Annotated in this window: 100 protein-coding genes and 1 pseudogene (1 of these 101 running past the window's edge); 72 read left to right on the top strand and 29 right to left on the bottom strand. The window is 70.8% G+C overall.

All coding sequences use genetic code 11. The annotated features are described in order from the left end of the window. Positions 1 to 14: 14 nt before the first annotated feature. Positions 15 to 1,928, top strand: coding sequence for a M3 family metallopeptidase (locus tag IM778_RS14140; protein WP_194409471.1), 1,914 nt, complete (start codon positions 15 to 17; stop codon positions 1,926 to 1,928). 280 nt (positions 1,929 to 2,208) lie between these two features. After that, positions 2,209 to 3,966, top strand: coding sequence for a coiled-coil domain-containing protein (locus tag IM778_RS14135; RefSeq protein WP_194409470.1), 1,758 nt, complete (start codon positions 2,209 to 2,211; stop codon positions 3,964 to 3,966). Positions 3,967 to 4,135: 169 nt separating this feature from the next. Here the strand turns inward: IM778_RS14135 and IM778_RS14130 are convergent, their stop codons facing one another. The 3 genes from IM778_RS14130 to IM778_RS14120 form a co-directional block, all read right to left on the bottom strand. Then, a complete protein-coding gene (locus tag IM778_RS14130) occupies positions 4,136 to 5,206 on the bottom strand; it encodes a threonine aldolase family protein (protein WP_194409469.1) in 1,071 nt (356 codons plus the stop codon). A 108-nt stretch (positions 5,207 to 5,314) separates the two neighbouring features. Then, positions 5,315 to 5,995 (bottom strand): SDR family NAD(P)-dependent oxidoreductase, encoded by a 681-nt coding sequence (locus IM778_RS14125; protein WP_228484849.1) that lies wholly within the window; start codon positions 5,993 to 5,995, stop codon positions 5,315 to 5,317. A 109-nt stretch (positions 5,996 to 6,104) separates the two neighbouring features. Beyond that, positions 6,105 to 7,547, bottom strand: coding sequence for a DUF6421 family protein (locus tag IM778_RS14120; protein WP_194409467.1), 1,443 nt, complete (start codon positions 7,545 to 7,547; stop codon positions 6,105 to 6,107). A gap of 82 nt (positions 7,548 to 7,629) precedes the next feature. Here IM778_RS14120 and IM778_RS14115 point away from each other — a divergent pair, with 82 nt between their 5' ends. Both IM778_RS14115 and IM778_RS14110 read left to right on the top strand, forming a co-directional pair. Continuing rightward, a complete protein-coding gene (locus IM778_RS14115) occupies positions 7,630 to 8,076 on the top strand; it encodes an Lrp/AsnC family transcriptional regulator (RefSeq protein ID WP_273541849.1) in 447 nt (148 codons plus the stop codon). Between the two features lie 130 nt (positions 8,077 to 8,206). Then, positions 8,207 to 9,181 carry a diacylglycerol/lipid kinase family protein gene (locus tag IM778_RS14110; protein ID WP_228484564.1) on the top strand — a complete coding sequence of 325 codons (975 nt, stop codon included), beginning with the start codon at positions 8,207 to 8,209 and terminating at the stop codon, positions 9,179 to 9,181. A 155-nt stretch (positions 9,182 to 9,336) separates the two neighbouring features. On the opposite strand, the gene IM778_RS14105 is transcribed toward IM778_RS14110, so the two are convergent. Then, positions 9,337 to 10,869 (bottom strand): CoA-acylating methylmalonate-semialdehyde dehydrogenase, encoded by a 1,533-nt coding sequence (locus tag IM778_RS14105; protein WP_228484848.1) that lies wholly within the window; start codon positions 10,867 to 10,869, stop codon positions 9,337 to 9,339. A 109-nt stretch (positions 10,870 to 10,978) separates the two neighbouring features. Then, complete coding sequence (locus tag IM778_RS14100) at positions 10,979 to 11,488, bottom strand: hypothetical protein (RefSeq protein ID WP_194409466.1); 510 nt, start codon at positions 11,486 to 11,488, stop codon at positions 10,979 to 10,981. Between the two features lie 158 nt (positions 11,489 to 11,646). On the opposite strand from IM778_RS14100, the gene IM778_RS14095 reads away from it, so the two are divergent. Both IM778_RS14095 and IM778_RS14090 read left to right on the top strand, forming a co-directional pair. After that, entirely contained in the window at positions 11,647 to 12,888 is a 1,242-nt protein-coding gene (locus IM778_RS14095; protein WP_194409465.1) for a sensor histidine kinase, read from the top strand. Then, positions 12,885 to 13,514 (top strand): response regulator transcription factor, encoded by a 630-nt coding sequence (locus IM778_RS14090; RefSeq protein ID WP_194409464.1) that lies wholly within the window; start codon positions 12,885 to 12,887, stop codon positions 13,512 to 13,514. The genes IM778_RS14095 and IM778_RS14090 overlap by 4 nt, the downstream gene beginning before the upstream one ends. Positions 13,515 to 13,550: 36 nt before the next feature. Here the strand turns inward: IM778_RS14090 and IM778_RS14085 are convergent, their stop codons facing one another. The 8 genes from IM778_RS14085 to IM778_RS14050 all read right to left on the bottom strand — a co-directional run bounded on the left by IM778_RS14085 (position 13,551) and on the right by IM778_RS14050 (position 22,402). Then, positions 13,551 to 14,879 (bottom strand): aspartate aminotransferase family protein, encoded by a 1,329-nt coding sequence (locus IM778_RS14085; protein WP_194409463.1) that lies wholly within the window; start codon positions 14,877 to 14,879, stop codon positions 13,551 to 13,553. Between the two features lie 123 nt (positions 14,880 to 15,002). Continuing rightward, entirely contained in the window at positions 15,003 to 16,175 is a 1,173-nt protein-coding gene (locus IM778_RS14080) for an ABC transporter substrate-binding protein (protein ID WP_194409462.1), read from the bottom strand. Positions 16,176 to 16,248: 73 nt separating this feature from the next. Beyond that, the gene (locus IM778_RS14075) at positions 16,249 to 17,076 is read right to left on the bottom strand and encodes an ABC transporter permease (protein ID WP_194409461.1); all 828 of its coding nucleotides are present in this window, start codon (positions 17,074 to 17,076) and stop codon (positions 16,249 to 16,251) included. After that, positions 17,073 to 17,909: an ABC transporter ATP-binding protein gene (locus IM778_RS14070; RefSeq protein WP_194409460.1), complete on the bottom strand. Its 837-nt coding sequence runs from the start codon at positions 17,907 to 17,909 to the stop codon at positions 17,073 to 17,075. The genes IM778_RS14075 and IM778_RS14070 overlap by 4 nt, the downstream gene beginning before the upstream one ends. Then, positions 17,906 to 18,835: an ABC transporter permease gene (locus IM778_RS14065; protein ID WP_194409459.1), complete on the bottom strand. Its 930-nt coding sequence runs from the start codon at positions 18,833 to 18,835 to the stop codon at positions 17,906 to 17,908. Before IM778_RS14065 ends, IM778_RS14070 begins: the two co-directional genes overlap by 4 nt. Positions 18,836 to 18,845: 10 nt before the next feature. Continuing rightward, a complete protein-coding gene (locus IM778_RS14060; RefSeq protein ID WP_194409458.1) occupies positions 18,846 to 19,862 on the bottom strand; it encodes a TIGR03842 family LLM class F420-dependent oxidoreductase in 1,017 nt (338 codons plus the stop codon). A 130-nt stretch (positions 19,863 to 19,992) separates the two neighbouring features. Next, complete coding sequence (hydA, locus tag IM778_RS14055) at positions 19,993 to 21,426, bottom strand: dihydropyrimidinase (RefSeq protein ID WP_194409457.1); 1,434 nt, start codon at positions 21,424 to 21,426, stop codon at positions 19,993 to 19,995. A 127-nt stretch (positions 21,427 to 21,553) separates the two neighbouring features. Continuing rightward, positions 21,554 to 22,402 carry a nitrilase-related carbon-nitrogen hydrolase gene (locus tag IM778_RS14050; RefSeq protein ID WP_194409456.1) on the bottom strand — a complete coding sequence of 283 codons (849 nt, stop codon included), beginning with the start codon at positions 22,400 to 22,402 and terminating at the stop codon, positions 21,554 to 21,556. A 240-nt stretch (positions 22,403 to 22,642) separates the two neighbouring features. On the opposite strand from IM778_RS14050, the gene IM778_RS14045 reads away from it, so the two are divergent. The 5 genes from IM778_RS14045 to IM778_RS14025 all read left to right on the top strand — a co-directional run bounded on the left by IM778_RS14045 (position 22,643) and on the right by IM778_RS14025 (position 27,873). After that, entirely contained in the window at positions 22,643 to 23,842 is a 1,200-nt protein-coding gene (locus IM778_RS14045) for a sensor histidine kinase (RefSeq protein WP_194409455.1), read from the top strand. Continuing rightward, a complete protein-coding gene (locus IM778_RS14040; RefSeq protein ID WP_194409454.1) occupies positions 23,839 to 24,477 on the top strand; it encodes a response regulator in 639 nt (212 codons plus the stop codon). The genes IM778_RS14045 and IM778_RS14040 overlap by 4 nt, the downstream gene beginning before the upstream one ends. A gap of 143 nt (positions 24,478 to 24,620) precedes the next feature. Next, positions 24,621 to 25,415, top strand: coding sequence for an ABC transporter ATP-binding protein (locus IM778_RS14035; RefSeq protein ID WP_194409453.1), 795 nt, complete (start codon positions 24,621 to 24,623; stop codon positions 25,413 to 25,415). 158 nt (positions 25,416 to 25,573) lie between these two features. Continuing rightward, entirely contained in the window at positions 25,574 to 26,956 is a 1,383-nt protein-coding gene (locus IM778_RS14030) for an ABC transporter permease (RefSeq protein ID WP_194409452.1), read from the top strand. A gap of 323 nt (positions 26,957 to 27,279) precedes the next feature. Continuing rightward, positions 27,280 to 27,873 carry an NADPH-dependent FMN reductase gene (locus tag IM778_RS14025; RefSeq protein ID WP_194409451.1) on the top strand — a complete coding sequence of 198 codons (594 nt, stop codon included), beginning with the start codon at positions 27,280 to 27,282 and terminating at the stop codon, positions 27,871 to 27,873. A gap of 6 nt (positions 27,874 to 27,879) precedes the next feature. Here IM778_RS14025 and IM778_RS14020 read toward each other — a convergent pair whose 3' ends face one another. Next, the gene (locus IM778_RS14020) at positions 27,880 to 28,425 is read right to left on the bottom strand and encodes a hypothetical protein (protein ID WP_194409450.1); all 546 of its coding nucleotides are present in this window, start codon (positions 28,423 to 28,425) and stop codon (positions 27,880 to 27,882) included. Positions 28,426 to 28,516: 91 nt separating this feature from the next. Between IM778_RS14020 and IM778_RS14015 the strand changes: the two genes are divergently transcribed. Continuing rightward, positions 28,517 to 29,176: a 2-phosphosulfolactate phosphatase gene (locus tag IM778_RS14015; RefSeq protein WP_194409449.1), complete on the top strand. Its 660-nt coding sequence runs from the start codon at positions 28,517 to 28,519 to the stop codon at positions 29,174 to 29,176. A 37-nt stretch (positions 29,177 to 29,213) separates the two neighbouring features. On the opposite strand, the gene IM778_RS14010 is transcribed toward IM778_RS14015, so the two are convergent. The 3 genes from IM778_RS14010 to IM778_RS14000 all read right to left on the bottom strand — a co-directional run bounded on the left by IM778_RS14010 (position 29,214) and on the right by IM778_RS14000 (position 31,316). Then, the gene (locus IM778_RS14010; RefSeq protein WP_194409448.1) at positions 29,214 to 29,702 is read right to left on the bottom strand and encodes a SprT-like domain-containing protein; all 489 of its coding nucleotides are present in this window, start codon (positions 29,700 to 29,702) and stop codon (positions 29,214 to 29,216) included. A gap of 44 nt (positions 29,703 to 29,746) precedes the next feature. Continuing rightward, positions 29,747 to 30,274: a tetratricopeptide repeat protein gene (locus IM778_RS14005; protein ID WP_194409447.1), complete on the bottom strand. Its 528-nt coding sequence runs from the start codon at positions 30,272 to 30,274 to the stop codon at positions 29,747 to 29,749. Between the two features lie 121 nt (positions 30,275 to 30,395). After that, positions 30,396 to 31,316 (bottom strand): spermidine synthase, encoded by a 921-nt coding sequence (locus IM778_RS14000; RefSeq protein ID WP_194409446.1) that lies wholly within the window; start codon positions 31,314 to 31,316, stop codon positions 30,396 to 30,398. Between the two features lie 256 nt (positions 31,317 to 31,572). Between IM778_RS14000 and IM778_RS13995 the strand changes: the two genes are divergently transcribed. From IM778_RS13995 to IM778_RS13985, 3 genes are all read left to right on the top strand, one after another. Next, positions 31,573 to 33,234, top strand: a complete 1,662-nt coding sequence (locus IM778_RS13995) for an ABC transporter substrate-binding protein (RefSeq protein ID WP_194409445.1) — start codon at positions 31,573 to 31,575, stop codon at positions 33,232 to 33,234. A gap of 171 nt (positions 33,235 to 33,405) precedes the next feature. Next, positions 33,406 to 34,410, top strand: coding sequence for an ABC transporter permease (locus tag IM778_RS13990; RefSeq protein ID WP_194409444.1), 1,005 nt, complete (start codon positions 33,406 to 33,408; stop codon positions 34,408 to 34,410). Positions 34,411 to 34,444: 34 nt separating this feature from the next. Beyond that, positions 34,445 to 35,407, top strand: coding sequence for an ABC transporter permease (locus IM778_RS13985; RefSeq protein WP_194409443.1), 963 nt, complete (start codon positions 34,445 to 34,447; stop codon positions 35,405 to 35,407). Positions 35,408 to 36,134: 727 nt separating this feature from the next. Here IM778_RS13985 and IM778_RS13980 read toward each other — a convergent pair. Then, complete coding sequence (locus IM778_RS13980; protein ID WP_194409442.1) at positions 36,135 to 37,898, bottom strand: ABC transporter ATP-binding protein; 1,764 nt, start codon at positions 37,896 to 37,898, stop codon at positions 36,135 to 36,137. A gap of 134 nt (positions 37,899 to 38,032) precedes the next feature. Here IM778_RS13980 and IM778_RS13975 point away from each other — a divergent pair, with 134 nt between their 5' ends. The 3 genes from IM778_RS13975 (at position 38,033) to IM778_RS13965 (ending at position 40,961) form a co-directional block, all read left to right on the top strand. After that, positions 38,033 to 38,788: a 5-oxoprolinase subunit PxpA gene (locus tag IM778_RS13975; protein WP_194409441.1), complete on the top strand. Its 756-nt coding sequence runs from the start codon at positions 38,033 to 38,035 to the stop codon at positions 38,786 to 38,788. A gap of 17 nt (positions 38,789 to 38,805) precedes the next feature. Next, on the top strand, positions 38,806 to 40,530 hold the full coding sequence (locus tag IM778_RS13970; RefSeq protein ID WP_194411895.1) for a 5-oxoprolinase subunit B/C family protein: 1,725 nt from the start codon (positions 38,806 to 38,808) through the stop codon (positions 40,528 to 40,530). Between the two features lie 68 nt (positions 40,531 to 40,598). Continuing rightward, on the top strand, positions 40,599 to 40,961 hold the full coding sequence (locus tag IM778_RS13965; RefSeq protein ID WP_194409440.1) for a group I truncated hemoglobin: 363 nt from the start codon (positions 40,599 to 40,601) through the stop codon (positions 40,959 to 40,961). A 28-nt stretch (positions 40,962 to 40,989) separates the two neighbouring features. Here the strand turns inward: IM778_RS13965 and IM778_RS13960 are convergent, their stop codons facing one another. Beyond that, on the bottom strand, positions 40,990 to 41,751 hold the full coding sequence (locus IM778_RS13960; protein WP_228484562.1) for a helix-turn-helix domain-containing protein: 762 nt from the start codon (positions 41,749 to 41,751) through the stop codon (positions 40,990 to 40,992). An 8-nt stretch (positions 41,752 to 41,759) separates the two neighbouring features. Next, complete coding sequence (locus IM778_RS13955) at positions 41,760 to 43,610, bottom strand: AAA family ATPase (RefSeq protein ID WP_194409439.1); 1,851 nt, start codon at positions 43,608 to 43,610, stop codon at positions 41,760 to 41,762. A gap of 240 nt (positions 43,611 to 43,850) precedes the next feature. Between IM778_RS13955 and IM778_RS13950 the strand changes: the two genes are divergently transcribed. Continuing rightward, positions 43,851 to 45,047, top strand: coding sequence for an Ig-like domain-containing protein (locus IM778_RS13950; RefSeq protein WP_194409438.1), 1,197 nt, complete (start codon positions 43,851 to 43,853; stop codon positions 45,045 to 45,047). Positions 45,048 to 45,143: 96 nt separating this feature from the next. Here IM778_RS13950 and IM778_RS13945 read toward each other — a convergent pair whose 3' ends face one another. The 3 genes from IM778_RS13945 to IM778_RS13935 form a co-directional block, all read right to left on the bottom strand. Continuing rightward, positions 45,144 to 47,330, bottom strand: coding sequence for a caspase family protein (locus IM778_RS13945; RefSeq protein WP_194409437.1), 2,187 nt, complete (start codon positions 47,328 to 47,330; stop codon positions 45,144 to 45,146). A gap of 36 nt (positions 47,331 to 47,366) precedes the next feature. After that, complete coding sequence (locus IM778_RS13940; RefSeq protein ID WP_194409436.1) at positions 47,367 to 49,412, bottom strand: DUF7363 domain-containing protein; 2,046 nt, start codon at positions 49,410 to 49,412, stop codon at positions 47,367 to 47,369. 140 nt (positions 49,413 to 49,552) lie between these two features. After that, on the bottom strand, positions 49,553 to 52,177 hold the full coding sequence (locus IM778_RS13935; RefSeq protein ID WP_194409435.1) for a DUF4062 domain-containing protein: 2,625 nt from the start codon (positions 52,175 to 52,177) through the stop codon (positions 49,553 to 49,555). A 181-nt stretch (positions 52,178 to 52,358) separates the two neighbouring features. Here IM778_RS13935 and IM778_RS13930 point away from each other — a divergent pair, with 181 nt between their 5' ends. The 3 genes from IM778_RS13930 to rpoC all read left to right on the top strand — a co-directional run bounded on the left by IM778_RS13930 (position 52,359) and on the right by rpoC (position 60,411). Beyond that, positions 52,359 to 52,688 carry a hypothetical protein gene (locus IM778_RS13930; RefSeq protein ID WP_194409434.1) on the top strand — a complete coding sequence of 110 codons (330 nt, stop codon included), beginning with the start codon at positions 52,359 to 52,361 and terminating at the stop codon, positions 52,686 to 52,688. Between the two features lie 308 nt (positions 52,689 to 52,996). Then, positions 52,997 to 56,497, top strand: a complete 3,501-nt coding sequence (gene rpoB, locus IM778_RS13925) for a DNA-directed RNA polymerase subunit beta (protein WP_194409433.1) — start codon at positions 52,997 to 52,999, stop codon at positions 56,495 to 56,497. 41 nt (positions 56,498 to 56,538) lie between these two features. Then, the gene (rpoC, locus tag IM778_RS13920) at positions 56,539 to 60,411 is read left to right on the top strand and encodes a DNA-directed RNA polymerase subunit beta' (protein WP_194409432.1); all 3,873 of its coding nucleotides are present in this window, start codon (positions 56,539 to 56,541) and stop codon (positions 60,409 to 60,411) included. A 70-nt stretch (positions 60,412 to 60,481) separates the two neighbouring features. Here rpoC and IM778_RS13915 read toward each other — a convergent pair whose 3' ends face one another. Genes IM778_RS13915 through IM778_RS13905 form a run of 3 tightly spaced genes read right to left on the bottom strand, consistent with a single transcriptional unit; the run spans position 60,482 to position 62,270 of the window. Next, positions 60,482 to 61,069 carry a DUF3618 domain-containing protein gene (locus tag IM778_RS13915; RefSeq protein WP_194409431.1) on the bottom strand — a complete coding sequence of 196 codons (588 nt, stop codon included), beginning with the start codon at positions 61,067 to 61,069 and terminating at the stop codon, positions 60,482 to 60,484. Next, positions 61,066 to 61,485: a phage holin family protein gene (locus IM778_RS13910; RefSeq protein ID WP_194409430.1), complete on the bottom strand. Its 420-nt coding sequence runs from the start codon at positions 61,483 to 61,485 to the stop codon at positions 61,066 to 61,068. The genes IM778_RS13915 and IM778_RS13910 overlap by 4 nt, the downstream gene beginning before the upstream one ends. After that, on the bottom strand, positions 61,482 to 62,270 hold the full coding sequence (locus IM778_RS13905; RefSeq protein ID WP_194409429.1) for a hypothetical protein: 789 nt from the start codon (positions 62,268 to 62,270) through the stop codon (positions 61,482 to 61,484). Before IM778_RS13905 ends, IM778_RS13910 begins: the two co-directional genes overlap by 4 nt. Before the next feature lie 276 nt (positions 62,271 to 62,546). Between IM778_RS13905 and IM778_RS13900 the strand changes: the two genes are divergently transcribed. After that, positions 62,547 to 63,161, top strand: coding sequence for a hypothetical protein (locus IM778_RS13900; RefSeq protein WP_194409428.1), 615 nt, complete (start codon positions 62,547 to 62,549; stop codon positions 63,159 to 63,161). 28 nt (positions 63,162 to 63,189) lie between these two features. Here the strand turns inward: IM778_RS13900 and IM778_RS13895 are convergent, their stop codons facing one another. Beyond that, a complete protein-coding gene (locus IM778_RS13895) occupies positions 63,190 to 63,792 on the bottom strand; it encodes a hypothetical protein (protein WP_194409427.1) in 603 nt (200 codons plus the stop codon). Positions 63,793 to 63,939: 147 nt separating this feature from the next. Between IM778_RS13895 and IM778_RS13890 the strand changes: the two genes are divergently transcribed. The 43 genes and pseudogenes from IM778_RS13890 (at position 63,940) to IM778_RS13685 (ending at position 109,195) form a co-directional block, all read left to right on the top strand. Beyond that, the gene (locus IM778_RS13890; protein WP_194409426.1) at positions 63,940 to 64,938 is read left to right on the top strand and encodes an ABC transporter; all 999 of its coding nucleotides are present in this window, start codon (positions 63,940 to 63,942) and stop codon (positions 64,936 to 64,938) included. Further along, positions 64,935 to 65,510 carry a hypothetical protein gene (locus IM778_RS13885; RefSeq protein WP_194409425.1) on the top strand — a complete coding sequence of 192 codons (576 nt, stop codon included), beginning with the start codon at positions 64,935 to 64,937 and terminating at the stop codon, positions 65,508 to 65,510. Before IM778_RS13890 ends, IM778_RS13885 begins: the two co-directional genes overlap by 4 nt. Before the next feature lie 47 nt (positions 65,511 to 65,557). Next, positions 65,558 to 66,214 (top strand): spermidine/putrescine ABC transporter substrate-binding protein, encoded by a 657-nt coding sequence (locus tag IM778_RS13880; RefSeq protein ID WP_194409424.1) that lies wholly within the window; start codon positions 65,558 to 65,560, stop codon positions 66,212 to 66,214. Positions 66,215 to 66,496: 282 nt separating this feature from the next. Next, positions 66,497 to 67,384 carry a type IV toxin-antitoxin system AbiEi family antitoxin domain-containing protein gene (locus IM778_RS13875; protein WP_194409423.1) on the top strand — a complete coding sequence of 296 codons (888 nt, stop codon included), beginning with the start codon at positions 66,497 to 66,499 and terminating at the stop codon, positions 67,382 to 67,384. 246 nt (positions 67,385 to 67,630) lie between these two features. Further along, positions 67,631 to 68,773, top strand: a complete 1,143-nt coding sequence (locus IM778_RS13870; protein ID WP_194409422.1) for a serine/threonine-protein kinase — start codon at positions 67,631 to 67,633, stop codon at positions 68,771 to 68,773. Between the two features lie 19 nt (positions 68,774 to 68,792). Further along, a complete protein-coding gene (locus tag IM778_RS13865; RefSeq protein ID WP_194409421.1) occupies positions 68,793 to 74,735 on the top strand; it encodes an Ig-like domain-containing protein in 5,943 nt (1,980 codons plus the stop codon). A 47-nt stretch (positions 74,736 to 74,782) separates the two neighbouring features. Continuing rightward, positions 74,783 to 75,748, top strand: coding sequence for an AAA family ATPase (locus IM778_RS13860; protein WP_194409420.1), 966 nt, complete (start codon positions 74,783 to 74,785; stop codon positions 75,746 to 75,748). Further along, entirely contained in the window at positions 75,745 to 77,148 is a 1,404-nt protein-coding gene (locus IM778_RS13855; RefSeq protein ID WP_194409419.1) for a DUF58 domain-containing protein, read from the top strand. The genes IM778_RS13860 and IM778_RS13855 overlap by 4 nt, the downstream gene beginning before the upstream one ends. Next, positions 77,145 to 79,679, top strand: coding sequence for a transglutaminase TgpA family protein (locus tag IM778_RS13850; protein ID WP_194409418.1), 2,535 nt, complete (start codon positions 77,145 to 77,147; stop codon positions 79,677 to 79,679). Before IM778_RS13855 ends, IM778_RS13850 begins: the two co-directional genes overlap by 4 nt. Continuing rightward, positions 79,676 to 79,999: pseudogene (locus IM778_RS18005) on the top strand (DUF5684 domain-containing protein); the annotation flags it as partial. The gene IM778_RS13850 and the pseudogene IM778_RS18005, both read left to right, overlap by 4 nt. 35 nt (positions 80,000 to 80,034) lie before the next feature. Then, positions 80,035 to 81,318, top strand: a complete 1,284-nt coding sequence (locus IM778_RS13845; protein ID WP_194409417.1) for an FHA domain-containing protein — start codon at positions 80,035 to 80,037, stop codon at positions 81,316 to 81,318. Further along, positions 81,315 to 82,067, top strand: coding sequence for a hypothetical protein (locus IM778_RS13840; protein ID WP_194409416.1), 753 nt, complete (start codon positions 81,315 to 81,317; stop codon positions 82,065 to 82,067). Before IM778_RS13845 ends, IM778_RS13840 begins: the two co-directional genes overlap by 4 nt. Positions 82,068 to 82,370: 303 nt before the next feature. Next, positions 82,371 to 82,739, top strand: a complete 369-nt coding sequence (gene rpsL, locus IM778_RS13835) for a 30S ribosomal protein S12 (protein ID WP_127818191.1) — start codon at positions 82,371 to 82,373, stop codon at positions 82,737 to 82,739. 5 nt (positions 82,740 to 82,744) lie between these two features. Continuing rightward, positions 82,745 to 83,215, top strand: a complete 471-nt coding sequence (rpsG, locus tag IM778_RS13830) for a 30S ribosomal protein S7 (protein ID WP_106816549.1) — start codon at positions 82,745 to 82,747, stop codon at positions 83,213 to 83,215. Positions 83,216 to 83,328: 113 nt separating this feature from the next. Further along, positions 83,329 to 85,443, top strand: a complete 2,115-nt coding sequence (fusA, locus tag IM778_RS13825; protein ID WP_194409415.1) for an elongation factor G — start codon at positions 83,329 to 83,331, stop codon at positions 85,441 to 85,443. 153 nt (positions 85,444 to 85,596) lie between these two features. Beyond that, positions 85,597 to 86,790, top strand: a complete 1,194-nt coding sequence (gene tuf / locus IM778_RS13820) for an elongation factor Tu (RefSeq protein WP_127818193.1) — start codon at positions 85,597 to 85,599, stop codon at positions 86,788 to 86,790. 156 nt (positions 86,791 to 86,946) lie between these two features. After that, on the top strand, positions 86,947 to 87,162 hold the full coding sequence (locus tag IM778_RS13815) for an Rv0909 family putative TA system antitoxin (protein WP_194409414.1): 216 nt from the start codon (positions 86,947 to 86,949) through the stop codon (positions 87,160 to 87,162). Positions 87,163 to 87,431: 269 nt separating this feature from the next. Beyond that, on the top strand, positions 87,432 to 93,422 hold the full coding sequence (locus tag IM778_RS13810; RefSeq protein ID WP_194409413.1) for a SpaA isopeptide-forming pilin-related protein: 5,991 nt from the start codon (positions 87,432 to 87,434) through the stop codon (positions 93,420 to 93,422). A gap of 645 nt (positions 93,423 to 94,067) precedes the next feature. Next, positions 94,068 to 95,420 carry a hypothetical protein gene (locus IM778_RS13805; RefSeq protein WP_194409412.1) on the top strand — a complete coding sequence of 451 codons (1,353 nt, stop codon included), beginning with the start codon at positions 94,068 to 94,070 and terminating at the stop codon, positions 95,418 to 95,420. A gap of 479 nt (positions 95,421 to 95,899) precedes the next feature. Further along, on the top strand, positions 95,900 to 96,208 hold the full coding sequence (rpsJ, locus tag IM778_RS13800; protein WP_106816553.1) for a 30S ribosomal protein S10: 309 nt from the start codon (positions 95,900 to 95,902) through the stop codon (positions 96,206 to 96,208). Positions 96,209 to 96,216: 8 nt separating this feature from the next. Further along, positions 96,217 to 96,876 carry a 50S ribosomal protein L3 gene (gene rplC, locus IM778_RS13795; protein ID WP_194409411.1) on the top strand — a complete coding sequence of 220 codons (660 nt, stop codon included), beginning with the start codon at positions 96,217 to 96,219 and terminating at the stop codon, positions 96,874 to 96,876. Positions 96,877 to 96,880: 4 nt separating this feature from the next. Beyond that, the gene (gene rplD, locus IM778_RS13790) at positions 96,881 to 97,543 is read left to right on the top strand and encodes a 50S ribosomal protein L4 (RefSeq protein ID WP_194409410.1); all 663 of its coding nucleotides are present in this window, start codon (positions 96,881 to 96,883) and stop codon (positions 97,541 to 97,543) included. Continuing rightward, the gene (gene rplW / locus IM778_RS13785) at positions 97,540 to 97,845 is read left to right on the top strand and encodes a 50S ribosomal protein L23 (RefSeq protein ID WP_019181726.1); all 306 of its coding nucleotides are present in this window, start codon (positions 97,540 to 97,542) and stop codon (positions 97,843 to 97,845) included. The genes rplD and rplW overlap by 4 nt, the downstream gene beginning before the upstream one ends. A gap of 26 nt (positions 97,846 to 97,871) precedes the next feature. Then, positions 97,872 to 98,711 carry a 50S ribosomal protein L2 gene (gene rplB, locus IM778_RS13780; RefSeq protein WP_194409409.1) on the top strand — a complete coding sequence of 280 codons (840 nt, stop codon included), beginning with the start codon at positions 97,872 to 97,874 and terminating at the stop codon, positions 98,709 to 98,711. 12 nt (positions 98,712 to 98,723) lie between these two features. Then, positions 98,724 to 99,005, top strand: a complete 282-nt coding sequence (rpsS, locus tag IM778_RS13775) for a 30S ribosomal protein S19 (protein WP_127818509.1) — start codon at positions 98,724 to 98,726, stop codon at positions 99,003 to 99,005. A gap of 26 nt (positions 99,006 to 99,031) precedes the next feature. After that, a complete protein-coding gene (gene rplV / locus IM778_RS13770; protein WP_194409408.1) occupies positions 99,032 to 99,430 on the top strand; it encodes a 50S ribosomal protein L22 in 399 nt (132 codons plus the stop codon). Beyond that, on the top strand, positions 99,430 to 100,185 hold the full coding sequence (gene rpsC / locus IM778_RS13765; RefSeq protein WP_168912869.1) for a 30S ribosomal protein S3: 756 nt from the start codon (positions 99,430 to 99,432) through the stop codon (positions 100,183 to 100,185). Before rplV ends, rpsC begins: the two co-directional genes overlap by 1 nt. Beyond that, positions 100,185 to 100,604, top strand: a complete 420-nt coding sequence (gene rplP, locus IM778_RS13760; RefSeq protein ID WP_067354305.1) for a 50S ribosomal protein L16 — start codon at positions 100,185 to 100,187, stop codon at positions 100,602 to 100,604. Before rpsC ends, rplP begins: the two co-directional genes overlap by 1 nt. Next, on the top strand, positions 100,604 to 100,918 hold the full coding sequence (rpmC, locus tag IM778_RS13755; protein ID WP_194409407.1) for a 50S ribosomal protein L29: 315 nt from the start codon (positions 100,604 to 100,606) through the stop codon (positions 100,916 to 100,918). The genes rplP and rpmC overlap by 1 nt, the downstream gene beginning before the upstream one ends. Next, positions 100,918 to 101,232: a 30S ribosomal protein S17 gene (gene rpsQ, locus IM778_RS13750; protein WP_194409406.1), complete on the top strand. Its 315-nt coding sequence runs from the start codon at positions 100,918 to 100,920 to the stop codon at positions 101,230 to 101,232. The genes rpmC and rpsQ overlap by 1 nt, the downstream gene beginning before the upstream one ends. Then, positions 101,229 to 101,597 carry a 50S ribosomal protein L14 gene (gene rplN, locus IM778_RS13745; RefSeq protein WP_127818513.1) on the top strand — a complete coding sequence of 123 codons (369 nt, stop codon included), beginning with the start codon at positions 101,229 to 101,231 and terminating at the stop codon, positions 101,595 to 101,597. The genes rpsQ and rplN overlap by 4 nt, the downstream gene beginning before the upstream one ends. Positions 101,598 to 101,599: 2 nt before the next feature. Beyond that, the gene (gene rplX, locus IM778_RS13740; RefSeq protein ID WP_194409405.1) at positions 101,600 to 101,959 is read left to right on the top strand and encodes a 50S ribosomal protein L24; all 360 of its coding nucleotides are present in this window, start codon (positions 101,600 to 101,602) and stop codon (positions 101,957 to 101,959) included. A 2-nt stretch (positions 101,960 to 101,961) separates the two neighbouring features. Further along, on the top strand, positions 101,962 to 102,552 hold the full coding sequence (gene rplE, locus IM778_RS13735; protein WP_194409404.1) for a 50S ribosomal protein L5: 591 nt from the start codon (positions 101,962 to 101,964) through the stop codon (positions 102,550 to 102,552). Positions 102,553 to 102,705: 153 nt separating this feature from the next. Continuing rightward, entirely contained in the window at positions 102,706 to 103,104 is a 399-nt protein-coding gene (rpsH, locus tag IM778_RS13730; RefSeq protein WP_194409403.1) for a 30S ribosomal protein S8, read from the top strand. Positions 103,105 to 103,110: 6 nt separating this feature from the next. Beyond that, positions 103,111 to 103,647 (top strand): 50S ribosomal protein L6, encoded by a 537-nt coding sequence (gene rplF, locus IM778_RS13725; RefSeq protein ID WP_194409402.1) that lies wholly within the window; start codon positions 103,111 to 103,113, stop codon positions 103,645 to 103,647. Positions 103,648 to 103,649: 2 nt separating this feature from the next. Beyond that, a complete protein-coding gene (gene rplR, locus IM778_RS13720; protein ID WP_127818518.1) occupies positions 103,650 to 104,009 on the top strand; it encodes a 50S ribosomal protein L18 in 360 nt (119 codons plus the stop codon). Next, complete coding sequence (gene rpsE, locus IM778_RS13715) at positions 104,006 to 104,692, top strand: 30S ribosomal protein S5 (RefSeq protein WP_194409401.1); 687 nt, start codon at positions 104,006 to 104,008, stop codon at positions 104,690 to 104,692. The genes rplR and rpsE overlap by 4 nt, the downstream gene beginning before the upstream one ends. Further along, positions 104,692 to 104,877: a 50S ribosomal protein L30 gene (gene rpmD, locus IM778_RS13710; protein ID WP_018171461.1), complete on the top strand. Its 186-nt coding sequence runs from the start codon at positions 104,692 to 104,694 to the stop codon at positions 104,875 to 104,877. Before rpsE ends, rpmD begins: the two co-directional genes overlap by 1 nt. Then, positions 104,877 to 105,581 carry a 50S ribosomal protein L15 gene (gene rplO, locus IM778_RS13705; protein ID WP_194409400.1) on the top strand — a complete coding sequence of 235 codons (705 nt, stop codon included), beginning with the start codon at positions 104,877 to 104,879 and terminating at the stop codon, positions 105,579 to 105,581. Before rpmD ends, rplO begins: the two co-directional genes overlap by 1 nt. A 101-nt stretch (positions 105,582 to 105,682) precedes the next feature. Continuing rightward, complete coding sequence (gene secY / locus IM778_RS13700; protein ID WP_194409399.1) at positions 105,683 to 107,008, top strand: preprotein translocase subunit SecY; 1,326 nt, start codon at positions 105,683 to 105,685, stop codon at positions 107,006 to 107,008. Further along, positions 107,005 to 107,625: an adenylate kinase gene (locus IM778_RS13695; protein ID WP_194409398.1), complete on the top strand. Its 621-nt coding sequence runs from the start codon at positions 107,005 to 107,007 to the stop codon at positions 107,623 to 107,625. Before secY ends, IM778_RS13695 begins: the two co-directional genes overlap by 4 nt. 2 nt (positions 107,626 to 107,627) lie before the next feature. Next, positions 107,628 to 108,485: a type I methionyl aminopeptidase gene (gene map / locus IM778_RS13690; protein ID WP_194411893.1), complete on the top strand. Its 858-nt coding sequence runs from the start codon at positions 107,628 to 107,630 to the stop codon at positions 108,483 to 108,485. An 11-nt stretch (positions 108,486 to 108,496) separates the two neighbouring features. Then, positions 108,497 to 109,195, top strand: coding sequence for a DsbA family protein (locus tag IM778_RS13685; RefSeq protein ID WP_194409397.1), 699 nt, complete (start codon positions 108,497 to 108,499; stop codon positions 109,193 to 109,195). A 449-nt stretch (positions 109,196 to 109,644) separates the two neighbouring features. Here the strand turns inward: IM778_RS13685 and IM778_RS13680 are convergent, their stop codons facing one another. Next, positions 109,645 to 110,685 (bottom strand): hypothetical protein, encoded by a 1,041-nt coding sequence (locus IM778_RS13680; protein ID WP_194409396.1) that lies wholly within the window; start codon positions 110,683 to 110,685, stop codon positions 109,645 to 109,647. A 532-nt stretch (positions 110,686 to 111,217) separates the two neighbouring features. Between IM778_RS13680 and infA the strand changes: the two genes are divergently transcribed. The 6 genes from infA to rplQ all read left to right on the top strand — a co-directional run bounded on the left by infA (position 111,218) and on the right by rplQ (position 114,512). Next, the gene (infA, locus tag IM778_RS13675; RefSeq protein ID WP_005050493.1) at positions 111,218 to 111,439 is read left to right on the top strand and encodes a translation initiation factor IF-1; all 222 of its coding nucleotides are present in this window, start codon (positions 111,218 to 111,220) and stop codon (positions 111,437 to 111,439) included. 102 nt (positions 111,440 to 111,541) lie between these two features. Continuing rightward, positions 111,542 to 111,658: a 50S ribosomal protein L36 gene (rpmJ, locus tag IM778_RS13670; RefSeq protein ID WP_005050492.1), complete on the top strand. Its 117-nt coding sequence runs from the start codon at positions 111,542 to 111,544 to the stop codon at positions 111,656 to 111,658. A gap of 280 nt (positions 111,659 to 111,938) precedes the next feature. Continuing rightward, positions 111,939 to 112,313: a 30S ribosomal protein S13 gene (gene rpsM / locus IM778_RS13665; protein ID WP_194409395.1), complete on the top strand. Its 375-nt coding sequence runs from the start codon at positions 111,939 to 111,941 to the stop codon at positions 112,311 to 112,313. A gap of 31 nt (positions 112,314 to 112,344) precedes the next feature. After that, positions 112,345 to 112,743 carry a 30S ribosomal protein S11 gene (gene rpsK / locus IM778_RS13660; protein WP_056117708.1) on the top strand — a complete coding sequence of 133 codons (399 nt, stop codon included), beginning with the start codon at positions 112,345 to 112,347 and terminating at the stop codon, positions 112,741 to 112,743. 144 nt (positions 112,744 to 112,887) lie between these two features. Then, positions 112,888 to 113,877, top strand: a complete 990-nt coding sequence (locus tag IM778_RS13655) for a DNA-directed RNA polymerase subunit alpha (protein WP_194409394.1) — start codon at positions 112,888 to 112,890, stop codon at positions 113,875 to 113,877. 68 nt (positions 113,878 to 113,945) lie between these two features. After that, positions 113,946 to 114,512 (top strand): 50S ribosomal protein L17, encoded by a 567-nt coding sequence (gene rplQ / locus IM778_RS13650; protein ID WP_194409393.1) that lies wholly within the window; start codon positions 113,946 to 113,948, stop codon positions 114,510 to 114,512. 307 nt (positions 114,513 to 114,819) lie between these two features. Here rplQ and IM778_RS13645 read toward each other — a convergent pair whose 3' ends face one another. After that, positions 114,820 to 114,962, bottom strand: partial view of an acyltransferase family protein gene (locus IM778_RS13645; RefSeq protein ID WP_194409392.1) — the 3' portion only. The gene runs 1,912 nt beyond the window's last position; only the last 143 of its 2,055 coding nucleotides appear in the window; its start codon lies beyond the right edge, outside the window; it ends in the stop codon at positions 114,820 to 114,822.

Genomic DNA, 114,962 nt, shown 5'->3' with positions numbered 1-114,962 from the left:
AATAGGCTCGGACGGTGACCATCGAGCCGCTGCCGTTCCCGACCGATGCCGCAGGCTGGGCCGCCTTCGCCGCCGACCGCCCTGCCGAGCGGCTGGCCCGCGTCGCCGAGGTCGATGCCCGGCTGAGGACCGAGCCGGGACTGACGACAGTCGAGCGTCTCGAGCTGTGGAACGACGCCGACATCGCACTGCACGAGGCTCTCAGCCAGGCGTACGTGGTGAGCGAGGCGCATCCCGACGCGTCGGTGCGGGCCATCGCCGAGGAGCAGGTGCAGGCGGTCGAGTCGGTGGCGGCGTCGCGGCTGCTCGACCGCGAACTCTGGCGCGCGTTCGCCGACACCCCCGCGGACGGCCTCGACGCCGACGAGGCACGACTGCTGGAGCATCTGCTCCGCGACTTCCGGCGCGGGGGAGTGGAGCTGACGGATGCCGAGCGCGAGCGCGTCCGGCAGCTCGCCGACCGCGACACCGAGCTGTCGCTCGCCTTCTCGCGGAACATCCGAGAAGGACGCCGCGAGGTGACGGTGCCGCTCGCCGGGCTCGCCGGGCTGCCGCAGGACTTCGTCGACGCGCACCCGGCCGACGAGCGGGGCCTCGTGACGTTGACGACCGACTACCCCGACCTCATGCCGGTGCGCGAGTACGCGACCGACCGCGCGACCCGTGTCGCCCTCGTGAGCGCCTACAACGACATGGCGTGGCCAGAGAACGAGCCGGTGCTCGCGGAGCTGGTCGAGGTGCGGGCCGAACGCGCCCGTCTGCTGGGCTACCCGGACTGGGCGGACTACGAGACCGAGACGCGCATGATCGGGGGCGGCGCGCAGATCCCGGTCTTCCTGGCTCGCCTCGACGAGGCCTCCCGCGAGGCGGCCGAGGCCGAGTACCCGCTGCTGCTGGAGCGGCTGCGGCGCGACGTGCCCGATGCCGACACCGTCACGATCGCGGACTTCTGGCACCTGCTGAGCGTGCTGAAGGCGGAGCGCCACGGCGTCGACCCCCAGCTCGTGCGCTCGTACTTCCCGTTCGAGCGCGTGGTGGAGGGCGTGCTCGAGGTCACCGGGCGACTGCTCGACGTCGAGTACGTGCCCGTCGACATGCCGACATGGCACGAGGACGTGCGCTCCTACGACGTGGTGCGCGACGGGCTGCGCATCGGTCGCATCCATCTCGATCTGCATCCGCGCGACGGCAAGTTCAGTCACGCGGCGTGCTTCCCGCTGGCGCCAGGCGTGCGCGGCCGCGTCCTTCCCGAGGCCGCGCTCCTGTGCAACTTCTCGCGCGGTCTGCTCGAGCACGACGAGGTCGTGACGTTCTTCCACGAGTTCGGGCACCTCGTGCACGAGATCCTGGGCGGTCGGCAGCGGTTCGCCCGCTTCTCGGGCGTGCAGTCCGAGTGGGACTTCGTCGAGGCGCCGAGCCAGCTCCTCGAGGAGTGGGCGTGGGACGCGGACGTGCTGGCGTCCTTCACGGCCGACGCGGGCGGGGCGCCCATCCCGGCCGACCTCGTCGCGCGCATGCGCACGGCCGACGCGTTCGGCCGTGCGCTGGAGGTCCGCCGTCAGCTGGGTCACGCCAACGTCTCGTACCACCTGCACGTCGACCGGCCGGCCGACCTGCAGGGCGAGACCGAGCGGCTCTACTCCTCGACGAGCCCGGTCCAGCCGCTGCCCGGTCTGCACCCCTATGCGGGGTTCGGTCATCTCACCGGCTACGGCGCGTGCTACTACACGTACCAGTGGAGCCTCGTCATCGCGCGCGATCTGCTGAGCGGGTTCCGGAACGGGCTCATGGACCCGCAGGCCGCGCGTCGCTACCGCACCGAGGTGCTCGAGCGTGGAGGATCGCGCGACGCGAAAGACATGGTGGAGGCCTTCCTGGGTCGGCCGTCGTCCTTCGACGCCTACCGCCGGTGGCTCGCCGGCGGGTGACGGCTCCTCCCGGGTCTCGCAGCACCGCTCGGAGCGACGCCGCACTCCTGCAGAAGAAGCGCGAAGGGCCGGATCCCGGAGTGTTTCCGAGACATAGACGGGGGAGGTATCCTTCGACCTACCCCCGAAGCGCAGACATCCTGCGACACGATCCCCCCCCGGTGTCGTCCTGGAGCGTGCCTTTGCGCGGTGAGCGTCGTCGGCTCCGCCCTCGGCAGCACAGCGCGGAGGACGCCCTCGCGCTTGTGGTCCCACAACTCTGAGAGAACCGGAGACGCACATGTCCGACAACGCCGCACCGGCCGAAGGCACCCCCGAGGCCCCCCATCCGTTCGACAGCCTGATCGGCGACACCGCGACGACGTCGTTCGGTGCGGCCTTCGCGACGGCGTTCCGCGGCTACGACAAGGACGAGGTCGACGCGGCGATCGCCGGGCTGAACGCGCGCATCCGCGCCGCCGGGGACGAGGTCGCCCAGCTCAAGCAGCACCAGCGCCGCGCGGGCGCTGCCGTGGCGCAGAGCCGCGCCAAGGCGGAGCGGCTCGAGGCCGAGCTCGATGCCGCCAGGACGCAGGGCGGCGGCGAGGCCGACCAGCTGCGCGCGCAGCTCGCCGAGATCGAGGCCCGGCACCGTGACGAGATCGAGCGGCTGAAGGAGCAGTTCGCGGTCTCGCGCTCCCAGGAGGGCGAGGAGGTCGAGCGCCTGCGCGCGGAACTGGCCGCCGCGGCCGCCCAGACGGCTCATGCCGAGCAGCAGGTCCAGGCGCTCAGCGAAGAGCTGATCGGCGCCTCGACCGAATCGGCGGGCCGCCCTCAGTTCGAAGAGATCCTGCGCGTCGCCGAAGACCAGGCGAGCGTCCTCATCCGCAACGCGACCGTGCAGGGCGACCGTCTGCTCGAAGCCGCGCGCGAGGAGGTCGACAACCGCCGCCGCTCGGCGCAGGCCGAGGCGGACGGCATCGTCTCGCAGGCCCAGCACGAGGCTCAGCAGGTGCGCCTGCGGATCGACACCGAGCTGACGGCGCACCAGGCGCGCATCGAGCGGGAGGCCGCGCACGCCGCCGAGAAGGTGGCGCAGGCGGAGCGCGAGGCGGCCGCGATCCGTTCCGAGGCCGAGAAGGGCGCGGCGGCGCTGCGGTCGATGGTGGCGCGCGAGACCGCGCGCGACCGTTCGGAGGCCGAGGAGGCGGTGCGCGAGCTGCGCGTGCGCGCGCTGGAGTTCGAGGCATCCCTCAGCCGCCGTCAGGACGACGCGCACCAGGAGTTCCTCGTGCTGCACAATCAGGCCGTCGCCCACGCCGAGCGCATCACGCAGGACGCCAACGAGCAGGTCGCCGCGTCGCTCGAGCACGCGCAGCGCGTGTCGGCGAAGGCCGACGACTTCGAGCGGCTCGTCCGGGCGCAGGCGCAGCAGATCGAGGCCGACGCCGCGATGCGCGCCCGCGATCACCTCGACCAGGCGCGTGCGAAGGCGCAGCGCATCATGGAGCTCGTCACGACGCACTCGCAGGCGGTGCTTCGCGATGCCGAGGACCGCACCCGCCAGCTGCGCTGGCAGCAGCATCAGCTCACGAGCTTCATGGCCGAGGTGAAGGAGCTCATCCGTCCCGAGGCGCCCCTCGCGCCTGCCGAGGACGACGGGACGGATGCCGCGCCCGCCGCGGACACCGCCGCCGAGGCATCCGTCCTCGCCGACGAGCCGCGCGAGGCGTCTGAGGTCGCGATCGACGCCGACTCGGCGACGGACGAGGCCGACGCCGAGGGTGACGTCGACGTCGAGGAGCACGTCGAGACGACGACGGATGCCGCCCCCGACGCCTCCGGTGAGGCTGGGGCCGACGAGTCCGAGATCGAGGCCGAGTCCGACGTCGAGTCCGATGTCGAGGCCGTGCCCCAGGAGTCGTCGCCCGACGACGTGTCGGCGGACGATGTCGACGCCGAACTCGCCGAACTGGTCGAGCAGAGCGAGTCGGCGGATGCCGAGATCGACGCAGCCACCGGCGCCCCGGCCGAGGCGTCCGAGCCGGCGGACTCGTAAGTCCTATCGGGCGTTGAGCGAGCGAAGCGAGTCGAACGCTCCGAACCCGGCGCAGACCGGCGGCTCACGGCGTTTCGTCTCGCTCGCTGACGCTCGCTCAACGACCGGTGGTGGGGCGTTCTGTCTCGGGCGCTGGAGCGTCCTTCGAGGGGCGACCGGAGGCTCGCGGTCAGGCGGCCGACGTCTCGCGGGCGATCGCGGCGATGAAGGCGTCGATGTCGTTCTCGGACGTGTCGAAGCTGCACATCCAGCGCACCTCGTTCTTCGCGGCATCCCAGTCGTAGAAGCGGAACGACGCGCGCAGGCGGTCGGCGACGCCGTCGGGCAGGGTCGCGAACACGCCGTTGGCCTGCGTCGGCTGCGTGAAGGCGACGCCGCGGATCGAGCCGTCGGCGAGCCCCGCTTCGACGCCCGCGCGCAGACGCTGCGCCATCGCGTTGGAATGCGAGGCGTTGCGCAGCCACAGGTCGCCCTCGAGCAGCGCGAGCAGCTGCGCCGACACGAAGCGCATCTTCGAGGCGAGCTGCATGTCGAGCTTGCGCAGGAACTTCAGACCCCGCGACGCCTCGGGGTTCAGCACGACGACGGCCTCGCCGAGCATCGCGCCGTTCTTGGTTCCGCCGAAGCTCAGCACGTCGACGCCGACGTCGCGCGTGAACGCGCGGAAGGGCACGCCGAGGGATGCCGCGGCGTTCGCGATGCGCGACCCGTCCAGGTGCACGTTCATGCCGAGGCTGTGGGCGTGGTCGGCGATCGCGGCGATCTCGTCGACGCTGTACAGAGTGCCGAGCTCGGTGGACTGCGTGATCGACACGACGAGCGGCTGCGCGCGGTGCTCATCGCCCCAGCCCCACGCCTCGCGGTCGATGAGCTCGGGCGTGAGCTTGCCGTCGTCGGTCGGGATGGTGAGGAGCTTGATGCCCGCGACCCGCTCGGGCGCACCGCCCTCGTCGACGTTGATGTGCGCCGTGCCCGCCGCGATCACCGCGCCCCACCGCGGGAGCATGGACTGCAGGCCCACGACGTTCGCACCGGTGCCGTTGAAGACCGGGTACGCCTCGACGCCCTCGCCGAAGTGCCGGGCGAACACCTCCTGCAGTCGCTCGGTGTAGACGTCCTCTCCGTAGGCGACCTGGTGGCCGTCGTTGGCGGCGGCGATGGCCGCGAGCACCTCGGGGTGGATGCCGGAGTAGTTGTCGGAGGCGAAGCCGCGCAGGTTCGGGTCGTGGATCGTGGTCACGGGTGTCCAATCTAGTTCCTGGGATGCCGGTCGTCGCGCGGCACCGCGACTCGCTTCGCTCGCTCAGCGCGGGTCTCCGCGAGACGAAACGCCTCGCGCCTCACTCGTTCAGAGCGTGGGGTCGGTGAGCTCGACGATCGTGTCGTTCACGGTGGCGGCGTCCACCGACCAGAGGTCGGCGAAACGCTGCGCGAGAGCCTCCTCGAGGCCATCGAGGGACTTCACGCGATAGATGACGGATGCCGCAGCCAGCGGCGCGCCCGCATCGCGCGCGGCCTTCGCGAACCCGTGAGCGACGGCGCGCGCCCAGGCCTCGGTCGCCGCCTTCACGGCCGCGTAGTTGGCGCCTCCCGCGAGCGGCCGCGCGACCGCCGTCGAGGAGACGACCGCGAGGCGTCCGGCGTCGGATGCGCGCAGATCGGCGTCGAACGCCCGGCTCACGTGCCGGAGCGCGGTGAGGGAGCCCTCGAGGAAGCGGAAGTCCTCGTCGGTCTGCCCCTCCAGTCCGCCGCCTCCGCGCCAGCCGCCGACGAGGTGCAGCACGCCGTCGACCGCGTCGCCGCGGGCGTGGATGTCCTCGGCGAGCGCGCCCACGGCGTCGTCGTCGGTGAGGTCGCACACCTCGAGCCGGGCCGCGCTCCGGCCCTGCTCGACCAGTCGTTCGTTGAGCGAGCGGAGCGAGTCGAAACGCGCGGCGTTGCGCCCGATGGCGACGACGCGCGCCCCGGCCGCGAGCAGGGTGCGCGTCGCCGCGAGGCCGGAGGCGCTCGTCGCGCCCGCGATCAGCACCAGGCGCCCGGAGACTCCTGACGTTTCGTCTCGCTCGTTCCTCGCTCGCTCGACGACCGGTGGCTCGGGCCGTGAGCCGAGCCCGGTCGCCGAGCCTGTCGAAGCGTCGTCAGGCATCGCGTCCGGTGATTCCCGTGGTCGACTCGATGACGGGCTTCATCTTCTTGTCGAGCGCCTCGAAGAACATCGACAGCGGGAACTCGTCGTCCATGACCGCGTCGGTGTAGCCCTTCGGCGCGCCGGCGAGGATCTCGTCGGGCAGGCCACGTGCCCACGCCGACGCCGGATTCGGCGTGACGGTGCCCCGCACGAGGTCGTAGGCGGCGAGCCAATGCGCCGTCTTGGGCCGGTCGATCGAACGCCAGTAGAGCTCGTCGATCGCGGCGCCGAGCGCGATCACGGTGGCGGGCACCTCGTCCCAGTCGAACGCGAGGGATGTGTCGGTCCAGTGCAGCACGCCGCGCTGGTGCAGCCACGCGAAGAGCAGCTGGCCGCCCAGACCGTCGTAGTTGCGCACGCGGGAGCCCGTGATCGCGAAGCGGAAGATGCGGTCGAAGATCACCGCGTACTGCACCAGCTTCGCGTGCTCGAGCATCTCGGCCTCGGCGGCGTCCAGTTCCTCGCCGGACTCGGCACGAGCCGCCAGGCGCCCCTCGATCGCGACGCACTCGCGGAAGGCGGTGAGGTCGCACCGCAGCTCCTCCAGCGAATACAGGAAGTACGGCATCCGCTGCTTGATCATGAACGGGTCGAACGGCAGGTCGCCGCGCATATGCGTGCGGTCGTGGATGATGTCCCACATCACGAACGTCTTCTCGGTCAGCGCCTGATCGTCGAGCATGCGAGCGGCGTCCTCGGGCAGTTCGAGCTTCGTGATGTCGGCGGCGGCCCGCACGACGCGGCGGTAGCGGGCGGCCTCGCGGTCCTGGAAGATCGCGCCCCACGTGAACGTCGGGATCTCGCGCATCGCGACGGTCTCGGGAAAGAGCACGGCGCTGTTGGTGTCGTACCCGGGCGTGAAGTCGAGGAACCGCAGCGACACGAACAGCTTGTTGCCGTAATCGCCCGCTTCGAGCTGCGCGATGAACTCGGGCCAGATCACCTCGACGAGCACCGCCTCGACGTGCCGGTCGCGCGACCCGTTCTGCGTGTACATGGGGAAGACGACGAGATGACGGATGCCGTCGACCCGGTGCTGCTGCGGCTGGAACGCGACGAGCGAGTCGTAGAAGTCGGGTACCCCGAAACCGCTGTCGGCCCAGCGCTCGAAATCGCGGACGGATGCCTGGAGGTAGGCGTCGTCGTGCGGGAACTGCGGACGCAGCTCGTCGATGGCCGCCGTGATCGCGGTGACGTGTGCGCGCGCCGCGGCGTGGGCCGCCGCATCCGGAACCGACCCGTCCTGCACCTGCAGGGTCTGCAGCGCCGTCGCCGCCTGCTTGAGCGACAGCCAGGCCGCGCTGGACTCCACGTCCTGCGCGAGGGTGCGGGCGTCTTCGACGACCTCGGGCTCTCCGACAATGGACTTCGCGTTGTGCGCGGTCATGGACATGGGAACCTCCGATCTTCGAAGAGAGTGGTGCGAACAGGAAGATTTACGGCCGATGCCGCAGATCACCGATATTCTTCCATGCATGGAGGATGTTGTCGATCAGCGCATCGTGCAGGAGGTCTCGCTCAATGCGCGCGCGACGCTGGCCGAGCTGTCGGCTGCGGTCGGGTTGTCGGTGTCGGCGGTGCAGACCCGCCTGCGGCGCCTCGAGGCGCGCGGCGTCATCACCGGCTACCGCGCGACCATCGACGCCGAGGCCGTCGGCAAGCCGCTCTCGGCGTTCATCGAGATCACGCCGCTGGATCCCGGTCAGCCAGACAACGCGCCCGACCTGCTCGAGCACCTGGCCGAGATCGAGGCGTGCCACTCGATCGCGGGCGATGCGAGCTACATCCTGTTCGTGCGGGTCGCGAGCCCGCGGCATCTCGAGTCGCTGATCCGCGACATCCGCTCCGCCGCGTCGGTCAACACCCGCACGACGGTCGTGCTGCAGACCTTCTACGAGAACCGCCCCGTCCTCCCCGCGTAGCGTGAGACACGCGTTGAGGTTGAGAAACCACACGTAGGTTGAAAACCCACGGTTGCGGCGGTTTCTCAACCTATACGTGGTTTCTCAACCTCAGGGGGCGCGCGGGTGCGGCCAGGCGTACGCTCGGGCCATGCCTTCGGAGCGGTCCGGGTCGACCGCGGGGGCCGGTCGCGGCGTGTTCATCGTGCGGAACGCGCAGTCCGGCACCGCGGTGATCCGCGCGGATCCCGCGGCGGTCCTCGCAGACCGGCTGCCCGACGCGGTCGTGCACGAACTCGACGACGGTGACGAGCTCGCGGGCGTGGTGACGGCGGCCATGGAGACGGATGCCGCGCCCGCCGTGCTCGGCGTCTACGGCGGCGACGGCTCGGTGTCGCGCATGGCGGACCTCGCGCGGCGTCATGGCCGGCCGCTGCTGGTGATGCCCGGAGGAACGTTCAACCACTTCGCACGATCCGCCGGGCTGACGGACGTCGACACCGCGATCGACGCGCTGGAGGCCGGGACCACCGTCGACGTGAGTGCCGTTGAGGTCAGCGCCGACGGCGAGAGCCCGTTCCTCGCGCTCAACGCGGTCTCTGTCGGGGCCTATCCCGAGCTGATCGACGAGCGCGAGCGGCGGCGTCCGAGGCTCGGCAAGTGGCTCGGCGGGGTCGTCGCCGCGTGGCACGCGCTCCGGGATGCAGAGCCCCTCGTGATCGTGCGCGACGGCCGCCGCGCTCGCGTGTGGTCGGTGTTCGTCGGCGTCGGCCGCAACGACCCGCTGCGCGTCGCGACGATGCAGCGCGAACACCTCGAGGAGGCGGTGCTCGACGTGCGCATCCACCACGCCCGAGGATCGAGGGCCCGTGCCGTGGCCTCCCTCGCGTTCGGTCGGCGCACGGCCGCGGTGCTGCGCGCGCTGCGGCTCATGCCGCCGCGGTCGGACGTCGAGCGCCTCGTGGTGGGCGAGTTCCAGATCACGGTGCGGCCGGAGCCGGGGCATCCGTCGGTGTTCGTCCACGACGGCGAGCTCGAGGAGCGGCCGGGTGCGCAGTTCGCGCTGCGCTGCGCCGCGATCCCGCGCGCGGTGACGGTGTTCGCGCCACCGCGCGCGGATCGTTGAGCGCGTTTCGTCTCGGTCGCTGGCGCTCCCTCGCTCAACGACCGACTGCTCCGGGGCGTTGAGCGCGTTTCGTCTCGGTCGCCGGCGCTCCCTCGCTCAACGACCGAGGCGGTCGTTGAGCGAGCGAAGCGAGACGAAACGCCTGTGCGGGCGGATCAGGTGTGCTGCGGGAAGCCCAGGTTCAGGCCGCCGTGCGAGGGGTCGAGCCAGCGCGAGGTGATCGCCTTCTCGGCCGTGAAGAACTCGAACGCGTGCGGACCGTACGCCTTGGTGTCGCCGAAGTGCGACGCCTTCCAGCCGCCGAACGAGTGGTAGGCGACCGGCACCGGGATCGGGACGTTGATGCCGATCATGCCGACCGTCGCCTCGCGCTGGAAGCGCCGCGCCGCGCCGCCGTCGTTCGTGAAGATCGCGGTGCCGTTGCCGTAGGGGCTCGAGTTGATGATCTCGAGGCCGTCCTCGTATCCCTCGACGCGCACCACCGACAGCACGGGTCCGAAGATCTCGTCGCCGTACACCGTGGACGACGTCGGCACCTTGTCGATCAGGGTGGGGCCGAGCCAGAAGCCGTTCGGATCGCCGTCGGGCTCCACTCCACGGCCGTCGACGACCACGGTGGCGCCGTCGGCCCCGGCGACGTCGATGTACGACGAGACCTTGTCGCGGTGCTGTCCGGTGATGAGCGGCCCCATGTCGCACCCGCGCATGCCGTCACCGGTGCGCAGCGTCCTCATGCGCTCGGCGACCTTCGCCACGAGCTCGTCGGCGACGGTGTCGACGGCCAGCACGACCGAGATCGCCATGCATCGCTCGCCCGCCGAGCCGAAGCCGGCGTTCACCGCTGCATCGGCGGCGAGGTCGAGGTCGGCGTCGGGGAGCACCAGCATGTGGTTCTTGGCGCCGCCGAACGCCTGCACGCGCTTGCCGTGCGAGGTCGCCGTCTCGTAGACGTACTTCGCGATCGGGGTCGATCCGACGAACGAGATCGCGCGCACGTCGGGGTGCTCGAGGAGCGCGTCGACGGCCTCCTTGTCGCCGTGGACGACGTTGAACACGCCGTCGGGGAGCCCCGCCTCGGTGAGCAGCGCGGCCATCCAGTTCGCCGCGCTCGGGTCTTTCTCGGACGGCTTCAGGATCACCGCGTTGCCCGCCGCCAGCGCGACGGAGAAGAACCACAGCGGCACCATCGCCGGGAAGTTGAAGGGACTGATGATGCCCACCACGCCCAGCGGCTGCTTCATCGTGTAGACGTCGATGCCGCTCGAGGCGTTCTCGGTGTAGGCGCCCTTGGTGAGGTGGCCGACGCCGCACGCGAACTCGACGACCTCCATGCCGCGAGCGATCTCGCCCAGCGCGTCCGAGAGCACCTTGCCGTGCTCGGTCGTGAGGATCTCGGCGAGCTCGTCCTTGCGCGCGTTGAGCAGCTCGCGGAACGAGAACAGCACGGCCTGGCGCTTCGCGATCGAGGTGTCGCGCCACTGGGTCCACGCCGCCGACGCCACGTCGACCGCAGCACCGACATCCGTCGTCGACGCGAACCGCACGTGCTTGTGCACGGTCCCGAGCGCCGGGTTGTAGACCGGTCCGGTGCGGTCGGAGGCGCCTGCCCAGGCGGCGCCGCCCACCCAGTGGTCGAGCGTGGTCGTGGCAGCCTCGTCGGTGCGCTCCAGTGTCGTGGTGTCGGTCATCATCGTCCTCTCCATCGGGTGACCCTTCGTGGGGGCCAGCTACCAGTCTGCGCCGTAGGAGCCGTCGCGCAACCCTCAGATCGCTCGACGGCGCCCCCGCACGCGGCGATCAGCGGGTGAGCTGGATGCCGAGCGTCGCGAGCACCCCGAACAGCACACCCCAGAGGGTGATCGAGATGATCTGCCAGAAGATCACGAGGTTGCGGTGCGCGCCGAACGACACCATCGCCGCCGACGTGATCTGGCTGGGAAGGATCGTCTGGCCGAGGAGGCTCACGCCCGCCACGCCATACCGGTCGAACGCACGGCGCAGCTTCTGCCGGCGCGGCGACTCCGCAGGCTCCCGCTCCGCGACGGTGGCCCCGCCTTCGCTGCGCGCAGCGCGCCCGGCGACCACCTTGGTGCGCACGCCGTGCGCCGAGAGCACGAACACGATCATCGAGATCACGTTGCCGATCACGGCGGCTCCGATCGCGACGACCGGCGGCAGTCCGATCACCACGCCGATCATCGAGCCGAAGTACGACTCCACGAACGGGATGGCCGAGACGAGCATGACGCCCAGCCACTGGATGTACTCGGGGAAGGAGGAGGCGAAGTCCTGGAGAGCGTCGATCATGCTGCGTCCTTTCGGGGGATTTCCGGATGCCTCGATTCGAAGCATGACTCCATCCTTCGAGCGGCGTCCGTGTCGCGGCAGTGCCGCGGCATCACGTCTTCGCGGGAGCAATCGCACAGCGCGTCGGTGACATTTGTCACTGGTCTACTGTCGAAGCCATGCCACGTGAGGAGACCGGCGGTGCGGCGGCCCGCAGCGAGCCGAACAGCTCGCCGTCGAGCACGCACTCGCGAAGCGTGCGCCACACCTGGCTGTACACGCTCGGGTCGATCGTGTTCTTCGTCGGGTTCTTCGCCGTCTTCGTGGCGCTGCTCATGCTGGAGACGTTCGCCGCCGAATCGGGCGCACTCACCGCGGCGATCATCGTGCTGCAGCTGGTGGCCGGGGCCGTGCAGATCCGGTACTGCTGGTTCCTGCGCGTCGGGCGCGGCGGCGGGCTGCCGTCGGGCTGGTGGACGGCGGCGCTCCTCGCGCCCGCGGCGGCGGTATGGGTACTCGGACTGCTCCCCGACGGCTTCGGCTTCACCGCGGGGGCGTCGCTGTGGGCAGCGACGTGCCTCATCGCCTGCCTGGTCCCGCGGCGAGGGCGGTGGCTGCTCCTCGCGCTCGGCGCGGTCATGCTCCTCGGGCATGCGCTGCTCGCGGCCGCGCTGACCGGCGCGCCGTTCGCCTTCGCCGCCTCGGGCGGTGCCTGGGCGACGAGTGTCTATGCGCTCCTGCTTCCGTTCATGGTGATCACGAGCCTGTGGTGGTGGGAGATCGTGGTCGAGCTGGATCGCAACCGTCGCGCGGCCGCGCAACTGGCCGTCGCGCAGGAGCGGCTGCGCTTCGCGTCGGACCTGCACGACATCCAGGGGCACCACCTGCAGGTGATCTCGCTGAAAGCCGAGCTGGCCGAGCGCCTGCTGTCGCGGGATCCGGATGCCGCGCGCGAGAACATCCGCGAGGTGCGCCTCATCGCGAAGCAGGCGCTCGAAGAGACGCGGTCGCTCGTCGCCGGGTACCGGCAGGTCGCTCTCGACGAGGAGCTGGAGAACGCCCGCGAGGTGCTCACCGCCACTGGCGCACGGTGCACGCTGCAGATCGCCGTGCTGCCGTCCGATGCGGCGTCGCGCAGTGCGCTGGCCTCGGTGGTGCGCGAGGCGACGACGAACATCCTTCGGCACAGCGAGGCGACCGAGGTGTCGATCGTGCTCTCGACAGACGGCGAGGACGGAGTCCTGGAGATCGTCAACGACGGCGTCATGGACGACGCCGGCCCACGTGCCTCGGGTGGCTCGGGCATCGCCGGGCTGCGCGAGCGTCTCGCGTCCGTCGGCGGCGCCCTGGACAGCGGCATCTCGGATGGCCGTTTCGCACTGCGGGCCCGGGTGCCCCTCACGGCGGCGGTGACGGCGTGACCGGCGGGCGGACCGAGGGGCGCGGCATCCGTCTGCTCGTCGCGGACGACGAGCACCTCATTCGGGGCGCGCTCGTCGCGCTGCTGACGCTCGAACCCGACATCGACGTGGTCGCGACCGCCGAGAACGGCGCGGAGGCGGTGGAACAGGCGGTGCGGCACCGCCCCGACGTGTGCCTGCTCGATCTCGAGATGCCGGAGGCCGACGGCGTGGAGGCCGCCGCCCGCATCCTGGCGACCGTGCCCGCCCGGGTCATCATCGTGACCCGGCACGCGCGCCCGGGTGTGCTGCGCCGGGCGCTCGCGGCCAAGGTCTCGGGGTTCGTCCCGAAGTCCACCCCCGCCGACGAGCTGGCGGATGTGATCCGCGACGTGGCGGCGGGCAAGCGCTACATCGACCCCGAGATCGCCGCGACGGCGCTGACAGCGGAGCGCAGTCCGCTCACCGACAGAGAGCTCGACGTGCTGCGGCACAGCCGGTCGACGCTGTCGGTCCAGCGCATCGCCGCGCACCTGCACCTCGCGCCCGGCACGGTGCGCAACTACCTGTCGTCGGCGATGACCAAGCTCGACGCGTCCTCGCGCCACGAGGCGGCCGAGAAGGCGTGGGAGAACGGCTGGATCTGAGCCCGCCGGCCGACGAGCCCACGGCCGAGGCGCCTGTCACTCTCGCGCGACCGCAGTGAGCGCCTCGTCGTAGATCGCCAGGGCCTCGGCCACCTGGGCGTCCGTCACGACGCACGGCGGAACGACGTGGATGCGGTTGTCGACCGTGAGCGGCAGCAGGCCGCGACTGGTGAGCTCCTTCTTGAGCCGGGCCATGACCTCGGCGCCCACCGGCTCGCGCGTCCCGCGGTCGCCGACGAGCTCGATCGCCCAGAACACGCCCTCGCCCCGCACCTCGCCGATGAGCGGGTGCCGCTCGGCGAGCTCCCGCAGGCCCGGACCGATCGCCTCCTGGCCCACGCGCCGGGCGTGGTCGACGATCCCCTCGGACTCCATCGCGTCGAGGGCGGCGACGATGGATGCCGCAGCCAGCGGGTGACCGGAGTACGTGAGCCCGCCCGGGAAGACGCGGTCGTCGAAGGTCGCGGCGATCGCCTCCGAGACGATGACCCCGCCCACCGGCACGTACCCCGAGTTCACGCCCTTCGCGAATGCGATGAGGTCGGGCACGACGTCGTAGCCCTGGAACGCGAACCACCGCCCGGTGCGTCCGAAGCCGGCCATCACCTCGTCGAGGATCAGCACGATGCCGTACCGGTCGCACAGCGCGCGGACGCCGGCGAGGTAGCCGGGCGGCGGCACGAGGATGCCCGCCGTGCCCGGCACGGACTCGAGCAGGATCGCCGCGATCGTCGAGGGTCCCTCCGACTGGATGACCCGTTCGAGGTGGCGCAGCGCCCGCTCGGACTCCTCCTCGGGCGTCGTCGCCCAGAACTCGCTGCGGTACAGGTAGGGCCCGAAGAAGTGCACGTGTCCGCGTGCGTAGCGGTTCGGCATCCGTCGCCAGTCGCCCGTCGCCACGATCGCGGCGCCCGTGTTGCCGTGGTACGAGCGATAGGTCGACAGCACCGTGTCGCGACCGGCGTCCCCGCGCGCAGCGCCGTGCAGGCGTGCCATGCGGATCGCGTTCTCGACGGCGTCGGCGCCGCCGTTGGTGAAGAACACCTTGGCGAACCCGTCCGGGGCCTTGCCTAGGATCCGCTGCGCCGCCCGCCCGCGCTGCAGGTTGGCCGTCGCGGGTCCGATGGTCGCGAGCTCGGCGGCCTGCGCGCGGATGGCGGCGACGACCGCGGGATGCTGATGCCCGATGTTGACGTTGACCAGCTGACTGGCGAAGTCGAGCATGCGATGGCCGGCGTGATCCCACACCACGGCGCCCTCGCCGCCCGCGATGACGGGCAGATCGAGTCCCGCCTGAGCGGACCACGAATGGAACACGTGGTCGCGGTCGAGTTGCTTCGCGAGGGCATCGAGGTCTTCGGTCATCCGCTGGCTCCGAATCCGGATCGGGGGCGTGTCAGGTAACGTTCGTCGCTCGACGACCGGGGGTCAAGAGGCGATCCCGGTCGTCGAGCGACGATTGCGGACGAAGTGTCCGGCGCCGTGCGGCTATTGACCGCCCTCGGTGAGGGTCACCTCGATCGGCGTGTACTCGCCGTCGACGACGACGCCTTCCTCCTCGAGCTCGGCGAGAGCCTGCTCGATGTACTCGTTCGACCATGCCGTGTCGGAGGGCTCTGTCGTGATGAGCTCCAGCCCGTCCTGGTTGACCGCCGAGAGCGCGCCGGCGACGGTCTTGTCCCACGCGGCCTCGTCGATCAGCCCGAAGGGCGCGCCCGTCCAGATGAGCTTGTTGACCTCGTTCATCTGCCATTCCTGGTGCACCGGGCCCACGGGGAACGCCGCCTCGGCGTTGGATGCGATGTCGTAGACGATCGACGCGGCCTCCTGGGGATTGTCGCGCGCGAACACCCAGCCCTTCGTGACGGCCTTGAGGAAGCGCACGGCGGCGTCGGCATAGGCCGGGTCGTCGGCGAGACGCTGCGTGTCGGCCCAGATGGCGTCCTGCAGCATCGCCCCCTCGGTGTCTTCGTACGAGACGACGTCGAAGTCGTCGGGCTGGTACAGCTCGCCCGTGTCGGGGTTGACGACCTCGAGGATCTGCGCCCACTCGTTGTAGGTCATCGCCTGGGCGGCGTCGACATCGCGGTCGAGCAGGGCGTTCATGCTGAAGTCCTGCGTGGTGATCGACACGGTGGTCGCGTCGAGGTCCTCGGCGGCCATCGCCGCGAAGATCTCCCATTCGTTGCCGAAGCCCCACGAGCCGATGCGCTTGCCCTCGAAATCGGCGACCGAGGTCAGGCCGTCGCCCTTCCACGACACCTGGAGGGTGCCCGACTTCTGGAACACCTGCGCGATGTCGGTGAGCTCGACCCCGGTGGCCTCGAGGGTGCCGAGCACCTTCGGGACCCACGCGATGGCGAAGTCGGCGTCGCCGGCGACGAGGGCGTCCTGCGGCACGATGTCGCCGCCCGACGGGATGATCTCGACGTCGTTGAAGCCCTCCTCCTCGAAGTAGCCCTGTTCCAGGGCCACGTAGTAGCCCGCGAACTGGGCCTGGGGCAGCCACTGCAGCTGCAGCCGGATGGACGTGAGCGGCTCGAAGTCCTCGCCGCCGGACGGGTCGGGGGTCGACGAGCCGGAGCACGCGGCGAGCGCGAGAGCCGTGACGGAAGCGACGGATGCCGCGGCCAGGCCGCGCCGGATGGTGCTGTGTCTCATGGCGTTCCTTTCTTGGTGCTGCTGATCTGGTGGTGCTGGATCCGATGGGCGGGAGGCCCGCCGGACGCGCCGGTCAGGCCGGCGACCGCCTCGCGGCCAGCCGCTCGAGGAGCGATGTCGCGAGGAAGAACACGAGGCCGATGAGCATGCCGCCCACCACGTACGCCCATGCGAGCGCGGCACGGCCCGACTTGGCGTACGTCGCGATCGCCGTGCCGATGCCGTCGGCCGGACCTCCGAAGTACTCGGCGACGAGCGCCGCGATGACGGCCAGCGAGCTCGCGATCCGCAGGCCCGTCATCAGGTAGGGGAGCGCGTTGGGCAGCGTGAGGACGCGAAAGGTCTGCAGCCCCGACGCCGCCGATGCGCGCAGCACGTCGCGGTGGACGGGCCGGGTCTGGCGCAGGCCCCGCAGCACGTTGACGAAGACGGGGATGAAGGCGGCGATCGTCGCGACCGCCTGCCGCCCGAACTGGCTCGACGCGCCGAACATCGTGTTGAGGATCGGCGTGATCGCCACGATCGGGATCACCGCGAGGGCCGACACGAGCGGTGCGATCATCCCGTCGATCGGCCGCGCCGCCGCGGCGAGCCCTGCGAACAGCAGCGCGAGGAGCGAGCCCACCGCGAGCCCGACCAGCGCGTTGGTGGCGGTGATCATCATGTCCTGCGCGATGATCGGCCACCGCAGGACGAACTCCTGTGCGATCGCGACCGGGCTCGGCAGCATCCGCGGCGCGGTGCCGAGCACGTCGACCCAGATCGTCCAGGCGGTGAGGATCACGACGCCCACCGCGACCGGCGCGACCCAGCGCAGGAAGCCCGGGAGCGCGCCGTCGGCGGGCGGACGGTCGCGGCGCCCGGGCCGCGCCGGGAGCATCGTGGGCGTGGGGACCGTCATCGGTCGTTCGCCCTCTCCACCGGCACGCCGTGCAGCGCCTCGCGCACCGCGGTGACGCGCTCGAAGTACTCCGGCGACTCGCGCAGCGCCTCGCCCCGATCGTCTCCGAGCCCGATCTCGATGACGTCGGTGATGCGGCCGGGTCGCGGGCTCATCACCACGACGCGGTCCGAGAGGTACACCGCCTCGGGGATCGAGTGCGTCACGAAGACGACGGCGGCCCCGGTCTCACCGGCGATGCGCACCAGCTCCGACTGCAGTCGCTCGCGGGTCATCTCGTCGAGGGCGCCGAACGGCTCGTCCATCAGGAGCAGCTTCGGCCGCGCGGCGAGGGCTCGCGCGATCGCGACGCGCTGCTGCATCCCCCCGGAGAGCTGGTCGGGGTACCGATCGATGAACTCGGTCAGTCCGACGAGTTCCGCCAGCTCCGCCACCCTCGCCGCCCGTTCCGGCTTGCCGGTTCCGTGCAGCTCGAGCGGCAGCCCGATGTTGGCGGCCACCGTTCGCCACGGCAGCAGTCCCGCCTGCTGGAAGGCGATGCCGTAGTCCTGGTCGAGACGCGCCTGCTTCGCCGGCTTGCCGAAGATCTCGAGCGTCCCGCTCGTGGCCTGGTCGAGGTCTGCGATCAGTCGGAGCAGCGTCGACTTGCCGCAGCCCGACGGTCCGATGAGGGAGACGAACTCGCCGGCGCCGACCGCGAGCTCGACATCCGTCAACGCCATGACCTCGCCGGTCCTGGTCGGGAAGACCTTCCCGACGCCGGAGGCGCGCACGGCCCATGGCTCATTCGGACCCTGGGCCTGTCGGACGGCAGCAACCGGTCTCGTCGTCATGCGGCGGCCTCTCCTCTGCGGTAGTCGGCGAGTCCGAGGCCGATGAGGGCGACGGATCCCGCGGCGATGAGCCCGAGTGCGATCGAGCCGAAGGTGGGGCCCCACGGCGCGGCGGGGTCGCTCGACGCCTGGCCGGCGAGCTGGATGAGCATGCGGCCGATGCCGCCGCGCATGCCGATCGAGACCTCGGCCACGACTGCGCCGAGGACGGCGTTGGCGGCGGCGAGGCGCAGAGCGGGCAGCAGATGCGGCACGGCGGCCGGCAGCCTCAGGCGCAGCAGCGTCGGCCAGTAGCCGGCCGCGTAGCTGTTCATCAGGTCGAGGTGGATGCGGTCGGGCGACGCGAGCCCGCGGAGCATGCCCACCGCCACCGGGAAGAACGCGAGGTACGACGCGATGACCGCGACCGACAGCCACTGCGGCCACATGCCGCCGCCGCGGTCGATCTGGTTGCCGATGGCGTTGACGACGGGGGCGAACGCGATGAGCGGCACGATCTGGCTCACCACGATCCAGGGGAGCAGGCCCCACTCGAGCAGGCGCCACCGCTGCATCACGAGGCCCAGCACCGCCCCGACGGCGACGCCGATCAGCCACCCGACGGCGGCGATGCCGAGGGTCAGGAGGGCAGCGCCCGCGACCGACACCCACAGCGGCGGGGTGTCGCCGCCGCTCGTGGGAGCGAAGAGCCTGGCGACCATGTCCCACACGTGGGGCATCGCGCGGTCGTGCGTGCGCGGCAGGATCATGACGCCCGAGCCCGACCGGCCTTCGACGGCCCCGAGCACCACGCCTTCCGCCGGCCCGAGGAGCTTGTACAGCTCCCACAGCAGCACCACCGCCACGATGCCGAGCGCTCCCCAGCCGGCGGCGATCCACCCGCGCACCTCGCCCTGTCGTCTCGCCGACCAGCCGACCGGCTTCATCGCGCCGCCGTCATCTCTTGGCGTCCACGTGGGTCTGCAGGGCCGGGATCACCGTCTCGCCGTAGACCCGCAGCGTCTCTTCCTTGTTGTCGTGCTGCAGGTAGCCGGCGAACTGGGTGACGCCGAGCGCGCGAAGCTGCTCGAGCTTCGCGATGTGCTGCTCGGCGGTGCCGAGGATGCAGAAGCGCTCCACGATCTCATCGGGCACGAAGTCGACGTGGTCGTTCTCGGCCCTGCCGTGCGTGTTGTAGTCGTAGCCGCGGCGGCCTTCGATGTAGTCCGCGAGGGCGTCGGGGATCGCGCCGTGGTGGCCGTATTTCGCCACGATGTCGGCGACGTGGTTGCCCACCATGCCGCCGAACCAGCGGCATTGGTCACGCATGTGCGCCCAGTCCTCGCCGATGTACATCGGTGCCGCCACGCAGAACGACAGCGACTCGGGGTCGCGACCGGCGGCGGACGCGGCATCCTTCACCGTCTTGATCATCCAGGCGGCGATGTCGACGTCGGCGAGCTGCAGGATGAAGCCGTCGCCGACCTCGCCCGTGAGCTGGAGCGCCATCGGGCCGTACGCCGCGACCCACACGTCGAGCTGCGACCCGCGGCTCCACGGGAACTGCAGCGTCGAGCCCTTGTACTCGACGGGACGCGAGTTGCCGAGCTCGCGGATGACGTGGATCGACTCGCGCAGCTCGGCCATCGTGACCGGTTTGCCGTTGGTCACCCGCACCGCCGAGTCGCCGCGGCCGATGCCGCAGATCGTGCGGTTGCCGTACATCTCGTTGAGGGTGGCGAAGACGGATGCCGTGACCGTCCAATCGCGCGTCGCAGGGTTCGTGACGAACGGGCCGACCATCACGCGCTTGGTCTCGGCGAGGATCGCCGAGTGGATGACGTAGGGCTCCTGCCAGAGCAGGTGCGAGTCGAAGGTCCACACGTGGCTGAACCCGTGCGCCTCCGCGAGCCTGGCCAGCTGCACGGTGCGCGCCGCGGGCGGATTGGTCTGCAGAACGACGCCGAAGTCCATGTGTGCTCCTAGTTCGGGGGCGTTTCGTCTCGTCGCTGCGCTCCTCGCTCAACGACCGAGGGGTCCCGGTCGTCGACCGAGGGGTCCCGGTCGTTGAGCGGGCGAAGCGAGACGAAACGCGGCGAGGTTGTCATGTCAGGTACTGGCTGAGGCCGCGCTTGAGGAACCGGCCGTCGCCCTTGGCGCCGAGGTATGTGCCGCCGTCGACGATCACCTTGCCGCGCGAGAGCACGGTGTCGACGTGGCCGTCGATCTCGAAGCCCTCCCACGCGGAGTGGTCCATGTTCATGTGGTGGGATGCCGCGGAGATCGTGGTGTGGCCGTGCGGGTCGTAGACGACGACGTCGCCGTCCGCGCCGGGCTGGATCACGCCCTTGCGGCCGTACAGGCCGAACATGCGCGCCGGCGTGGTGCTCGTGAGCTCGACCCACCGCTCGAGGGTGAGCTTGCCGGTCACCACGCCCTGGTACATGAGGTCCATGCGGTGCTCGACCCCGCCGATCCCGTTCGGGATCGCGCGGAAGTCGTCGAGCCCCAGCTCCTTCTGGCCCTTCATGCAGAACGGGCAGTGGTCGGTCGAGACCATCTGGATGTCGTTGGTGCGCAGCGCCTGCCACATGTGGTGCTGATGTCCCTCGGTGCGGCTGCGCAGCGGCGTCGAGCACACCCACTTGGCGCCCTCGAACTGCCCCCACTCCTCGCTGAATGCGCCGAGCTGCTCCTCGAGCGAGAGGTAGAGGTACTGCGGGCAGGTCTCGCCGAACACGTTCCAGCCCTGGTCGCGCGCCCATGCGATCTGCTCGACCGCCTGCTTCGCACTGACGTGCACGGTGTACAGCGGCGCCCCGGTGAGGTTCGCGAGCATGATCGCCCGGTGGGTCGCCTCCTCCTCGAGCTGCCAGGCGCGGGCGATGCCGTGATAGTACGGCGCCTTCTTGCCCACCTCGGCCAACTGCGCGGCGAGGACGTCGATGGCCGGGCCGTTCTCGGCGTGCATCATCGTGAGCAGGCCGGTCTCGGCCGAGACCTGCATCGCCTTCAGCACCTGGGCGTCGTCGGAGTAGAACACGCCCGGGTACGCCATGAAGAGCTTGAAGCTCGAGATGCCCTCGTCGAGGAGCCCGCGCATCGCCGCGAGCGAGTCGTCGTCGATGCCGCCGACGATCTGGTGGAAGCCGTAGTCGATCGCGCAGTTGCCCGCGGCCTTGTCGTGCCACGCGGCCAGTCCGTCCTGCACGCGCTCGCCATAGCGCTGCACCGCGAAGTCGATGATGGTCGTCGTGCCGCCCCACGCCGCCGCGCGGGTTCCGGTCTCGAACGTGTCGGACGCGTTGGTGCCGCCGAAGGGCAGCTCCATATGGGTGTGCGCGTCGATCCCGCCGGGGATGACGTACTTGCCGGTCGCGTCGACGACGGTGTCGACGGATGCTGCGACATCCGTCCCCAGCAGCTGCGAGCCGGGTGCGAGCACCGCGGCGATGGTCTCGCCGTCGATGAGCACGTCGGCCTCGCCCCGCCCTGTCGCCGAGACGACGGTCCCGCCCTTGATGAGTGTGGTGGTCATTGCGTGGTTCTCCTCTCCACCCGGTCGTTGAGCGAGGAGCGAAGCGACGAGACGAAACGCGCCGAGCTCACCTCGCAGGTCTCGGGCGTTTCGTCTCGCTTCGCTCGCTCAACGACCGATGGCTCCATCACGGCTTCGCGATCTTCGTGTAGGAGTCGGGGCGCCGGTCGCGGTAGAACTGCCAGTCGTCGCGCATCTCGCGCACCATCTCCAGGTCGAGGTCGCGCACCAGCAGCTCCTCGTGCTCGCCCGAGCCGCGTTCGCCGACGAAGTTGCCGCGCGGGTCGATCACCTGGCTCGTGCCGTAGAAGTCGACGGCGAGGTCTCCGTACTCGTTGTCCTCGCGTCCGACGCGGTTCGGCTGCAGCACGAAGTAGCCGTTCGCGACCGCGGCGGCCGGGCCTTCGACCTCCCACAGCCGGTTCGACAGGCCGGGCTTGGTGGCGTTGGGGTTGAAGACCATGTGGGCATCGGCGAGGCCGAGCTCGCGCCATCCTTCGGGGAAGTGCCGGTCGTAGCAGATGTACATGCCGACGCGCCCCACGGCCGTCTCGAACACCGGGTAGCCGAGGTTGCCGGGGCGGAAGTAGAACTTCTCCCAGAACCGGTCGAGGTGCGGCAGGTGGTGCTTCCGGTACTTGCCGAGGATGCTCCCGTCGGCGTCGACGAGCACCGAGGTGTTGTAGTAGACCCCGGTCTCGGCCTCTTCGTAGATCGGCAGCACCATCACGATGCCGAGCTCCTTCGCCACCGCGGCGAAGCGCTGCACGATGGGTCCGTCGGCGGGCTCTGCGAACCGGTAGTACTTCTTGTCCTGCGTGATCCCGAAGTACGGGCCGTAGAACAGCTCCTGGAAGCACACGACCTGCGCGTCCTGGGCTGCGGCATCCCGCGCGAACCCTTCGTGCTTGTCGAGCATCGACTCCTTGTCGCCGGTCCAGGTGGTCTGCGAAATGGCCGCGCGTACCGTGGTCATGGTTCTCCGTCCGTCCTTGGCTGGGTCCCTCCGGGCGGGACCGACGGGGTGGGATCGATGGAGCAGCCCCGTTCCCTGATCCTGTCGACCCGACATTTCCCGTCGGTTTCGCCCTGTGACGCGACAGTAAAGCCTCCCGGCCCGGGAGGCAATGGTCGGCCCGGCAGACCTTAAGCAGGTGACGCCCGGATACATCTCGCGATGGATGCCGGGGCACGCGGTCTCGCGTACCGTGAAACGGTGTTCCGCCGCATGAAGCCCTACCAGCTCGTCGTCGACGTCGGGCTCGCGGTGGTCTTCTTCCTCGTCGCGACGCCGGTCGAAGCGGTGATGGGCGGGGGCTACCTGGGCACGGGCTCCCCGTCGGCCGACGCGTGGAGGATGCTGTCCGCGTTCGTCACCGCCCTCCTGTTCAGCGGCGCGCTCGCCATGCGACGGCTGTCGCCGGCGCTCGCGCTGGGCCTGGCGTGGGCCGGCGCCCTGGTGCAGATCGCGCTGGGCCGCTCGCCCAGCTTCTCGGACCTCGCCATCTTCGCGGTCCTGTACACGACGGCGGCCTACGGCTCGCGCGGGGTGTCGCGCGCCGGCCTCGCCTCGACCGTCGTGGGCGCGCTCGTGATCACGGTCTACCTCATGGCCGGCCCCGGCTTCGCGAACGGGATGCCGTCGTGGGATGCCATCCCCTCCGCCCTGCTCATGCTGGTCGCGGCGGGCTTCGCGCTCGGCCTGTCGTGGACCATCGGCGCGCTCGTGCGCAGCGCCGTGCGAGCGCGCGAGACCCGCGAGGCGCAGCAGCGCGCCGAGTCCGAGGCGATCGCCGAGCAGGAGCGTGTGCGCATCGCCCGGGACATGCACGACGTCGTGGCGCATTCGCTCACCGTCGTGATCGCGCAGGCGAACGGCGCGCGCTACGCGGCGGCCGCCGATCCGGCGGCTGCGGCGGCGGCGCTCGAGACGATCTCGAGCACTGCCGGCGCCGCCCTCGCCGACGTGCGCCTGCTGCTGACGCAGCTGCGTCACAGCCAGAGCGACGGCCCGCAGCCGACCCTCGCCGATCTCGAGGCGCTGTACGCGCAGGTGCGCGCAGCGGGCGTGCCGCTGCGGGTCGACGTCGACCCCGTGCCGCCCGGAGCGCCGCCGGCCGCGGCACAACTCGCGGTGTACCGCATCCTGCAGGAGGCGCTCACGAACGCCCTGCGCCACGGCGCTCCCGGGAAACCGGTGGACGTGCGCCTGTCGTGGTACCCGGACCGCGTCGAGGTCGCCGTCCGCAACGGGCTCGCCGAGCGCGCGCCGACCGGCGCCGACCCGGCCCGCGGACACGGCATCATCGGCATGCGCGAGCGGGCTCAGCTGGCCGGCGGCCGGCTGGAGGCGGGTGCCCACCCCGGTGGGTCGTTCCTCGTCTCGGCCGTGATCCCGATCGGAGCCTCCGCATGATCCGCGTCGCGCTCGTCGACGACCAGGCGCTGTTCCGCGCCGGGATCCGCATGCTCGTCGACTCGCAGCCCGACCTCGAGGTCGTGGCCGAGGCATCCGATGGACGTCAAGCGCTCGACGTGGTGCGCGCGGCGCGGCCGGACGTCGTCCTCATGGACATCCGCATGCCGGTCATGGACGGGCTCGCCGCGACCGCGGAGCTGCTGACGGATGCCGAGCCGCCGCGCATCGTCATGCTCACGACGTTCGACCTCGACGAGGCCGCCGCGCGCGCGATCCGGCAGGGGGCGAGCGGCTTCCTGCTGAAGGACGCCGACCCCGAGTTCCTGCTCGCGGCGATCCGCACGGTGCATTCCGGCTCGGCCGTGATCGCGGCATCCGCCACCCGTGACCTGTTCGCCCACTTCGCAGGCGCCGCGCCGGCGCCGGTGCCACCCGCGTACGCGGGGCTGACCGAGCGCGAGCGCGAGATCTTCGCGCTCGCCGCCCGCGGGCTCTCGAACGCCGAGATCGCCGCGCGCGAGTACCTCTCGGAGGCCACGGTGAAGACGCACATCAGCCGCATCCTCACGAAGCTGTCGCTGCGCGACCGCGTGCAGCTCGTGGTCTTCGCCTTCGAGCACGGCCTGACGTAGCCGGCCGACGCCCCTCGTCGCCGCACGCGGTGTGCGCGATGAAGGGCTGACGCGAGAGGGAGGCGCGAGTCATCCTTCCGATGTAGACGGATGCCTCTGACGGGCGACGCGCGCGACACCGGGTCGTCCATACCGTCGAAGGCATGGAACTCTCATCGACAGACCTGGGCCTGGCGGCCCGGGTGCAGCAGCTCACGAAGACCTACGGAACCGGCGAGAGCACGGTGCGCGCCCTCGACGGCGTCAGCGTCGGCATCCGCCGCGGCGAGTTCACCGCGATCATGGGGCCGTCGGGTTCGGGCAAGTCGACCCTCATGCACATCATGGCCGGGCTCGACGCGCCGACGAGCGGGCGCGCGTGGATCGGCGACACCGACATCACCGGGCTCTCCGACCTCGAGCTGACCGTGCTGCGCCGGCGCCGCGTCGGCTTCGTCTTCCAGGCGTTCAACCTCGTGCCGACCCTCGACGCGCTCGGCAACATCCTCCTGCCGTTCGACCTGGACGGGCGTCGCCCGACGGCGATCGAGCGTGCCCGCATCGACGGGCTGATCGAGCGCCTGGGTCTCACCTCGCGCCTCGGCCACCGTCCTCACCAGCTCTCGGGCGGCCAGCAGCAGCGGGTGGCGATCGCCCGCGCGCTCGCGACGGCGCCCGACCTGGTGTTCGCCGACGAGCCCACGGGCAACCTCGATTCGCGCTCCGGGCGCGAGGTGCTCGCGCTCCTCGCGGTGGCGAGCCGGGAGCACGGCCAGTCCATCGCGATGGTGACGCACGACCCGGTGGCCGCGTCGCACGCCGACCGCGTGCTGTTCCTCGGCGACGGGCGCATCGTCGCCGACAAGCCCCGCCAGAGCGCCGAGGAGATCTCGGCCTACATGCTGGCGTCCGAGCTCGGGGCGGCGCCGGTCGCCGCCGCGACGGGGGTGGCGTCGTGACGACCGCGACCGGGACGAGCCGGATGCCGGGGCACCCCGCCGCCGGATCGGGGAGCGACGACCCGCGCCGGCCGCGCACCGCAGCGCCGGCATCCCCCCTCTCCTCCCGGAGCGACTCCGCGACGCGCGCACCTCTCGCGTGGCTTCGGGAGCGCGGCATGGGCGCGAGCATCCTGGTGGCCGCGATCTCCAGCGCGTTCGGCGCCGTCCTGCTGAGCGCCACCGGCTACATCGCGGCGATCATGCGCGCCGACCCGTACATCGGCGACAGCGGCACCCTCGCCGTCGTGCTGGCGATCCTGTCGGTCCTGCTCATCGGGGTCGCCGTCTACGTGGCGTCGATCGTGACCGCCAACACCTTCGCGACGGTCATCGCCGGCCGCACCCGCCGCATCGCGCTGCTGCGCCTGATCGGCGCCTCCGCGCGTTCGCAGCGCGCCGAGGTGGCGCGGCAGGGACTCGTGGTCGGCGTCATCGGCGCCGGCGTGGGGCTCGTCGCGGGGACCCTCGCGTCGTGGGCGGGTGTGCTCGTCGCCGGACCGCTCCTCGGCACCGGCGATGTCGAGTACGCGGTGCTCCAGCCCGTGCTCGTGCTGCCGGCGGTCGTGGTCGCGCTGACGACGTGGGCGGCGGCGTGGGCGGGTTCACGCCGCGTGCTCACCGTCACGCCGCTGCAGGCGCTCGGCGGCTCGGTCGAGGCATCCCACGACGCCGTCTCACGACGCGGGCGCCGCAACGGCGCCGCGATCGCGCTGTTCGCGATCGGCGCCGCGCTGCTGGCGGGTGGCATCGTGCTCGGGCTCATCACGCCGCTCGGCGTCATCGTCGCGTTCTTCGGCGGCATCTTCTCGTTCACCGGGCTCGCGCTCGGGGCGACGCTGGTGATGCCCCCGGTGCTGCGGCTCGTGGGCCGCATGTTCGGCGGCTCGGCGACGGCCCGCCTCGCGGCCGAGAACGCCCTGCGCTATCCCGAGCGCTCCAGCCGCATGGCGATCGGTGTCGTGATGGGCGTCACGCTCGTGACGATGTTCGCCGTCGCCCTCGAGACGGTGAAGGTCGTGCTGACGATGTCCGCCGGCGGCGACGCCCCGGACGAGCTGAACACGCTCATCGACACCTTCTCGGCCGTCATGATGGGCCTGGTCGCGGTCTCGGCCGTGATCGCGGCCGTGGGCCTGGTGAACCTCCTCACGATCGGCGTCGTGCAGCGGCGCCGCGAGCTCGGTCTGCTGCGGGCACTGGGTGTCTCGACCGGGCAGGTGCGCCGCATGGTGCTGCTCGAGGCCGCCCACGTCACGATCGCGGCCACCGCCACGGGACTCGTGCTCGGCATCGCCTACGGCTGGGCGGGCGCGCAGTCGCTGCTGGGTGCTGTGCCCATCCCGCCGTCGTTCTCGGCGCCGACACTCGTCGCACCCGCCGTGCCGTGGATCCCGGTCGCCGTCATCGTCCTCGCGACGGCCGTGCTCACGCTCGTCGCGGCGGTGGTGCCGACGCGGCTCGCGACGCGCGTCGCCCCCGTCGAGGCCCTGGCGGACTGACCCCCGCCGACATTCGGCGCCTTCCCGCAACGCCCGGCCCTTTCCGAGAACAGGTGATCTGGCGAAGGCAGGACGTTCCACCCGGGAATCGTCCTGCGTACGCCAGATCACCTGTTCTGGAAGGGGACCGGCGAGGGCTGAGGCTGAGGCTGGGGCGGGGGCGGGGGCCGGGGCTGGGGCAGGGGCAGGGGCTGAGGCGGGGGCTGGGGCGGGGCGGGGCGGGACGGGCGACGGATGCCTCGGCACGGGCTTCGTGCTGAGGCATCCGTCGCCGTCGCGCAAGGGGGGTGCGCGAACCCCGGGCCGGCACGCACGCTGAGGTCATGGACATCGAGATCATGCAGCACGAACCGCCCTACCGTGTGGGTGTCATCATCGGCAGCCTGTCGCGCGAATCGATCAATCGACGCCTCGCGGCCGCGCTTCAGCGCGTGGCCCCGCCGGAGTTCGAGTTCTTCGAGATCTCGTACTCCGACCTTCCGGTGTACAACCGCGACTTCGACGCGGACTATCCGCAGGTGGCGCGGGACTTCAAGGAGTCGATCCGCTCGGCCGACGCTCTCCTGTTCGTCACCCCGGAGTACAACCGCTCCCTTCCCGGTGCGCTGAAGAACGCGATCGACTGGGGCAGCCGGCCCTACGGCGACAACGCGTGGTCCGACCTGCCCACGGCCGTGATCGGGGCATCGTCCGGCCAGATCGGCACCGCGGTCGGGCAGCAGACGCTGCGCAGCACGCTGAGCTACCTCAACGCGCGGCAGATGACCGCGCCCGAGGCGTACATCCACTTCACGCCCGACCTGATCGACGACGAGGGCGCCGTGAGCGTGCCCGACACCGAGGAGTTCCTGCGCACGTTCATGCGGAAGTTCCTCGAGTACACCACCCGCGTGCTGACGGTGATCCCGCAGGACTGACGGGTTTCACCCGGCGTCGGGGTTCCACCCGGCGTCGGGCCCGGGCTCCTGGCCGGCGAGCTCGGGGTCGTGCGCCCATGTCGGGGCGAGGGCGCGGATCCGCGCCGCGCGCCACTGCCACACCGTCCAGAGCAGGGGCCAGAGGGCGGGCGCGGTCGGCCCGCCGATGACGAGCCGATCGCGCCACAGCGTCTTGCCGCGAGCGCGAGGGGCCGGTGAGATCGCCATCTGGTGATCCCACACGTCGAGACTCGCGAGCGGGCCGGTCAGCGGGATGCCGCTGTCGCGGAAGATCCGCACGACCCCGCCCGGCTCGTCCACGATGCGGTCGCTGGTGTGGATCAACTGTCGTCCCATCGGCACCACGCCGAACGCGGTGAGCTGCACCGGCACATCGTCGCCGGGGCTCCACGACGTCGGCAGTCCGCTCGGCACGAGGGGCTCGAGGTCGAGGAAGGGACCGTACAGCTCGGCCACCGCGCGCGGGGAGTGCAGCGCCCGCCACGCGGAGTCGGGGTCGCAGTCGATCACGAGCTTCAGCAGGATCCGCATGCTCCAGTGTCGCACCCGGCCTGCGGCGGCGTCGCGCCTTCGGTCCTCAGGATCGACGGCGGGAGGGGATGCCGCGGCCTACGCTGGACGGATGCCCGAGAGTGCGTTCGACCAGCACCGGTACCAGGTCCGTCACGAGTGGGGCGCGGACGGCCTCGGCCGCCTCGCTCCGGCCGATGTCGTCGTGGTCGTCGACGTTCTGCGGTTCTCGACGACGGTGACGGATGCCGTCGCCCAGGGCCGCAGCTTCGCGCTCGACGACGCCGCGCACGCGGTGTCGCTCAACGGCGCCGCGGTGGCGGCCGCGGCGGCGAGCACCGGTGCGGTCGTGATGCTCGGATGCCTCCGCAACGCGTCGGCCGTCGCCCGCGCGGTCCTCGCCGAGCAGCAGCGCCGCGGCGCGCGCACGAGCGTCGCGATCATCGCGGCGGGGGAGCTTCGACGGGCTCAGGAGGCGGGCCGTCGCGAGCCCGGCGCTCCGCTGCGCTTCGCGGTCGAGGATCAGCTCGGCGCCGGTGCGCTCGTCGACGCCCTCGGAGCGCTCGGCATCGGCCACACGTCTCCCGAGGCCGCCGCGGCCGGTGAGGTGTTCCGCGGGCTTCGCGGAGCCGTGCGGCACCTGCTCACCGCGAGCGGCTCGGGGCAGGAGCTCCTCGACCTGGACCGCCGCGACGAGGTGCTCGACGCGGCCGCGGTGGACGCGGCATCCGTCGTCCCGGTGCTTCGCGAAGGCGCGTTCGCGGCGTACTGAACCCGCCCCGTTCCGCCTCGCGCGCGACCGGGCGGTGCTAGCGCGGGGTCATCGCGGCCAGGCGCGCCGCGGGCGTGATCTCGCGCCGGGTCCACGTGAACAGGAACCGCTCGTCGAACACCCGGGCGCACTTCGCGCACGAGGTCGGCCGCGTCGCCTTGCGGTGGCGGTACGCGACATGGCCCGAGGGGCAGACCCCGATCCACGGTGCGAGCTCGGTCGCCGTCTCGCCGTGATGGGTCGTGCCCCCGACGTACCCGAGGTCGCGCGCGACCGCCCTCCAGCGCGGGCCGTGGCCCGCTCCGGCCCCGGCGAGCGCGTGGGCCACTTCGTGCAGCAGCGTCTGATGGTTGGTGTCGTCGTCGTACCGCGCGGCGAGGTACCGCGAGACGCTGATGCGCTTGTGTGTGTAGTCGCACAGCCCGGCGCGGCGCTTGGCGTTGTCGAACGCGAACGTCCACGACGAGTCCAGATGGGCGGCGATGAGGGCCTCGGCCCAATGCCGCACGCGATGCAGTTCCGACATGTACGGGAGAATAGAACGTATCTACGACACTCGGGCGCGGGGGTTCAGCTGGCGACGGATGCCGCGGCCCGGCGCCGGTCGGCGGCATCGATGGCGAGCAGCGTCGACTCGAGCTGATCGTCGGTCGCACCGGACTCCTGGCGCAGGAACAGCGCCCGCTTGAAGTCCTTGCGGGCCGACTCGTAGTCGCCGTCGTCGTAGTGGACCTTGCCGCGGTGCTGGTAGGCGAACGCGGCGATGCCGGCCCAGCCCTGGCCCTCGGCCTCCTCGGCGCACGTGGTCAGCTCCTGATCGGCGGCGGCGTAGGCGCCGCGCGCCTGCAGCACCGTCGCATGCAGGATGCGGGCGCGCAGCAGGTCCTTTCGGGTGCCGGCCATGCGCGCCACGCGCACCGACTGCTCCGAGACGACGAGGGCGTCCTCGGTGCGGTCGAGCACCTTGAGCAGCCAGACGCGCTCGAGGAGGGCGGGCAGGCTGCGCTGCTCGCCGATCTCTTCGAGGCGCTCCTTGCACTGCCGGGCATCCACCTGCTCGCGAAGCGTGTCGGGGTCGTACCCCCGGATGTAGCTCACCGATGACTCCCTTCGCCAGCGCTGCGGATCGCCTTTCCAGTGTGCCCTCCGCCCGCGTGCACCCGGTCGTGCCACGCCGGTCTCGGCATCCGTCGTCACCCGCATCGGGGCGGGCGCGCGTCTAGCGATCGAAGACGGATGCCGAGGGCTTCGGCGAGGGCGTCGAGTCGGCGTCGGTGGCCACCCGGGCGCCGCGCGCGAAGTCGTCGATCTCTCGGCCTTCCGCGACCTTCGCCGGGTGGGGTCCGGCGGCCATCAGCCGGGGCAGCCACTCCGTCGGCAGGGCGGTGGGGGACGCGGCGATCACGAGGTTGCCGAATCGGCGGCCCTTCAGCGTCTGCACCTCCGCCAGCACGATGACGTGCTCGAACACCGCCTTCACGGTGGCGACCTGACGGCGTGCGAAGGCCAGTCCCGCGCCGTCGGCGACGTTGACGAGCAGGACTCCGTCGGGCGCCAGGAACCGCGCCGCCTCGGTGAAGAACTCCACCGTGGTCAGGTGAGCCGGGGTCTGCGCGCCGGAGTACACGTCCGACACCACGAGGTCGGCCGTGCCCACCAGGCCCGCGGGCAGTCGTCGCAGCGTGTCGCGCGCGTCGCCGATCCGCACGCGGATGGACGCTCCGCGCGGCAGCGGGAGGTTCTCGCGCACGAGGTCCCACAGCGCCGACTCGAGCTCGATCACCTGCTGACGGGATCCGGGCCGCGTCGCCTGGATGTAGCGGGGGATCGTCAGCGCCCCGGCGCCGAGATGGATGGCGGTCAACGGCTGCCCCGGCATGCGCAGCCGGTCGATCACCGCCGCCATGCGCGCGACGTACTCGAAGTGCAGGTGCGTCGGATCGTCGAGGTCGACGTGCGACTGTGGGGTGCCGTCGACGTCGAGCTCCCACCCTCCGCCGAACGCCGACGGGGCGACGCGTGCGAGGGTGCCGTCGCTCAGCCGGGTGGACGGATCGGATGCTGCCGCGCCGTCCGCACGCACGGCTCCGTGCTGCGCGGAGCCTCGGGTGCGCGGCCCCGTCTGCCTCGCCCGCGCCATGGCCACCACGTTATCGTCCGATGCCCCATGTGACCCGGCCATTGCGCTCCTCGCTCAACGATCGGTCGGATGGCTGCGCAGATCGCCCGGGAACCGGCATCCTTCCGTGTCGAAACATAATCGAGACACAGGTGTAATCGTCGGTGCCATCGCGTCCGGGTAGCGTCGGAGGATCACACCCCGATGAGGGCTGAGCGCACCCGGGCTCCACGACGACGTGCAGCGCGGCCCACACGATATGGAAGGTGCACAGCACATGCTCCACACATCGAGAAGGCGCTGGCTCGCCGGCGCCGCGGCGATCGCCGTCGGTGCGGTCGTCCTCACCGCCTGCGCGAGCCAGCGCGAGGGAGGCGGCGCGACCGATGACGGCGACGGCGACGTCGACACCACGTTCGTCTTCGGCGCGTCCGGCGACCCCGCGAGCCTCGACCCCGCGTTCGCGAGCGACGGCGAGACGTTCCGCGTCGCACGCCAGATGTTCGAGGGCCTCGTCGGCACGGTGCCCGGCACCGCCGACCCGGCGCCGCTCCTCGCCAAGAGCTGGGAGCAGCCCGACGACACGACGTACGTGTTCACGCTCGAAGAAGGCGTGACCTTCCACGACGGCACCGACTTCAACGCCGAGGCCGTCTGCTTCAACTTCGACCGTCAGAACGCCTTCACGGGCGTGGCCGCGTCGCAGAGCATGGCGTACTACTGGGGCGTCATCATGCGTGGCTTCGGCGACGACTCGATCTACGGCGGCTGCACCGCCGACAGCGACTACCAGGCGACCATCACGCTGAAGGAGCCGTTCGCCGGGTTCATCCCCGCCCTGTCGCTGCCGTCGTTCTCGATCCAGAGCCCCACGGCCCTCGAGGAGTACGGCGCCGACGACGTCGGCGGCACCGAGGAGGCACCGGTCCAGAGCGAGTACGGCCAGGCCCACCCCACGGGAACCGGACCCTTCGTGTTCGAATCGATGTCGCCCGGCGAGCAGACCGTGCTCACCGCGTACCCCGACTACTGGGGTGAGCAGGGCGTCGTCGAAGAGGTCATCTTCCGCGTCATCGGCGACACCACGGCCCGTCGTCAGGCGCTCGAGTCCGGCAGCATCGACGGCTACGACCTCGTCGCCCCCGCCGACCTGCAGTCCCTCGAGGACGCCGGGTTCTCGCTCGTCAACCGCGACCCGTTCAACGTCCTGTACCTGGGCATGAACCAGGCGGCCCCGGGGCTGTCCGACCCGAAGGTGCGCCAGGCCATCGCGCACGCCGTCGACAAGCAGCAGCTCATCACGCAGGTGCTCCCGGAGGGCACGGTCGCAGCGACGCAGTTCATGCCCGAGGCCGTCATCGGCTGGAACGAGGACGTGACCCAGTACGAGTACGACCCGGAGGCCGCGCAGGCGCTCCTCGCCGAGGCGGGCTACGACGAGTCCAACCCGCTGACGATCACGTTCAACTACCCCGTGAACATCTCGCGGCCGTACATGCCCAACCCCGAGCAGATCTTCACCAACCTGTCGAGCCAGCTCGAGGCGGTCGGGATCGTCGTCAACCCGGTCACCAACGAGTGGGTCGAGTACCTCGACCTCATGCAGGGCGGTTCGGATCACGGCATCCACCTGCTCGGCTGGACGGGCGACTACAACGACCCCGACAACTTCGTCGGCACGTTCTTCGGCCTGCAGACGAACGAGTGGGGCTTCGACAACCCCGAGCTGTTCGGGGCGCTCACCGAAGCGCGCGGTCTCGCGACCGAGGACGAGCAGGAGGCGGCGTACCAGGCGATCAACGAGCAGATCATGCAGTTCCTGCCCGGCGTTCCCCTGGCCCACCCGGTCCCGACCCTCGCGTTCGACGAGCGCGTGACGTTCTACCCGGCCAGCCCGGTGCAGGACGAGGTCTACAACATGGTCGAGCTCAGCGAGTGACGCGCTGAACCCGGACGGCCCCCGCGCCCGTCCACGCACCGCCGGCGCGGTGCGCGGAGCCTCGGGCGCGGGGGCCATGCCCGGGCCCGGCCGTGAACGCCTGGCCGGGACGACCTGTACCCGCTCGTACGTCGCGCGGCGATGACGCCGCGCCCGCACCCCGGAGATCTCGTGCTACGCACCATCGGCAGGCGCATCCTGCTGCTCGTCCCGACCCTGTTCGGCCTGACCCTCCTGCTGTTCTTCTGGGTGCGCGCGCTGCCCGGCGGTCCGGCCGTCGCCCTGCTCGGCGAACGGGCGACGCCCGAGCGGATCGCCGAGATCAACGAGCTGTACGGCTTCAACCAGCCGCTCGTCGTGCAGTACTTCACATGGCTCGGCCAGCTGCTGCAGGGCAACTTCGGCGTCTCGATCCAGACCCAGCGCCCCGTCACCGAGGAGTTCGCGCGCCGCTTTCCGGCCACGCTCGAGCTGACGGTCTTCGCGATCGTCCTGGCCGTGGGCCTCGGCATCGCGCTGGGGTACTGGGCGGCGCGACGCCACGGCAAGGCGGGGGACCACTTCGCGGTCTTCGCCAGCCTCCTCGGCATCACCATCCCGGTGTTCTTCCTCGCGTACATCCTCAAGTGGATCTTCGCCGTGCAGCTGGGATGGCTTCCCTCCGACGGCAGGCAGGATCCACGGCTCGATGCCACGCACTACACGAACCTGTACGTCCTCGACGGCGTGATGACGGGGGAGTGGGATGCCGCGTGGGACGCGTTCCAGCACCTCATCCTTCCCGGCATCGCGCTGGCGACCATCCCGCTCGCGATCATCGTGCGGATCACGCGGGCGTCGGTGCTCGAGGTGCAGAACTCCGACTACGTCCGCACCGGCATGGCGAAGGGCATCTCGCGATCGACGATCCGGGGCCGCTTCATCCTGCGCAACGCGCTGCTCCCCGTGGTCACGACGATCGGGCTCCAGGTGGGTCTGCTCCTGTCGGGGGCGATCCTCACCGAGTCGGTGTTCGCGTACCCCGGCATCGGCTCGTTCCTCGCCCGCGCGATCTTCACGCGCGACTTCCCCGTTCTGCAGGGGTTCATCCTGTTCATCGCGATCCTGTACGCGCTCATCAACCTCGCCGTCGACGTGTCGTACAGCTTCATCGATCCGAGAGTGCGGGTGCAGTGATGCCGAGCCCAGGCACTCAGAACGGAGGCGCGGCATGACATCCGCGATGCTTCCCCCCGCCCCCAGCGGCGGACCCGTCGACGACACCTCGGTCGACGACCGCGAGCTGCTGTCGGCGAAGACCCGCGGCGGCGGCTTCTGGCGCGACGTCTTCCGTCGGCTGCGCCGCAACCCCAGCGCATGGGTGGGCGCCGTCATCATCTCGATCTTCGTGCTCGTCGCGATCTTCGCGCCCCTGCTCGCGCCGTACGGGCCCGAGGCGCTGCCCGGCCGCGAGTACATCACGCCCGGGCACATCCCGGGCCCCGGCGAGGTGCCCGGCTTCCCGCTCGGCCTCGACCGATTCGGCGGCGACCTGCTGTCGAAGCTCATCTGGGGTGCCCGCGCGTCGCTCGTGATCGGCATCGTGTCGACCCTCGTGGGCCTCGTGGGCGGAATGTTCCTCGGCCTGATCGCGGCGACGTTCGGCGGCTGGGTCGACACGCTGGTGATGCGGTTCGTCGACATCCTGCTGTCGGTGCCGTCGCTGCTGCTGGCGGTGTCGATCGCCGCGATCATGGGTCAGACGCCTCTCGCGATCATGATCGCGATCGGTGCCGCCCAGGTGCCGATCTTCGCGCGACTGCTGCGGGCGTCGATGCTGCAGCAGCGTTCGAGCGACTACGTGCTGTCGGCGGCGACCCTCGGCCTCGGCCGCGGGCGCATCACGATGACCCACGTGCTGCCCAACGCGGTCGGACCGGTCATCGTGCAGGCCACGCTGACGCTCGCCACCGCCGTGATCGAGGCGGCGGGCCTGTCGTACCTGGGTCTGGGCGGTGGCGTGCCGCAGACCGCGGAGTGGGGCCGCATGCTCAGCTACGCGCAGCTCGAGCTCGCCGTGAACCCGTGGATCGCGTTCCTGCCCGGCATCTGCATCACGGTCACGGCACTGGGCTTCACGCTGCTCGGCGAGTCGTTGCGCGAGGCCATGGACCCGCGCACGCGCGCCCGCTGAGGCATCCGTCGCCCCCGCCCCGCTCCCCGCGCACCCCCCGCGCCCGGCTACGCCGAGGTCTTGACGCTCCGAGGCCTTGCCGCTCCGAGGTCTTGCCGCTCCGCAGTCAGTTTCTGCGGTGCGGAGGCCGTGAGGGCCGCGGAATGTGACTGCGGAGCGAGGCGTGGGCTCGCCGCGTCGTGGGCTGCGGGGTCCTGGTGCTCCGCAGTCAGTTTCTGCGGTGCGCAGTGGCCGCGAGGCGCGGAATGTGACTGCGGAGCGGAGGGGTGGGCTCGCCGTGTCGTGCGCTCCGCGCTCTGATGCTCCGCAGTCAGGTTCTGCGGGGTGGGGCCGTATGAGGCGCGGAATGTGACTGCGGAGCAGAAGGGGCTGTTGCTCCGCAGTCAGGTTCTGCAGGTTAGGGGCCGAACGAGGCGCGGAATGTGACTGGGGAGCGGAGGGGGCGCGAGGGCAGGGCGCGCGAGGGTAGAGGGCGCGCACAGAGGCGCGCGCGGAGGGGTCGCGAGGGCAGGGCGCGCGCACAGAGGCGCGCGCTCAGGGCGCGCGAGTACAGGGGGCGCGAGTACAGGGCGCGCGAGTACAGAGGGCGAGGGCAGGGCGCGCGAGTACAGAGGGCGAGGGCACAGGGGGCGCGAGGGCGAGGGCGCGCGTGTCGAGCGCGCGTGTGGAGGACGCGCGCGTGTGGAGGGCGCGCGTGTGGAGGACGCACGCGTGGTGGATTCGGGGGTCAGACCGCGATGTCGAGCTCGTTGCCGGGGATCGAGGCCAGCAGGCGCCGCGTGTAGGGGTCGCGCGGGTTGGTGAAGATCTCCTCGGAGGATGCCGCCTCGACGAGTTCGCCGTCCTTCATGACGCATACGTAGTCGCTGATGAGGCGCACGACCGCGAGGTCGTGCGAGATGAAGAGGTAACTGAGGCCGTACTCGCGCTGCAGGTCGCGCAGGAGCGTGAGCACCTGATCCTGCACGAGCACATCGAGCGCCGAGACCGGCTCGTCGCACACGATGAGGTCGGGCGAGAGGGCCAGGGCGCGCGCGATCGCGACGCGCTGGCGCTGGCCGCCCGAGAGCTCCGACGGGTAGCGGCGGAGCATCGCCTGGGGAAGCGCGACGTCGTCGAGCAGCCGGCGCACGCGCGCGGCACGGTCCTTCGCCGAACCGCGCTTGTAGAACTCCAGCGGCTCCGAGATGATCCGCTCGATCGAGAACATCGGGTTCAGCGACGAGTACGGGTCCTGGAAGATCGGCTGCACGCGCTGGCGGAACTCTCGCAGCTGTCGCCCCTTGAGGGTCGCGACGTCCTCGCCGTCGAAGCGGATCGAGCCCTCGGTCGGCTCGATGATCTTGAGCATCATGCGCGCCGTCGTGGTCTTGCCCGAGCCGGACTCGCCCACGATCGCGACCGTCTCGCCGCGGGGGATCGCGAACGACACGTCCTTGACGGCGACGAAGTCCTCCTTCGACCCGCGGACCTGATAGACCTTCGTGAGCCCCTCGACCTCGACGATGTTGTCGACGGTCGCCGCCTCAGCGGGCGCCGCCGCCTCGGGCTGCTCGGCCGCCGGCTCGGAGACCACTGCGGGTGCGGCATCCGGTGCCTGCTCGGCCGGGGCGATGTCGGGTCGGACCGCAGCCGCAGCCGCAGGCCGGAAGACCTCCGGCCGCAGCCGTACGGCCGACACCGACGGCGCGGCCTTGACGAGCGCCTGCGTGTACGGGTGCTGCGGGTCTTCGAGGATCTGCTGCGCGGGCCCCTGCTCGACGATCCGCCCGCGGTTCATCACGACCACGCGCGACGCGCGCTCCGCCGCGAGTCCGAGGTCGTGCGTGATGAGCATGACAGCCGTGCCGCGATCGCTCGTCATGCGCTCGAGCTGGTCGAGGATCGTCTTCTGCACGGTGACGTCGAGGGCGCTCGTGGGCTCGTCGGCGATCAGCAGCTTCGGGTCGCACGCGAGGCCGATCGCGATGAGCGCGCGCTGGCGCATGCCGCCGGAGAACTCGTGCGGATACTGCTTGGCTCGGTCCTCAGCGTGGGGGAGCCCTGCCGCGGCGAGCGTCTCGACGACCTTGCGGTCGACATCCTTGCGGGTCGCGAGCCCATGGGCCAGGAGCGTCTCGGCGATCTGCGAGCCGATCTTGGCGACCGGGTTGAGGTTCGACATCGGGTCCTGCGGCACGAGGCCGATGGAGCGGCCGCGGATCGTGCGCATGACGCTCTCGGGTGCGCCCACGATGTTCTCGCCCTCGAACATGATGCTGCCGTGGGTGACCTTGCCGTTGCCGGGGAGGAGCCCGATGACCGCCATCGCGGTTGTGGACTTGCCCGAGCCGGACTCGCCGACGATCGCGAGCGTCTCGCCGGCGGCGAGGTCGAGGTCGACGCCTTCGACGGCGTGGACGGGGCCGTCGATGGTCTGGAATTCGACGGCGACGTCACGCACCTGGAGCAGCGGCGCTCCGGCCGCGAGACGTTCGTGGGTTCGGGCCATGCGCTCCATCCTGCCTGCTGGCGCCGCGTCTCGCACCGGTGCCGGCCCAGCCTTTACTCATCCGTAACGGGAGCGCGGGATGAGGGTGGGCGAGAGTCGCGGACGGCGCGACCGCGCCGCAGTACCGTGGAGAGATGGCGGCGATCGACCTCAATGCGGACCTCGGCGAGACGGTCGACGGCCGGCCCACGGCCGACGACGAGGCCATGTTCGCCGTGATCTCGAGCGCGAACGTCGCCTGCGGCGGCCACGCCGGCGACGCGACCTCGATGCGGGACGCGGTCGATCGGGCGCACCGGTTCGGCGTCGCGGTCGGGGCGCACCCGTCCTACCCCGATCGCGCGAACTTCGGACGCGTGCCTGTCGCGATCGCCGCGGGGCCGCTGCAGGCCGTCGTCGAAGGGCAGCTCGAGGCGCTCGCCGCGGCGGGCGCCGACGTCCGCTACGTCAAGCCGCACGGCGCGCTCTACCACGCCGTCACCGCCGACGTGCAGATGGCGGATGCCGTGGCCCGCGCCGTCGCGGCGTTCTCGGCACGCGCCGGCCGGCCTCTGCCCCTGCTCGGCCTCGGCGGCCAGTTCGCGCGGGCCGCGGCATCCGTCGGCCTCCCGTTCGTGTACGAGGCGTTCTTGGACCGCGCGTATCTCGCGGACGGAACGCTCGTGCCGCGCACGCAGCCCGGTGCCGTGCTCGATGACCCTGCCGCGGCGGCAGCGCGCGCCGTCCAGCTCGCGCGCGACGGCGTCGTCGAGGCCGCCGACGGCACGTCGATCGCCGTCACGGCGGCGTCGCTGTGCGTCCACGGCGACTCGCCCGCGGCCGTCGCGATGGCGCGCGCGGTGCGCGCGGCGCTGGACGCCGAGGGCGTGGAGGTGCGCGCACCGTGGTGACGGCGATCGTACGGCCGATGGGGGAGCGGGCGTTCCTCCTCGAGGTCGAGGCCCTCGACGACGTGCTCGCCGTGCACGCCGCCCTCGGCGCCTCGCGCCCCGCTGGCGTCGTGGACCTCGTGCCGGCCGCCCGGACGGTCCTGGTGCGGGTCGACCCGCGGCGGCTCGCGGTGTCGTCGGCGCGCACGTGGGCGCTCGGCACGGCCGCCGGGGCCACGCGCGACTCGACCGCGGAAGGGCCGCTCGTCGAGCTCGACGTCGCCTACGACGGCGCCGACCTCGCCGAGACGGCCGCGGTGCTCGGGCTGGACGTCGACGAGCTCGTCGCCCGCCACAGCCGCGCGCAGTGGCGGGTCGCGTTCACCGGGTTCGCGCCGGGGTTCGGGTACCTCGTCAGCGACGACTGGCCGTTCGACGTGCCGCGCCTGTCGTCGCCGCGCACGCGCGTGCCGGCCGGTTCGGTCGGGCTGGCCGGACCCTTCACGGGCGCGTATCCGCGCGAGACGCCGGGCGGCTGGCGCCTGATCGGCACGACCGATGCGCGCCTGTTCGACCCGGATGCGCCCGCGCCCCCGGACCCGGATGCGCCCGCGCCCCCGGACCCGGATGCGCCCGCGCCCCCGGACCCGGATGCGCCCGCGCCCCCGCACCCGGAGGCTCCGCGCGACGCGCCGGCGGCTGGAGAGGGCGGAAGGACCCCTGCCCTTCTCGTCCCCGGCACCCGCGTGCGGTTCCGGCCCCGTGCCACCGTGACGAGATCAGGTGATCTGGCGTACGCAGGAGATTCGGCGCGGAATCCTCCTGCCTCCGCGAGATCACCTGATCTCGCGACAAGCACCGGCACGGTCACGGCCCCGGGCACCGGCACCGGGGCGGGAATCCGCATCGCCGAGCCCGGGCTTCTGGCCACCCTGCAGGATCTCGGGCGGGAGGGCTCGGCATCCGTCGGCGTCGCGGTGTCGGGAGCGCTCGACCGCACGGCGCTGCGCACCGCGAACCGGCTGCTCGGCAATCCCGAGGGCGCGACCGGCATCGAGGTCACGATGGGCGGGCTGCGTGCGGTCGCCGAGGCGGACCTGTGGGTCGCGGTCACCGGCGCATGGGGTCCGCTGCGCCTGGACGGGCGCGAGGTCGACCCGTACCAGGCGCACGAGTGGCGCGCGGGCACCGAGCTGCACGTGGACTGGTTCGCGCACGGCGCCCGCGCCTACGTCGCGGTGCGCGGCGGGTTCGACGGCCGCCTGGTGCTCGGCTCGCGCTCGACCGACCTGCTCGCCGGGCTCGGCCCCGGCCGGCTGCAGGCCGGCGACGTGGTGGGCGTGCGCGCCGATGCGGCGATGCCCATCCCGGCGGTGCCGCCGAGCCCGTGGGGAGCGCCGCACGACGACGAGCTCGAGCTGGAGCTGGCACCGGGGCCCCGCGCCGACTGGTTCGCCGCGCACGCGCTCGGCACCCTCTTCGACACGCTGTGGACGGTCTCCCACGCGGCCGATCGGGTGGGCGCGCGCCTCGACGGCCCCGAGCTCGCGCGCGTGCGCGCCGACGAGCTGCCGAGCGAGGGCATGGTTCCGGGCGCGCTGCAGGTGCCGCCGAGCGGCCGGCCCACGATCCTCCTCGCCGACGGGCCGGTCACCGGCGGCTACCCCGTCATCGCGGTGGTGACGGATGCCGCGCTCGACCTCGTCGCGCAGGCTCGGCCGGGCACTCGCATCCGGTTCCGCCACGCGCGCAGATCTGAGTAGTCGTTGCCTAGGTGAGCAGGTGGCGCGCTCGGATAGTCTGCGAGCGATTCCACAGAACGGAGGACGCCGTGAGCGTGTACGACGAGATCGGGGGCGCCCCCGCAGTGAAGGCGGCGGTCACCGTGTTCTACGAGCGGGTGACGTCCGACCCGGAACTCGCCACCTGGTTCCAGGACGTCGACCTCACGCGCCTGAAGGCGCATCAGCGGGCGTTCCTCGCGGCCGCGCTGGGCGGGCCGGAGCTGTTCACCGGACGGGGACTGGATGCCGCTCACGCGCACCTCGGGATCACGTCCGAGGCCTTCGACGCCGTGGTCGAGCACCTCGCCGTCGCGCTGCACGACCTCGGCACCGACGACGACGTCGTCGCCCGCGTGCGGGAGCGGCTCGATGCGCTGCGCGGCGAGGTCGTGACGGCCGTCTCGGCCTGACGGCACGGCCCGCGGGAGGGACGGCGGCTCAGAGCCGAGCGAGCTCGTGCCGCCCGCTGATGCCGAGCTTGCCGTACACGGACTGCAGGTGGTTGTCGACGGTCCGCGTCGAGAGGAACAGCTTCGAGGCGATCTGCTTCGAGCTCGCCCCCTCGGCGGCCAAGGCGGCGATCTCGCGCTCGCGCCGGGTGAGCGGGGTGAGCTCCTCGGTGAACTTGAGGAGCGGCGTCGCGGCGCCTTCGCAGCGCGCGGCCTCCTCGTCGCTGCGCGCCTGCAGTGCCACGGCGACGCGCTGCTCGCCGTCCGCGCGCGCGACGCGCGCGGCCGAGGCGAAGGCCTCGGCGGCCAGCAGGTGCGCGCCGGAGCGCGACCACTGGTCTCCGACGGCCTCGAGCCCGGCGCGGTCGCCCGCGGCCTCGGCCGCCACGTGGGCCGCCTGGCAGGCGAGCAGCTCGCCGGGATGCGCGGCCGCGAGCCGCGCCAGGGGTGCGGCTGCGGCATCCGCCCCGCCCAGGCGGGCGAGGTGCAGCAGGAACGTGCCCGCGAGGAACACGTGGCCGGATGCGGTCATGGCCTCGGCCTCGCTCAGCAGCAGGCGCCGGGCCGTCGCGGTGTCGCCCTCGGCGGCGGCGATCCAGGCGCGGGCGACGACGCCGCCCGGGCCGGTGTCGACCTCCGCCGGCACCGTCGCGAGCAGCGCGCGGCCCTCGTCGAGGTCGCCGTGCGCGACCAGCACGATGACGAGGCTCGCCAGCGCTGGGATGTAGAGGCTGATCGGTCCGGCGGTCATGGCCCCGCTCATCGTGTCGCGACACCACCGGGCGCTGGTCTCGAGGCGCCCCGCGTCGGCGGCGATCCGCGCCAGCAGGAACTCGATGGAGCGCGACACGATCTCGTCGTCGGCGTCGATCGCCTCGACGAGGGCTTCGGTGGCCGCCCCGCGGGCCTCGTCGACGCGCCCCGCGTGCAGCAGCACCGTCGCGAGGGTGTGGAGCGCGTTCGCGACCGTGTGCCCCGGGATCGCCGCACCCTCGGTCGCCCGCGCGAACTCGAGGGCGGTCCGGGCGGCGGCGATCGCCTCGTCGGTGCGCCGAGGGCGGCGAGCGGCTGCGCGCGCGCCGCGGCGATGATCGCCTGCTCGGCCGGCGAGTCGCCGAAGCCGCCCGCGAGCGCCGAGACGATGCGGTCCGCTTCGGCGGCGTTGTTCGAGTACAGCTCGACGAGCGCGCGCATGAAGTCGAGCGACGGGTCGGGATGCTCTCCCGCGTCGGCGCGGCGCAGCACCTCGAGCGCATCGGCGAGCCCTTCGTGCACGCTGACGTGCGCCATCGCGGTGGTCGCGGCGATCGCCGTCGCGAGCTCTCCCTCGGGGGCCAGCGCGTCGGCCGACCGCAGCACGTCGAGCGACTCGGCGACGCGGCCCATGCGCAGCAGGGCCTCCCCGCGCAGCAGCAGCAGGTCGGGACGCGGGCCGCCCGCGGCGAGGGCTGCCGCCGTCAGCCGCTCGACGGTGCGGTGGTCGCCGGCCTGCCGTGCCAGCCGCGCAGAGCTCGCGAGGATCTCAGGGTCGGCATCCGCCCCCGCCGCGAGCCGCCACGTCACCGCGCGCAGCGCGTCGGCGGCGGTCGCGCCGTCGCCGTCGAGGAGGGCGGACTGCTCGAGCAGCAGGTCGGCGGCGCGCAGACGCGGGACCGCGGATGCCACGACCGCGACGTACTGCGGATGCGACAGGCGCACGTCGAGCCGGTCGCCGATGTGCACCAGGCCCGCGTTCTCGAGCCGCGCCAGCGCCGCCCGGGCGCCCGGCGCGGTCAGATGCGCGGCGCGCAGCTCGCCGCACACGGCGAGCCGGTCGACGACGTCGCGCTCGTCGGCGTCGAGCTGGGCGACGCGGGCGAGGATGAGGTCGCGCAGCGCCGACGACCCCACGGGCGCGCCGGTGAGGTGCCACACGCCGGCTTCCTCGGCCAGCCTGCCCGACTCGAGCGCGCCGACCACCAGCTCGCGCAGGTAGAGCGGGTTGCCGCCGCTCTCGCGGTGCAGATCGCTCGTCGTGCGATGCGCGACGGGGCCGCCGAGCACGGCGGTCAGCAGGTCGCCGATCGTGTCGACGTCGAGCGGTGACAGCTCGACCCGCAGCGAGCGGTCGGGGCTCCAGGTCGACACGAACGGATCGGGCAGCGGATCGCCCGACCGGATCGTCGCGACGAGCCGCAGCGCGTCGACGGCGACGAGCTGGGCGACCAGCGTCGCCGACAGCGGGTCGAGGAGTCCGAGGTCGTCGATCACGAGGAGGCGGGGCGCGGGGCCGCGCGTCTCGAGCGCGTCGATGGCGCGATCCAGCAGCGCGCCGGGGTCGATCGAGGTGTCGGTCAGCTGCGCCCTGCCCGTCGGGAAGAGCGGGAGGAGTGCGCCCAGCGGCACGTGCGACATGATCGCGGTGGCGGAGGCGCGCAGCACGGTCCAGCCCTCGGCCGCGAGCGCGTCGCCCACCGACTCGACGGTGCGGCTCTTGCCGACGCCGGACGCTCCCCACATGAGGATCGTGCGGACGCGGCCCCGCAGACCCGTCGTGGCCCGCGACACCACGGTGTCGCGACCGGTCAGCGGCCAGGGCGCGAACGCCTGCTCGGTGGCTTCCCCGACCATCGGTCCTCCTCGTGGCTCCCCAGCCGCTGAGCGCGATTCTAGGGCCGCAGCGCCCTCGCAGTCATCATCGACGGATGCCGCGTGCCGCGGCATCCGTCGCCGCCTGAGTAGCGCGCCGGCGCAGCTGAGTAGTCGCAGCCCGTCGGGTTGAGCACGCGTCCCCCATCCCGCGGGGAAGCGCGGACGCGAAGGTGGACGACGTGCGGATCCGCACGCCCAGACCTGATGACAAGGAACACCATGAACCTCGCCCCCACGACACCGCGCAGACCCGGCCGGTTCGCTCTGCCGGACGCGATCCGCATCGGCGCCCTCGTCGCCGCTGCCGGCGCCGTCACGGCCTCGGCGCTCGCGGTCGGATTGCCGGCCCGCGCCGACGACGAGCCCGTCGCGGCGAACACGCCGCCCGTCGCCGTCGACGACTACTTCGAGATCCCGTACCAGACCGAGGTGACGCTGTCGCCGTGCGCCAACGACACCGACGCCGAGGGCGATCCCATCGGTGCCGGGTTCGTGCAGGACATCGTCGGAGGCGCCATCGTGGGCGCGAACGGCCAGCTCTGCACGTTCGACTTCGCACCGCACCCCGGGTTCTCGGGCGTCGCCTCCTTCACATACGTCGCGATGGACCGCTGGGACTGGACGATCCAGAGCGCCGAACGGGCGACGGTGACGATCGTGGTCGGCCCGCCCCCGGCCGAGCCCGTCAACACGCTGCCGGTCGCCGCGGACGACGTCGCCTCGACGCCGGTCAACACGCAGCTGACCCTCGTGCACGCCGATCTCACCGCGAACGACTTCGACGCCGAGGGCGATGCGTTGACGGTGTCGGTGCTGGGCGGGGTGTCGCCCGCGCTTCCGGGCGAGAAGTGGCACTCGGACCCGACCGGGATCCGCTACATCCCGCCGGTCGACTTCGTCGGCACGCGCGCTCTCACCGTGCGCGTGTCGGACGGCACCGGCTCGGTCACGAGCCTCCTCACCGTCGACATCGTTCCCGTCGGCGACCCGACGGACCCGACCGACCCGGTCGAGCCCACGGACCCGACGGACCCGACGGACCCGACGGACCCGACGGACCCGACGGACCCCACGGACCCGACGGACCCGACGGACCCGACGGACCCGACGGACCCGACGGACCCGACGGACCCGACGGACCCGACGGACCCGACGGACCCGACGGACCCGACGGACCCGATCGACCCGTTCGAGGCGGGTCCCACGATGCCGACCGAGCCCGTCACTCCCTCGGACGACGAGACCGCGACGACGGACGACCCCGACGGCGCGGATGCCGCGCCGGCAGCGGCCACCGCGCGCGCTCTCGCCGCGACCGGCGCCGACGTCGCCGGGCCCCTCGCCGGAGCCGCCGTGCTCGCTCTGGCCGGTGCGCTCGCGATGACGACCGCCCGGCTGCGGCGCAGCGGGCGCTGATCACGGATGCCGCGGACCGGTGCCCTCGGCCCGGTCCGCGGCATCCGTCGCCCCCGTCCCCGGCCGAACGGGGCGCTGCCGCGAAGCGAGGGCGGATCAGCCCACGCCGTCGTCCTCGAGCAGATCGGCCGTCGCACGCAGGATCGCGACGATCGCCGCGGTGCGCTTGCCCTCTCCGTCCCGATCACGTGCCCCGGCAACCGCGGCTGCGGGCGCCGCGATCGTCACGGCGTCGATCGCGGACGCGAGCAGGGGCCGCGCCGCCAGCACGTCGTCGGCGGTCAGCTGCGGAGTCTGCGTGCGCACGCCGAGCTGTGCGATCACGGCGTCGACGAAGCCGCGGTTGGTGAGCGACTCGCCGCGCGCGAGCACCTGGAGGGCCGCGGCGGTGAACACCCCCTGGCCGTCGCGCTCCATGGCGACCTCGTTGGGAAGGCACGCGCTGATGAGCACCTCGCGGCGGACCGCGGTCGGGCGGTTGTGCGTGGTGTTGCGGCTGCGGGCGGGCTCCGCCGCGATCACGACGTCGCGGGCCCGTTCCCGGCGCTCGTCGCCGGTGGGCACGCCGCGGCTGCGGGCGTAGTCCCGCTCGAGCTCCTTGTCGGGCCGGACCAGGCGCGCCCGTGCGGTCGGCGCGGGCGGAGCAGGGTCGGGACGGCCGCCTCGGTTGGCGGTCCCGGAGTGGCAACTGTCGAACAGCAGCGTGACGGCGACGCCCTCGGGGATGAGGTCCCAGATCTGGGCGAGGTCGTCGTCGATGATGAGCCGGCCCTGGCGGAAGTCCACCGGGCACAGGGCCTCGTCGGTCGGCCCGGCCGCGTCGTCCTCGTCGCCGTCGAGATCGGGCACGTACGTGCCGTGCCCCGCGTACTGGATCGCGACGACGTCTCCGGCCTTCGCCTCGGCGACGATGTCGAGCATGGCGCTGAGGATGCCGGTGCGCGTGGCCTCCGCGTCGAGCATCACGTCCGTGCTGAAGCCCGCCGCGCCGAGCGCCTGCGACCACGCGGTGGCGTCGGCGACGCAGCCGTGCAGCACGTCGCCCAGCTCCTCGTAGGCGTTGACGCCGATGCACAGTGCGCGCTTGGCCGGTGCCGTTCCCCGTGAGCCGCCGCCGGTGTCCACCGGGAGAGGAGGCATCTCGACCTCGCGCGGGCGGGCCGGGAAGGGCGTGACCGTGTCGCCGCCGGTCACCCGCAGCGCGACGGCGGTCATCGTCGGAGGGTCGTTGTCGAACCCGCCGTGGCTGGTCGCGCTGCTGCTGCGCCGAGCGGGGCCGGCGACCGGGCTCAGCACGAGGCGATCGGCGTGGGCGCTGAGGTACTCGACGCTGCGGCGGCTGCCGCGCAGGTACTTCTCCATGCCGAGGATCGCGGCATCCCGTTCCGGCTCGAACGCCCGCGACACGAGGTAGAGCAGAGACTTGCGGTAGAGCGTGAAGCAGTTGTCGTCGCGCTCCTTGGCGTCGGTCATCGTGAACACCGACAGCTCGCCGATACGGTCGTCCTCGGCGGCCTGGAGCAGCGTCTGCTCGAAGGTGTCGACCCGCACCGCCGGCGCGAGCAGCGAGACGGAGTCGAACCTCGGCACCCCCGCCGCGAGCGCGCGGGGCACGAAGTGGGCGTGGAAGATGGATCCGGCGCTGTGCCCGACGGCGTGCACCGTCACGTCGTCGCGGTGCGCCGCGACGAACTTCGCGAGCTCGTCGGCGAGCACGCTCGCTCCGCCGCCGTCCATCGACCCGGCCGCGGCGTCGAGCTTCATGTCGCCCCACACCTGCGTGCCGCCGAGCAGTCGCGCGGCGGCCTCGATGACGCCGTCGGTGTAGTCGGCGAAACCGCGCTTGCCGGGCCGGCGGCGCATGATCACATCCGCGAGCGCGGTGAACAGTCCGCTCTCCCACACCATGTGGATCGGAAAGGCGCCGTTCTCCTTCCACCAGTCGACCTGCGCGTGGGCGGTCGCAAGCCCCGCCGCCTTGTCGACGAGTCCGCCGTGCGCGTAGATCACGATCGGCACGGGCGCCTCGGGGTGCGCCGCGAGGAATGCGGGCAGGTCCTTGGAGAAGATGCGGCGGATGTCGGCTGCCGTCGTGGCGAACTCGGCCACGGTCTTCGGGCGCGCCGTCGAGGTCTTCGCCAGCTCGCCGTCCTCGGTGGCGACGACGTGCGGGCGCAGCGCCGCCAGCTGTGCGGGCGTGAGCCCGCCGCGCGATGCTCCGGTGCCCGCGGCATCCGGGCTCGTCTCTGGCGCCTCGGCGCGCGTGCGTGTGGTGGAGGGCATGTCGGCTCCCGTCGGTCGTGTGCTGGTCTCGGTCGGTCACGGCGTGCTGATCCGTGCGCGCGGATCGGCGAACACGGCGAAGGCGTAGGCGCTGAGATCCCCGGCGTCGCGGCAGGCCGCACGAGCGAGCCGCGTCGCCTGCGCGAGCGGCAGGCCGTCGTCGAGGAGCGCGCGGTAGAGCGTGGTGACGAAGCGCGACGCGACGTCGTCGCGCACCGCCCAGCCGCAGCCGACGAACGCGGCCGCCCCGCCCCGCAGGAACGCCTCGGCGAACCCGCCGAGGCCGGCGGCCCCGGACTGGAGCCGGCCGACGTCGCAGGCGCTGAGGAACACGAACGGGCCGGGCGTCTCGGGCTCGACGATCCCGCGGTCGGGCAGGTCGCGGCGGGCGTCGGTCTCGGCGTAGCTGGAGCCGTCGGGCGCCACCGGCTCCGAGAACGACGCCAGCACGAGTTCCTGGCAGGCCGGGTCGTCGGGACGCCACCGGCCGTGTCCGGCGAAGTGCAGCAGGTCGAACCCGGCCGCGATGCTCGCGCTCAGCTGCCCGCGGTCCTCGGGTGCGGGCGTGATCCCGGTGAAGCGCGCGCGCAGCTCCGCGACCTCCTCGGCGGTGCGTTCGAGCCGCAGCCTCTGGTCGACGTACGCGGGTGAGACGGTGAGCACCCGGTCGGGCGAGACCGTGATGCGCTGCGGATGGGCGGTGTCGTACACGAACCGCACCAGACCGGCGTCGCCCAGGAACAGGGCGGGCGACGCGGCGCCGGGCGGGGCGATGCACACGATCTCCCACGGCAGGTCGACCTCGGCCGAGGTCTGCACGATGAGGCCGTCCAGTTCCCCGCGGTGGCGGCCCAGGAGGGCGCGCACGTCGGGTCCGAGGATCCGCCGCGCCAGCCGTCCGCCGACATCGGCGAGCTTCCCCTCGGCGGCCTTCGCCCGTTCCGCGTCGTCGCGGAAGCCGTCGAGATGCTCACGGATGCCGCGCAGGTCGCGGTACAGGAGGTCGACGAAGCGCGCCTTGTCGCCGAGGTCGGCGCGATGCTCCGCGCGTTCCCCGCCGATCGTCGCCGCCACCCGCAGCGTCGAGCGCCCGCCGGCGATCGACTCGTCCACGCGGATCGTGGGGAGCCCCGCGAGTTCGGCGGGGCGTCCCGCCACGGCGGCACGCGCCGTCCGGGCCGGGGGCTCGGCGTCCGGCTCCCGGGCCGCCGCGACCTCCGCGGTGAGCCGCAGCGTGGCCAGCGGCAGTTCGATCGGCTCCTGCCGCACGATGACCGACACCTCGACCATCCCGGTGTCCAGCGCCGTCAGGCGGAAGACCGCCATCGCCGGCGACCGCCCGGCATCGGGAAGACGGAGCGTGCGGGTGGCGCGCACCCGGCGCGCGAACCGCAGACCGCGGGGCATCACCGTGACGGTGACAGGCCGTGCGGCGTCGATCGCGATCACCGCGTCGTCGTGGGAAGCGCCGGGGGTGGGGGCGAGCGGATCCCGCGACAGCCGCACGCGCACGGCGACCTCCTGCCCGGGTGCGGCACGGGCCGGCATCTCGGCGTCGACGTGCGCGGCGGTCCTCGGCGATTCCTCCTCCGCCGCGGCACCGTCCGGCGCGGCCTCCGCGCCGCCGAGGTCGATCTCCGCCGCGGGCGGGGGAGGCGGCGGTGCGGTCTCCGGCATCCCGTCGTCCGCGCTCGCCTCCGCGCCGCCGGCGCCCATGCCGCCCCGTGAGACCTGGCGCGCGAGCCATTCGATCCCGGCCCACGATCCGCTCACGACCACCGACACGTGGACGCGCTCGCCGGCGGCGAGTCGAACATGGGCGATGCGGTCCGTGCCGTCTCCACTCAGGCGGACGAGCTCCGCGCCGCGCTCGCGGCTCACGATCACGGCGACGTGCCCGCCTTCGGCGCCACGGACCCGGATCGCGGCCACTCCGCCCCGCTCGGACTCGATGACCGCGTCCGCCAGCAGTGCGATGCCCCCGGCGTCGACCGTTCCGGCCGGCGGGATGTCGATCCGCGCGTCGATCCCGGCGCCGTCGATCTCGACGGTGCCGCGCGGCACGTCCGGAACGCGATCCATCCCGATCCCTCGTCAATCCGCCCCGCAGGCTCGGCAGGAGCTCCGGGGGAGCGCTGCCCGGCGCGATGCACCCGGCACGCCCTCTCCGTCACAGAGCGTTCGCCCGGCGACGCTGATACCGCCTGCTCCGACGAGGGCCGTCACCAGGCCGCGACCGCCCGGCGCAGGTCGGCATCGGCATCCGGCATCGCCAGTTCGATCGCCTCGGCGAGGCTCAGCTCGCGGCCGGCGCGCTCACCCGCGGCGACAGCGGCCGGATCGGATCTGCGCAGCGCGGCGAGCGGCTCGAGATGGATGGCGAGGCCTGCGATGTCGTACACGCCGGTCGTCTCTCGCAGCGTCGCCGCGGCGGCCGCCAGGGCGCCGGCCTTCCAGGCGTCCCCGCGTGCCGCAGCCAAGGCGCACGCGCCCTCGATCCCGTAGGTCGCGCCGTCGACGAAGTGCAGCTGCGTCGAGAGCCGCAGTGTGAGGAGGAACTCCGGCTCGGACGCGTCGCGATCGCCCAGCAGGAAGCGGAGGCGTGCGCGATTGTTCCCCGCGACCACGCGGGTGAACGCGTCCTGCGCGGACTCGGCGATCTCGACCGCACGGTCGAAGTGCGCGCTCGCCCCGGGGATGTCGCTGCACACCACCGCCAGCTGGCCGAGCGCCACCTCGGCGAGCGACTCCGCCCAGCGGTCGCCCAGAGCGCGGAGCCTCGCCACCGCGTCCTCGAGCTCGGCCCGCGCCGTCGCAGGGTCGAGATCGGGAAACTGCAGCCTCGTCGACGCCTGAGCGGCGAGCGCCATCGCGGCGGCGTGCTCGTCGCCGTCCCGCGCGAACAGCCGCATCGCCTCGCCGAGCCCCGACACGACCTGGGCGCTCGGACGCTGCCACATCTCGGCCCACAGGGTGAAGAACAGCGCCACGGCCCGGGTGCGATCGGAGACCGGCCGCTGCGCGGCGAGGAGTTCCAGCATCCAGAGGCGGACCTCTGCGAAGTAGCCCGAGATCCACCAGTAGACCACCAGCGTCCACGCGAAGTCGCCGGCGTCGTCCAGGCGGCCCGTCTGCACGAGGTGCCTGGCGGCCGCGCGGAGATTCGGCACCTCGAGGCCGAGCTCGATCACCGCGTCGACCTGCCCGGCGCCGCGCAGACGGGGCGCCGTCGCGTGGACCAGCGCGAGGTAGTGGTCGGCGTGCGCCCGCTTCATCGCATCCGCGTCGCCCCGGCGCTCGAGGACTCCGAGGGCGTGCTCGCGCACGATCGACAGAAGCGAGAACACCGACCGCCCGTCCGCGTCGACGCGCTGCACGAGCGAGGCGTCGATCAGCCCGGCGAGGGTCTCGATCGCCTCGTCGCCCCACGGTCGCGTCGCGCCGACCGACTCCACGGCCTCGAGGGTGAACCGGGCCGCGAACACCCCGAGATCCTCGAGCATGCTGCGTTGCACGTCGGACAGCAGCCCGACGCTCCAGTCGATCGTGGCCCGCATCGTCCGGTGCCGTTCGGGCAGATCCCGCACCGGTGTGGACAGGAACGCGAGCGAACGCTCGAGTCGGGCCGCCACGTCCTGTGGCGACAGCAGCCGGATCCTCGCCGCCGCCAGCTCGATCGCGAGGGGCAGGCCGTCCAGGCGCCGGCAGATCTCGACGACCGCCCCCGCGTTCGCCGCGTTCAGCTTGAAGCCCGGCTGGGCGGCGGCCGCGCGTTCGGCGAAGAGCAGGCACGCCGCGGATCCCTCGGCCTGCGCGAGCGTCGCGGCGGACCCCGGCGCGGGCGTCTCGAGCGCCTCCACTTCGAACACGCGCTCGCCGCGGATGCGCAGGACGGCTCGGCTCGTGACCAGGAAGCACGCGCGCGGTGCGAGGGAGTAGAGGCGCACCAGCAGCGGCGCCTCCTCGACCAGCTGTTCGAAGTTGTCGAGCACGATGAGGACGCGGCGGTCGCCCAGGGACTGGGCCAGGCGGTCCTCGAGGGTGCCGCCGGCGCCGGTGTCGCGGACGCCCAGCACGTAGGCGATCGTGGGCAGCAGGAGCCCCGCTTCGAGGACGCCCTCCAGCGGCACGAAGAACGTCCCGTCGGGGAACAGATCCGCGTTCGCGTGCGCCGCCTCGATCGCCAGCCTGCTCTTGCCGATGCCGCCCGGGCCGATGAGGCTCACCACCCGGTGCTGCCCGCCGGCCAGCAGCGCGCGGAGCTCCGCGAGCTCGCCCTCGCGGCCGATCGTCGCCGTGTACGGAGCCGGGATGCGCGCCCCGGGCCCCGGCTCTGCGCGTTCCGGGGCGTCGCCGCGGGCAGTGGACTGATCGAAGCGCTCGGCGAGCAGCGTGGCGAGATCCCCCGCGACCCGGTCCTCGAGCTCGTCGGGCGTCGTGAAGTGCAGGTACGCGGCGGTGTCATCGGCCTGGATGCGTGCGATCAGCTCGGAGAGGCGCTCGTCCCGCGCGACCGTCTCCTTGACGTAGATGAGCTTCGGCATCGCGCGGGGTGCGAGGTTGTACTCGTCCTCGAGACCCGATACCTCCTCGTCGGGCGCGACCCAGCCGTAGCTGGCCCCGTAGATGCCGACGAACACGTCGCTCTGCGCCAGGTACGAGCGGTACAGGTCACGCGGAGGGTGGGGCCGCGCCCCCAGCTCGAACATCACGGGCGCCAGGCGCAGTCGCTCGACGGCGCGGCGCACGGCCTGCCGTTCTTCTGCGAGCTCGCGCAGTGTCGAGCTCACGAACACCCGGATCCGCTGATCTGGCGTGCGGATGACGGGGTGTCCCTCCCCGGTCATGTGCACATCATGGACCCGCACGGTGCGGTTGCGCCATGGCCGACCGGAGGAAATCCGCCGCGGGCCCCTTTCGCCGCCGGGTGCGCAGGAGTATCGTGCCGCGCGGCGGCGCCGCAGTGGTCGCCGCGTGCCCGACCTGATGGGGGCCGCGCCGGGCGTCATCTCTGGGGAGGGATACGCGATGAGGAAGACACTGGCGTGCGCGGCGGTCGCCGTCGCGCTCGTGCTCGGCGGCGGCGGCGCCGCGATGGCGGGCGAGGTCAACGGAAACGGAGGAGAGGCCCAGGGGGCGGCACACGCCAAGTCGGCGTGCGCGTTCTCGGGGCAGGACACGGCGGACGCCATCGAGGGCAACCCGCCGGGCTTCGACGACGACGCCCTCGCGATGCGGGGCAACCAGAAGCACGGATACCGCGGCATCCAGAGCTACGGGATGTTCGTGAGTGCCGGGGTCGACGTGGGAGTCAACCCGGGCATGGCCTGCCGCGGCAACGCGGTGTTCGAGGAATAGCGCACGCGATCGCCGCCCGCCCGCCGCAACGACGCCCGGGCTGGCGGCGATCCGCCCGCGCCGCGGGTTCCGGTGGGCTTATACCGCAGCATCCGGAACATTTCAAGAATCCAGGTGGACACGGCGCGTCTTCTGGCATATAGTGGGTCTTTGCGCTCTTGGATTCCCCCTGCCCTCATATGGTGGTCGGCTGTGCCCGTGTGCCCCCGCTCGGTTTGCGGTGTGCGACGCATGGACTTCGGGGACCGGAGCACTCCACCTGACGACAAGGAAACGAGCCCCTGACGGGGCCCACGGAGGTAATCCCCTTGGCTGCTGCGCGCAACGCATCCAACCCCACCACCACCCCTAAGAACGGACGCGGAGCTTCCCGCCTCTCGTTCGCCAAGATCTCCGACACGCTGACGGTCCCCGACCTTCTCGCGCTGCAGACCGAGTCGTTCGACTGGCTGGTCGGCAACGAATCGTGGAAGGCGCGAGTCGCCGACGCGAAGGCCGCCGGCCGCACCGACGTGCCTGAGATCAGCGGCCTCGAGGAGATCTTCGAAGAGATCTCGCCCATCGAGGACCTGAGCGAGACCATGCAGCTCTCGTTCACCAACCCCTACCTCGAGCCCGAGAAGTACTCCATCGAGGAGTGCAAGGAGCGCGGCAAGACGTATGCGGCCCCGCTCTACGTCGAGGCCGAGTTCATGAACCACCAGACCGGTGAGATCAAGACCCAGACGGTCTTCATGGGCGACTTCCCGCTCCAGACCGACAAGGGCACGTTCATCATCAACGGCACCGAGCGCGTCGTCGTGTCGCAGCTCGTCCGTTCGCCCGGCGTCTACTTCGACAAGACCCCCGACAAGACGTCCGACAAGGACATCGTGTCGGCGCGCGTCATCCCCTCACGCGGCGCCTGGCTCGAGTTCGAGATCGACAAGCGCGACCAGGTCGGCGTGCGCATCGACCGCAAGCGCAAGCAGTCGGTCACCGTCTTCCTGAAGGCGCTCGGCCTCACCAGCGAGGACATCCTCGCCGAGTTCGCCGGCTTCGAGTCGATCGAAGAGACGCTGTCGAAGGACACCATCCTCACCAAGGAGGACGCGCTCCGCGACATCTACCGCAAGCTGCGTCCGGGCGAGCAGGTGGCCGCCGAGGCCGCTCGCGCGCTGCTGGACAACTTCTACTTCAACCCGAAGCGCTACGACCTCGCCAAGGTCGGCCGCTACAAGATCAACCACAAGCTCGGCCTCGACAAGCCGCTGTCGGACTCGGTGCTCACCGTCGACGACATCGTCGCGACCATCAAGTACCTGGTGCGCCTGCACCGCGGCGACGTGACCTTCGACGGCGTGCGCGGCGGCAAGCAGGTCGAGATCCGTCTCGACATCGACGACATCGACAACTTCGGCAACCGCCGCATCCGCGCGGTCGGCGAGCTCATCCAGAACCAGGTCCGCACGGGTCTGTCGCGCATGGAGCGCGTCGTCCGCGAGCGCATGACCACGCAGGACATCGAGGCGATCACGCCGCAGACCCTGATCAACGTGCGCCCCGTCGTCGCCGCGATCAAGGAGTTCTTCGGAACCTCGCAGCTGTCGCAGTTCATGGACCAGAACAACCCGCTCGCGGGTCTGACCCACAAGCGCCGCCTGTCGGCGCTCGGCCCCGGCGGTCTGTCGCGCGAGCGCGCCGGCGTCGAGGTCCGTGACGTCCACCCCTCGCACTACGGCCGCATGTGCCCGATCGAGACACCGGAAGGCCCGAACATCGGCCTCATCGGCTCGCTCGCGTCGTTCGCGCGCATCAACGCGTTCGGCTTCATCGAGACGCCGTACCGCAAGGTCGTCGGGGGCAAGGTCACCGACCAGATCGACTACCTGACCGCCTCGGAGGAGAGCGACTACATCGTCGCGCAGGCCGGTGTCGAGCTCAAGGGCGACGGCTCGTTCGCGCAGGACCGCGTGCTCGCCCGTCGCGGCCAGGGTGGCGAGGTCGACCTGTTCCACGCCGACGAGATCGGCTACATGGACGTCTCGCCGCGCCAGATGGTGTCGGTGGCGACCTCGCTCATCCCGTTCCTCGAGCACGACGACGCCAACCGCGCGCTCATGGGCGCGAACATGCAGCGCCAGGCCGTGCCGCTCCTGCGCTCGGAGTCGCCGGTCGTCGGCACGGGCATGGAGGGCTTCGCCGCGATCGACGCCGGTGACGTCGTCACCGCCGACAAGGCCGGCGTGGTGGTCGAGGTCTCGGCCGACGTCGTCACGGTGCAACTGGACGAGGGCGGCACGCAGGACTACTTCCTGCGCAAGTTCGACCGCTCCAACCAGGGCACGAGTTACAACCAGCGCGTGGTCGTCTCGGCCGGTGACCGCGTCGAGGTCGGCGAGGTCATCGCAGACGGCCCGGCGACCGAGAACGGCGAGCTCGCCCTCGGCAAGAACCTCCTCGTGGCGTTCATGACGTGGGAGGGCCACAACTTCGAGGACGCGATCATCCTCAGCCAGAACCTCGTGAAGGACGACACCCTCTCCTCGATCCACATCGAGGAGTACGAGGTGGACGCCCGCGACACGAAGCTCGGCAAGGAGGAGATCACGCGCGACCTGCCGAACGTGAGCCCCGACCTGCTGAAGGACCTCGACGAGCGCGGCATCATCCGCATCGGCGCCGAGGTGCGCCCCGGCGACATCCTCGTCGGCAAGGTCACGCCCAAGGGCGAGACCGAGCTGTCGGCCGAGGAGCGCCTGCTCCGCGCGATCTTCAACGAGAAGAGCCGCGAGGTGCGCGACACGTCGCTGAAGGTGCCCCACGGTGAGCAGGGCACGATCATCGCGGTGAAGGAGTTCAACGCCGAGGACGGCGACGACGAGCTCGGCTCGGGCGTCAACCGCCGCGTCGTGGTCTACATCGCCCAGAAGCGCAAGATCACCGAGGGCGACAAGCTCGCCGGCCGCCACGGCAACAAGGGCGTCATCGCGAAGATCCTCCCCGTCGAGGACATGCCGTTCCTCGCGGACGGCACGCCGGTCGACGTGATCCTCAACCCGCTCGGCATCCCCGGCCGCATGAACTTCGGCCAGGTGCTCGAGACCCACCTCGGATGGGTCGCGAAGCAGGGCTGGAAGGTCGACGGCACCCCCGAGTGGGCCGCGCGCCTGCCCGAGGAGGCCCGCGAGGCCGCCCCCGGCACGAAGGTCGCCACGCCCGTGTTCGACGGCGCGTTCGAGGAGGAGATCGCGGGTCTGCTCGACTCGACGCTCCCCACGCGCGACGGCGACCGCCTGATCGACTCGTCGGGCAAGACGCAGCTGTTCGACGGCCGCTCCGGCGAGCCGTTCCCGGCTCCGATCTCGGTCGGCTACATGTACATCCTGAAGCTGCACCACCTGGTCGACGACAAGATCCACGCGCGCTCGACGGGTCCGTACTCGATGATCACCCAGCAGCCGCTCGGTGGTAAGGCGCAGTTCGGCGGTCAGCGCTTCGGTGAGATGGAGGTGTGGGCCCTCGAGGCCTACGGCGCCGCGTACGCCCTCCAGGAGCTCCTCACGATCAAGTCCGACGACATCCTCGGCCGCGTCAAGGTCTACGAGGCGATCGTCAAGGGCGAGAACATCCAGGAGCCCGGCATCCCCGAGTCGTTCAAGGTGCTCATGAAGGAGATGCAGTCGCTCTGCCTGAACGTCGAGGTGCTCTCGGCCGACGGCACGGCTGTCAACCTCCGTGACACCGACGACGAGGCCTTCCGCGCCGCCGAGGAGCTCGGCATCAACATCTCCAGCCGCTTCGAGTCCTCGTCCATCGACGAGATCTAAGCCCGGCCGGTCCGATAAAGAATTCCGACACAGGAGAACTAGTGCTCGACGCAACAACTTTCGATGAGCTTCGCATCGGCCTGGCCACCGCCGACGACATCCGTCGCTGGTCCTACGGCGAGGTCAAGAAGCCCGAGACGATCAACTACCGCACGCTGAAGCCCGAGAAGGACGGCCTGTTCGGCGAGCAGATCTTCGGGCCCTCCCGCGACTGGGAGTGCGCCTGCGGCAAGTACAAGCGAGTCCGCTTCAAGGGCATCGTGTGCGAGCGCTGCGGCGTGGAGGTCACCAAGTCCTCCGTCCGCCGTGAGCGCATGGGCCACATCGAGCTCGCCGCGCCCGTGACCCACATCTGGTACTTCAAGGGCGTGCCCTCGCGCCTCGGGTACCTGCTCGACATGGCGCCGAAGGACCTCGAGAAGGTCATCTACTTCGCCGCCTACATGGTGATCTCGGTCGACGAGGACGCGCGCCACCGCGACCTCGCCACGCAGGAGAACAACATCCGCCTCGAGCTGAAGACGCTCGCCGACCGCCGCGACTCGCGCGTGGCGGCTCGCCTGCAGAAGCTGGAGGAGGAGCTCGCCGCACTCGAGGAGGAGGGCGCCAAGGCCGACCAGAAGAAGAAGGTCAAGGACGCCGCCGAGAAGGAGATGGCCTCGATCCGCAAGAACGCGGACGACCAGATCGCTCGCCTCGAGCGCGTGTGGGAGGACTTCCGCACGCTCGAGGTCGGCCAGCTCAAGGGCGAGGACGAGATCTTCCACGAGCTGCAGGACCGCTTCGGCCAGTACTTCGAGGCCCACATGGGCGCGGAGTCGATCAAGCGCCGCCTCGAGGCTTTCGACCTGCAGGCCGAGGCCGACAGCCTCCACCTGCAGATCTCGGAGGGCAAGGGCCAGCGCAAGATCCGTGCGATCAAGCGCCTCAAGGTCGTCAACTCGTTCCTGCAGACCGGCATGAGCCCGGCCTCGATGGTGCTCGACGTCGTTCCGGTGATCCCGCCGGAGCTGCGCCCGATGGTGCAGCTGGACGGTGGCCGCTTCGCGACCTCCGACCTGAACGACCTGTACCGTCGCGTGATCAACCGCAACAACCGCCTCCGTCGCCTGATCGACCTCGGCGCGCCCGAGATCATCGTCAACAACGAGAAGCGGATGCTGCAGGAGGCCGTCGACGCGCTGTTCGACAACGGCCGCCGCGGCCGCCCCGTCACGGGCACCGGCAACCGTGCGCTGAAGTCGCTGTCCGACATGCTCAAGGGCAAGCAGGGCCGGTTCCGCCAGAACCTGCTCGGCAAGCGCGTGGACTACTCGGGCCGTTCGGTCATCATCGTCGGCCCGCAGCTCAAGCTCCACCAGTGCGGTCTGCCCAAGCAGATGGCGCTCGAGCTGTTCAAGCCGTTCGTGATCAAGCGCCTGATCGACCTCGGCCACTCGCAGAACATCAAGGCCGCCAAGCGCGCCGTCGAGCGCACCCGCCCCGAGGTGTGGGACGTGCTCGAAGAGATCATCCGCGAGCGTCCGGTGCTGCTCAACCGCGCGCCCACGCTTCACCGTCTGGGCATCCAGGCGTTCGAGCCGCAGCTCGTCGAGGGCAAGGCCATCCAGCTCCACCCGCTCGTCTGCGCCGCCTTCAACGCGGACTTCGACGGCGACCAGATGGCTGTGCACCTGCCGCTGTCGGTCGAGGCCCAGGCCGAGGCCCGCATCCTGATGCTCGCCTCGAACAACATCCTGAAGCCGTCGGACGGCCGCCCCGTGACCCTGCCCTCGCAGGACATGATCATCGGTCTGCACCACCTGACCACGGTCAAGGAGGGCGCCGCCGGTGAGGGTCGTGTGTTCGGCTCGGTCGGCGAGGCGATCCTCGCGAAGGACGAGGGAACCCTCGATCTGCAGGCGAAGGTGCGCATCCGCATCCCGGGTCTGACGTTCCTCGAGGGCGAGGCCCCCGAGGGCTACGAGCGCCACGGCCTCGTGGACGCGTCGCTCGGCCAGGCGATCTTCAACGACACGCTCCCCAAGGGCTACCCGTTCGTTCGCGAGCAGGCCGACAAGGGCAAGCTGTCGCAGATCGTGAACAAGCTCGCCGAGGAGTACCCGAAGGTGGAGGTCGCGGCATCCCTCGACCGCATCAAGGACGCCGGCTTCTACTGGGCCACCCGTTCGGGTGTCACGGTGGCGCTCAGCGACATCCTCACGCCGCCGAACAAGGCCGAGATCGTCGGAGGCTACGAGAAGCAGGCCGCCAAGGTCCAGGCGCAGTTCGAGAAGGGTCTCACCACCGACGCGGAGCGTCGTCAGGAGCTCATCAAGATCTGGACCGAGGCGACCGACGAGGTCCAGAAGGCGATGCGCGACAACTTCCCGGCCGACAACACCATCAACCGCATGGTGTCGTCGGGTGCGCGTGGCAACTGGCTGCAGATCCGCAACATCGCGGGTATGCGAGGCCTGGTGAACAACCCGAAGGGTGAGATCATCCCGCGTCCGATCATCTCCTCCTACCGCGAGGGTCTGTCGGTGGCGGAGTACTTCATCGCGACGCACGGTGCCCGCAAGGGTCTGGCCGACACGGCCCTCCGTACGGCCGACTCGGGCTACCTGACGCGTCGTCTCGTGGACGTCTCGCAGGACGTCATCATCCGCGAGGAGGACTGCGGCACGACCAAGGGCCTCGAGTTCACGATCGCCGCTCCCGGTGCCGACGGCACGCTGGTGCGCGACGCGAACGTCGAGAACTCGGTCTTCGCCCGCACGCTCGCGGCCGAGGTGACCGGTGCGAACGGCGAGGTCGTCGCGGCAGCCGGTGACGACGTCGGCGACGTCCTCATCGACCGCCTCGTCGAGGCGGGCGTCGAGTCGATCAAGGTCCGCTCGGTGCTCACGTGCGACTCGGCTGTCGGTGTCTGCGCGAAGTGCTACGGCCGTTCGCTCGCGACCGGCAAGATCGTCGACATCGGCGAGGCCGTTGGCATCATCGCGGCCCAGTCGATCGGTGAGCCCGGCACGCAGCTGACGATGCGTACCTTCCACACCGGTGGTTCGGCGTCGGCCGATGACATCACGCAGGGCCTGCCCCGCGTGCAGGAGCTGTTCGAGGCCCGCACCCCCAAGGGTGCGTCGCCGATCGCCGAGGCCGATGGCCGCATCACGATCGACGAGACCGAGAAGAGCAAGAAGGTCATCCTGACGCCCGACAACGGCGACGAGCCGCACGTCTACCCGGTCCTGAAGCGCGCGACGCTTCTGGTCGAGGACGGTCAGCACGTCACCGTGGGGCAGGCGCTTCAGGTCGGCACGCTGGACCCCAAGGAGGTCATGCGCGTCATGGGTGCTCGCGAGGTGCAGAAGTACCTCGTGAACGGCGTCCAGGGCGTGTACCGCTCGCAGGGTGTGCCGATCCACGACAAGCACATCGAGGTCATCGTCCGTCAGATGCTGCGCAAGGTCACCGTGGTCGACCACGGTGAGACGACGCTGCTCCCGGGTGAGCTGGTGGACTTCAAGCGCTACCAGAACATGAACCGCGAGGCCGTGGCCCAGGGCAAGCGCCCCGCATCGGGTCGCCCCGAGCTGATGGGTATCACGAAGGCGTCGCTCGCGACCGAGTCGTGGCTGTCGGCCGCGTCGTTCCAGGAGACCACCCGCGTCCTCACGCAGGCGGCCATGGAGGGCAAGAGCGACCCGCTCGTCGGCCTCAAGGAGAACGTCATCATCGGAAAGCTCATCCCCGCCGGAACCGGTCTTGCGAAGTACCGCAACGTCACGGTCGAGGCGACGGAAGAGGCCAAGAGCGAGCGGTACCCCAACCGCATCTTCGCCTCGGACGGCGCGTACACCGACGCCGACCTGAGCTACGTCGACTTCGACAGCTTCTCGACGGACGGTTTCACCACCGACTACAACTAGACGCGGCTCGGATCAATGCGAGCGAAGGGCCCCGGTTCGCCGGGGCCCTTCGTCGTACGCGAGGGATGCCTCAGCCGGCCGGCCGCGACGTCCCGGTGTCGCCGCCGCTGCCCGGTCCGACATTCTCCTTCACGCGATCGGCGGTGTCGCGGGTCTCGTCCCTGACCCGCTCCGCGGCGTCCACGGCCTCCTCCTTGACCTGCTCGACCGCGTCGCGTGCAGGCTGCTCCAGCCCTTCGGCGACGTCCTTCGCGGCCTGCGCGGCGGAGTCGACGAGCGGCGCTGCGGTCTCGCGCAGCGAGTTCGCGAGTCGGCGCTCGGTCGGGGTCGGCGGCGCGAACGACGCCGCGAGCCAGCCCAGGCCGAAGGCGACGAGGCCGACCGCGATGGGGGCGCCCTGCGCGGTCCGGGCCGCGCGGTGCGGCACCTCGGCGACGCCGTGCGCGGCGCCGCCGGCTGCGTCGGACGCGGCCTGGCCGACGTCTTCCGCGACGCCCATGACGCGCTCCTTCGCGTCTTCGAACGCGCGACGCACGCGGGTCTTCTGGCGCTCCACGATCTTGTCAGGCGTCACCTTGTCGGCGAGCGCGTCGACGTCGCGCCCGAGCTCGGCCCGGGTGACCTCGATGTCGGTGCGGATCTGTTCGGGGGTGCTCATGATCGGTTCTCCTCGTTCCTCTTGAACGCATCGGGGATGGCTTTGACGGTTTCGACGGTGCGCGGCGCGCCCCGGACGGAGCGCAGCCGCCCCATGCCGACGGCGTACAGCACGATCGCCGCGATCGCCCAGATCGCCGCGACGATGACGCCGGACCACCCGCCGCCGACGAGCAGTCCCAGCGCCCACCAGAGCGCGATCGACAGGAACAGCAGCGTCATCATGGCGGCGTAGGCGGCGCCGCCGAGCAGACCGGCGCCGGCGCCGCTCCGCTTCGCGGAGTCCGAGAGTTCGGCCTTGGCGAGCTCGAGCTCCTTGCGCATCAATTCCGACAGGTCGCGCGACACCTCGCCGACGAGTTCGCCGAGCGATGTCGTGGCCGCCTTCTCCTGCGACGGTGTCGGCATGTCGGTCATCGTCGTTCCTCACCGCTCGGCGACCACTCGTCCTGGCCGGTGTCGTCCGGTCCGCCGGTGCCCGGGGGGACGGCAGTCGCCGGCATGCCCGCGCCGGGCACGGCAGGCTCGCCGGCCAGGGAGTCCGCGATGGGCGTGTCGCCGCTTCGGACGCCCGCGCCGGGAACGCGCTCGCCCGGGACGTCTGCGCCGACGCCGGTCGTGGGCATCCCCTGCCCGGTGGCTGCCGTCGCCGCGCCGTACCCGCCGCCGGACCCGCCGCCGGCGACGTTCGTGCCGCCACCGCCGCCACGCTCGGCCATCAGGGCTCGCGTGAGCCGCCCGGCGACGATGCCGAGACCGACGGCGGCCACGAGGAACGCACCGGTGTGGCGGCGCGCGAACCCGCGGACCTCCTGCACCAGGTCGGCGGGCTCGCGCTGCTCCAGCCACGACGCCGCGGTGCGGGTCTGGCGGCCGAGCCCGCGCACGAGTCCCACGGCCATGCCGTCCGCCGGCGCGGCGCCGGCCATCTCGCTCAGCTCGTCGCCCGCCGTCCGCAGAGCTTCCGCGGCGCGGTGCTGCTGCGTCGACGCCTGCTCGGTCACCTGCATCCGCGTCTCGTCGAAGAAGCCGCGGGCCGCTCTCTCGGCCTCGTGAGCGACGTGTCCGGCCTCGTCGCCGGCCACGTCCGCGACGTGCATGGCGGCCGCGTCGACCTCCGCGACCGTCTCGATCGTGCGCTCCTTGAGGCCGTCGCCGCTCGTGGCGGCGTCGGTGCGCTGCCCCATTCCCTCTGAAGGCATCCTCGTTCTCCACTCTCACGCGCGGTGGCCCGTTCGGTTCCGGTGCTGCCGTCGCCGCCGTGGCGAACCACGATCCGTTCTGCGACGTGTGGGGCAGAGGGGGTCGCCAGATTCGAGGCGACGGAGTAATGTGCGCGCCCTCCGGCCTCGGTGGACTCCGGTCCAGTCGAGATCGGGAGACGGATGCCACTTGCCAGGGCATCCCCGAGCGAGTGCTGCGCGCCGCACCGGAGTGGCCGCCATGGCGGCTTACCGTGGACACGGAGGTGGGGGCCCATGGCGCGCGTCGGCGGTCGGAACTCGTGGATCGCTGTGCCCGCGGGACTCGCGTGCGCGGCCGTCGTGGCGGGTCTGGCCTATCTCGCGCTGCCGATGGTCCCCGTGTCGGTGACGTGGGTGGGCGACACGCTGCGGAAGGCGACGACCGCGCAGCCGGCGCCCGCGCCCGAGGAGTCGATCGCCCGGCAGGCGGCCGGCGGGGCGCAGATCGACTGTCGCAGCCTCTATCCCGACGACCTCTGGAACGAGCTCATGTGGCGTGCCGGCTCACGGCTCGACCAGAGCGCGGCCGCGCCGGTCACCCGGGCCACGTCGTTCTCCGACGCGGTGACCCCCGATGTCGTCGTCACGTGCGAGTGGCGCTCGGCGGACGGCGGCATCGTCACGACGCTGTCGCGGGTCGACGCCGACGCGGGAACGATCGCCGAGGCGGCACTCGCGGGCCAGGGGTTCGCGTGCGCGTCGTCGGCCGCCGGACTGGTCTGCACGCGCACCGAGGGCGGGGTGCTCGAGGAGCACACCCTCCGGGACGGGCTGTGGCTCGCGAGCGCCGAGACGCGCTGGCACCCCGAGGACTACGGCGCGCGGCTGGAGCGCAACGTCTTCAGATGACGGCACCGCCGACGCGAGGCGGCCAGAGCTAGCCGAACAGGCTCGCGACGATCGCGGCGGTGTATCCGCTGGGGGCGAGGTTCGAGTAGCGCGAGTCGATGAGGACGTCGTCGCGCCAGTACAGCGTGCGCCCGTCGGTCACCGGGTACGACTCGTTCTGCCAGGTCTTCTCGCAGCGGGTGCCCTCGTCGGGGGTGTAGCAGGTGAATCCCTCGTCGGCGACGAGGGCGTTGAGCATGTCGAGGGCGGGGCCGCGCGACATGTACGACAGGGTCGTGACGAGGCTCGTCGTGTCAGCGGCGGGATCGCCCCACACGCAGATGAGGCTGCCGTCCGCCTGCGGACCGGAGGGCCCGAACGCGGGGTCGTTGAGCGGCACGCCGTCGAGCTCGGCGAGCACTGCCGCGGAGAGGATCGCGCGGCAGTCGTCCGGGATCTCGACGCGGGCGGCGGCCGACGACGTGGGCGTGGGCGTGGGCGTGGCCGTGCTGTCGGGCGATGACGTCGCGGAACCCGATGCCGAAGGGCCGGGAGTTTCGGTTCCAGGATCCGGCGCGCACGCGGCGAGCAGCCCCATCGCGAGGACCAGGGTTCCGGCGGCGCCCGCGAGCCGCGTCGCTGGATGTGACATGCGCCCAGGTTAGAGGCATCCGTCGCCGCCCCCGCGTGCAGCGCGCCGCCGGGCGTACGGATTCCCGCGGCACGCCTCCGCGGCGCAGGCCGGTGCGGGGACTACTCTCGCACTGCGGGAAACCAGCCCGCGTGAGGAGTGCTTGCGATGAGTGACCCCAGATCGTCCTACGGCGAGCCCGTCGACGAGCCCGGCGACGTCGACGATGTCGTCGGCAGTGCCAACGAGGGTCTCGCAGAGGCGGAGGCCGCCCGCCGCGACGCGGGCGCGGATGCACCCGCTCCCGAACCGGCGGACGCCGGCGCCGACACCCCGGCGCCGTCCCGCGCCGAGATGCGTGCGTCGTCCGAGCCGGACTCCCCGACCCCCGATGCCGCACCGGCGGCTCCCGCCGAGCCCGCGGAGCCCGACCCGTGGGACACCCCCGAGGCGGCATCGCTCGACTACCGTCCGCCCGCGGGCGACGCCGCAGGCGACACCGCGGTCTACACGCCTGCCGACGACTCTCCCACCGTCGTGGCCGCGCCCGTGGTGACGCCCAGCGAGCCCGTGTCGGAGCCCGCGTACACGGCGGCGCCGCAGCCGATCTTCGTGCAGGCGCCCGAAGCGCCTCGACCCCGCGGCAACCGCGCCGCGGCGGGCGCGATCGGTCTTCTGGCAGCGCTGTCGTTCGCGATCCTCTACTTTGCGGTGTGGCTCGGCGTCGGCGCGATCCGCGGCGACGTGACGGCCGAGAACGTCGGTGCGGTGGCGCTCGAGCACCTCGCGACGTGGTCGCTGTGGGTGCCGGTCATCGTCTTCTTCCTCGCGTTCTGGCTGCTCGGGGCCATCATCAACCGCGGCCGGTGGGGCGCGTGGGTGGTCTTCGGCCTGCTGGTCGGGTTCGCCGCGTACGGCGGCCACCTGCTCGGCGCGCTGTTCCAGGCGCCGTTCTGGGACCTCACGCTCAGCGAGGGTCAGGCGCTCGTCTCGGCTGAACTGCTCACGCCGATGGCGTTCGCGGCGTTCGTCATCGGGCGCGAGCTCACCATCTGGTTCGGCACGTGGGCGGCGGCGCGCGGCAAGCGCGTCACCGAGCTGAACGTCGAGGCGCAGCGGGAGTACGAGCGCACGCTCGAGGCTGGGCCGCAGATCGTCCGGCCGTGACGAACGGGGCGCCGGGACGCGATGGCGGACAGGTCCGCCCCGTCACGGCGCTCGTGTTCGCCACGCTCGGGTTCGTCGCCCTCGCGATCTTCGGCCTCGGCATCACGAGCCTGGCGACGAGCCAGGACATCATCGAGACCCCCGGGCTCGGCCAGGTCCCCGGCATCGCCGGCATGGTGCTGACGACCCTCGCTTTCGCGGGCGGGCTGTGGGCCGCCATCCGCGGCGCGGGGGCGACGGATGCCTCGGCCGCACGCGCAGACGCCGACGCCCGGAACGACCGGCCGGGGGTCGGCCGCAGCGCCGCGAGGCCGAGGCATCCGTCGTTCTGGGGCGCCGCGTGGACGACGGCCGCGTGCTTCCTCGCGTACATCGGAGGCGTGTGGTTCGGCGTGCTGGCGTCCGGCGCGGGGCTCGGCGTGGCCGCGGGAGTCGCCGGGCGCCTGGCGACGTCGTGGTTCGGGCTCGCGATCGCGGCGGCGGCCTTCGTGTGCGCATGGTCGGGCATCGCCCTCGTGCGCACACGCGCCCATCGTCCGCGCTGGCCGTGGGAGGACGAGTTCGACGAGTGACCCGCGAAACCGGGCGCCGATCGCCTGCCCGTACTACCGTTGAGCCCGTGGAGCGGTCGCTCGAGACCCAGGTCAGCCAGGCGGTGGACGCCTGGCTCGCCTGGCTGCCGCGGTGGGAGCCGTCGACGCATCGCGGTCGCACCGCGCCGTGCCGTCGTTGCTTCGGCTCGCCCGTGCTGTCGGCCGCGGGGCTGGGCGCCGACGTTCCGCACGGAGTCCAGCACGGGCTCTCGACCCGCATCAAGACGATCGTCGACCGCGCCGTCGCCGAGTACACGGCGGTGAACCTGCCCATGCTGCAGTCCGAGCTCGACCAGCAGGCCGCGCGCAACCGCGCGCGCAGCTACCGCCCTTCGGAGGGCTTGGACCCCGAGTTCGAGGGGCTTCCGCTCGACCCCGATCCGGTGCCCGGCGCGCCGTTCCTCTTCACGATCGCGGGGCTGGCCGAACAGTCCGATGCCGATGTGCCCGACCTGCCGCCGCTCAGCGACGAGGCCAAGGCCGCGCTGCGGCAGGAGGTCGGCCTCGCCGACGACTACGCCAACATGGTCGGACGGGAAGTGTGCACGATCCTGCTGCACCACCGCCTGCGCATCCAGGCGGCGATCGCCGAGTTCGTCGAGCCGCAGATCGAGGCGATGCTCGCCGACCTCACGAAGTCGCTCGACGCCCCCTTCGATCCCCAAGACCCCCGCAACGACTGACCCGCTCGTCCCGGGCCGGACGGGGTGCGGCATCCGTCACTCCCTTCTTGCCTTCCGCCGTGCGGACAGTGCTTCTCGGGTGCCGAAAGTCACCTCGGTGACGGCGACACGCCGGTGACGGATGCCGCAGCCCGGCGTGTCGCACGACCGAGGTGACTTTTCGCAGCCGCGGCTGGCCTGGCGCAGCCACCGGCTCCTCCACAGGCGGCGGGATCCGACAGTTGTCCACAGAGAGGGCCGCACTCCGTTCGGGTGGGCTCCGGCGTCGGCCAGCCTCAACACATGTCCGTCGATGCCGCAGTCGAGGCCGTGCGCCGCGCCGGCGGCATCGCACGAACGGCACAGCTCGCGAAGGCCGGAGTCGCGAAGGCCGACCTCACCCACGCGGTGCGTGAGGCGCGCCTGCTGCGGCCGCGGCACGGTGTTTACGTCCTGCCCGACGCATCGGAGGCGACCATCGAGGCGCTCAGCCATCGGGGCGCTGTCGCGTGCGTCACCGCGGGGCGGGACCACGGCCTCTGGGTCCTGGACGACACCGACGCCGAGACGACGCACACCTGGGTGCGGGCGGGGTATCGGACGACTCGAGTCGCCATCCACCCGGAACCCGACCAGGGCTCCTGCTGCGTCTTCCACCGGGACCACCCCCTCGGCGAACCGGAGCTCGGGCGCGTCGGCGTCCTCCAGTGCCTGGTCCAGATCCTCCACTGCCGCGGCGAGGAGGCCTTCTTCGCGGCGCTCGAGTCGGCGCTGCGCCAGGGACTGGTCGACGCCCCAGGACGGATTCGACTGCGTCGCCATGTTCCGGCGCGGTGCCGATGGCTCGTCGACTTCGCGCGCACCGATGCCGACAGCGGCCTCGAATCGCTCCTGAGGCTGCGGCTGCACAAGCACGGGATCCACCTCGCGAGCCAGGTCCCCATCCCCGGCGTCGGGCGCGTCGACTTCGTCATCGGCGACTGCCTGATCATCGAGGCCGACGGCGACACCCACGACGGGCCGGCGCGGCACCGAGATCGTGTGCGGGATGCCGCGGCCATGGCGCTCGGTTTCGTCACGCTGCGCCTGGATTACGCCATGATCGTCCACGACTGGCCCCTTGTCGAGAGCGCCGTGCTCGCCGCCGTGGGTCGTAACCTCCATCGAAGCGTCGCCGGGCTCACCTGGTAGCGCCGGGTCGCGGCATCCGTCGTCCCCGCCCCTCCTGACGAAAGTCACCTCGGTGACGGTGGCGCGCCGGTGACGGATGCCTTGACCCGGCGTGTCGTTCGACCAGGGTGACTTTTCGCACGGCGGAGGTGGCCGAGGGTGAGGGGTGATGGCGGGGACTCGGAGGTGGTTTTGTTAGCATGGCCAGGTTTGCTGCCGCTCCGCGGCATGCGTCGTCCATGGCATTCCAGCCCGCGGGGAGGTGAGGTGGCCACACGGCTTCCGTCGGCGCCTCCGATCCTGCCCGGGCTCGCCTACATCCGTCCTCTCGGCTCCGGCGGCTTCGCCGACGTCTTCCTGTACGAGCAGGACATGCCTCGCCGCAACGTCGCGGTCAAGGTCATGCCCAGCGACGTGCGCGATCCCGAGCTGCGGCGCATGTTCAACGCCGAGGCCGACGTGCTGGCGCACCTGTCGGCGCACCCGTCGATCGTGACCGTCTATCAGGCGAGCATCTCGGCCGACGGCCGCCCCTACATCGTCATGGAGTTCTGCCCGGGGTCGCTCGCGCAGCGTTACCGGGTCGAGCGCATCCCCGTCGACGAGGTGCTCGCGACCGGCGTGCGGATGGCGAGCGCCCTCGAGTCCGCCCACCGCGCGGGCCTCATCCACCGCGACGTGAAGCCCAGCAACATCCTCATCACCACCTTCGGCACGCCCGTGCTCGCCGACTTCGGCATCTCGGCGTCGCTGCAGCGCAAGAGCACCGGCGAGGAGGTGCTCGCGATGTCCATCCCGTGGAGCGCCCCCGAGGTGATCGCCGAGCAGACCACGGGCACGGTGGAGAGCGAGGTGTGGAGCCTCGGGGCGACGGTGTACTCGCTGCTGGCCGGTCACAGCCCGTTCGAGCGCCGCGAACGCGGGCAGAACACGAAGGATCTGCTGCGCCGCCGCATCGCCCGGGCGACCTACGTCGAGATCCCCCGTCACGAGGTGCCCCCGTCGCTGCAGCGCGTGCTGGCGACCGCGATGAACCGCGACCCGGCGCGGCGGTACCCGTCGGCGCGGGCGTTCGCCGAGGCGCTGCGCGAGGTGCAGGCCGAGCTGGGCCTGTCGCCGACGCCGCTCGAGGTTCCGGACTCGGACTGGTCTCCGGCATCCGCGCCCGTCGATTTCGGCGACTCCGCGCTGCGCGGTCCCACGCGCTCGCATGTGGAGCGCGACGTGACGCGCAAGGCGCGCACCAGCAGCGGCGTGGCGGCGCTGGCCCGCGACGAGGATGCCGAGCTGTCGGCTCCGGCGCGGCGCGGCGCGCGCGGCGCGCTGCCGTGGGTCGCCGGAATCGGGGCGGGAGTGGTGCTCGGCGCCGGCGTCGTGGTGGCGGCGCTCTTCGCCACGGGGGTGCTGTGATGCGCGCGGGGATGCGGTGATGCGGCGGAGCACGCTCGCCGGCCTGGTCGCCGCCGGCGCGGCGGTGGCCGTGATCATCGGCGTGAGCGTGGTGTGGCCGGGCCTCGACGCGCAGGAGACCCCCGAGGTCGACGCATCGGTGTGGGCGCTGCAGACCGGCGAGGGCCGGCGCTACGCGCGTGTCAACACGTCGGTGGGCGAGCTCGACACGGTGCGCAGCATCAGCAACCCCGACCAGGTGGTGCAGACGGCCGACGCCGCGTACCTCTTCAGCGACAGCTTCAGCAAGGTGACGCGCATCGACGAGGCGCTGCCCGCCGATCTCGACGAGGAGGCGCTGCAGGCCTCCGAGTCGACGCCGCCCGGCACCACCGACGTCGCCACGGCCGACGACTACGTGGCCTACCGCACCGACTCGGGTGCGGTCTTCGCGGGGCTGCTGTCGAAGGGGACGCCGCCGCAGCTCGACCCGTTCCCGTCTCGCGACGAGGACGCCCCGCAGTACACCGCCGACGCCATCGCGGTCGACGAGCGGGGCGTGCTGTTCGCCTATTCCCGCGCCGACCGATCGGTGCTCCGGTTCGACATCGCCGAGGCGCAGGTGCTCGGCCGCGACCCGCTCGACGCGGAAGGGCTGGCCGCGCCGGCCATCACGGCGGCGGGCGACACGTGGGCGGTCGTCGACACCGAGGACGGCGACGTGTGGCTTCGCGGGGCGGATGCATCGATCCAGGCGCCGACGACGGGCGCGGTCGTGGCCGGCAAGCCCGACGCGGCGGGCAGTGCGGTCTTCCTCTCGGACGAGACCGCGCTCGTGCGGGTGCCCGTCGACGGCTCGGGCGCCGTCTCGGTGTTCGGCGGGACCGGCGCCGTGCTCGGCACGCCCGCCCAGCCCCTCACGCACGACGGCGAGACGTATGCCGCGTGGCTGCCGCAGGGCGAGAACGACGGCACGCTGTGGCGTTCGCGCGGCGACGTCGTCGAATTGGAGTACGGCGACGAGACGATGCCCGACGATCGCCGGCCGGTGTTCGTCGCCAACGACTCCGCGGTGATCCTGAACGAGACGCGCTCCGGGTGGGCGTGGTCGGTGCCCGACGGTGCACTCATCACGTCGAGCCAGGACTGGTCGCTCGACGACAAGACCGACCCCGACGCCGTGCCCAGCGAGGAGCAGCTGCAGGTCGTGCTCGACCCCAAGCCGCCCGTCGCCGAGCCCGACGCGTTCGGCGTGCGCGCCGGGGCGCTCGCGTCGCTGCCGGTGCTGATGAACGACCACGATCCGAACGAGGACGTCCTGGCGATCGACCCCGCGTCGGTCACCGGACTCGACCCGGGCTTCGGGACCGTCAGCATCACCGACGACGGCCAGCGCTTCGCCGTGCGCGTGAACCCCGCCGCGACCGGAGCGGCCACGTTCTCGTACGCGGTGACCGACGGCACCACCGGCGACGGGCTGCGATCTGCGCCCACGACGGTCACGGTCGACGTCGTGGCTCCCACGGCGGAGTCCGCCCCCGAGTGGTGCGGCGTCGACCGCTGCCTGGTCGAATGGCCCGAGCCCGAGGTGGCGCGCGGCGGCACGGTGACCGTGCCGGTGCTCCCGGGATGGGTCGACCCGGAAGGCGACCCGCTCCTCCTGCTGTCGGTCGAGAACACCTCCGGCATCGGAAGCGTGGCCGCCACGCCCGCGGGCGAGGTCGTCTACCAGCACAGCGACGCGGGTGAGGGCGGAGAGCAGCTCGTGGAGCTCGCCGTGACGGTCGCCGACACGCAGGGTCAGTCCTCCGTCAAGCCCCTCGTGGTGAAGGTCTCGCCGCAGCCGCAGCTGGCGGTGCAGTCGTTCGCAGTGGTCGACACCGTCGCCTCGGGATTCACGGTCGACGTGGCAGGGCACGTCACGGGCACCGCCGGCACCCTGTCACTGGACTCGGTGCGCGTGCTCGACGACGCGGCCGCGACAGCGACGGTCGTCGGCGGGTCGACGTCGTTCGACTTCTCGGCTCAGAACCCCGGCACCTACCGCGTGGACTTCACCGTCACCGACGGCGCGAGCGATGCCACCGGGACGGCTCGGATCACGGTGCTCCCCGCCGATGCGCCGGCGCAGCTCGCGACGTCGCCGGTGGTCGCGTTCGTCCACCCGCAGGAGGATGCGACGCTCGCGGTGTTCGACGCCGTCTCGAACCCCACTCGACGGGTGCTGCTGCTCAGCGACGTCGTGGCGAGGGCGGATGCCGGAGCCACGCTGTCGGTCGACGCGGTCGGGCAGAACCATCTCAGGGTGTCGGGCACGACGGCCGACGGCGGCCCGGGCCGGCTCGGCACGGTCTCGTACATCGTCAGCGACGGCACCGAGGACGCGGGATCGAGCGTCGAGGGGCAGGCGACGGTGTATCTGCTGCCGCCCGCTCCCGAGCTCGCCCCGATCGCGGTCGACGACGCCGTGGTGGTGCGCGCGGGCGCCCAGATCGACATCCCGGTGCTCGACAACGACATCTCGCCGGCGGGCGGGCGGCCGACCCTGAACCCCGCGTCGGTGACGTCGTCGACGGATGCCGCACTCGCGTTCGCGTCGGACGATCTGCTCCGCTACCTGGCGCCCCGCGAGCCGGGCGAGTACGCCGTCGAGTACTCGGTCTTCACGACCGGGGCTCCGGCGCTCGCCGACACGGCGAGGGTGCGCATCCGCGTGATCGACGACGACGCGAACCGTGCGCCGACCGCCGACACGCTCGAGGGCCGCGCGCTCAGCGGACAGTCCGCGCTCATCGAGTTCGCCGGCTTCGGCATGGACCCCGACGGCGACGTCGTGACGCTCGACCGGATCGTGGCGCAGCCCGAGCGCGGCGCCGCGACGATCTCGGCCGACGGCGCGTCGATCCTGTACACGAGCGTCCCCGGCGACAGCGGCCAGGTCTCGTTCCGGTATCGCGTCGTCGACGCGTTCGGCGAGACCGCGGAGGGGACGGTGCGCGTGGGGGTCCTCGACAGCGAGGCGAATCCCAGCCCGGTCACGTTCACCGACTACGTGCAGGTGCAGGCGGGCGCGGGCAACACGATCCGGGTCAGCCCGCTCTCCAACGACGTCGACCCGACACTGGGCACCCTGCGCGTCACCGACATCCGTCCGGATGCCCCCGCGACGCTGGTGGACGGCAGCGAGAACCCCGAGTACGCGCGCCTGGACGAGCGCATCGCCGCGGTCGACGACGCGACCGTCGTGATCGAGGCGGGCGAGGCGCCCGCGACCATGTCGTTCCTGTACGACGTCGAGTCGACGTCGGGCAACACCGGGCGCGGCCTCATCGTCGTGCGGGTCGTGCGCGAGAGCGTGCCCGACTACCCGGTCGTGTCCGACACCAGCCTGACCGTCGAGACGCGCGAGGACTTCCCGCGCGGCGTCGAGGTGCTCGACGGCAAGGTCGCGTGGTCGGGTGGCGACGTGTCGGACCTGGAGCTGACGCTGTGGGGAGAGCCCGACGGCGTGGAGGTCGACGGCTCGCGCCTGCGCGGCGCGCTCCCCGCGAAGACGCGGCTCATCCCGTTCGCCGTCACGGGGGAGGGGGCGTCCGGCGAGGTCACCTCGTACGGGTTCCTCCGCGTCCCCGGAGACGACGACCTCGCCCTGACGCTGCGGGCGGGCGCGGCGTCGCCCGAGGTCGCCGAGCTCGAGTCGACCACCTTCGACATGGCCGGCCTCGTCGCCCGCCCGCGCGGGGCGCGCGTCGAGGTGGGGTCCGAGGTGCGGGTGTCGGGGGCACGCCTCGAGGCGGCCTGCACCCTCGAGTCGGGAACCGTCGTGCGCTACGACGCCGGCGCCGGCGCGCCGTGGGTGGACGCGTGCCAGGTGCCGGTGCGCCTCACCGGGCACGACGACTGGACCTACCTGTCGGTGCCCATCATCGTGCGGCCGCGCGACCCGCAGCCGGAGCTGCGGCCGGCGTCGATCACGGTCGGGCCGGGCGAGACGGCCACCTACGACCTTCGCGACATGACGACGTGGCAGCTGCGCGAGGACTGGGCGGGCATCCAGTATCGGGTCGACCACGCCGGACCGGGCTTCGAGGTGACCCAGCAGGGCTCCGTTCTCACGGTGACCGGGGCCGACCGGGCGGTGCCGGGGTCGGAGGAGGCCGCGCTCGTCGGCGTCACCAGCCACCCGTCGGTCGCCCCGGCGCGCCTGATCCTGCGGGTCGGCGCCGCTCCGTCGACGCTCCCGCAGGGCGCGTCCGTCGTGCGGCAGTGCTCGCAGGCGTCGGGATCGTCGTGCACGATCCCGGTCATCGGCGGGCCCGGCGAGGTGAACCCGCTGCCGCGCACGCCGCTCGAGGTGGCCGGCGTCCGCCCGACGGGCGCGTGCGCCGGCGTCGGCTTCGAGGTCGCCTCGCCGACCACGGTCGTCGCCACGTGGACGCAGGATGCCCCGGGCGCGACGTGCACGGCCACCTTCTCGGTACGCGACGCACAGGGCCGCATCACGAGCTCCGAGCGCGACGGCCGCATCCTGCTCGACCTGCTCGGGTACCCGAAGGCGCCGTCGAGCATCGCGCAGACCGCGTACGCCAACGGCGCCGTCACGCTGCGCGTCGACCCGGGCGAGGCGCGTCAGGCGTACCCGGCGCTCTCGGGCTTCGTCGTCCGCTCCGGCGGGCAGGAGGTCGCGCGGTGCACGGCCGCCGGCGTCTGCCCCGACATCCCCGCCCCCAACGGCGAGCAGCGCACCTATGAGGCATGGGCGGTCAACGCCGTCGGCGAGTCGCGCTCGAGCGTCCGGACCGTCGCGTGGGCGTACGACGCGCCGGGCACTCCCTCGAGTGTGAGCTGGCTCCCCGTCGTGACCAGCGGCGAGGGCGGCGTCATCTCGCTCGTGATCCAGGGTGTCGACGTCGCCGAGACGGGAACCCTCGAAATCACGAGCCCGACGGGGGAGACACTGCGGGTGAACATCGGTCGCGGCGACGAGCGCGTCGAGGTGCGCAGCTACCGGGTCGGCTCCAACTCGGTGTCGCCCGTGACCATCACCCCCTACTCGCGGTTCTCGCTCCCGCCCGGACTCGGCGGCCAGCCGTCGGGCCAGGCGGTCACCATCAACGCCAACGGCGTGGGAGCTCCGACGAACGTGACGCTGTCGCTTTCGTCGCGCTCGACCGGCGACGGGACGTCGACGGTGGATGCCGTGGCGACGGCGCAGCCGAACGGCACAGGCTCGCAGTTGCGCTATGGCATCGTGCGATACGACGACCGATCGCGGTGCGCGCCGACGGCAGGCGGCGACCGCGCATCGTTCCCGGACCTCCCGGACGGTGAGGAGTACCGGTTCTTCGTCTGCGTCGAGTCCTGGTACGGCGAGACGGCGTACGGCCGTGCCACCGCCGAGGCCGCGGTGCGCGCGATGCAGAGCGGGGCGGCCCCGCAGGGCTACACGTTCGTCGTCGCACGGCAGCCGGTGATCGAGGGCCAGCAGGCACGGTGGCGGATCGTCGACACGCCGGTCTCGCCCGAGCGCGTACCGCGCAACAACGACGTGGTCTTCGACGGCTGGTCGTCCGGCACCTCGATCTACGACCGGAATCCCGAGATCAAGGTGTACTACCGACACCGGTTCTGGGGTTCGATGAGCGCGCCCGGCATCGTGACGCCCGCACCGGGAAGCGCTCCGTACCAGGTGCAGGCGCGCTGGTCGATCGACTCGTGCGTGGCCGGCGCGACGCTGCAGCGGAGCACATCGTCCAGCAACGGCGACGGCGCGTTCGCATGGTCCGACGCCAACATCCGGTTCCTCGACAAGCACGGCGCCGTGCTGCCCTACACGGCCGGATCCTGGACCGTTCCCGCGGGCGCCACGAGCGTCGAGGGCGTCGATGTCACGGTGTCATGGAACGCCGCCTGGAACCTCGACCCGGCCACCCAGCGGCTGAGCGCGCAGTGCGACTCCGGCCAGGGGCCTCCCACGCCGTGAGCCGCGGCATCCGTCACCTTCCCTGAACCGACCAGAGGACACACCACATGACCATCACGCAGGAGCAGGCCGACTGGTTCGCGCAGACGTTCGGGCAGATCGCCGACAACGTCGAGCGGGCCGTGCTCGGCAAGCGTCACGTCGTCGAACTCGTCCTCACGGCGATGCTGAGCGACGGTCACGTGCTCCTGGAGGACGTGCCGGGAACCGGCAAGACCTCGCTCGCCCGGGCCGTGGCCCAGTCGGTGCACGGCACGAACACGCGCATCCAGTTCACCCCCGACCTCCTGCCCAGCGACATCACCGGCCTCAGCGTCTACGACCAGAAGGAGGGCGTGTTCGAGTTCCACGCGGGCCCGATCTTCGCGAACATCGTGCTCGCCGACGAGATCAACCGCGCGAGCCCCAAGACGCAGTCCGCGCTGCTCGAGGTGATGGAGGAGGGCCGCGTCACGATCGACGGCGTATCCCGCCCGGTCGGCGTGCCGTTCCTCGTGCTCGCGACGCAAAACCCCGTGGAGCAGGCCGGCACCTACCGCCTCCCGGAGGCCCAGCTCGACCGCTTCATGATGCGCACGTCGCTCGGCTACCCGGACCATGCCGCGACCGTGCGGATCCTCGACGGCGCCGCGGTCGCGACCGCCGAGCTGCCGCCGATCATCACGCCTCAGGCACTGGTGGGCATGGCCGACCTTGCCGCGCAGGTGTACGTCGACGCGCTCGTGCTGGACTACATCGCCCGGCTGGTCGACGCCACCCGCGCCGCCGACGAGGTGCGCCTGGGCGTCAGCATCCGCGGGGCGCTCGCCCTGACGCGCGCGACCCGTTCGCGCGCCGCGTCGCAGGGCCGCACGTACGCGACGCCCGACGACGTCAAGGCGCTCGCTGTACCGGTGCTGTCGCACCGCCTGATCCTGCACCCCGAGGCCGAGTTCGACGGCGTCACCCAGGAGACCGTGGTCGGGCAGGTGCTGCTCGACGTTGCGCCGCCCGCGAGGCGCGAAGCGGTATGAGCACCGCTGCGCGCCAGCGGGGCGGCGAGAGCGCCGTCGAGTCCCGCCTCACCCGCACCGTCCACTCGACCGGGACGGAGGGCCGCACGCACGCCACCGCGACGAGCGTCGCCTCGTCGCGTCGCAGCCGCGCGCTCGTTCGCGCCGCGGTGCGGGGGGCGAACGCGGCGCGGAGGGCGGGCGCGGGAATCGCCGCCGCGGCCGAGTGGGCCGCCGAGACGATCCGCCCCGCGGGTGCGCTCGTGGTGCTCGCGGCGTCGGCGGGGCTGGCGCTGGGACTCGTCTTCGGGTGGGTGGAGCTGATGGTGGCGGGCGCGGCATCCGTCCTCCTCCTCGCCGCCGCGGTGCCGTTCCTGTTCGGCGCGCGCTCGTACGAGGTGGACCTCGCCCTCACCCACGAGAGGGTGGTCGCCGGCGACGGCGTCGAGGGCGAGATCGTGGTCCGCAACGACGGGCACCGCATCGCCCTGCCGGGGCGCATCGACATCCCGGTGGGCGCCGGGCTCGTCGAGTTCGGCGTGCCGCTGCTGCGGCCGGGGCACATGGTGGCGCAGCCGCTCGACATCCCGGGCCTGCGGCGCGGGATCGTGACCGTGGGTCCTGCGACGACCGTGCGCAGCGACCCGATCGGACTGCTGCGGCGCGAGCACGCGTTCGACGACGTGCACGAGGTGTACGTCCACCCGCGCACGGTCGGACTTCCGTCGACGAGCGCGGGTCTCATCCGCGACCTCGAGGGCAGCCCGACACGCCGCCTCGTGGACGCCGACATGTCGTTCCACGCGATCCGCGAGTACGCCCCCGGCGACTCGCGCCGTCAGATCCACTGGCGCTCGACCGCGAAGACCGGGCGCCTCATGGTGCGCCAGTACGAGGAGTCGCGACGCTCGCACATGGCGGTCGTGCTCGCCGTGGCGCGGGCCGAGTACGCCGACGCCGACGAGTTCGAGCTGGCCGTGTCGTGCGCCGCGTCGCTCGGCCTGCGCGCCGTGCACGACGCCCGCGATGTGCAGATCGTCAGCGCCACCGAGATCCCCCGGGTGGTGCGGGGTCGCCTGCGCGCCATCCGCCGTCTTCCGGCGACGGCGCCGCGGCCGATGCTCGACGGCTTCAGCACCATCGACCTCCTCGACAGCACGATGCCCGTCGGCGACGTGTGCCGCGTGACCGCGGAGTCCGGCGACCGCCTGTCGATCGCGTTCGTGGTGGTCGGCTCGCGGGTGCCGCTGACGCGGCTGCAGCAGGCGGCGCTCGCTTTTCCCGGTGACACGGCCGTCGTCGGCGTCATGTGCGACGAGCGTGCCCACCCCCGCATGCAGGCGGTGTCGGGCATGACCGTGCTCACCGTCGGCACCCTCGACGACCTGTCGGGGCTCCTCGTGCGAGGAGCCACCTCATGAGCGCCGCCGTACGTGACGCGATGGCCGTCTCCGCGCCGCGGTCCTCCGGCGCGCGCGGCGTGCGGTTCGTGCCTCGCGTGGCCGCCGGCACGGTCTTCGGCGCCCTGATCGTCCTGGTCGCGACCGTCGCCGCGTGGCCGATCTACCGGTCGGGCAGCTTCCTGCTCCTCGTGGCCGTCGCCACGGCGGTGGCGGCCGTGGTCGCCACGCTCGCGTGGCTGCGGCGCTGGAACGGCTGGCTCGTCGCCGGCACGCTCGCGGCGCTGCTCCTGGTGCTCGGCGTCCCGCTCGCCGTGCCGTCGCGCCTGGGTGCGCCCGAGCAGCTCCTGCGCGGGCTCGGCGAGCTCGCGAGCGGCCTGGTCCTCGGCTGGAAGGACCTGATCACCGTCGACCTCCCCGTCGGTTCGTATCGCAACCTGCTCGTGCCGGCTCTGGTCGTGTTCCTCGTCGGCACATGCGCCGTGCTGCTGCTGGCCTGGCGGCAGGACCGCGCGGCGTACTCGGCAGTGCCGGTCGCGCTGGGCATGACGTCGTTCGGCCTGTTCTTCGGCCGGACCACGGTCAGCGCGCCGGTGAGGATCGGACCGGTGGTGCTGTACGCCCCCGTCGAGACCGCGATCGGCGTCGTCGCGCTCGCCGCGAGCCTGCTGTGGCTCGCCTGGCGCACCCACGACGAGCGCGTGCACGCGCTGCAGCGCGCCGCGGCGTCCAGCGGCGTACGCGTGTCCCGGCGTCCGTCCCGCGCCGATCGCCGTCGCACCGCGCTCGGCGCAGGCATGCTGGCCGTGGCCCTCGCGCTCGCCGTGGGGATCGTGCCGTTCGCGGCCCGCGGCGCCGAACGCGAGGTGCTGCGCTCGGCGGTCGGGCCCGACATCGACCTCTCGGCCGAGGTGAGCCCGCTCGCTCAGTACCGTTCGCTGTACGCCGAGGGCCGCAACGACGAGGTGCTCTTCACCGTCGAGCCGGTGACGGGGCCGCTCCCCGAGCGCATCCGGGTCGCGACGCTGGACGCCTATGACGGGGAGGTGTTCCGATCCGGCGGTGCCGGCGCGGCGGATGCCGGCCGCTTCGTGCGCGTGCCGTCCTCGCTCGACGCGGGGGAGGGCGACCCGATCGCGGCGCGAGTCGAGATCGACGGCTGGGACGGGATCTGGATGCCGACCATCGGCCGCCTCGAGAACGTCGACTTCGCCGGTGACCGGGCATCGTCGCTCGACGACCGCTTCTACTACAACGCCGCGGCCTGGGCGGGGGTGCAGACCGCCGGCGGCGGTCTGCAGGAGGGCGACCGCTACGTCGTGCGCGGCGTCGAGCCGGAGCCGGCCGACCTCGCGCGACTCGAGGCGCCCGGAGGCGAGCTCGAAGGCGCCGCGGCTCCCGACAGCCTTCGCGCCTGGATGGACGAGCACGTCAGCGGTGCCGGCGGGGCGGCGCTGGACGGACTGGTGTCGCTCCTGCGCGAGCGCGGGTACCTCAGCCACGGGCTCGCCGAGGGCGACGGGGTCCCGTCGTGGGCGAGTGCGATCCCCGACTACACGTTCCAGCCGAGCGCGTCGGGCCACTCGCTCGCGCGCGTCGACACGATGTTCTCGCGCCTGCTCGAGCGCGAGTCGGACCCGAGGGCCGCGGCATCCGGCAACTACGTCGCGGCGGTCGGCGACGATGAGCAGTTCGCCGTCGCGGTGGCGCTCATGGCCCGTGAGCTCGGATTCCCGTCGAGAGTGGTGCTGGGGGCGCGCCTGTCGGCCGTCGAGCCCGGGCTCGCGGCGTGCGACGAGGGCGTGTGCCGTGCGCAGGACCTCTCAGCCTGGACGGAGGTGCAGTCGACCGCCGGGGAATGGGTCGCCGTCGACGTCACGCCGCAGTACGAGCAGTCGCCGAGCCTCGAGGTCACCGAGCAGCGCGACCCCGAGAACGTGACCGAGGTACGCCCCGAGTCGGTCGAGGAGGTCGTGCCGCCCGACTCCGCACAGGAGGACTCCGCGTCCGATCGCCCCGCGGAGGAGGACGGGGCACTCGACCTGGCCTGGCTGTGGCCCGCGCTGCGCACGTCGGGCATCGTGCTGCTCGTGCTGGGCCTCGCTCTCGGCCCGTTCCTGATCGTGCTCGGCGTGAAGTCCGGGCGCCGACGGCGTCGTCGCCGGGCGCCGACGCCCGCCGCACGGATCTCCGGAGCCTGGGACGAGTACGTCGACGCCGCCGTCGACGCGGGCCGCGACGCTCCGCGCACGCTGACGCGCACCGAGCTCGCGGCGTCCTTCGCGACGCCGTCCGGAACCGGCCTCGCCCGCGACGCCGACCGCGCGGTCTTCTCGCACGCGACGGTCGCCGACGACGAGGCTCGGCACTATTGGGATGCCGTCGACGCCGAGCGCCGCGGCCTCCGGCGTGAGCGCGGCGTATGGCGCGGGCTGCTCGCGACCGTATCGTTGAGATCGTTGCTCCGATTGCCGGCGTCCGAACCGGGCGCCCGAACGCGAACCGCCGAAAGGGGGAGACGACGGGCTGAGCCCGCGCGTCCGATGCCATGACTCCCACCGCTGCCTCCGCCGCCGACGTCTCCGGCGTGCTCTTCGGGGTGCTGTTCGCCCTGCTGCTGACCGCCGGCCTGTACATCTGGATCGCGCTCGCGCTGTCGGCCGTGTTCCGCAAGTCGGGGGAGGAGGGCTGGAAGGCGTGGGTGCCGATCCTCAACAGCATCGTGCTGCTGCAGCTGGCGGGACTCTCGCCGTGGCTCGTCCTGCTCGCGTTCGTCCCCGTCCTCAACCTCGTGGCCGTCGTCGTCTTCGCGATCGCGCTCTACCGCATCAGCGTCGCGTTCGGCTACGGCGCCGGCATGACGGTGCTCGGCATCCTGCTGTTCCCGGTGTGGGCGTCGATCATCGGGTGGGGGAGCGCCCGCTGGGTCGGCAGGGAGGTTCCCGCGCAGGGCGCGCACAGCGCGCGCGGGGCCCGGTCCGCCGCTCCCGCGTTCGGCGCTCGCCGGACGGGCGACGGGCCCGCCGTCCTGCCGCCGCTGCCGCCCTTCCCGTCCGCCGCCCCGCGGCCGCTGCGGAGCAGGGTGCGGCTCCGCTGTACCCGAGGGACGCGGCATCCGCCTCGCCGCTGTCGGACTCCTCGCCGTTCTCGGGGTTCGCGCCGCCGCCCGCGTACACGCCGTCCCCGGCGCCGTCCGCTCCGGCGTCCACCGGTGCACCCTCGTCCGCGGCCTTCTCCCACGAGCCGGAGTCCGCCGAGTCGGCGCCCGCCGGCGCGGCGCGCTTCCAGGCGTCGGCGCAGGTGGCGCCGCCCGTCGAAGGGTGGGCCCCGCCCGCCGGGGGCTTTACGCCGCCGCCCCTGCCGAGTCGTCCCGTCGCCGCGAGCGGCACGCCCGACGCCCTTCCCGACGACGGTGAGGGCGCCTCGCCCGACGACCCGTGGCAGGGCTTCGCCTCGGACTCTGCCGACCTGAGCGCCGAGGTGACCGGCGCTGTGCCCGGTGCGCCCGCGCCGATCTCGGCGGTCCCGGCATCCGCCGCCGAGCCCATCCCGTTCACGCCCGACGCCTTCACCGCGCCCGAGTCCGCCACCACCGGCGGCGGGATCACCCGGCCGCCGGTGACCCGTGTGCCCCCGCCCGCCACGTCCGGCGACGACCGCGAGCCCTGGGTGCCGGCGCGATCCCCGATGGACGACGCCGACGCGTTCCCCGAGAGCTCCGGACCCGTCTCCGCCGTCGCCGGCGCACCCGACGCCGGCGCGCCCCGCGCCGCCCGCTCGTCGGTGTCGGCGCACCATGCGAAGCCCGAGATCCCCGACGAGGACGACGTCCTCGACCACACGATCATCGCGCGCCGCAAGCGCACCGACTGGTCTCTCGTGCCGCCGACGGGCGACCCGATCGCCCTGGTGTCGGACGTCGTGATCCTCGGCCGCCGCCCGTCCAGCGACCCGGAGTACCCGACGGCGCAGCTGGTCGGCATCCAGGACGGGACCGTCTCGAAGACCCACGCGCGCCTGCGACTGCGCGGCGACCGGTGGTACGTCACGGATCTCGACTCGACCAACGGCGTGCTGTTCGCGACCCTCATGGGCACCGAGGTCGAGGCGACGCCCGGCGAGGAGGTCGAAGCCGGCGACCGCTTCCTGATGGGGGATGCCGAGGTCCGCCTCGTGCGGAGCGAAGAGTGACCGGCCCCGGCGACGCCGGTGCGGCAGCGCCCGCCCCACGGCGCCGTACGACGCACGAACCGGCAGCGCCGGACGCCGAGCCCGATGACGAGACTGTGATCTCGGCCCGTCGCGCCGAGCCGGTGCCGGACGCCGAGCCCGATGACGAGACCGTGATCTCGACCCGTCGCGCCGAATCGATACCGGACGACGCGACCGCGCTGTCGGGGCGGCGCGGCGAGCCGGTGGACGAGGCGACCCGCCTGTCGGCCCGGCACGACTGGCCGGCCGACGACGCCACCGCGCTGTCGGTGCGGCGCGGGGGCCCGGGCGGCGGGAGCACGGTCGGGCCGCGCCGCTCCCCGACGCCGGGGGCGGACGCCGAGACCGAGAGCGCCACCACCTCGCCCGCCGTGCCCGAGGTCGTCGACGACACGATCCTCCGGCCGTTCCGACCCACGACGGATCAGCCCGCAGCAGCGACGCCGGAGCCCGCCTTCGGCGCCGCGCAGCCGCACCGCGCCGCCTACGTGCCCACCGCCGGCGACCTCGGCGATCGTCGCGAGCCGCGGGTGCCCGAGGTCGTCGTCGCGCCGCGCTCTCAGACGCCCTCGCCGCGGTCGCTCGACCGCAGCGGCGGCGGGTCGCCGACGCCCGGCTCGCACCGGCCGCGCCGCCTGGGCGCCCGCGCACGGCTGCTGATCCTCGGGGCCGCGCTCGTGGTGGTCGCGGTCCTCGCCGCGGTCGCCCTCGTCCTGCTGCTCGCCTGATCGCCCCCGCGCGGCCACCCGCACGATGCGGGCCGATCGATCGCGGATCGCGCGCGTTTGACCGGGCTCCGGCATCCCGCGTATCATTGATCGGGTGTGCGCTCGCGCGCGCCGTCCGCCGTGCCCGGTGCAATGCCGGGAACGGGGTGCGGTCGCGGGGCCGCCCACTCTCAGGGAACGGCCTGCGAACAGGCCACCCCCACGGCATATCCACCAGTGAACGCCCGGCATCATCGTGCCGTGCCGGTGGATCTGTGGTGAAAACACCATCGCTGTCACCGTGCAGCACAACGAGGAGAGAACGTGCCAACCATTCAGCAGTTGGTTCGCAAGGGTCGCTCGCCCAAGGTCTCGAAGACCAAGGCGCCGGCGCTCAAGGCGAACCCGCAGCAGGCGGGTGTCTGCACCCGCGTGTACACGACCACGCCCAAGAAGCCGAACTCGGCGATGCGCAAGGTCGCCCGTGTCAAGCTCCGCAACGGCACCGAGGTCACCGCCTACATCCCCGGCGAGGGCCACAACCTGCAGGAGCACTCGCTCGTGCTCGTCCGCGGCGGTCGTGTGAAGGACCTCCCCGGTGTCCGCTACAAGATCATCCGCGGTGCGCTCGACACCCAGGCTGTCAAGAACCGTAAGCAGGCCCGCAGCCGCTACGGCGCGAAGAAGGGCTGAGAAAGATGCCTCGTAAGGGACCCGCCCCCAAGCGCCCCGTCGTCAACGACCCGGTGTACGGCGCCCCCGTCGTCACCCAGCTCGTCAACAAGATCCTCGTCGACGGCAAGAAGTCGCTCGCCGAGTCGATCGTCTACGGCGCCCTCCGCGGCGTCGAGGCCAAGAACGGCCAGGACGCCGTCGCGACCCTCAAGAAGGCGCTCGACAACGTGCGCCCCACCCTCGAGGTCAAGTCGCGCCGCGTCGGCGGCTCGACCTACCAGGTGCCGGTCGAGGTCAAGCCTCACCGCGCCAACACGCTCGCCCTGCGCTGGCTCGTGAGCTACGCCAAGGGCCGTCGTGAGAAGACGATGACCGAGCGCCTCCAGAACGAGATCCTGGATGCCTCGAACGGCCTGGGTGCCGCGGTCAAGCGCCGCGAAGACACCCACAAGATGGCCGAGTCGAACCGCGCCTTCGCGCACTACCGCTGGTAATCAGCGCGTTTCGTCCCGCTTCGCTCGCTCGACGGCCGAGTCCGGCCGTCGAGCGAGCGAAGAACGAGCGAGACGAAACGCCCCGCAGCCCTCCACAAGATTAAGGAAACCCCGTGGCACAAGAAGTGCTCACCGACCTCAACAAGGTCCGCAACATCGGCATCATGGCGCACATCGATGCCGGCAAGACGACGACGACCGAGCGCATCCTCTTCTACACGGGCGTCAACCACAAGATCGGCGAGACGCACGACGGCGCTGCCACCACCGACTGGATGGAGCAGGAGCAGGAGCGCGGCATCACGATCACGTCGGCCGCCGTGACGTGCTTCTGGGACAAGAACCAGATCAACATCATCGACACGCCCGGTCACGTCGACTTCACCGTCGAGGTGGAGCGCTCGCTCCGCGTCCTCGACGGCGCCGTCGCGGTGTTCGACGGCAAGGAGGGCGTCGAGCCCCAGTCCGAGACCGTGTGGCGTCAGGCCGACAAGTACGACGTTCCCCGCATCTGCTTCGTCAACAAGATGGACAAGCTGGGCGCCGACTTCTACTTCACCGTCGACACCATCATCAACCGCCTGAAGGCCAAGCCGCTCGTGCTGCAGCTGCCGATCGGCGTCGAGAACGACTTCGTGGGCGTCATCGACCTCGTCGAGATGCGTGCGCTCGTGTGGCCCGGCGACGCCAAGGGCGACGTGACCATGGGCGCCAAGTACGAGGTGCAGGAGATCCCCGCCGATCTCGCCGACCGTGCTGCCGAGTACCGCGAGAAACTGCTCGAGACGGTCGCCGAGTCCGACGAGGCGCTGCTCGAGAAGTACTTCGGCGGCGAGGAGCTCACGGTCGCCGAGATCAAGGGCGCCATCCGCAAGCTCACCATCTCGGGCGAGCTGTACCCCGTGCTCTGCGGCTCGGCGTTCAAGAACCGCGGCGTGCAGCCGATGCTCGACGCGGTCGTGGACTACCTGCCGTCGCCCCTCGACGTGCCCGCCATCGAGGCGCACGACCCGAAGGACGAAGAGAAGGTCATCGAGCGTCACGCCGACCGCGACGAGCCGTTCGCGGCGCTCGCGTTCAAGATCGTGTCGCACCCGTTCTTCGGCCGCCTCACGTACATCCGGGTGTACTCGGGCCACCTCGACTCCGGCGCCCAGGTCGTCAACGCGACCAAGGGCAAGAAGGAGCGCATCGGGAAGATCTTCCAGATGCACGCCAACAAGGAGAACCCGGTCGACTCGGTCACCGCAGGTCACATCTACGCCGTGATCGGCCTCAAGGACACCACCACCGGTGACACGCTGTCCGACAGCGCGAACCAGGTCGTCCTCGAGTCGATGACCTTCCCCGAGCCGGTCATCGAGGTCGCGATCGAGCCCAAGACGAAGGCCGACCAGGAGAAGCTGGGTCTGGCGATCCAGAAGCTCGCCGAAGAGGACCCGACGTTCCGCGTCGAGCAGAACTCCGAGACCGGTCAGACCGTCATCAAGGGCATGGGCGAGCTGCACCTCGACATCCTCGTGGACCGCATGAAGCGCGAGTTCAAGGTCGAGGCCAACGTCGGCAAGCCGCAGGTCGCGTACCGCGAGACGATCCGCAAGACCGTCGAGCGTCACGACTACACGCACAAGAAGCAGACCGGTGGTTCGGGTCAGTTCGCGAAGATCCAGTTCGCGCTCGAGCCCCTCGAGGTCACGGCCGACAAGACGTACGAGTTCGAGAACAAGGTCACCGGTGGCCGCATCCCGCGCGAGTACATCGAGCCGACCAACTCCGGCTTCCAGGACGCGATGGCCGTCGGCGTGCTCGCCGGCTACCCCATGGTGGGCGTGAAGGCGACCCTCATGGACGGCGCCTCGCACGACGTCGACTCGTCCGAGATGGCGTTCAAGATCGCCGGTTCGATGGGCTTCAAGGAGGCCGTCCGCAAGGCGAACCCCGTCCTCCTCGAGCCGCTCATGGCCGTCGAGGTGCGTACCCCCGAGGAGTACATGGGCGACGTCATCGGCGACCTGAACTCGCGTCGTGGCCAGATCCAGTCGATGGAGGACGCCCAGGGCGTCAAGGTCGTCCGTGCCCTGGTCCCGCTCTCCGAGATGTTCGGCTACATCGGCGACCTGCGCTCGAAGACCTCGGGCCGCGCCGTGTACTCGATGGAGTTCGACAGCTACGCCGAGGTCCCTCGCGCCGTGGCCGACGAGATCATCCAGAAGAACAAGGGCGAATGAGCCCTCCCGGATGCCGCTTCGTGCGGCATCCGGGATTCCACAACTTCACACAGCTTCAACAGAACCCCTCTACTAAGCTAGAGAAATCCCCGTAGACGACCGGTCGCAAACCAGTGCCCGGAGCTTCTACACGAACGTCCTGAGGAGGACCCAGTGGCTAAGGCCAAGTTCGAGCGCACCAAGCCGCACGTGAACATCGGAACGATCGGTCACGTCGACCACGGCAAGACCACGCTCACCGCAGCGATCTCGAAGGTGCTCGCCGACAAGTACCCGTCGGCCACCAACGTGCAGCGCGACTTCGCGTCGATCGACTCCGCTCCCGAGGAGCGCCAGCGCGGTATCACGATCAACATCTCGCACGTCGAGTACGAGACCCCGAAGCGTCACTACGCGCACGTCGACGCCCCGGGTCACGCCGACTACATCAAGAACATGATCACCGGTGCTGCGCAGATGGACGGCGCGATCCTGGTCGTCGCGGCCACCGACGGCCCGATGGCGCAGACGCGTGAGCACGTGCTGCTCGCCAAGCAGGTCGGCGTCCCCTACCTGCTCGTCGCGCTGAACAAGTCCGACATGGTCGACGACGAGGAGATCCTGGAGCTCGTCGAGCTCGAGGTCCGCGAGCTGCTGTCGTCGCAGGACTTCGACGGTGACAACGCTCCGGTCGTGCGCGTCTCGGGCCTGAAGGCTCTCGAGGGCGACGCCGAGTGGGTCGAGAAGATCGTCGAGCTCATGGACGCCGTCGACGAGTCGATCCCCGACCCGGTGCGTGACAAGGACAAGCCGTTCCTCATGCCCATCGAGGACGTCTTCACCATCACCGGCCGTGGCACGGTCGTCACGGGCCGCGCCGAGCGCGGTACCCTCGCGATCAACTCCGAGGTCGAGATCGTGGGTCTGCGCCCGACGCAGAAGACGATCGTCACCGGTATCGAGATGTTCCACAAACAGCTCGACGAGGCGTGGGCCGGCGAGAACTGTGGTCTGCTTCTTCGCGGCACCAAGCGTGACGACGTCGAGCGCGGCCAGGTCGTCGTGAAGCCCGGCTCGGTCACCCCGCACACCAACTTCGAGGGCACGGCGTACATCCTGTCCAAGGAGGAGGGCGGCCGTCACAACCCGTTCTTCACGAACTACCGCCCGCAGTTCTACTTCCGCACCACCGACGTCACCGGCGTCATCACGCTGCCCGAGGGCACCGAGATGGTCATGCCCGGCGACACCACCGACATGACGGTCGAGCTCATCCAGCCGATCGCCATGGAGGAGGGCCTCGGCTTCGCGATCCGTGAGGGTGGCCGCACCGTCGGCGCCGGCACGGTGACGAAGATCCTGAAGTAACCCTTCGACGCGCAGCGCGCGTCCTGCGAAAGCCCCCGGGAGAGATCCCGGGGGCTTTCCGCGTCTTCAGGATGAGGGGCCGGGGCTGTTGCGCCCGGCATCCGTCACGACAGAATGTCCTCGAGTGCCCCAGCGGGGGACCGAGAAGGAGCAGACATGGGAATCGACGACCTCGTCAATCAGGGCAAGGACTTCCTGGAGCAGCACAAGGACAAGATCGACGACGTGATCAAGTCGGATCAGGCCGAGGACGTCAGCGACAGCGTTCTGGACGCCGCGGCCGACTTCGTCAAGAAGGTCGCCCCCGACAGCGTCGACCAGCACGTGGACGGCGTGCGAGACCACATCGACAAGGCCGTCGGCAACGAGTAGACGCGCACGGCATCGGAAGCAGCGGCCCGGGGTGTTCCCCGGGCCGCTTCTTCATGGCCGAGAACCGTCGTCCGGGAGACGTCGCCGATTGGGTACTTGACGTAGCCCGCGCCGGGCCCTACGTTTAGCGCTGGGAACACGTATCGGCTCGTGTCTGGGGAGACCGCCGAAGCTTCTGGGGAAGCGACCAACCTTCTCTCGGGTCGAGACGTGCTGGGAGGGGCTCCAACCTGGGGCACCCTGCGTCATTTCGACCAAGGGTGAAGTTGATGTTCAGTCGTGCATTCGTGCACGCTTCGAACGCTGGGGGACTGCGTCGCAGTCTGCGGTTCGGGCGTGCCCAAGAGCGCAAGATCGCTCTTCAGAAGCGCTGGTATGTGGGTGCACTCGCGGCGGTCGTCGCGGGTTCGCTCGTGTTCACGGGGGTTTCCCCCGCGGTCGCCGAGGAGGTGACGCCCAGCGACACGGCAACGACACAGCAGGCGGACGCCACTGAAGAGACCTCGACGGATGCCTCGACTCCGCCTCCTGCGGAAGAGCCTGCGGTCGAGCAGCCGCCGGCCGAAGAACCCGCGGCGCCGGTCGAGGAGCCGGAGGCCGAGGAGGGTGCTGCGCCCGACGAGGCAGCGCGGATCGCGCCACTCGCGGCCCCGCTCGCCGAACCGGAGATCGGCGCACTCGCCGTCGTCTGCGGCGGCCTCAACGGCGGCTTCGAGATCGACGGCAACTACGCACCGGGTGACTGCGGCGGCAACAAGGACTGGAACAACGTCTCGTACCAGTCCACGGCGAACGTCGGCACCTACCAGGTCGTCAAGGACAACAGCAATCCGAGCGGATGGTCCACCGGTGGCGGCACGCCCCCGAAGATCGACTTCGAGCGCGTGTACTCCTACGCCGAGACGGTCGGCGACGACTACTTCCTCAACGTGGCCTGGGAGCGCGATCAGACCAGCGGCACCGGTGGCTACGTGATCGAGGTCACGAACGCCGGCACGAACTTCGGCAACGGTGTTCCGCAGCCTGACCGGTCCAACGGCGGCGCGGTGTTCTACATCACCACGCACGGCAGCAACCCGCCGGTACTGCTCCAGGCCTGTGTGTACACGAGCCTGGCCGACTACCCGGGCACGTGTTCGTCGGGCACCGGCGGCTTCATCGGCGCCGTGAACAACGAGCCTCTGGTGAGCCCGTTCGGCGCCGCGATCGAAGAGGGCGGCTTCTTCGAGGTCGGTCTCAACGTCACCGACCTCACGAACGGCGGCGTGCGCCCGGGATGCCCGGCCGCGGCTGACGCGACCCTCTACATGCGCAGCTTCACGGGTCAGAACTTCGGCCCCACCGGCAACCTCAAGGGATGGGTCGGACCGATGACGGTCGATCCGCCCTCGACGTGTGGAAGCCTCACGATCGTCAAGCGCAACGAGGCCGGTCAGGCCCTCGCCGGCGCGACCTTCACCGTCGCGCCCGATCCCACGACCGGCACCGGCAGCGTCGACGTCACGACGGACGGCGACGGGAACTTCCAGTTCTCCCACACGGTCAAGCCCGGCGACTACACGATCACCGAGATCGACGCCCCGCCCGGGTACCTGCTCCCGACGGCGAACAACCCGCAGCAGGTCAACATCGGCCTGAACGAGAGCGAGACGGTCACCTTCGTCGACCCGCTCGGGTCGGTCGCGTGGGTCAAGCACGACCGCAGCGGACAGCTGCTCGGCGGCGCGACGTTCCAGATCACCGCGACCGGTGGCGACGCCGCGGCCGCGCCCTGGGCGGGTGGATTCCCGATGATGGTCGTCGACAACGGTCTGAACGACGCCGATCCCGACTGGGGCGAGTTCCTGGTGGTGAACCTGCCGACCGGCACGTACTCCGCCACGGAGACGGTGGCGCCGGCGAACTACGTGCTCGACCCGACGCCGCAGGCCTTCACGATCTCGCAGGACGTCCCGAACGCGACGATCGCGACCCCCTTCGTGAACACGCCGTACGCCACGGTGACGCTCACCAAGGCGTGGGTGAACTCGTTCGCAGGCGACCAGGCCGACATCTCGATCGGCGGCGACGCCGCGGCGGCGGGAACATCGACCGCGCCGACCGACGGCCCGGTGATCCAGGTCCTCGTGGCGCCGGGTTCGAACCTGACGCTGGCAGAGGCGCTGCCCGACGCGAACACCGGCGAGTACTCGTCGACGCTCATGTGCGTCGGGGCGACGGTGTCGAACAACACCGGAACCGGCGGCGCCATCACGGTGCCGCAGTGGCCGGCATCAGCCGACGGCGTCCAGTGCACGTTCACGAACACCGCGCTCGAGAAGACCGTGACGCTGCAGAAGCGCTGGATCGACGCGATCGCGGGTGACACGGCCGAACTCCACGCCGGACCCGCGACGGCGACGTCGACCGCTGACGGCACCGCCGACCAGCTCGACGTGCTCAACACGGCGACGACGTCGGTGCGTGTCGGCGACACCGTCGCGCTGAGCGAGCTCGTCGGCGGACAGGGCACGTACGGCTCGTCGTACTCGTGCACGTCGGGGCAGACGACCGGTGACGGCACCGGCACCTCCTTCACGCTCACGATGCCGAACGCGAACGTCCTCTGCACGTTCGAGAACACCGCCGACCGCGCGACCGTCACCCTGACGAAGCAGTGGGTCAACGCGTTCGCGGGCGACGAGGCAGATCTCTCGATCACCGGTGCGGCGACGGATGCTGCGACCTCGGTCGCGACCGAGGGCAACAGCACCGACACCGAGAACATGGCGTCGGTCGAGGTCCGCGTGGGTGAGGAAGTCACCCTGGGTGAGTCGCTGCCCGACGGCAACACCGGCGAGTACACCGCGACGTGGTGGTGCTCCGACGGTTCGAGCGGCCAGGGTGGCAGCATCCCGGAGTTCACCGTCGTGGGCGACATCGACTGCACCATCGTGAACACCGCGGACGAGATCACGGTCCGGCTCGACAAGCGCTGGGTCGACGCCTTCCAGGGCGACACCGCGGCGCTGTCGATCAACGGCACCACGAACGATGCGAGCGCCAGCGGCGCGCCGAACGAGCTCGACGAGGACGTGGTCGTCGTCACCGTGCGCGTCGGCGATGACGTCAACATCCACGAGATGCTCGGCAGCGGAGCCAACACCGGCGAGTACGAAAGCGTCTACGCCTGCTCCGTCGTCGAGAACGGCACGGGTGACGGACGGGACTTCGACTTCGTCGCTCCCGACTCCGACGTCACGTGCACGTTCACGAACACGGCGATCAAGGTCGGCGTCGTCCTCTTCAAGTGGTGGGTCGACGGCATCCACGGCGACAAGACCGAGCTCCAGCTGACGCCCGAATTCGGGCCGCTGCTGACCAAGCTGTCGACGATCATCGGACCGACGACCTTCCAGGATGACATCAACATCATCGAGGTCGAGGCGCGCATCGGCGCCGTGCTGCCCATCGCCGAGGCGCTGACCGCGAGCGGTCTGTACGACTCGACCTACGGGTGCCTCGGCGGAGGTCAGGTATCGGGCAACGGAGTCGGCACGGCCTTCGCGCTGACCGTCACCGCTGCGGACAGCATCGACGGCAAGATCCGCTGCTTCTTCCGCAACGAGGCGCAGACCTCGACAGTCCACCTGGTCAAGACGTGGGTGAACGGTGAGGAGGGCGACTCGGCCGACCTGTCGATCGAGGGCGTCGCCACGGCGGAGGGCACCTCGGTGTCCAACGGCGACGTCGGCACGTGGACCGACGTCGAGAACGCGATCGAGCAGGAGGCGCTCATCGGCGCCGAGGTCACGGTCAGCGAGCTCATCGAGGTCGTCGCGGGTGAGGCATCCGACTACACCAGCACGCTGGTGTGCGTCGGATCCGACCAGACGCCGATCCTCACCGTCGACGCGCGGTCGGGCACCTTCGTGATGCCGAACCAGGCGGTGTGGTGCGAGTTCACCAACGCGGCCGAGCGTCCGAGCCTCGCGCTCGTGAAGGTCGTCGAGGTGCAGGGCGCGGACGTGTCCGACACCAACTGGCAGCTCTTCGGGACCCCCGACGAGGGGGCGGTCGTGACCGATCCCGCGGGCGGTGATGTGGCACCCACACCGGTGGTCGCGGGCGACGTGTTCGCGCTGTCCGAGGAGGTCATCGGCGATCTTGCGGGACTCGACGAGTTCGAGGGCGCCGGCTGGTCCTGCGTCTCCGACATCGCCGGGGTCATCGACCTCACCGACGAGACGGCCACGACGGCGTCGCTGCGGGCGGTCGGCAAGGGCGAGGACGTGGTCTGCACGATCGTCAACCGTCACGTCGACCAGGGCTACGAGTTCGAGAAGGACGTCGTGGACTCGGTGCAGAACGAGGATGGCAGCTGGACCGTGATCTACGAGATCACGGTGCACAACAACAGCGTCGTCGTCCCGATCGAGTACGACCTCACCGACACTCTGGACGCTCCGGCCGAAGGCGTGACGTACACCGGCGCCTCCTGGACGGGTCCGACCTCGGGATCGTTCGATCTCGACGACTCGCTCACGGCGCAGCTGGCCGATGATCAGGAGCTCGCCGCGTTCGACGGCTCGAACGACGCCGTCTACACGGTGACGGTCGATGTCGAGGTGGCGGCGATGCCCGGTGACCCGGTCGTCTGCGGAGGCGAAGAGGGAGGCATCGGAATCGTCAACACGGCTGTGCTGACGGTCGGCGACCGCGAGCCGGACTCCGACGACGCGTGCGGCACCGTGCACTTCGACGACGTCGACATCGCCAAGACGGCGACGGGACTCGACGATGACGCGGTGGAGCCGGGCGAGGAGTTCGAGTACGTGCTCACCGTGACCAACAACGGGTCGCGCGACGCGATCGACGTGGTGGTCACCGACCCGATCCCTGAGCGGGTCGAGGTCACCGGCATCACGCTCCCGATGGGCTGGGTCAACGACAACGCGCCCGACCTGGTGGACGGCGACAACGTCCTGCAGGTGAGCACGCCGGTCCTCGGCGTCGGCGAGTCGGTCGAGATCACCGTCACGGTGGAGTTCACCGCGCCGGCGCAGCCGCCGGTCGAGCCGGAGGGGGAGGCGACCCCGCCGCCCGCGCCGCTCGACGAGCTCGTCAACACCGCGTGCGTCGCGGCGGAGCGCGACCAGGTCGAGGAGAACAACTGCGACACGGTCACCATCCCGGTGCGCGAGATCACGGCCATCGTCTACACCGAGTGCGTGGCGGACGCCCCGTTCCTCGGCTGGACGATCGCCAAGTCGCCGTCGCTGATCGACGAGGAGATCCACTTCCTGTGGACTCCCGACAGCGGCGACGCGTCGACGGATCCCGCGGAGGTCGCGATCACCCACCCGGGCGGCACGACCACCTGGTCGGATGAGATCGAGTGGCCGGGCGCCGAGTTCACGCCGTCGGGCGTGAGCATCGACTACCCGGGATGGCGGCCCATCGTCGCGAGCGACATCGTCCCCGGTTCGAGTCCGCTGCAGTACTACTACCCGGGCACGACCGACATCATTCCGCCGGGAGATGTGGCTGACTACATCTTCAACGGACTGATCCTCGATGACAGCGAGCTCGACTACGCCTGGCGTCTCAACTCGACGGTCACCTTCACCGTGAACCCGATGTCGGTCTTCGCGGTGGTGTACCCGCCGGCAACGCCGGACTGCTTCGTGGCACGCCACTCCGACGTGCAGATCGAGAAGACGGCGAGCATCGAGAAGACCGCAGCCGGCGACTCGTTCACGTACACCCTCGAGGTGGCCAACGTGAGCGACGACGCTGCCGCCGAGTCGGTCGTCGTGACCGACGACATCCCTGCCGACATCAAGATCACCGATGTGTCGTGGCCCGGAAAGGGCGATGACAGCGTGTTCCCGAACTGGGAGACGTGCGCGGTGACCGGTCAGGGTGCCGGAGGCTACGGCGGCACGCTCGAGTGCGTGCTGTTCGGGCCCCTGCAGCCCGCGGGAGCGAACGAGATGCCGTCTGCGGCGCCGACGATCACGCTCGCGGCGACGGTGAACCCGGCGTCGAAGGCGAGCTCGATCACCAACATCGCGGTGGTGGATTACCACACGTTCGGCGACCCGGACGACCCGGGCCGTGATGCGGACGATGCGACGGTGCTCCTGTCGGCACTGCCGGCGACCGGTGGCGGCCCCGCCCCCGTCCTGGTCATCCTCGGGCTGCTCGCCCTCCTGTCCGGCGCGACGATGCTCGTGGTCGTCCGCCGCCGGCGCGGGGAGGCCAAGCCCGCCCTCTGAGCGTGAGAGAGGACGGGTTGCCCCCAAGACCCGTCCTCTCCCACCTGTCGGGCCGTTCCGATGCTCGGACCCCCACATGCCATGCCTGGGCAGGGGGATTCCCGAGCCGTGCCCGATGACGCTCGAGCCCCCGCGACGTGACGCGGGGGCTCGAGTCGTGCTGTGCGGGGCGATGACGGATGCCTCGCCCGCAGCATCCGTCCGCGTGCCGATTGGCGATCCCGGCCGAGACCGCGATAGTGTCAGACCGACGGTTCGCCGTCGTCCGCCGACGCACCCGACGCAACGGCGGTGCTGGGAGTAGTAACGGCGCGTTCGCGCGCTGCTGGGAAGTACGGCGCGCTTCGGTGCGTCGCTGGGAAGATCGGCGCATCTCGGTGCGTCGCTGGGAAGTACGGCGCACCTCGGTGCGCTGCTGGGAAGTACGGCGCACCTCGGTGCGCTGCTGGGAAGATCGGCGCACTTCGGTGCGTCGCTGGGAGTACGGCGCGCCATGGTGCGCCGCTGGGAATGGGTGCGCTTCGGCGCACCTCTGGGACGGCGCGTCCGCGCGCCGAATTTTGGGGAAGGAGCGCTGTGTCTGCACTGCGCACGAAGAAAAGGTTTCAGATAGTCGCTGGGGCGGCTGTCGCATTCTCGCTGATCGTGGCCCCGGTGGTCGCGAATGGTGCCGCCGCGGAGGAGCCGGCACTGGTCGGCGTCGTCGGCACGCTGGAGGCGGCGACGCCCGAGGCGAACCAGGAGTCGTACTGGGAGACGCGGTACGCCGACCATCAGGCCGAGTGCTACAAGGTCGATGGGGCTCGCAGCTCCTCGCACGGCACGATCAGCGCCGACAAGAAGACCATCACGCTGGTCCCGTTCCAGGACGCGTGGCCCGGTGACCACTGGGAAGCCCTGATCATCAAGGCGGGCAACACGAACAACGTGATCCGTCACCCGGAGGCCGGTGTCGCCTACGCATCGCCGTCCAACGGCAACAACCAGGCTGACGTCTCGCACTGGATCGTCTGCAAGGGCACCACCCCCGCGCCGGCCGTCGTCGTGCCGGATCTCCAGCTGACCCCGCCGACCTGTCTCGCCGAGGGGCTCATCACCCGCAGCGAGAACGCGGACTGGACGTCGCAGGAGCACGAGGACGGGACGACCACGTGGACCGCCGTGCCGAAGGCGGGCACGGTCTTCGAGACCGGCGTGAAGATCAGCTGGACGACTCCCAACCTCGCGAAGCTCACGGAGGGGTGCGAGTCGGGCGACCCCGAGAAGCCCGAGCCGCTCCGGTCGGTGACCACCAAGACCACCTTCGACTGCGACAGCACGACCGCCGTCGTCACCACGACCACGACGGTCACCGAGCACGTCTGGGACGCGGAGACCGAGACCTGGGTGCTCGGCGAGCCGGTTTCGACGGACGAGGTGACCGAGCGGCCGCTCACGCAGGACGAGCTGGCGGACTGCCCGCTGCTGCCCGGTGAGATCCTGTCGGTGTGCGTGGGCGACGTGCCGTACCTCGGCTACGAGGTCATCCTCCCGGAGGGCTACGAGGTCGACAGCGAGACGCCGGTGACCATCACGTTCCTGAACCCCGACGGCGACGACCACGTCGTTCCCGGCCAGCCCCTCGCGGGCACGCTGCTGTGGCCCGGCGCCTCGGCGACCGAGCCGAAGATGTGGCCCGGCTGGGAGCTGGTCGACGGTGAGTACGCGCAGACCGACGGCAACTTCGCCTGGACGCGCGAGGGCATCACGATCCGCTTCGAGGTGAACCCGTCGTACTCCACCGAGGTCGAGTACCCGCCGGCCACCGCGCTGTGCGCGAACCCGCCCGTGGGCGGCGGCGAGCCGTTCGAGAACTCGACTCCCGGCACGACGCCCGGCCTCGCGGCCACCGGCGGTGGCGTGAGCCCCCTGATCCCGGCAGCGGCAGGCCTCGCGGTCCTGCTCGGCATCGCGGCCCTCGCGGTCGTCGCCGTGCGCCGTCGTCACACCGCGTCGTAACAGACGCAACACAGCAACAGAGGCGGTCGCGCTCCGGCGCGGCCGCCTCTGGCGTTCCCGCGCGCCGGCCGGCGGCTGGGAAGCCGCCGAGCGTACTGCTCGCGCGACACGCCCGAGTTTGCGACACGCCCGGGCTGCACGTAGACTAGTGAGGTTCCACATTCCGGCGCCCCTTTTGGCGTGCACCGGATCACTGCCAGGGCAGTGCATAGGCGGCGCACACGCGCAGGGTCCTAGGCCGCGGGCAGCAGAACCACCACATCTCCAATCCTCCCTCTGCGGACACAGTTCCGTGCGGGCGGAGAACGGATGCCGGGAACGGCGCTTCGGCGCGGCCCCGGATTGACAGCAGAACAGCGGTGCCCCTCGACGGGCTCGGCGGCCGGAAGGCCTCCAGCCGCGAGGAACATGCCCGGCGCGCGAGCGCCATGTGCGTCCAATGCCCGAGAGGTACGACGCGGAAAGAGAGTGAGCAGACAATGGCGGGACAGAAGATCCGCATTCGCCTGAAGTCGTACGACCACGAGGTCATCGACTCGTCGGCACGCAAGATCGTCGACACCGTGACCCGTGCGGGCGCGACCGTCGTGGGCCCCGTGCCCCTTCCGACCGAGAAGAACGTGATCGCCGTGATCCGTTCTCCCCACAAGTACAAGGACAGCCGCGAGCACTTCGAGATGCGCACCCACAAGCGCCTCATCGACATCGTCGACCCGACGCCGAAGGCCGTCGACTCGCTCATGCGCCTGGACCTCCCCGCTGACGTCAACATCGAGATCAAGCTCTGAGGTTCGACATGGCACACATCAACGAAAAGGTTTCCAAGGGCCTGCTCGGCACCAAGCTCGGCATGACCCAGGTCTGGGATGAGAACGGCAAGCTCGTTCCCGTCACCGTCATCGAGATCGCTCCGAACGTCGTCACCCAGGTGCGCACGCCGGAGAAGGACGGCTACAACGCCGTCCAGATCGCCTACGGCCAGATCGACCCCCGCAAGGTGAACAAGCCCCTCACGGCCCACTTCGAGGCCGCCGGCGTCACGCCGCGCCGCCACCTCACCGAGATCCGCACCGCGGACGCTGCTGACTACTCACTCGGTCAGGAGCTCACGGCTGAGGGCACGTTCGAGGCCGGCCAGCTGGTCGACGTCGTCGGCACCAGCAAGGGCAAGGGCACCGCGGGTGTCATGAAGCGCCACAACTTCAAGGGCGTCTCCGCTTCGCACGGTGCGCACCGCAACCACCGCAAGCCCGGTTCGATCGGCGCCTCGTCGACCCCGAGCCGCGTGTTCAAGGGCATGCGCATGGCCGGCCGTATGGGTGGCGAGCGCGTGACCGTCCTCAACCTCACGGTGCACGCCGTCGACGCCGAGAAGGGTCTGCTGCTCGTCAAGGGCGCCGTCCCCGGCGCGCGCGGCCGCATCGTCTACGTCCGCAACGCAGTGAAGGGTGCCTGAACTCATGGCTGACTCGACTCTCGCGCTCGACGTCGTGAAGGCAGACGGCACGGCGGCTGGTTCCGTCGAACTGCCGGCCTCGATCTTCGACGTCAAGACGAACATCCCGCTCATCCACCAGGTCGTCATCGCGCAACTCGCGGCGGCACGCCAGGGCACCCACTCGACCAAGCGTCGCGGTGAGGTCTCGGGCGCCGGCCGCAAGCCCTTCAAGCAGAAGGGCACGGGTAACGCCCGCCAGGGCTCGATCCGCGCGCCGCACATGACCGGCGGTGGCATCGTGCACGGCCCCAAGCCGCGCGACTACTCGCAGCGCACGCCCAAGAAGATGATCGCCGCCGCCCTGCTGGGTGCGCTCAGCGACCGTGCTCGCGGCGAGCGTCTTCACGTCGTCGAGTCGTTCGACATCGAGGGCGCGCCCTCGACCAAGGCCGCCGCGTCGGTCTTCGCCTCGCTCGGCGCCACCAAGAACGTGCTCGTCGTGGTGGACCGCGACGACGACCTCAGCGTGCTGAGCGTCCGCAACATCGCCTACGCCCACGTGCTGCCGTTCGACCAGCTGAACGCCTACGACGTGCTCGTCTCGGACGACATCGTCTTCACCAAGGCTGCCTTCGGCGCGTTCGTCGCCTCGAAGAGCACCACCACCGAGGAGGTCTCGGCATGAGCAGCATCGCCGTGAACAAGGACCCGCGCGACATCATCCTGAAGCCGGTCGTGTCCGAGAAGAGCTACGGGCTCATCGACGAGGGCAAGTACACCTTCCTCGTCGACCCGCGCGCCTCGAAGACCGAGATCAAGCTCGCGATCGAGAAGATCTTCGGTGTCAAGGTGGCCGCGGTCAACACGATCAACCGTGTCGGCAAGGCACGCCGCACCCGCTTCGGCACCGGCAAGCGCAAGGACACCAAGCGCGCCATCGTGACCCTGAAGTCGGGCACCATCGACATCTTCACGGCAGTCGGCTGACGGTCGGGACAGAGGACTAGAGAACTATGGCTATTCGCAAGTACAAGCCCACGACCCCGGGTCGCCGCGGCTCGTCGGTGGCAGACTTCGCCGAGATCACCCGATCGACGCCTGAGAAGTCGCTCCTCCGCCCGCTCAGCAAGACCGGTGGCCGCAACAACCAGGGCCGCATCACCACCCGTCACATCGGCGGTGGCCACAAGCGTCAGTACCGTCTCATCGACTTCCGTCGCAACGACAAGGACGGCATCGACGCGAAGGTCGCGCACATCGAGTACGACCCCAACCGCACCGCGCGCATCGCGCTGCTGCACTACAAGGACGGCGAGAAGCGCTACATCCTCGCGCCGAACAAGCTGCAGCAGGGCGACATCGTCGAGTCGGGGCCGAGCGCCGACATCAAGCCGGGCAACAACCTGCCGCTGCGCAACATCCCGACCGGTACCGTCATCCACGCCATCGAGCTCCGCCCCGGCGGCGGCGCGAAGATGGCCCGTTCGGCCGGTGCCTCGGTGCGTCTCGTCGCCAAGGACGGTCCCTACGCTCAGCTGCGTCTGCCCTCGGGCGAGATCCGCAACGTCGACGCGCGCTGCCGCGCGACCGTCGGCGAGGTCGGCAACGCCGAGCAGTCGAACATCAACTGGGGCAAGGCCGGCCGCAAGCGCTGGAAGGGCGTCCGCCCGACCGTCCGTGGTGTCGCCATGAACCCTGTCGACCACCCGCACGGTGGTGGTGAGGGCAAGACCTCCGGTGGTCGTCACCCTGTTTCGCCGTGGGGCCAGGCCGAAGGCCGCACCCGCCACGCGAACAAGGAAAGCGACAAGTACATCGTTCGCCGTCGCAACGCCGGCAAGAAGCGCAAGTAGGAGTAGAGGAAGATGCCTCGCAGCCTTAAGAAGGGCCCCTTCGTCGACGAGCACCTGCTTCGCAAGGTCGTCTCGCAGAACGAAGCCAACACGAAGAACGTCATCAAGACCTGGTCACGTCGTTCGATGATCGTCCCGGCCATGCTGGGCCACACGATCGCCGTCCACGACGGTCGCAAGCACATCCCCGTGTTCGTGACCGAGACCATGGTCGGCCACAAGCTGGGCGAGTTCGCGCCCACCCGCACCTTCCGCGGCCACGTGAAGGACGACAAGAAGGGCCGTCGCCGCTGACGCGGCGACGCATAGAGGAGAGAGAAATGGTGGAGTCCATCGCACGCGTGCGACACATCCGCGTGACCCCTCAGAAGGCTCGTCGTGTCGTCGCCCTCATCAAGGGCAAGCAGGCCGAGGAGGCCCTGGCCATCCTCAAGTTCGCGCCGCAGGGCGCGAGCGAGCCGATCTACAAGCTCGTCGCCTCGGCGATCGCGAACGCTCGCGTGAAGGCCGACAAGGACGGCGAGTACCTGGATGAGCAGGACCTGTACGTGAAGAACGCGTACGTCGACGAGGGCACGACGCTCAAGCGTTTCCGGCCCCGCGCCCAGGGTCGTGCCTTCCAGATCAAGAAGCGCACGAGCCACATCACCGTCGTGCTCTCGACCCCCGAGGTCGCGGAGACGGCGCCGGCTGCCAAGAGCAAGAAGGCGAGCAAGTAATGGGACAGAAGGTCAACCCGTACGGCTTCCGCCTCGGCATCACCACGGACCACGTGTCGCGTTGGTTCTCGGACTCGACGAAGCCCGGACAGCGCTACGCCGACTACGTGGCCGAGGACATCAAGATCCGTCGCCTGCTGACGACGTCGCTGGACCGCGCCGGCGTCAGCAACATCGAGATCGAGCGCACGCGTGACCGCGTCCGCGTCGACATCCACACCGCCCGCCCGGGCATCGTGATCGGTCGCCGCGGGGCCGAGGCCGAGCGCATCCGCGCCGACCTCGAGAAGCTCACCGGCAAGCAGATCCAGCTGAACATCCTCGAGGTGAAGAACCCCGAGGCCGACGCCCAGCTCGTCGCGCAGGGCATCGCCGAGCAGCTCACCGCTCGCGTGGCGTTCCGCCGCGCGATGCGCAAGGGCCTGCAGGGCGCGCAGCGCGCCGGCGCCAAGGGCGTCCGCATCCAGGTCTCCGGCCGCCTCGGCGGCGCCGAGATGAGCCGCTCGGAGTTCTACCGCGAGGGTCGTGTGCCGCTGCACACGCTGCGCGCGAACATCGACTACGGCTTCTACGAGGCGAAGACCACCTTCGGTCGCATCGGCGTGAAGGTGTGGATCTACAAGGGCGACCTGACCAACAAGGAGCTCGCGCGCGAGCAGGCGAACCAGAAGCCGGCGCGTGAGCGCGGCGACCGCCGTGGCCCGCGCGGCGACCGTCGCAACGAGGCCCCCGTGGCAGAAGGAGCGTCGGCGTAATGCTCATCCCCCGCAAGGTCAAGTACCGCAAGCAGCACCACCCCAAGCGCGACGGCCAGGCCACCGGCGGCACGAAGGTCTCCTTCGGCGAGTTCGGCATCCAGGCCCTCACGCCCGCTTACGTGACCAACCGTCAGATCGAGTCCGCTCGTATCGCCATGACGCGTCACATCAAGCGTGGCGGCAAGGTGTGGATCAACATCTACCCCGACCGACCGCTGACCAAGAAGCCCGCCGAGACCCGCATGGGTTCGGGTAAGGGCTCGCCGGAGTGGTGGGTCGCAAACGTCAAGCCGGGTCGCGTCCTCTTCGAGGTCGCCGGCGTCAACGAGCAGCTCGCTCGTGAGGCCCTGACCCGTGCCATCCACAAGCTGCCTCTCAAGGCACGCATCATCAAGCGCGAGGAGGGCGACGCGTAATGGCGATCGGCACCAAGACGCTCGCCCCGAGCGAGCTCGACACGTTCGAAGACCAGCGCCTGGTCGAGGAGCTGCGCAAGGCCAAGGAAGAGCTGTTCAACCTGCGCTTCCAGTCGGCCACCGGCCAGCTCGAGAGCCACGGCCGCATCCGTGCGGTCAAGCGCGACATCGCGCGGCTCTACACCGTGATCCGCGAGCGCGAGCTCGGCATCCGTGCCACGCCCGCTCCGCTGGAGACGGCGACCAAGGCGAAGAAGACGAAGGCCAAGAAGGCGGACTCCGCCGACGAGGCGACCAAGGAAGAGGCCGAGTGATGGCTGACAAGAAGCAGGCCGCTGAGGTCGAGCACGGCGAGCACGACGTCCGCGACGTCAACGCCCGCGGCTACCGCAAGGCTCGCCGTGGCTACGTCGTCAGCGACAAGATGGACAAGACCATCGTCGTCGAGGTCGAGGACCGCGTGAAGCACCCGCTGTACGGCAAGGTCATCCGCCGGACCTCCAAGGTCAAGGCGCACGACGAGGGCAACACGGCCGGCATCGGCGACCTCGTCCTCATCAACGAGACCCGCCCGCTGAGCGCCACCAAGCGCTGGCGTCTGGTCGAGATCCTGGAGAAGGCCAAGTGATTCAGAACGAGTCCCGCCTCAAGGTCGCCGACAACACGGGCGCCAAGGAGCTGCTCACCATCCGCGTTCTCGGCGGCTCGAACCGTCGCTACGCCGGTCTGGGTGACATCATCGTGGCGACCGTCAAGGACGCGATCCCGGGCGGCAACGTGAAGAAGGGCGACGTGGTCAAGGCCGTCGTCGTCCGCACCGTCAAGTCGACCCGTCGTCCCGACGGCTCGTACATCAAGTTCGACGAGAACGCCGCCGTCATCCTGAAGAACGACGGGGAGCCCCGCGGCACCCGCATCTTCGGACCGGTCGGTCGTGAGCTTCGCGACAAGAAGTTCATGAAGATCGTCTCGCTCGCCCCGGAGGTCATCTGATCATGGCGAACATCAAGAAGGGCGACCTGGTTCAGGTCATCACGGGCGCCAAGCCCGAGCGTGGCGGCGACCGCGGCAAGCAGGGCAAGGTCCTCGAGGTCCTCACCGAGCAGAACCGCGTCATCGTCGAGGGCGTGAACTACGTCACCAAGCACACCCGTGTCGGCCAGTCCCAGCGCGGCACCAAGACGGGCGGCATCGAGACGATGGAAGCCCCGATCCACATCTCCAACGTCCAGCTCGTCGACCCCTCGACCAAGAAGCCGACGCGTGTCGGCCACCGCGTCGAGGAGCAGACGAAGGACGGCGTCAAGCGCACGGTCCGCGTGCGTTACGCGAAGAAGTCAGGCAAGGACCTCTGAACATGAGCACCGCCACTGCCGTGGAGGCTGGCAAGATCCAGCCCCGCCTCAAGCAGAAGTACAAGGCCGAGATCCAGCAGAAGCTGCTGGAGGAGTTCGGTTACAAGAACGTCATGCAGATCCCCGGCCTGGTCAAGGTCGTGGTGAACACCGGTGTCGGCGAGGCCGCTCGCGACAGCAAGGTGATCGATGGCGCGGTCGACGACCTCACCAAGATCACCGGACAGAAGCCGGTCGTCACCAAGGCTCGCAAGTCGATCGCGCAGTTCAAGCTGCGCGAGGGCCAGCCCATCGGCGCGCACGTGACCCTTCGCGGCGATCGTGCGTGGGAGTTCGTCGACCGCCTCGTGAACCTCGCGCTGCCCCGCATCCGCGACTTCCGCGGTCTGTCGGGCAAGCAGTTCGACGGCCACGGCAACTACACGTTCGGTCTCCAGGAGCAGTCCGTGTTCCACGAGATCAACCAGGACAAGATCGACCGCGTGCGCGGTTTCGACATCACCATCGTGACGTCGGCGACCACGGACGACGAGGGCCGCGCGCTCCTGCGCCACCTCGGCTTCCCGTTCCGCAACGAGGACCAGCAGGCCTGACCGCGTGTCGTCTCGCTTCGCTCGCTCAACGGCCGGGACCCGGTCGTTGAGCGAGGAGCGAGACGAAACGAGCCCACAACCGAATATCGCAGTCATCGAAGGTCGTCTGTCGTGTAACGGCAGCCGAAACCTCGTGAGCAAAGGAATCTACAAATGACAATGACAGACCCGGTCGCAGACATGCTGACCCGTCTGCGCAACGCGAACTCGGCGCACCACGACTCCGTGTCGCTGCCGAGCTCGAAGCTCAAGACGCACATCGCCGAGATCCTCAAGCAGGAGGGCTACATCGCAGGCTGGGAGGTCAGCGACGCACGCGTCGGCCAGACCCTCACGCTGACGCTCAAGTACGGCCCGAACCGCGAGCGGTCGATCGCCGGCATCAAGCGCGTCTCGAAGCCCGGTCTCCGCGTCTACGCGAAGTCGAACGAGATCCCCCGTGTCCTCGGCGGTCTCGGCGTCGCGATCCTGTCCACCTCCTCCGGTCTTCTCACGGACCGCCAGGCAGAGCAGAAGGGCGTGGGTGGGGAAGTCCTCGCCTACGTGTGGTGATCTGACATGTCGCGTATCGGTCGTCTTCCGATCGACATCCCCGCCGGTGTGACCGTCACGGTCGACGGCCAGGATGTCGCCGTCAAGGGCCCCAAGGGCGAGCTCGCGCTCACCGTGGCCCGTCCCATCGAGGTCAAGGTCGAGGAGGGCCAGGTCGTCGTGACCCGTCCCGACGACGAGCGCTCGTCGCGCTCGCTCCACGGCCTCACCCGCACGCTCATCAACAACAACATCGTCGGTGTCACCCAGGGCTACACCAAGGGCCTCGAGGTCGTCGGCACGGGTTACCGCGTGGCGCAGAAGGGCACCGCGGTCGAGTTCGCTCTCGGCTTCTCGCACCCCGTCCTGATCGAGCCGCCTGCCGGCATCACCCTGACCGTCGAGGGCAACAACAAGCTCACGGTCTCGGGCATCGACAAGCAGGCCGTCGGCGAGGCGGCTGCCAACATCCGCAAGATCCGCAAGCCCGAGCCGTACAAGGGCAAGGGTGTGCGCTACGCCGGCGAGGTCGTCCGGCGCAAGGCCGGAAAGGCTGGTAAGTAACCATGGCTGTGAAGTCGAAGTCCGACGCGCGCGCGCGTCGTCACGCCCGCCTTCGCAAGAAGGTCGTCGGCACGACCGAGCGTCCCCGCCTGGTCGTGACGCGTTCGGCGCGCCACGTGTTCGTGCAGCTCGTCGACGACAGCAAGGGCCACACGCTGGCCTCGGCCTCGACGCTCGAGACCGATCTGCGTGCGACCGACGCCGACAAGACCGCCAAGGCGCGCAAGGTCGGCGAGCTCCTCGCGGAGCGCGCCAAGGCTGCCGGCGTCTCGGACGTCGTGTTCGACCGTGGCGGCAACCGCTACGCGGGCCGTGTCGCGGCGATCGCCGATGGCGCGCGCGAGGGAGGTCTGAACCTGTGAGTGACAACAAGGAGAACATCGTGACCGAGCAGGCAGCTGCCGAGGCTCCGGCCGAGGCCGCTACGGCGCCCGCCGAGCGCGAGCGCGAGCCGCGCCGCGGCGGTCGCGAGCGCAACCCCAACCGCGACCGCGGTGGTCGCGACCGCAACGAGAGCCAGTTCCTCGAGCGCGTCGTCACCATCAACCGCGTGTCGAAGGTCGTCAAGGGCGGTCGCCGCTTCAGCTTCACCGCGCTCGTCGTCGTCGGCGACGGCAACGGTGTGGTCGGCGTCGGCTACGGCAAGGCCCGTGAGGTGCCGCTGGCGATCTCGAAGGGTGTCGAGGAGGCCAAGCGCAACTTCTTCCGCGTCCCCCGTGTCGGCTCGACGATCCCGCACCCGGTGCAGGGTGAGGCGGCCGCCGGTGTGGTGCTGCTTCGTCCCGCCGCAGCCGGTACCGGTGTCATCGCCGGTGGCCCGGTGCGTGCGGTGCTCGAGTGCGCCGGCATCCACGACGTGCTGTCGAAGTCGCTCGGGTCGTCGAACACGATCAACATCGTCCACGCGACGGTGGAGGCCCTGAAGCAGCTCGAGGAGCCCCGTGCGGTCGCCGCGCGTCGTGGTCTCGAGTTCGACCAGGTCGCCCCCGCTCGTCTCGTCCGTGCCGAGGCTGAGGCCGCGGCCGCTGCGAAGGCAGGTGTGTGATGGCTGCGCGTCTGAAGGTCACGCAGGTCAAGTCCAAGGTGAGCGAGAAGCAGAACCAGCGCGACACGCTGCGTTCGCTCGGTCTGAAGCGGATCGGCGACTCGGTCGTCCGTCCCGACGACGCGCAGACGCGCGGCTACGTCCGGACCGTCGCGCACCTCGTCAAGGTTGAGGAGATCGACTGATGGCTGAGAAGGCCGAGAAGAACGAGGCCGTCGAGGCTGAGGCCCCCAAGAAGGCCCCCGCCAAGCGACGTACTGAGCCCGCCGAAGTGAAGACGGCTGCGCCCAAGGCCGCCGCCGAGAAGAAGGCTCCGGCCAAGAAGGCTGCGCCCGCCAAGGCGGCTGCCGACAAGGCCGAGAAGGTGGAGAAGTCCGAGAAGGCTGCTCCCGCCAAGAAGGCTCCCGCCAAGAAGGCTGCGCCCGCCAAGAAGGATGCCCCGGCAGCGCGCCCCGGCGTGCTCAAGGTGCACCACCTGCGTCCGGTCCCGGGCTCGAACACCCCCAAGACCCGTGTGGGTCGCGGTGAGGGCTCCAAGGGCAAGACCGCCGGCCGTGGCACCAAGGGCACGAAGGCCCGCTACCAGGTCAAGGTCGGCTTCGAGGGTGGGCAGATGCCGCTGCACATGCGCACCCCGAAGCTCCGCGGCTTCAAGAACCCGTTCCGCGTCGAGTACCAGGTCGTGAACCTGGACAAGCTCGCGGAGCTGTACCCCGCCGGTGGCGATGTCACCGTCGGCGACCTGGTCGCCAAGGGCGCGGTGCGCAAGAACGAGAAGGTCAAGGTGCTCGGCACCGGCGACATCTCGGTGAAGCTCAACGTGTCGGTCGACAAGGTCTCGGGATCCGCCGAGCAGAAGATCGTCGCCGCGGGCGGCAGCGTCAAGTAAATACTCACAGTGGGGGTCGGAGCTTGCTCCGGCCCCCACTGGGTTACCCTGGACGTCGGCATGTCGCCGTGCCTGCCGGCATCCCCACTGGAGGAAACCTCTTGTTCAGCGCCATCGCGCGGGTCTTCCGCACACCCGACCTTCGGCGGAAGATCGCATTCACTCTGGCGATCATCGCCCTGTACCGCCTCGGCGCGCACATTCCGGCGCCGTTCGTCGACTTCCCGAACGTGCAGTCGTGTCTGCGTGAGTCCGCAGGCACTGAAGGCCTGCTGTCGCTGGTCAACCTGTTCTCCGGCGGTGCGCTGCTGCAGCTGTCGATCTTCGCGCTGGGCGTCATGCCCTACATCACCGCGACGATCATCGTGCAGCTGCTGCGCGTGGTCATCCCGCACTTCGAGACCCTCTACAAGGAGGGTCAGTCGGGCCAGGCGAAGCTGACGCAGTACACGCGCTACCTCACGATCGCGCTGGCGCTCCTCCAGTCCACGACGCTGGTCACCGTCGCGCGCAGCGGTCAGCTGTTCGGCACGACGGGCATCCCCGAGTGCGAGCAGCTGCTCACCAACGACGTGTGGTGGGCGCAGCTCCTCATGATCATCACCATGACCGCCGGCACGGGCCTCATCATGTGGTTCGCCGAGCTGGTCACCGAGCGCGGCATCGGCAACGGCATGTCGCTGCTGATCTTCACCTCGATCGCGGCGACGTTCCCGTCCGCGCTGTGGGCGATCGCCCAGGCGCGCGGCTTCGAGGTCTTCCTCCTGGTGCTGGCCGTCGGCGTCGTCGTGGTGGCGCTCGTCGTCTTCGTCGAGCAGTCGCAGCGGCGCATCCCGGTGCAGTACGCCAAGCGCATGGTCGGCCGCCGCACGTACGGCGGGACGAACACCTACATCCCGATCAAGGTCAACATGGCCGGCGTCGTGCCCGTCATCTTCGCGTCGTCGCTGCTGTACATCCCGGCGCTCATCGCGCAGTTCAACATGCAGCCGAACGCCGACAACGAGATCCCCGCGTGGGTCGCGTGGATCCAGGCGTACTTCACGAACGGCGATCACCCGATCTACATGGCGGTGTACTTCCTCCTCATCGTCGGGTTCACCTACTTCTACGTCGCGATCACGTTCAACCCGGTCGAGGTCGCCGACAACATGAAGAAGTACGGCGGCTTCATCCCCGGCATCCGCGCGGGTCGTCCGACCGCCGAGTACCTCGACTACGTGCTCACGCGCATCACGCTGCCGGGCTCGCTGTACCTGGGGCTCATCGCACTGCTGCCGCTCATCGCGCTGGCGACGGTCGGCGCGAACCAGAACTTCCCGTTCGGCGGCGCCTCGATCCTGATCATCGTCGGCGTGGGCCTCGAGACGGTCAAGCAGATCGACGCGCAGCTGCAGCAGCGCCACTACGAAGGGCTGCTCCGATGACGCTTCGACAGACCTCGCACGACGGGGCGCGCCTCCTCATCGTCGGTCCCCAGGGCTCGGGCAAGGGCACCCAGGGCGTCCGCATCGCCGAGACCTTCGGCATCCCCGCCATCTCCACCGGCGACGTGTTCCGCGCCGCCGTCGCGGCCGGCACGCCCCTCGGCGAGCAGGTCAAGGCGATCATCGAGTCGGGCGACCTCGTCTCGGACGAGCTGACGAGCGCTGTCGTTCGTGAGCGACTGTCGCAGCCGGACGCGGCGGGAGGCTTCCTGCTCGACGGGTATCCGCGCAATGTCGCCCAGGTGATGCACCTCGACGAGTTCCTCGAGGGGCGCGGCGAGGCCATCGACTCGGTCATCGAGCTCGACGTCCCGCGCGACGAGAGCATCGCGCGGCTCTCGCTGCGCGCCGCCGAGCAGGGGCGCAGCGACGACACCGAGGACGGCATCGCGAACCGCCTGGCGATCTACGAACGCGAGACGGCCCCGATCCTCGACGTCTACCGGACCCGGGGCGTCGTCGAGCGCATCGACGGCGTGGGATCGCTCGACGAGATCACCGGTCGCATCGTCGCGGCGCTCGAGGCTCGCGGTCTCGGCCGCGGTGCCGCCGCGTGACCGTGGCGCTTCGCCGTTCCATCTACAAGTCGCCCGCGCAGTTGCGGGCGATGATCGAGCCCGGCCTGATCACGGCCGCGGCGCTCGAAGCCGTCCGTGAGCTGATCGCACCCGGGGCGACCACCGCCGAGCTCGACGCCGCGGCATCCGCCGTCATCACCGGCCGCGGCGCGAAGTCGAACTTCCAGATGGTGCGCGGGTATCGCCACACGATCTGCGCGTCGGTCAACGAGCAGGTCGTGCACGGCATCCCCGGCGACCGTGCTCTCGCCCCGGGTGACATCGTGTCGATCGACGCGGGCGCGGAGTACAAGGGCTGGAACGGGGACTCGGCGTTCACATTCGTGGTGCCCGACGAGACCCGCCCCGACGTCGTCGCACAGCGCCGGCGGCTCTCGGACGTGACCGAGGGATCGCTGTGGGCGGGGATCGCCGCGCTCACGACCGCGACGCACCTCGGCGAGATCGGCGCCGCCATCCAGGACCACATCGAGGCGAACTCGCCGGATCCCTCGACGGGATCGAGCAGTGCCTACGGCATCCTGCGCGAGTACGTCGGCCACGGCATCGGCCGCAAGATGCACGAGTCGCCGTCGGTGTTCAACTACCGCGTGGCAGATCCCGGGCCCGAAGTGCGCCCGGGTCTCGTGCTGGCGATCGAGCCGATGGTCGTCATCGGCGACCAGGCCACGTTCGTCGAGGACGACGGCTGGACCGTGTCGACGGTCGACGGCAGCGCAGGGTCGCACTGGGAGCACAGCGTCGCGGTGCACGAAGACGGAATCTGGGTGCTCACGGCACCCGACGGCGGAGCTGCGGGCCTGGCCCCGTTCGGGGTGACGCCGCGCGAGATCGCCTGAGGAGGCGCGAGATGGCACAGGGTGCGCGCAAGGTCAACTGGTTCGCGATCTGGGTGACGGTCGGCGTCGTGGTGGCGCTCGTGCTCGTCGCGGTGCTGGTCGTCGCGCTCAACAACTCCTCCGCTCCCAAGCCGCTCCCGACCGACGTCGTGACGCCCTCGGCCTCGAACATCGACGCCGAGACGGGTGCGATCCTCGTCGGCGACGGCGAGGACCGCCTCGACACGTACATCGACTTCATGTGCCCGATCTGCAACCAGTTCGAGCAGTTGTACGGCGCCGAGATCGAGTCGATGGTGGATGACGGCACCATCACCCTCGGCATCCACCCCATCTCGATCCTCGACAGCCAGTCGCAGGGCACGCAGTTCTCGACGCGCGCGGCGAACGCCGCGTACTGCGTGGCGGAGGCGGATGCCGAGGCATCCCTGCCCTTCCTCCAGGCGATGTTCGCCGACCAGCCGCAGGAGCGCACGCGGGGGCTCACGAACAGCGAGATCCTCGAGATCGCCGCGGGAGTCGGGGTGACCGGGATCGACTCGTGCGTCAACGACGGCACCTACGCCGGCTACGTCACCGCGATCACGGCCGAGACTCCGGTGCAGCCGGGCTCGCAGGGTATCGGCACTCCGACCGTCGCCGTCAACGGCGAGGTCATCTCGAACAGCCAACTGCCCGAGCCCGGCCAGCTCGCGACGCTCTTCGAGTAGCCGCGGCCCCCGGCATCCGCCGTCGTCGTCGTCGCCGTCGCTGTCGCTGTCGCTGCTGTCGCTGTCGCTGCTGCCGCTGCTGTCGCTGCTGTCGCTGTCGCTGCTGTCGCTGTCGCTGCTGTCGCTGTCGCTGTCGCTGCTGTCGCTGTCGCCCTTGCTCTCGGGCGCCGTCGCGCATCGGCTCTCCGGCGCTGTCGCCGCTGTCGTCCTCCCGGCGCCGTCGTGCGTTGAGAAACCCTACGGAGGTTGAGAAACCACACGTAGGTTGAGGAACCGCGCGGCGCGGGGTGTTTCAACCTATGCATGGTTTCTCAACCTCAACCGGCCCTCAGAAACCTCACGTGGGGTGAGAAGCCACACGTGTGGTGAGAAACCACAGGTTGGGTGAGAAACCACATGGAGGTTGAGAAACCACACGTAGGTTGAGGAACCGCGCGGCGCGGGGTGCCTCAACCTTTGCGTGGTTTCTCAACCGCGGGCGCAGGCGCGGGCGCGGAGGCGGGGGAGGAGCGGCGGTTCGTCATCACGAGAAGGCCGGGGCGGGGGCGCGCGACGCGCGGAATGCCCATGGCGTCGAGGCGGCGCACCAGCGGCGTGACCTCCATGGCCTCGTTCATGTCCCAGCGGTCGAAGGCGCGGCACACGCGCCGCAGTCGGTTCTCGCGCTTCTTCTCGTCCATGACGCTGCGCACCGTCTCTCCGGGGGTCTCGCCGAGGTACTTCCCGTAGCCGTCGGACTCTCCGATTCCGCGCACGCTGCGCCAGGCGAAGTCCACGCGGTCGCTGAAGCCGTCCGAGCGGAAGACGACCTGCAGTTCGGGCGGCTCGAAGCCGGACCAGACGATGACGGCGCGACTGACGGACTCCCCGGTGGACTCGGCGAGCGGGTCGAGCATCGGGAGGAGCAGGATGAGGCGCCCGCGTCCGCGGCGGTGCTCCTGGCATTCCGCGAGCGTCACGAGCGACTCCCGGGCGACGCTCCCGCCCTGCGCCGGCGAGATGACCGCATCTCCCACGGCCAGCCCGAACGCAGGCGGCAGCACGCGCATCAGGTCGATCGCGGTGTCGGCGGCCGACGTGAGGGCGAATCCCTGTAGCCGCTCGACGACCCGCCCGTCGACGCCGGTGTGCACGCACACGTCGCCGAAGCGACGCGACGACGTACGGCCGGGCGCGAAGACGTGGATGTCGCGAGGCTCGCCGAAGATCGGCAGTCCGCGCAGCGCCGCCGCCGACTCGTACGCGAAGATCGCGCCGGGCGCGACGAGCGCGTACGCGTGCACCCGCGCGAGATACCTCTCCCACGGCGCGAGCGCCTCCCACGCCGCCCGCGGCGCGTACACGCCCGCGCGTACTCGTACGTACATGTGGCGATTCCTGAGGCTCGGCGCGCCGAAGGCGGTGTCGCGCGCGACATGCAGTTCGACGGGCGACGGCTTGACCGCGGCCGGCGCGGTGACCGCAGGGGTGGTGGCTGAGGCGGCGTGCATCGCCTCATGCTCGGCCGTCGGCATCCGCTCGCCGCAGGCCGACGCCGGATCTGTGGACACCTCGCGCAGCCGCCGCGCCTGGGGAGGAGCGGCGAGACCCGCGCCCGGCCCGGACGTTGAGGTTGAGAAACCACATATAGGTTGAGGAACCGCGTTGCAGCGAGAGTCTCAACCTGCGCGTGGTTTCTCAACCTCGAGGCGAGGCGAGGCGAGGCGAGGCGAGGCGAGGCGAGGCGAGGCGAGGCGAGGGCGCGAGGGCGCGAGGGCGCGAGGGTGCGAAGGCGCGAGGGTGCGAAGGTGCGAGGGTGCGAAGGCGCGAGGGTGCGAAGGTGCGAGGGTGCGAGGGAGCGGGGGTGACGGATGCCGGGAGCCGCGGTGCGCGACGAGAGCGCGGGGGTGTCGGCGGGCATTTGCCGAGGCATCCGATATCACGTATGCTTGATCTTTGGTGCGTTGCGCCTTTATTGGCGTGTCGTAGCACCGAACCCCATCCACCGCAGACCGACCGGTCAGCACAACTGTAAGCGAGCGTATGGCGAAGAAAGACGGTGTCATCGAGATCGAGGGCGTCGTGTCCGAGGCACTGCCCAATGCGATGTTCCGCGTTGAGCTCACCAACGGACACAAGGTGCTCGCCACGATCTCGGGCAAGATGCGGCAGAACTACATCCGCATCATCCCCGAGGACCGCGTCGTCGTGGAGCTTTCGCCCTACGACCTCACCCGCGGCCGCATCGTCTACCGCTACCGCTAGTCCGGTCGAGAAGTAACGCCCCGCGCTTCGACAGGCTCAGCGACCGAAAGCAAGCTCAGCCACCGAAGCACGCCCGGCGAAGACAGCGAACAGGAACACATCATGAAGGTCAACCCCTCCGTCAAGCCCATCTGCGACCACTGCAAGGTCATCCGCCGCCACGGCCGCGTGATGGTCATCTGCAAGTCGAACCCGCGCCACAAGCAGCGCCAGGGTTGATTCGGGTCGGATCAATGCGAGCGAAGCGAGCATTGATGCGATCCCGAATCAAGGTTGAGCGAGCGAAGCGAGTCGAAACCTCGCAGGTCGAAACCTCACGACGCAAGAACTCATAACTGAATACCGGTCCGCCGGGCAAGCGCGTCTCGTCTCGCTTCGCCCGCTCACCGACCGGACCTGACTACAGGCAGCATCAGAACCTCTCCGGAGGGGACACCTCGGGGCGGAGGCCCGGGCACCGATGCTGCTCCACACCTCCACTCACTCCTAGGAGAGCCGCATGGCACGTCTGGCCGGCGTAGACATCCCGCGCGACAAGCGCGTGGTGATCGCCCTTACCTACATCTACGGCGTTGGCCGTACCCGTTCGAACGAGATCCTCAAGGCGACGGAGATCGACGAGAACGTCCGCGTCAAGGACCTCAGCGATGACCAGCTCATCGCGCTCCGCGACTACATCGAAGGCAACTACAAGGTCGAGGGTGATCTGCGCCGCGAGGTCGCCGCCGACATCCGCCGCAAGGTCGAGATCGGCTCCTACGAGGGTCTGCGTCACCGCCGCGGCCTTCCGGTGCGCGGTCAGCGCACGAAGACGAACGCCCGTACCCGCAAGGGCCCGAAGCGCACCGTCGCCGGCAAGAAGAAGGCGCGCTAAGGCGCGGCCCCAGGTTTAGGAGAACACGCACATGGCACAGGCCAAGACCGCCGCGCGCAAGCCGCGCCGCAAGGAGAAGAAGAACATCGCGCTGGGCCAGGCCCACATCAAGTCGACGTTCAACAACACGATCGTCTCGATCACCGACCCGTCGGGCGCCGTCATCAGCTGGGCGTCGTCGGGTGGCGTGGGCTTCAAGGGCTCGCGCAAGTCGACGCCGTACGCCGCCGGCATGGCCGCGGAGTCCGCTGCCCGCCAGGCGCAGGAGCACGGCGTCAAGAAGGTCGACGTCTTCGTCAAGGGCCCGGGCTCGGGCCGCGAGACCGCGATCCGCTCGCTGCAGGCCGCCGGCCTCGAGGTGGGCTCGATCCAGGACGTGACGCCCCAGGCCCACAACGGCTGCCGTCCCCCCAAGCGCCGCCGCGTCTGATCTCTCGGAGCCGGGGCACCCTCGTCGGTGCCCCGGCGACCGTTCGTTTCCGGATGCCTCCGCCGAGGCATCCCTCGAGTAAAACTCAACACCTCACTCACCGCACGTGTCATATAGCGGGCACGTGATCGAAAGGAACACATAGTGCTCATCGCACAGCGTCCCACTCTGACCGAGGAGAAGGTCGGGGAGTTCCGCAGCCGTTTCGTCATCGAGCCGCTGGAGCCCGGCTTCGGCTACACGATCGGCAACGCGCTGCGTCGCAGCCTCCTGTCGTCGATCCCCGGCGCGGCCGTCACGTCGATCCGCATCGACGGCGTCCTCCACGAGTTCAGCACCATCCCGGGTGTGAAGGAGGATGTCACCGAGATCATCCTCAACATCAAGCAGCTCGTCGTCTCGAGCGAGCGCGACGAGCCGATCACCGCCTACCTGCGCAAGACCGGCGCGGGCGAGGTCACGGCCGCCGACATCTCGGCGCCCGCCGGTGTCGAGGTGCACAACCCCGAGCTGGTCATCGCGACGCTCAACGACACCGCGAAGTTCGAGCTCGAGCTCACGATCGAGCGTGGCCGCGGCTACGTGTCGGCGACGCAGAACCGCAACGAGTACGCCGAGGCCGGCCAGATCCCGATCGACTCGATCTACTCGCCGGTGCTCAAGGTCTCGTACCGCGTGGAGGCCACGCGTGCGGGTGAGCGCACCGACTTCGACAAGCTCGTGCTGGACGTCGAGACCAAGTCGTCGATCGCCCCCCGCGACGCCGTCGCATCGGCCGGTCGCACGCTGACCGAGCTGTTCGGCCTGGCCCGTGAGCTCAACGTCGAGGCCGAGGGCATCGAGATCGGCCCCGCGCCGGTCGAGACCGTCCTCTCGAACGAGCTGTCGATGCCCATCGAGGACCTCGACCTGTCGGTCCGCTCGTACAACTGCCTCAAGCGCGAGGGCATCAACACCGTGTCGGAGCTCGTCGCCCTCTCGGAGACGCAGCTCATGAACATCCGCAACTTCGGTCAGAAGTCGGTCGACGAGGTGCGCGACAAGCTCGTCTCGCTCGGCCTGTCGCTGAAGGACTCGGTCCCCGGGTTCGACGGCGCGCACTTCTACGGCGGCTACGACGACGAAACCGTCTGAGCCGGTGGATGCCGCGGCCGCGGCATCCGTCCCCCCGACCGACTTCTTCCCACTGGAGTAACTGAGAAATGCCCAAGCCCACGAAGGGTCCCCGCCTCGGAGGCGGCCCCGCCCACGAGCGCCTGCTGCTTGCCAACCTCGCCGCCGCGCTGTTCACGCACAAGTCGATCAAGACGACCGAGACTAAGGCCAAGCGCCTGCGTCCGCTCGCCGAGCGCCTGATCACGTTCGCCAAGCGCGGCGACCTGCACGCGCGCCGTCGCGTGCTGTCGGTCATCGGCGACAAGACGGTCGTGCACGAGCTCTTCACCGAGATCGCGCCGCTGGTCGCCGACCGTGAGGGCGGCTACACCCGCATCACGAAGGTCGGCAACCGCAAGGGCGACAACGCCCCGATGGCCGTCATCGAGCTCGTCCTCGAGCCGGTGAACAAGAAGCCGTCGGCCAAGAAGGCTGCCGCCAAGACGGATGCCGCGCCCGCCGCACCGGTTGAGGCCGAGGAGACTCCGGCCGACGAGACCGCCGCCGACGACACCGCCGCCGAGGCCGGCGCGGAGTCGCAGGAGGAGGGCGCCGCCGCTGAGGCTGCCGCCGAGGAGGCCGTCGAGGCCCCCGCCGAGGACAAGCCCGAGTAATCGGATCCACCGGGCCCCACCACCCGGCACCTGTGCACCGCGAGACCCGCGGCCCTTCGGGGCCGCGGGTCTCGCTGCGTTCGGGTACCCCGTGCGCGTGCGGCACCCCGTGTGCTTCGGGTACCCCCTGTGCGTGCGGGTACCCCGTGCGCGTGCGGGTACCCCGTGTGCGTGCGGAAACACCAGTCGGTCACGCGACACGCCGGGGTGAGGCATCCGTCATCGGCGTGTCGCCGTGACCGACTGGTGTTTTCGCAACCGGGGTGGTGGCAGACACGGGGACCGGGACCAGGTCCGGGGGAGGGGGTCAGTCGAGGTCGACGTGGAAGTAGGCGTGGATGTCGCGGAGGAGCTGGGCCCGGCGGTCCCGGCGGTCCTCGGCGAGATCGTCGACGGCCGCGGCGACGGTGTCGGCGAAGATCCGGCCGCCCGCGGATCCGGGGTGCACCT

It is taken from the genome of Microbacterium cremeum (genome assembly GCF_015277855.1).
Classification (GTDB): Bacteria; Actinomycetota; Actinomycetes; order Actinomycetales; family Microbacteriaceae; genus Microbacterium; species Microbacterium cremeum.
Note: the sequence above shows the minus strand (reverse complement) of the source record. Positions and strands in the feature narration are given on the sequence as shown.

What these genes read in the sequence shown, in the direction of transcription:
- rplC (WP_194409411.1), top strand. Translation starts at nt 96,217, where the DNA reads ATGGCACACATCAACGAAAAGGTTTCCAAGGGCCTGCTCGGCACCAAG.
- IM778_RS13955 (WP_194409439.1), bottom strand. Translation starts at nt 43,610, where the DNA reads ATGGTCGGGGAAGCCACCGAGCAGGCGTTCGCGCCCTGGCCGCTGACC.
- IM778_RS13910 (WP_194409430.1), bottom strand. Translation starts at nt 61,485, where the DNA reads ATGACCGACATGCCGACACCGTCGCAGGAGAAGGCGGCCACGACATCG.
- rpsJ (WP_106816553.1), top strand. Translation starts at nt 95,900, where the DNA reads ATGGCGGGACAGAAGATCCGCATTCGCCTGAAGTCGTACGACCACGAG.
- IM778_RS14105 (WP_228484848.1), bottom strand. Translation starts at nt 10,869, where the DNA reads ATGACCGACACCACGACACTGGAGCGCACCGACGAGGCTGCCACGACC.
- IM778_RS13915 (WP_194409431.1), bottom strand. Translation starts at nt 61,069, where the DNA reads ATGAGCACCCCCGAACAGATCCGCACCGACATCGAGGTCACCCGGGCC.
- IM778_RS13685 (WP_194409397.1), top strand. Translation starts at nt 108,497, where the DNA reads ATGGCACAGGGTGCGCGCAAGGTCAACTGGTTCGCGATCTGGGTGACG.
- IM778_RS14020 (WP_194409450.1), bottom strand. Translation starts at nt 28,425, where the DNA reads ATGCGGATCCTGCTGAAGCTCGTGATCGACTGCGACCCCGACTCCGCG.
- infA (WP_005050493.1), top strand. Translation starts at nt 111,218, where the DNA reads ATGGCGAAGAAAGACGGTGTCATCGAGATCGAGGGCGTCGTGTCCGAG.
- IM778_RS13975 (WP_194409441.1), top strand. Translation starts at nt 38,033, where the DNA reads ATGGCGGCGATCGACCTCAATGCGGACCTCGGCGAGACGGTCGACGGC.
- IM778_RS13815 (WP_194409414.1), top strand. Translation starts at nt 86,947, where the DNA reads ATGGGAATCGACGACCTCGTCAATCAGGGCAAGGACTTCCTGGAGCAG.
- IM778_RS13945 (WP_194409437.1), bottom strand. Translation starts at nt 47,330, where the DNA reads ATGCCCTCCACCACACGCACGCGCGCCGAGGCGCCAGAGACGAGCCCG.
- rplP (WP_067354305.1), top strand. Translation starts at nt 100,185, where the DNA reads ATGCTCATCCCCCGCAAGGTCAAGTACCGCAAGCAGCACCACCCCAAG.
- IM778_RS13970 (WP_194411895.1), top strand. Translation starts at nt 38,806, where the DNA reads ATGGGGGAGCGGGCGTTCCTCCTCGAGGTCGAGGCCCTCGACGACGTG.
- rplW (WP_019181726.1), top strand. Translation starts at nt 97,540, where the DNA reads ATGAGCAGCATCGCCGTGAACAAGGACCCGCGCGACATCATCCTGAAG.
- rpsM (WP_194409395.1), top strand. Translation starts at nt 111,939, where the DNA reads ATGGCACGTCTGGCCGGCGTAGACATCCCGCGCGACAAGCGCGTGGTG.
- rpmD (WP_018171461.1), top strand. Translation starts at nt 104,692, where the DNA reads ATGGCTGCGCGTCTGAAGGTCACGCAGGTCAAGTCCAAGGTGAGCGAG.
- IM778_RS14085 (WP_194409463.1), bottom strand. Translation starts at nt 14,879, where the DNA reads ATGACCGAAGACCTCGATGCCCTCGCGAAGCAACTCGACCGCGACCAC.
- IM778_RS14010 (WP_194409448.1), bottom strand. Translation starts at nt 29,702, where the DNA reads ATGTCGGAACTGCATCGCGTGCGGCATTGGGCCGAGGCCCTCATCGCC.
- rplO (WP_194409400.1), top strand. Translation starts at nt 104,877, where the DNA reads ATGGCTGAGAAGGCCGAGAAGAACGAGGCCGTCGAGGCTGAGGCCCCC.
- IM778_RS13850 (WP_194409418.1), top strand. Translation starts at nt 77,145, where the DNA reads ATGAGCGCCGCCGTACGTGACGCGATGGCCGTCTCCGCGCCGCGGTCC.
- IM778_RS13810 (WP_194409413.1), top strand. Translation starts at nt 87,432, where the DNA reads ATGTTCAGTCGTGCATTCGTGCACGCTTCGAACGCTGGGGGACTGCGT.
- rplF (WP_194409402.1), top strand. Translation starts at nt 103,111, where the DNA reads ATGTCGCGTATCGGTCGTCTTCCGATCGACATCCCCGCCGGTGTGACC.
- IM778_RS14015 (WP_194409449.1), top strand. Translation starts at nt 28,517, where the DNA reads ATGCCCGAGAGTGCGTTCGACCAGCACCGGTACCAGGTCCGTCACGAG.
- rpmC (WP_194409407.1), top strand. Translation starts at nt 100,604, where the DNA reads ATGGCGATCGGCACCAAGACGCTCGCCCCGAGCGAGCTCGACACGTTC.
- rplE (WP_194409404.1), top strand. Translation starts at nt 101,962, where the DNA reads ATGAGCACCGCCACTGCCGTGGAGGCTGGCAAGATCCAGCCCCGCCTC.
- IM778_RS14120 (WP_194409467.1), bottom strand. Translation starts at nt 7,547, where the DNA reads ATGTCCATGACCGCGCACAACGCGAAGTCCATTGTCGGAGAGCCCGAG.
- IM778_RS14095 (WP_194409465.1), top strand. Translation starts at nt 11,647, where the DNA reads ATGCCACGTGAGGAGACCGGCGGTGCGGCGGCCCGCAGCGAGCCGAAC.
- rpsG (WP_106816549.1), top strand. Translation starts at nt 82,745, where the DNA reads ATGCCTCGTAAGGGACCCGCCCCCAAGCGCCCCGTCGTCAACGACCCG.
- IM778_RS14050 (WP_194409456.1), bottom strand. Translation starts at nt 22,402, where the DNA reads ATGACCACGGTACGCGCGGCCATTTCGCAGACCACCTGGACCGGCGAC.
- IM778_RS13900 (WP_194409428.1), top strand. Translation starts at nt 62,547, where the DNA reads ATGGCGCGCGTCGGCGGTCGGAACTCGTGGATCGCTGTGCCCGCGGGA.
- IM778_RS13875 (WP_194409423.1), top strand. Translation starts at nt 66,497, where the DNA reads ATGTCCGTCGATGCCGCAGTCGAGGCCGTGCGCCGCGCCGGCGGCATC.
- IM778_RS13960 (WP_228484562.1), bottom strand. Translation starts at nt 41,751, where the DNA reads ATGACCGCCGGACCGATCAGCCTCTACATCCCAGCGCTGGCGAGCCTC.
- rplD (WP_194409410.1), top strand. Translation starts at nt 96,881, where the DNA reads ATGGCTGACTCGACTCTCGCGCTCGACGTCGTGAAGGCAGACGGCACG.
- IM778_RS13930 (WP_194409434.1), top strand. Translation starts at nt 52,359, where the DNA reads ATGAGGAAGACACTGGCGTGCGCGGCGGTCGCCGTCGCGCTCGTGCTC.
- IM778_RS13855 (WP_194409419.1), top strand. Translation starts at nt 75,745, where the DNA reads ATGAGCACCGCTGCGCGCCAGCGGGGCGGCGAGAGCGCCGTCGAGTCC.
- IM778_RS13980 (WP_194409442.1), bottom strand. Translation starts at nt 37,898, where the DNA reads ATGGCCCGAACCCACGAACGTCTCGCGGCCGGAGCGCCGCTGCTCCAG.
- IM778_RS13905 (WP_194409429.1), bottom strand. Translation starts at nt 62,270, where the DNA reads ATGCCTTCAGAGGGAATGGGGCAGCGCACCGACGCCGCCACGAGCGGC.
- IM778_RS14110 (WP_228484564.1), top strand. Translation starts at nt 8,207, where the DNA reads ATGCCTTCGGAGCGGTCCGGGTCGACCGCGGGGGCCGGTCGCGGCGTG.
- IM778_RS14135 (WP_194409470.1), top strand. Translation starts at nt 2,209, where the DNA reads ATGTCCGACAACGCCGCACCGGCCGAAGGCACCCCCGAGGCCCCCCAT.
- rpsQ (WP_194409406.1), top strand. Translation starts at nt 100,918, where the DNA reads ATGGCTGACAAGAAGCAGGCCGCTGAGGTCGAGCACGGCGAGCACGAC.
- rpsH (WP_194409403.1), top strand. Translation starts at nt 102,706, where the DNA reads ATGACAATGACAGACCCGGTCGCAGACATGCTGACCCGTCTGCGCAAC.
- IM778_RS14080 (WP_194409462.1), bottom strand. Translation starts at nt 16,175, where the DNA reads ATGAGACACAGCACCATCCGGCGCGGCCTGGCCGCGGCATCCGTCGCT.
- rpmJ (WP_005050492.1), top strand. Translation starts at nt 111,542, where the DNA reads ATGAAGGTCAACCCCTCCGTCAAGCCCATCTGCGACCACTGCAAGGTC.
- IM778_RS13895 (WP_194409427.1), bottom strand. Translation starts at nt 63,792, where the DNA reads ATGTCACATCCAGCGACGCGGCTCGCGGGCGCCGCCGGAACCCTGGTC.
- rpsS (WP_127818509.1), top strand. Translation starts at nt 98,724, where the DNA reads ATGCCTCGCAGCCTTAAGAAGGGCCCCTTCGTCGACGAGCACCTGCTT.
- IM778_RS14100 (WP_194409466.1), bottom strand. Translation starts at nt 11,488, where the DNA reads ATGATCGACGCTCTCCAGGACTTCGCCTCCTCCTTCCCCGAGTACATC.
- IM778_RS13695 (WP_194409398.1), top strand. Translation starts at nt 107,005, where the DNA reads ATGACGCTTCGACAGACCTCGCACGACGGGGCGCGCCTCCTCATCGTC.
- rplR (WP_127818518.1), top strand. Translation starts at nt 103,650, where the DNA reads ATGGCTGTGAAGTCGAAGTCCGACGCGCGCGCGCGTCGTCACGCCCGC.
- IM778_RS14070 (WP_194409460.1), bottom strand. Translation starts at nt 17,909, where the DNA reads ATGACGACGAGACCGGTTGCTGCCGTCCGACAGGCCCAGGGTCCGAAT.
- IM778_RS13935 (WP_194409435.1), bottom strand. Translation starts at nt 52,177, where the DNA reads ATGACCGGGGAGGGACACCCCGTCATCCGCACGCCAGATCAGCGGATC.
- rplQ (WP_194409393.1), top strand. Translation starts at nt 113,946, where the DNA reads ATGCCCAAGCCCACGAAGGGTCCCCGCCTCGGAGGCGGCCCCGCCCAC.
- hydA (WP_194409457.1), bottom strand. Translation starts at nt 21,426, where the DNA reads ATGACCACCACACTCATCAAGGGCGGGACCGTCGTCTCGGCGACAGGG.
- IM778_RS13890 (WP_194409426.1), top strand. Translation starts at nt 63,940, where the DNA reads ATGAGTGACCCCAGATCGTCCTACGGCGAGCCCGTCGACGAGCCCGGC.
- IM778_RS14115 (WP_273541849.1), top strand. Translation starts at nt 7,630, where the DNA reads ATGGAGGATGTTGTCGATCAGCGCATCGTGCAGGAGGTCTCGCTCAAT.
- rplX (WP_194409405.1), top strand. Translation starts at nt 101,600, where the DNA reads ATGGCGAACATCAAGAAGGGCGACCTGGTTCAGGTCATCACGGGCGCC.
- IM778_RS13940 (WP_194409436.1), bottom strand. Translation starts at nt 49,412, where the DNA reads ATGGATCGCGTTCCGGACGTGCCGCGCGGCACCGTCGAGATCGACGGC.
- rpsK (WP_056117708.1), top strand. Translation starts at nt 112,345, where the DNA reads ATGGCACAGGCCAAGACCGCCGCGCGCAAGCCGCGCCGCAAGGAGAAG.
- IM778_RS14065 (WP_194409459.1), bottom strand. Translation starts at nt 18,835, where the DNA reads ATGAAGCCGGTCGGCTGGTCGGCGAGACGACAGGGCGAGGTGCGCGGG.
- IM778_RS14075 (WP_194409461.1), bottom strand. Translation starts at nt 17,076, where the DNA reads ATGACGGTCCCCACGCCCACGATGCTCCCGGCGCGGCCCGGGCGCCGC.
- IM778_RS14000 (WP_194409446.1), bottom strand. Translation starts at nt 31,316, where the DNA reads ATGGCGCGGGCGAGGCAGACGGGGCCGCGCACCCGAGGCTCCGCGCAG.
- IM778_RS14035 (WP_194409453.1), top strand. Translation starts at nt 24,621, where the DNA reads ATGGAACTCTCATCGACAGACCTGGGCCTGGCGGCCCGGGTGCAGCAG.
- IM778_RS14030 (WP_194409452.1), top strand. Translation starts at nt 25,574, where the DNA reads ATGGGCGCGAGCATCCTGGTGGCCGCGATCTCCAGCGCGTTCGGCGCC.
- IM778_RS14060 (WP_194409458.1), bottom strand. Translation starts at nt 19,862, where the DNA reads ATGGACTTCGGCGTCGTTCTGCAGACCAATCCGCCCGCGGCGCGCACC.
- IM778_RS14025 (WP_194409451.1), top strand. Translation starts at nt 27,280, where the DNA reads ATGGACATCGAGATCATGCAGCACGAACCGCCCTACCGTGTGGGTGTC.
- IM778_RS13860 (WP_194409420.1), top strand. Translation starts at nt 74,783, where the DNA reads ATGACCATCACGCAGGAGCAGGCCGACTGGTTCGCGCAGACGTTCGGG.
- IM778_RS13995 (WP_194409445.1), top strand. Translation starts at nt 31,573, where the DNA reads ATGCTCCACACATCGAGAAGGCGCTGGCTCGCCGGCGCCGCGGCGATC.
- IM778_RS13680 (WP_194409396.1), bottom strand. Translation starts at nt 110,685, where the DNA reads ATGCACGCCGCCTCAGCCACCACCCCTGCGGTCACCGCGCCGGCCGCG.
- rpsC (WP_168912869.1), top strand. Translation starts at nt 99,430, where the DNA reads ATGGGACAGAAGGTCAACCCGTACGGCTTCCGCCTCGGCATCACCACG.
- rplB (WP_194409409.1), top strand. Translation starts at nt 97,872, where the DNA reads ATGGCTATTCGCAAGTACAAGCCCACGACCCCGGGTCGCCGCGGCTCG.
- IM778_RS13865 (WP_194409421.1), top strand. Translation starts at nt 68,793, where the DNA reads ATGCGGCGGAGCACGCTCGCCGGCCTGGTCGCCGCCGGCGCGGCGGTG.
- IM778_RS14040 (WP_194409454.1), top strand. Translation starts at nt 23,839, where the DNA reads ATGATCCGCGTCGCGCTCGTCGACGACCAGGCGCTGTTCCGCGCCGGG.
- IM778_RS13950 (WP_194409438.1), top strand. Translation starts at nt 43,851, where the DNA reads ATGAACCTCGCCCCCACGACACCGCGCAGACCCGGCCGGTTCGCTCTG.
- IM778_RS13985 (WP_194409443.1), top strand. Translation starts at nt 34,445, where the DNA reads ATGACATCCGCGATGCTTCCCCCCGCCCCCAGCGGCGGACCCGTCGAC.
- rplV (WP_194409408.1), top strand. Translation starts at nt 99,032, where the DNA reads ATGGTGGAGTCCATCGCACGCGTGCGACACATCCGCGTGACCCCTCAG.